General features: G+C 33.2%; 95 protein-coding genes, 3 tRNA genes and 3 pseudogenes (2 of these 101 only partly in view). 70 read left to right on the forward strand and 31 right to left on the reverse strand.

Features of this window, described 5'->3' with window-relative positions; translation table 11 throughout:
• On the forward strand, positions 1–118 hold the final stretch of the coding sequence (locus tag I862_RS07985; RefSeq protein ID WP_148299512.1) for a hypothetical protein. Its footprint begins 638 nt before the window's first position; only the last 118 of its 756 coding nucleotides appear in the window; the start codon falls outside the window, past its left edge; its stop codon occupies positions 116–118.
• A gap of 79 nt (positions 119–197) precedes the next feature.
• Here I862_RS07985 and murD read toward each other — a convergent pair whose 3' ends face one another.
• Both murD and mraY read right to left on the reverse strand, forming a co-directional pair.
• Entirely contained in the window at positions 198–1,604 is a 1,407-nt protein-coding gene (gene murD / locus I862_RS07195; RefSeq protein ID WP_038540618.1) for a UDP-N-acetylmuramoyl-L-alanine--D-glutamate ligase, read from the reverse strand.
• Positions 1,605–1,608: 4 nt separating this feature from the next.
• Complete coding sequence (mraY, locus tag I862_RS07200; RefSeq protein WP_038540621.1) at positions 1,609–2,697, reverse strand: phospho-N-acetylmuramoyl-pentapeptide-transferase; 1,089 nt, start codon at positions 2,695–2,697, stop codon at positions 1,609–1,611.
• Positions 2,698–3,011: 314 nt separating this feature from the next.
• Here mraY and I862_RS07205 point away from each other — a divergent pair, with 314 nt between their 5' ends.
• The 9 genes and pseudogenes from I862_RS07205 to I862_RS07990 all read left to right on the forward strand — a co-directional run bounded on the left by I862_RS07205 (position 3,012) and on the right by I862_RS07990 (position 12,758).
• Positions 3,012–3,662 carry an alpha/beta hydrolase gene (locus I862_RS07205; RefSeq protein ID WP_052646548.1) on the forward strand — a complete coding sequence of 217 codons (651 nt, stop codon included), beginning with the start codon at positions 3,012–3,014 and terminating at the stop codon, positions 3,660–3,662.
• Positions 3,663–3,680: 18 nt separating this feature from the next.
• On the forward strand, positions 3,681–4,808 hold the full coding sequence (locus I862_RS07210; protein ID WP_038540624.1) for an FtsW/RodA/SpoVE family cell cycle protein: 1,128 nt from the start codon (positions 3,681–3,683) through the stop codon (positions 4,806–4,808).
• Positions 4,809–4,811: 3 nt separating this feature from the next.
• Positions 4,812–5,417 carry a TonB C-terminal domain-containing protein gene (locus tag I862_RS07215; RefSeq protein ID WP_038540627.1) on the forward strand — a complete coding sequence of 202 codons (606 nt, stop codon included), beginning with the start codon at positions 4,812–4,814 and terminating at the stop codon, positions 5,415–5,417.
• Between the two features lie 199 nt (positions 5,418–5,616).
• Positions 5,617–6,000 carry a hypothetical protein gene (locus I862_RS07220; RefSeq protein ID WP_038540630.1) on the forward strand — a complete coding sequence of 128 codons (384 nt, stop codon included), beginning with the start codon at positions 5,617–5,619 and terminating at the stop codon, positions 5,998–6,000.
• A 121-nt stretch (positions 6,001–6,121) separates the two neighbouring features.
• A complete protein-coding gene (locus I862_RS07225; protein ID WP_038540633.1) occupies positions 6,122–6,733 on the forward strand; it encodes a hypothetical protein in 612 nt (203 codons plus the stop codon).
• A gap of 91 nt (positions 6,734–6,824) precedes the next feature.
• A complete protein-coding gene (locus I862_RS07230; protein ID WP_038540637.1) occupies positions 6,825–8,657 on the forward strand; it encodes a hypothetical protein in 1,833 nt (610 codons plus the stop codon).
• 63 nt (positions 8,658–8,720) lie between these two features.
• Positions 8,721–10,641, forward strand: a pseudogene (gene thrS, locus I862_RS08880) (threonine--tRNA ligase).
• 15 nt (positions 10,642–10,656) lie between these two features.
• Positions 10,657–11,175, forward strand: coding sequence for a translation initiation factor IF-3 (infC, locus tag I862_RS07240; protein WP_411572140.1), 519 nt, complete (start codon positions 10,657–10,659; stop codon positions 11,173–11,175).
• A gap of 188 nt (positions 11,176–11,363) precedes the next feature.
• Complete coding sequence (locus I862_RS07990) at positions 11,364–12,758, forward strand: sensor histidine kinase (protein ID WP_158499299.1); 1,395 nt, start codon at positions 11,364–11,366, stop codon at positions 12,756–12,758.
• Between the two features lie 13 nt (positions 12,759–12,771).
• Here I862_RS07990 and I862_RS07250 read toward each other — a convergent pair whose 3' ends face one another.
• Both I862_RS07250 and I862_RS07255 read right to left on the reverse strand, forming a co-directional pair.
• Positions 12,772–13,674: a lysylphosphatidylglycerol synthase transmembrane domain-containing protein gene (locus I862_RS07250; RefSeq protein ID WP_038540643.1), complete on the reverse strand. Its 903-nt coding sequence runs from the start codon at positions 13,672–13,674 to the stop codon at positions 12,772–12,774.
• Positions 13,668–14,372 carry a hypothetical protein gene (locus I862_RS07255; protein ID WP_038540647.1) on the reverse strand — a complete coding sequence of 235 codons (705 nt, stop codon included), beginning with the start codon at positions 14,370–14,372 and terminating at the stop codon, positions 13,668–13,670. Before I862_RS07255 ends, I862_RS07250 begins: the two co-directional genes overlap by 7 nt.
• Positions 14,373–14,514: 142 nt before the next feature.
• Between I862_RS07255 and I862_RS07260 the strand changes: the two genes are divergently transcribed.
• The 6 genes from I862_RS07260 to I862_RS07285 all read left to right on the forward strand — a co-directional run bounded on the left by I862_RS07260 (position 14,515) and on the right by I862_RS07285 (position 22,677).
• On the forward strand, positions 14,515–16,416 hold the full coding sequence (locus I862_RS07260) for a heme lyase CcmF/NrfE family subunit (RefSeq protein ID WP_038540650.1): 1,902 nt from the start codon (positions 14,515–14,517) through the stop codon (positions 16,414–16,416).
• A 69-nt stretch (positions 16,417–16,485) separates the two neighbouring features.
• A complete protein-coding gene (gene nhaA / locus I862_RS07265; RefSeq protein WP_038540653.1) occupies positions 16,486–17,664 on the forward strand; it encodes a Na+/H+ antiporter NhaA in 1,179 nt (392 codons plus the stop codon).
• A gap of 8 nt (positions 17,665–17,672) precedes the next feature.
• Positions 17,673–18,917 (forward strand): lipoprotein-releasing ABC transporter permease subunit, encoded by a 1,245-nt coding sequence (locus I862_RS07270; RefSeq protein ID WP_038540656.1) that lies wholly within the window; start codon positions 17,673–17,675, stop codon positions 18,915–18,917.
• A 3-nt stretch (positions 18,918–18,920) separates the two neighbouring features.
• On the forward strand, positions 18,921–20,168 hold the full coding sequence (gene tyrS, locus I862_RS07275; RefSeq protein WP_038540659.1) for a tyrosine--tRNA ligase: 1,248 nt from the start codon (positions 18,921–18,923) through the stop codon (positions 20,166–20,168).
• Positions 20,169–20,293: 125 nt separating this feature from the next.
• Positions 20,294–20,387 (forward strand) — tRNA-Ser (locus I862_RS07280).
• Between the two features lie 853 nt (positions 20,388–21,240).
• Positions 21,241–22,677 carry a mannose-1-phosphate guanylyltransferase/mannose-6-phosphate isomerase gene (locus tag I862_RS07285; RefSeq protein ID WP_052646550.1) on the forward strand — a complete coding sequence of 479 codons (1,437 nt, stop codon included), beginning with the start codon at positions 21,241–21,243 and terminating at the stop codon, positions 22,675–22,677.
• A 15-nt stretch (positions 22,678–22,692) separates the two neighbouring features.
• On the opposite strand, the gene I862_RS07290 is transcribed toward I862_RS07285, so the two are convergent.
• The 3 genes from I862_RS07290 to I862_RS07300 form a co-directional block, all read right to left on the reverse strand.
• Positions 22,693–23,676: a hypothetical protein gene (locus I862_RS07290; protein WP_038540663.1), complete on the reverse strand. Its 984-nt coding sequence runs from the start codon at positions 23,674–23,676 to the stop codon at positions 22,693–22,695.
• Positions 23,651–24,706 (reverse strand): MBOAT family O-acyltransferase, encoded by a 1,056-nt coding sequence (locus I862_RS07295; protein WP_158499300.1) that lies wholly within the window; start codon positions 24,704–24,706, stop codon positions 23,651–23,653. The genes I862_RS07290 and I862_RS07295 overlap by 26 nt, the downstream gene beginning before the upstream one ends.
• 386 nt (positions 24,707–25,092) lie before the next feature.
• The gene (locus tag I862_RS07300) at positions 25,093–26,421 is read right to left on the reverse strand and encodes a nucleotide sugar dehydrogenase (protein ID WP_038540669.1); all 1,329 of its coding nucleotides are present in this window, start codon (positions 26,419–26,421) and stop codon (positions 25,093–25,095) included.
• A gap of 215 nt (positions 26,422–26,636) precedes the next feature.
• Between I862_RS07300 and I862_RS08780 the strand changes: the two genes are divergently transcribed.
• The 19 genes from I862_RS08780 to I862_RS07395 all read left to right on the forward strand — a co-directional run bounded on the left by I862_RS08780 (position 26,637) and on the right by I862_RS07395 (position 48,715).
• The gene (locus I862_RS08780; protein WP_038540672.1) at positions 26,637–28,199 is read left to right on the forward strand and encodes a Gfo/Idh/MocA family oxidoreductase; all 1,563 of its coding nucleotides are present in this window, start codon (positions 26,637–26,639) and stop codon (positions 28,197–28,199) included.
• Positions 28,200–28,221: 22 nt separating this feature from the next.
• Complete coding sequence (locus I862_RS07310; RefSeq protein ID WP_038540675.1) at positions 28,222–29,364, forward strand: DegT/DnrJ/EryC1/StrS family aminotransferase; 1,143 nt, start codon at positions 28,222–28,224, stop codon at positions 29,362–29,364.
• Positions 29,361–30,161, forward strand: coding sequence for an ABC transporter permease (locus I862_RS07315; protein WP_038540678.1), 801 nt, complete (start codon positions 29,361–29,363; stop codon positions 30,159–30,161). The genes I862_RS07310 and I862_RS07315 overlap by 4 nt, the downstream gene beginning before the upstream one ends.
• 14 nt (positions 30,162–30,175) lie before the next feature.
• A complete protein-coding gene (locus tag I862_RS07320; protein ID WP_038540683.1) occupies positions 30,176–30,889 on the forward strand; it encodes an ABC transporter ATP-binding protein in 714 nt (237 codons plus the stop codon).
• Positions 30,890–30,902: 13 nt separating this feature from the next.
• Positions 30,903–31,565 (forward strand): class I SAM-dependent methyltransferase, encoded by a 663-nt coding sequence (locus I862_RS07325; protein ID WP_038540686.1) that lies wholly within the window; start codon positions 30,903–30,905, stop codon positions 31,563–31,565.
• Between the two features lies 1 nt (position 31,566).
• A complete protein-coding gene (locus tag I862_RS07330) occupies positions 31,567–33,243 on the forward strand; it encodes a polysaccharide deacetylase family protein (RefSeq protein ID WP_038540690.1) in 1,677 nt (558 codons plus the stop codon).
• A 13-nt stretch (positions 33,244–33,256) separates the two neighbouring features.
• Positions 33,257–33,505 (forward strand): hypothetical protein, encoded by a 249-nt coding sequence (locus I862_RS07335; protein WP_038540693.1) that lies wholly within the window; start codon positions 33,257–33,259, stop codon positions 33,503–33,505.
• Positions 33,506–33,561: 56 nt separating this feature from the next.
• Positions 33,562–34,674 carry a glycosyltransferase gene (locus tag I862_RS07995; protein WP_148299513.1) on the forward strand — a complete coding sequence of 371 codons (1,113 nt, stop codon included), beginning with the start codon at positions 33,562–33,564 and terminating at the stop codon, positions 34,672–34,674.
• On the forward strand, positions 34,658–35,806 hold the full coding sequence (locus I862_RS07345; RefSeq protein ID WP_038540695.1) for a glycosyltransferase family 4 protein: 1,149 nt from the start codon (positions 34,658–34,660) through the stop codon (positions 35,804–35,806). Before I862_RS07995 ends, I862_RS07345 begins: the two co-directional genes overlap by 17 nt.
• Entirely contained in the window at positions 35,784–36,959 is a 1,176-nt protein-coding gene (locus I862_RS07350; protein WP_038540699.1) for a hypothetical protein, read from the forward strand. The genes I862_RS07345 and I862_RS07350 overlap by 23 nt, the downstream gene beginning before the upstream one ends.
• Positions 36,946–37,785, forward strand: a complete 840-nt coding sequence (locus I862_RS07355) for a polysaccharide deacetylase family protein (protein WP_038540702.1) — start codon at positions 36,946–36,948, stop codon at positions 37,783–37,785. Before I862_RS07350 ends, I862_RS07355 begins: the two co-directional genes overlap by 14 nt.
• A gap of 15 nt (positions 37,786–37,800) precedes the next feature.
• Positions 37,801–38,838 carry a non-hydrolyzing UDP-N-acetylglucosamine 2-epimerase gene (wecB, locus tag I862_RS07360; protein ID WP_038540706.1) on the forward strand — a complete coding sequence of 346 codons (1,038 nt, stop codon included), beginning with the start codon at positions 37,801–37,803 and terminating at the stop codon, positions 38,836–38,838.
• Entirely contained in the window at positions 38,835–40,004 is a 1,170-nt protein-coding gene (locus I862_RS07365) for a glycosyltransferase (protein ID WP_038540707.1), read from the forward strand. The genes wecB and I862_RS07365 overlap by 4 nt, the downstream gene beginning before the upstream one ends.
• Positions 40,005–40,323: 319 nt before the next feature.
• Positions 40,324–41,541 (forward strand): multidrug effflux MFS transporter, encoded by a 1,218-nt coding sequence (locus I862_RS07370; RefSeq protein WP_052646552.1) that lies wholly within the window; start codon positions 40,324–40,326, stop codon positions 41,539–41,541.
• Between the two features lie 197 nt (positions 41,542–41,738).
• Complete coding sequence (locus I862_RS07375) at positions 41,739–43,367, forward strand: phosphoethanolamine transferase (RefSeq protein ID WP_038540711.1); 1,629 nt, start codon at positions 41,739–41,741, stop codon at positions 43,365–43,367.
• Positions 43,368–43,960: 593 nt separating this feature from the next.
• The gene (locus I862_RS07380) at positions 43,961–44,851 is read left to right on the forward strand and encodes a nucleic acid/nucleotide deaminase domain-containing protein (RefSeq protein WP_038540714.1); all 891 of its coding nucleotides are present in this window, start codon (positions 43,961–43,963) and stop codon (positions 44,849–44,851) included.
• 476 nt (positions 44,852–45,327) lie between these two features.
• Positions 45,328–46,263, forward strand: coding sequence for an ankyrin repeat domain-containing protein (locus tag I862_RS08000; RefSeq protein WP_052646553.1), 936 nt, complete (start codon positions 45,328–45,330; stop codon positions 46,261–46,263).
• A 357-nt stretch (positions 46,264–46,620) separates the two neighbouring features.
• Positions 46,621–47,823, forward strand: coding sequence for a hypothetical protein (locus I862_RS07390; RefSeq protein WP_052646554.1), 1,203 nt, complete (start codon positions 46,621–46,623; stop codon positions 47,821–47,823).
• Positions 47,807–48,715, forward strand: a complete 909-nt coding sequence (locus I862_RS07395) for a hypothetical protein (protein WP_038540717.1) — start codon at positions 47,807–47,809, stop codon at positions 48,713–48,715. Before I862_RS07390 ends, I862_RS07395 begins: the two co-directional genes overlap by 17 nt.
• A gap of 14 nt (positions 48,716–48,729) precedes the next feature.
• Here the strand turns inward: I862_RS07395 and I862_RS07400 are convergent, their stop codons facing one another.
• The gene (locus tag I862_RS07400) at positions 48,730–49,062 is read right to left on the reverse strand and encodes a type II toxin-antitoxin system PemK/MazF family toxin (protein WP_084173820.1); all 333 of its coding nucleotides are present in this window, start codon (positions 49,060–49,062) and stop codon (positions 48,730–48,732) included.
• A 2-nt stretch (positions 49,063–49,064) separates the two neighbouring features.
• Complete coding sequence (locus I862_RS07405; protein ID WP_038540720.1) at positions 49,065–49,325, reverse strand: hypothetical protein; 261 nt, start codon at positions 49,323–49,325, stop codon at positions 49,065–49,067.
• Between the two features lie 253 nt (positions 49,326–49,578).
• Here I862_RS07405 and I862_RS07410 point away from each other — a divergent pair, with 253 nt between their 5' ends.
• The 10 genes and pseudogenes from I862_RS07410 to I862_RS07450 all read left to right on the forward strand — a co-directional run.
• A complete protein-coding gene (locus I862_RS07410; protein WP_038540723.1) occupies positions 49,579–49,812 on the forward strand; it encodes a helix-turn-helix transcriptional regulator in 234 nt (77 codons plus the stop codon).
• Positions 49,809–50,285 carry a hypothetical protein gene (locus tag I862_RS07415; protein WP_038540726.1) on the forward strand — a complete coding sequence of 159 codons (477 nt, stop codon included), beginning with the start codon at positions 49,809–49,811 and terminating at the stop codon, positions 50,283–50,285. Before I862_RS07410 ends, I862_RS07415 begins: the two co-directional genes overlap by 4 nt.
• A complete protein-coding gene (locus I862_RS07420; protein WP_084173821.1) occupies positions 50,282–51,133 on the forward strand; it encodes an ATP-binding protein in 852 nt (283 codons plus the stop codon). The genes I862_RS07415 and I862_RS07420 overlap by 4 nt, the downstream gene beginning before the upstream one ends.
• Positions 51,133–51,666: a hypothetical protein gene (locus I862_RS07425; RefSeq protein ID WP_052646555.1), complete on the forward strand. Its 534-nt coding sequence runs from the start codon at positions 51,133–51,135 to the stop codon at positions 51,664–51,666. The genes I862_RS07420 and I862_RS07425 overlap by 1 nt, the downstream gene beginning before the upstream one ends.
• A gap of 3 nt (positions 51,667–51,669) precedes the next feature.
• The gene (locus I862_RS07430; RefSeq protein ID WP_038540729.1) at positions 51,670–52,422 is read left to right on the forward strand and encodes a PD-(D/E)XK nuclease family protein; all 753 of its coding nucleotides are present in this window, start codon (positions 51,670–51,672) and stop codon (positions 52,420–52,422) included.
• Positions 52,400–53,473: a hypothetical protein gene (locus I862_RS08005; RefSeq protein WP_052646556.1), complete on the forward strand. Its 1,074-nt coding sequence runs from the start codon at positions 52,400–52,402 to the stop codon at positions 53,471–53,473. Before I862_RS07430 ends, I862_RS08005 begins: the two co-directional genes overlap by 23 nt.
• Entirely contained in the window at positions 53,473–54,579 is a 1,107-nt protein-coding gene (locus I862_RS08010) for an AAA family ATPase (RefSeq protein WP_052646557.1), read from the forward strand. The genes I862_RS08005 and I862_RS08010 overlap by 1 nt, the downstream gene beginning before the upstream one ends.
• Positions 54,580–54,869: 290 nt before the next feature.
• Positions 54,870–55,340 carry a crossover junction endodeoxyribonuclease RuvC gene (locus tag I862_RS08885; protein WP_199398851.1) on the forward strand — a complete coding sequence of 157 codons (471 nt, stop codon included), beginning with the start codon at positions 54,870–54,872 and terminating at the stop codon, positions 55,338–55,340.
• Between the two features lies 1 nt (position 55,341).
• Complete coding sequence (locus tag I862_RS07445) at positions 55,342–55,725, forward strand: DUF6362 family protein (RefSeq protein ID WP_038540732.1); 384 nt, start codon at positions 55,342–55,344, stop codon at positions 55,723–55,725.
• Positions 55,726–56,013: 288 nt separating this feature from the next.
• Positions 56,014–56,181, forward strand: a pseudogene (locus tag I862_RS07450) (ParB N-terminal domain-containing protein); the annotation flags it as partial.
• A gap of 35 nt (positions 56,182–56,216) precedes the next feature.
• Here the strand turns inward: I862_RS07450 and I862_RS07455 are convergent.
• From I862_RS07455 to I862_RS07465, 3 genes are all read right to left on the reverse strand, one after another.
• Positions 56,217–57,038: an ankyrin repeat domain-containing protein gene (locus I862_RS07455; RefSeq protein WP_038540738.1), complete on the reverse strand. Its 822-nt coding sequence runs from the start codon at positions 57,036–57,038 to the stop codon at positions 56,217–56,219.
• A 93-nt stretch (positions 57,039–57,131) separates the two neighbouring features.
• Entirely contained in the window at positions 57,132–57,893 is a 762-nt protein-coding gene (locus I862_RS07460; RefSeq protein WP_038540741.1) for a hypothetical protein, read from the reverse strand.
• 95 nt (positions 57,894–57,988) lie between these two features.
• Positions 57,989–58,747 (reverse strand): hypothetical protein, encoded by a 759-nt coding sequence (locus tag I862_RS07465; RefSeq protein ID WP_038540744.1) that lies wholly within the window; start codon positions 58,745–58,747, stop codon positions 57,989–57,991.
• 132 nt (positions 58,748–58,879) lie between these two features.
• On the opposite strand from I862_RS07465, the gene I862_RS07470 reads away from it, so the two are divergent.
• Positions 58,880–59,359 carry a hypothetical protein gene (locus tag I862_RS07470; RefSeq protein ID WP_038540747.1) on the forward strand — a complete coding sequence of 160 codons (480 nt, stop codon included), beginning with the start codon at positions 58,880–58,882 and terminating at the stop codon, positions 59,357–59,359.
• Positions 59,360–59,392: 33 nt separating this feature from the next.
• On the opposite strand, the gene I862_RS07475 is transcribed toward I862_RS07470, so the two are convergent.
• Positions 59,393–62,290: a hypothetical protein gene (locus I862_RS07475; protein ID WP_038540750.1), complete on the reverse strand. Its 2,898-nt coding sequence runs from the start codon at positions 62,288–62,290 to the stop codon at positions 59,393–59,395.
• 701 nt (positions 62,291–62,991) lie between these two features.
• Here I862_RS07475 and I862_RS07480 point away from each other — a divergent pair.
• Complete coding sequence (locus tag I862_RS07480) at positions 62,992–64,248, forward strand: ankyrin repeat domain-containing protein (RefSeq protein ID WP_038540753.1); 1,257 nt, start codon at positions 62,992–62,994, stop codon at positions 64,246–64,248.
• 23 nt (positions 64,249–64,271) lie between these two features.
• On the opposite strand, the gene I862_RS07485 is transcribed toward I862_RS07480, so the two are convergent.
• Both I862_RS07485 and I862_RS07490 read right to left on the reverse strand, forming a co-directional pair.
• Positions 64,272–65,036, reverse strand: a complete 765-nt coding sequence (locus I862_RS07485; RefSeq protein WP_148299515.1) for a hypothetical protein — start codon at positions 65,034–65,036, stop codon at positions 64,272–64,274.
• Positions 65,037–65,136: 100 nt separating this feature from the next.
• Complete coding sequence (locus tag I862_RS07490) at positions 65,137–65,868, reverse strand: hypothetical protein (RefSeq protein ID WP_038540758.1); 732 nt, start codon at positions 65,866–65,868, stop codon at positions 65,137–65,139.
• A 211-nt stretch (positions 65,869–66,079) separates the two neighbouring features.
• On the opposite strand from I862_RS07490, the gene I862_RS07495 reads away from it, so the two are divergent.
• From I862_RS07495 to I862_RS07510, 5 genes are all read left to right on the forward strand, one after another.
• On the forward strand, positions 66,080–66,307 hold the full coding sequence (locus I862_RS07495; RefSeq protein ID WP_038540759.1) for a hypothetical protein: 228 nt from the start codon (positions 66,080–66,082) through the stop codon (positions 66,305–66,307).
• 5 nt (positions 66,308–66,312) lie between these two features.
• A complete protein-coding gene (locus I862_RS07500) occupies positions 66,313–68,820 on the forward strand; it encodes an ankyrin repeat domain-containing protein (RefSeq protein WP_324604788.1) in 2,508 nt (835 codons plus the stop codon).
• A 46-nt stretch (positions 68,821–68,866) separates the two neighbouring features.
• Positions 68,867–69,028 (forward strand): hypothetical protein, encoded by a 162-nt coding sequence (locus I862_RS08465; RefSeq protein WP_158499301.1) that lies wholly within the window; start codon positions 68,867–68,869, stop codon positions 69,026–69,028.
• A 167-nt stretch (positions 69,029–69,195) separates the two neighbouring features.
• Positions 69,196–71,667 (forward strand): ankyrin repeat domain-containing protein, encoded by a 2,472-nt coding sequence (locus I862_RS07505; protein ID WP_038540765.1) that lies wholly within the window; start codon positions 69,196–69,198, stop codon positions 71,665–71,667.
• Positions 71,668–72,597: 930 nt separating this feature from the next.
• Entirely contained in the window at positions 72,598–75,489 is a 2,892-nt protein-coding gene (locus tag I862_RS07510) for an ankyrin repeat domain-containing protein (RefSeq protein WP_038540770.1), read from the forward strand.
• 26 nt (positions 75,490–75,515) lie between these two features.
• Here the strand turns inward: I862_RS07510 and I862_RS07515 are convergent, their stop codons facing one another.
• From I862_RS07515 to I862_RS08015, 9 genes are all read right to left on the reverse strand, one after another.
• On the reverse strand, positions 75,516–75,695 hold the full coding sequence (locus I862_RS07515; protein ID WP_038540773.1) for a hypothetical protein: 180 nt from the start codon (positions 75,693–75,695) through the stop codon (positions 75,516–75,518).
• Between the two features lie 13 nt (positions 75,696–75,708).
• Positions 75,709–76,089, reverse strand: a complete 381-nt coding sequence (locus tag I862_RS07520; protein ID WP_038540776.1) for a hypothetical protein — start codon at positions 76,087–76,089, stop codon at positions 75,709–75,711.
• Positions 76,086–76,292 carry a hypothetical protein gene (locus I862_RS07525; RefSeq protein ID WP_038540780.1) on the reverse strand — a complete coding sequence of 69 codons (207 nt, stop codon included), beginning with the start codon at positions 76,290–76,292 and terminating at the stop codon, positions 76,086–76,088. Before I862_RS07525 ends, I862_RS07520 begins: the two co-directional genes overlap by 4 nt.
• A gap of 10 nt (positions 76,293–76,302) precedes the next feature.
• On the reverse strand, positions 76,303–76,593 hold the full coding sequence (locus tag I862_RS07530) for a hypothetical protein (protein WP_148299516.1): 291 nt from the start codon (positions 76,591–76,593) through the stop codon (positions 76,303–76,305).
• 86 nt (positions 76,594–76,679) lie between these two features.
• Positions 76,680–77,075 carry a hypothetical protein gene (locus I862_RS07535; protein ID WP_158499302.1) on the reverse strand — a complete coding sequence of 132 codons (396 nt, stop codon included), beginning with the start codon at positions 77,073–77,075 and terminating at the stop codon, positions 76,680–76,682.
• Positions 77,076–77,211: 136 nt separating this feature from the next.
• A complete protein-coding gene (locus I862_RS07540; RefSeq protein ID WP_038540788.1) occupies positions 77,212–78,942 on the reverse strand; it encodes a LysM peptidoglycan-binding domain-containing protein in 1,731 nt (576 codons plus the stop codon).
• A 27-nt stretch (positions 78,943–78,969) separates the two neighbouring features.
• Complete coding sequence (locus I862_RS07545) at positions 78,970–79,512, reverse strand: hypothetical protein (RefSeq protein WP_038540792.1); 543 nt, start codon at positions 79,510–79,512, stop codon at positions 78,970–78,972.
• 66 nt (positions 79,513–79,578) lie between these two features.
• Positions 79,579–88,491: an AHH domain-containing protein gene (locus I862_RS07550; RefSeq protein ID WP_038540796.1), complete on the reverse strand. Its 8,913-nt coding sequence runs from the start codon at positions 88,489–88,491 to the stop codon at positions 79,579–79,581.
• 66 nt (positions 88,492–88,557) lie between these two features.
• Positions 88,558–89,445, reverse strand: coding sequence for a coiled-coil domain-containing protein (locus tag I862_RS08015; protein WP_052646558.1), 888 nt, complete (start codon positions 89,443–89,445; stop codon positions 88,558–88,560).
• Between the two features lie 345 nt (positions 89,446–89,790).
• Here I862_RS08015 and I862_RS07560 point away from each other — a divergent pair, with 345 nt between their 5' ends.
• The gene (locus I862_RS07560; RefSeq protein ID WP_038540798.1) at positions 89,791–90,699 is read left to right on the forward strand and encodes a hypothetical protein; all 909 of its coding nucleotides are present in this window, start codon (positions 89,791–89,793) and stop codon (positions 90,697–90,699) included.
• Positions 90,700–91,163: 464 nt separating this feature from the next.
• On the opposite strand, the gene I862_RS07565 is transcribed toward I862_RS07560, so the two are convergent.
• From I862_RS07565 to dnaK, 4 genes are all read right to left on the reverse strand, one after another.
• Entirely contained in the window at positions 91,164–92,336 is a 1,173-nt protein-coding gene (locus I862_RS07565; protein WP_038540801.1) for a site-specific integrase, read from the reverse strand.
• A 326-nt stretch (positions 92,337–92,662) separates the two neighbouring features.
• Positions 92,663–92,739, reverse strand: a tRNA-Arg gene (locus I862_RS07570).
• 168 nt (positions 92,740–92,907) lie between these two features.
• Positions 92,908–94,497: an ankyrin repeat domain-containing protein gene (locus I862_RS07575; RefSeq protein WP_038540804.1), complete on the reverse strand. Its 1,590-nt coding sequence runs from the start codon at positions 94,495–94,497 to the stop codon at positions 92,908–92,910.
• Positions 94,498–94,648: 151 nt separating this feature from the next.
• Positions 94,649–96,559 (reverse strand): molecular chaperone DnaK, encoded by a 1,911-nt coding sequence (dnaK, locus tag I862_RS07580; protein ID WP_038540807.1) that lies wholly within the window; start codon positions 96,557–96,559, stop codon positions 94,649–94,651.
• Between the two features lie 277 nt (positions 96,560–96,836).
• On the opposite strand from dnaK, the gene I862_RS07585 reads away from it, so the two are divergent.
• Entirely contained in the window at positions 96,837–97,370 is a 534-nt protein-coding gene (locus I862_RS07585; RefSeq protein WP_038540809.1) for a hypothetical protein, read from the forward strand.
• A gap of 72 nt (positions 97,371–97,442) precedes the next feature.
• Here I862_RS07585 and rpsU read toward each other — a convergent pair.
• Positions 97,443–97,605 (reverse strand): annotated as a pseudogene (gene rpsU / locus I862_RS08785) (30S ribosomal protein S21).
• Positions 97,606–97,784: 179 nt separating this feature from the next.
• On the opposite strand from rpsU, the gene I862_RS07595 reads away from it, so the two are divergent.
• The 16 genes from I862_RS07595 (at position 97,785) to I862_RS07670 (ending at position 114,642) form a co-directional block, all read left to right on the forward strand.
• A complete protein-coding gene (locus I862_RS07595; protein ID WP_199398806.1) occupies positions 97,785–98,732 on the forward strand; it encodes a DMT family transporter in 948 nt (315 codons plus the stop codon).
• A 154-nt stretch (positions 98,733–98,886) separates the two neighbouring features.
• Positions 98,887–99,264, forward strand: coding sequence for a hypothetical protein (locus I862_RS07600; RefSeq protein ID WP_038540813.1), 378 nt, complete (start codon positions 98,887–98,889; stop codon positions 99,262–99,264).
• A gap of 193 nt (positions 99,265–99,457) precedes the next feature.
• Entirely contained in the window at positions 99,458–100,024 is a 567-nt protein-coding gene (locus I862_RS07605; protein WP_038540816.1) for a hypothetical protein, read from the forward strand.
• A gap of 154 nt (positions 100,025–100,178) precedes the next feature.
• The gene (locus I862_RS07610) at positions 100,179–100,739 is read left to right on the forward strand and encodes a hypothetical protein (protein ID WP_038540819.1); all 561 of its coding nucleotides are present in this window, start codon (positions 100,179–100,181) and stop codon (positions 100,737–100,739) included.
• Positions 100,740–100,852: 113 nt separating this feature from the next.
• Positions 100,853–102,370 (forward strand): hypothetical protein, encoded by a 1,518-nt coding sequence (locus I862_RS07615; protein ID WP_038540821.1) that lies wholly within the window; start codon positions 100,853–100,855, stop codon positions 102,368–102,370.
• A 252-nt stretch (positions 102,371–102,622) separates the two neighbouring features.
• The gene (locus I862_RS07620) at positions 102,623–104,182 is read left to right on the forward strand and encodes a hypothetical protein (protein WP_148299518.1); all 1,560 of its coding nucleotides are present in this window, start codon (positions 102,623–102,625) and stop codon (positions 104,180–104,182) included.
• A 243-nt stretch (positions 104,183–104,425) separates the two neighbouring features.
• Positions 104,426–105,052, forward strand: a complete 627-nt coding sequence (locus I862_RS08020) for an OmpA family protein (protein WP_084173823.1) — start codon at positions 104,426–104,428, stop codon at positions 105,050–105,052.
• Positions 105,053–105,279: 227 nt separating this feature from the next.
• The gene (lpxD, locus tag I862_RS07630; RefSeq protein WP_038540829.1) at positions 105,280–106,305 is read left to right on the forward strand and encodes a UDP-3-O-(3-hydroxymyristoyl)glucosamine N-acyltransferase; all 1,026 of its coding nucleotides are present in this window, start codon (positions 105,280–105,282) and stop codon (positions 106,303–106,305) included.
• Entirely contained in the window at positions 106,298–106,765 is a 468-nt protein-coding gene (fabZ, locus tag I862_RS07635) for a 3-hydroxyacyl-ACP dehydratase FabZ (RefSeq protein WP_038540831.1), read from the forward strand. The genes lpxD and fabZ overlap by 8 nt, the downstream gene beginning before the upstream one ends.
• 13 nt (positions 106,766–106,778) lie before the next feature.
• Entirely contained in the window at positions 106,779–107,576 is a 798-nt protein-coding gene (gene lpxA / locus I862_RS07640) for an acyl-ACP--UDP-N-acetylglucosamine O-acyltransferase (RefSeq protein WP_038541803.1), read from the forward strand.
• The gene (locus I862_RS07645) at positions 107,576–108,400 is read left to right on the forward strand and encodes an LpxI family protein (protein WP_038540833.1); all 825 of its coding nucleotides are present in this window, start codon (positions 107,576–107,578) and stop codon (positions 108,398–108,400) included. The genes lpxA and I862_RS07645 overlap by 1 nt, the downstream gene beginning before the upstream one ends.
• An 18-nt stretch (positions 108,401–108,418) precedes the next feature.
• A complete protein-coding gene (gene cmk, locus I862_RS07650; protein ID WP_038540836.1) occupies positions 108,419–109,075 on the forward strand; it encodes a (d)CMP kinase in 657 nt (218 codons plus the stop codon).
• Between the two features lie 20 nt (positions 109,076–109,095).
• A complete protein-coding gene (locus I862_RS07655) occupies positions 109,096–110,832 on the forward strand; it encodes a 30S ribosomal protein S1 (RefSeq protein ID WP_052646560.1) in 1,737 nt (578 codons plus the stop codon).
• 155 nt (positions 110,833–110,987) lie between these two features.
• Entirely contained in the window at positions 110,988–111,977 is a 990-nt protein-coding gene (locus tag I862_RS08025) for an aminoglycoside phosphotransferase family protein (RefSeq protein ID WP_052646561.1), read from the forward strand.
• Between the two features lie 16 nt (positions 111,978–111,993).
• On the forward strand, positions 111,994–112,200 hold the full coding sequence (locus I862_RS07665) for a hypothetical protein (protein WP_038540839.1): 207 nt from the start codon (positions 111,994–111,996) through the stop codon (positions 112,198–112,200).
• Between the two features lie 480 nt (positions 112,201–112,680).
• Positions 112,681–114,642 (forward strand): M1 family metallopeptidase, encoded by a 1,962-nt coding sequence (locus tag I862_RS07670; RefSeq protein ID WP_052646562.1) that lies wholly within the window; start codon positions 112,681–112,683, stop codon positions 114,640–114,642.
• 449 nt (positions 114,643–115,091) lie between these two features.
• Here the strand turns inward: I862_RS07670 and I862_RS07675 are convergent.
• Positions 115,092–115,181: transfer RNA gene (locus I862_RS07675), tRNA-Ser, on the reverse strand.
• An 86-nt stretch (positions 115,182–115,267) separates the two neighbouring features.
• Positions 115,268–115,343, reverse strand: partial view of a UDP-N-acetylglucosamine 1-carboxyvinyltransferase gene (gene murA, locus I862_RS07680; protein WP_038540842.1) — the final stretch only. Its footprint extends 1,211 nt past the window's final position; the window shows 76 of its 1,287 coding nt (coding positions 1,212–1,287); its start codon lies beyond the right edge, outside the window; the stop codon is at positions 115,268–115,270.

A 115,343-nucleotide genomic window follows, 5' to 3' on the forward strand; every position in this document is an offset into this window, starting at 1 on the left:
CAAAAGTTTATATGTCTCAGCCATAAATAATTTTTCTTCACGTGATAACGTGGAAGCTGAGAAGTTAAGATTTCTTTTATCCGATATCCTTAAACAGATTCGTAATAATAAGAATTAACGGTAATTATTACCGATTAGCATAGCAGCTATTTATAAAGAAGGAATTAGCTATTCTTAAGTATAGTTCTAATTGGTTTTTAGTCATTCCACATTTCCTTGACCATTTCCTTAAAACTATTACCCCTTTGCTCGTAATCTTTCCATTGATCCAATGAAGCGCAAGCCGGAGAAAGTAACACTACTCCGGAATTAATATTGCTCTCTTTAATCAATTCTAAAGACCTTTTCAAAGTATCAGCGCATGTATAAGGTTTATTGTATTTTTTAAGTACCTCGGCAAATTTCGGGGCTGCAGCACCTATTAAGTACACGTGTTTCAACCTATCAAATAAGTGTGATAAACATTCAATCCCTTGGTCTTTAGAGACCCCGCCGGCAATCCAATAAATATTATTAAAAGCTTTAAGAGCATTTTGGGTGGCATCAGTATTAGTGCCTTTGCTGTCATTAATAAATTTAAGTTCTCCTTTTTCAAGTACTAACTCAATTCTATGTTCCAAGCCTTTAAAAGATTTTATTGCCTCTACTATAATTTCCTCTTTAACACCGTTAATTTTAGTCGCCGCATATGCTGCTGCAATATTTTGGGCATTATGTTCTCCCGGTAGTCTTTTTAATTCTTTAATTTTAAATTCTTTCTGAACTCCGGGGGTTATATTATCATAAATTACACCATCTATTATGCTTACCCCATTCTCGGTAATTTTTTGTATTGAAAGGGGAACAATCTTTTGCTTGCCGTATTTAGCTAAGTAATCAAATATTTTCTGCATTTCTAACGTATCTATTGAAACAATCGCATAATCATCTGATTTTTGATTTTCAAATATTTTAAGTTTAGCTGCTTTATAAGAATCAAAATCCCCATGGCGATCCAAATGATCAGGAGTAAGATTGAGAAATACAGCAATATCGAATTTAACTTTATTTAACAACTCAAGTTGAAAAGAAGAGGTTTCCAATACATATATTCCATCGCTGTCCAGGGGCTCTAGCTGTAATGCCCCAACTCCGATATTGCCCCCTACTTGCACAACTTGCTTAGCATATTTTAAAATATGGCCGGTTAAAGCCGTGGTAGTGGATTTACCGTTTGTGCCGGTTATTGCAATGTATTTTGACTTGGTGCAAGTCTCATATAATAATTCAATATCAGAAGTGATCGGTATATTCAGCTGCTTAGCTTTTTCAATTATCGTATGGGGTTTAGGGTAAGTTAAAGGTACGCCCGGGCTTATAATAACAGCGCTTATATTTTTAAAGTTGATTTGGTCAATAGCGGGATTAACTATTAAATTTCTTTCAGAGATTGCCTGTTGATGCAGCATTCCGGCTAAACCGCCGATATTCACGTTTTGCAAGTTATCATCTATAGCTATAACTTTGGCTTTCCCGCAAAGTAATGAATGCAATGCCGGAAGCCCTGAGCGGCCTAGCCCTAAAATTATGACCTCTTGATATCTGAATTTATTTATCGGTATCATAACCCTATCTAAGTTTTAATGTTGATAAGCCAATTAAAGCAAAAATTATAGATATTATCCAAAAACGCATAACTATTTTTGTTTCCGGCCAACCTAATTTTTCATAATGGTGATGTATCGGAGCCATTTTAAATATACGTTTACCTCTAAGTTTGAAGGAGCCGACTTGCAAAATCACGGAGATAGCTTCAATAACAAACAATCCGCCCGTAATAAATAGCACTATCTCATGTTTTGTAATTACACTTATTACCCCGATTGCTCCGCCCAAAGATAAGCTTCCTACATCTCCCATGAATACTTGAGCGGGAGGAGCATTATACCATAAGAACCCCAGTCCTGCCCCTATTATTGCGGCACAAAATACCGCAAGCTCACCGGAGTGTGATATATTATGGATTTGGAGATAATTAGCAAAATTAACGTTCCCCGCTAAATAGCTGATAAGTGCAAAACATGCGGAAACCACCATTATCGGACCTATTGCCAATCCATCCAAGCCATCGGTCAAATTTACTGCATTAGAAGCTCCCGTCATTACAATCGCAATAAAGATAAAATAGAACCATCCTAAGTCTAAAACAAGATGCTTAAAAAATGGAAAAGCCAGCAAGCGCGCATGCTGAGGTTCAGCAATATAGGAAACCATAATACCTGCAATCAATGCCAAACTAAATTGCCAAAATAATTTTACCCTTCCCGATACGCCTTTAGAATTTTTGTGTTTTATTTTAAAGTAATCATCTAAAAAGCCAAGGACTCCATAAGAAATAGTGATGAACAACGTTACCCAAATATAAGGATTGCTAAGATCAGCCCATAATAAAACTGAAAAAGTAATACTTAAAATAATTAGAACCCCTCCCATAGTGGGCGTTCCTTTTTTGGTAAGCAGATGTGATTCCGGACCATCGGTTCGAATCGGTTGGCCGCCTTCCTGTATAGATTTCAGCCAGTTTATAATTTTATTACCTAATAAAAAACTTACTAATAAAGCCGTAGCTATAGCTCCACCGCTTCTAAAGGTTAAATATTTAAAAACATTTAACATGGGATAGTAGTTTATAAGTAAGTTTGCAAGATAATAAAGCATTATTTAAAAATCCCATCACTAATATCAAGTTTAAATATACTAATAAAATTACTTTAAAAAGCTATTATATTAATATGTATTCAGTAAAAAGCTTATAAAAAAATATTGCCAAAAGTGATTTAAAAAGCAATATGAAAGTATGTGTATAAATTTAAGAATATATTATTTAAAAATTTGTTTTATAGTTTTTACACTGATATTATTGCAGAAGCTTAAAATGAAAAAATATTATTTATAGTAAGATCAGTAATATAGATAGTTTTTAAGTACTTAATATTAATAAAGTTTTAATATGATTAGATGGTAAGTGAGAGATGACACTTGAATACTTGGAATATTTAAGCAATAAAAGTCCGGCTCCCGAGCAGTTAGTAATTATGCTGCATGGTTACGGATCTAATGCTTCCGATCTAATATCCCTTGCCCCTGAGCTTGCGGAATATTTACCTCATGCGCATTTTATTTCGCCTAATGCACCCCATCTTTTTGAAGGAGGAGGGGCTGCTTTCCAGTGGTTTAGCTTAACTCAACGTGACGATGAGTTTATGACTAAGGGTGCAAGAGAAGCGGAAAAAATCTTGAACGGATTTATAGATGAGCAGGCTGCTAAATTTAAACTCACTCCTTCTCAGGTTGTATTATTAGGGTTCTCACAAGGAACTATGATGTCTTTGCATACTGCATTAAGACGAGAGATACCAGTGAGAGCAGTACTGGGTTATTCAGGAATGCTACTCAGCCCGCATTTATTAAAAAATGAAATAAAATCCAGCCCGAGTATTATGTTAGTGCATGGAGCGGAAGATCAAGTGCTACCCGCCTCTATGATGACCTTAGCTCAGCATACGCTAAATGGTTTAAATGTAGAGTGTAAAACTTTACTTAGGCAAAAGCTTGGCCATGGGATTGATATGGAAGGTATTATAAGCGGCGGCAAGTTCCTACAAGGTATGTTTTCAAAATAGGGTTATAAGTAAAAAAATATGGTTGAACGAAGGGGAAGTGGCTTTTTTAAAAGATGGTGGTGGGCAATTGACTCAGTATTTCTTATATTCGTACTGATGGTAATTTCCATTGGTGCTGTGTTAATTACTACTGCAAGTCCAGCTGTGGCCGAGAGATTGGGGTTAAGCTCGTTTTATTTTGTAAAAAGACAGTTTATTTTTTTATTGCTGGCAGTTAGCTTGATATTATTTATCTCGACCTTCTCGGAAAAAACTATAAAAAGATTTTCACTCTTTGGTTTTTTAATATTCCTTGCTTTAATGGTAGCAGTATTATTCATTGGAGATGAGGCTAAAGGCGCGAAGAGATGGATAACAATCCAAGGATTTTCCTTGCAGCCTTCAGAGTTCATAAAACCGTTTTTTGCGGTAATAACCGGCTTAATACTATCTGAGCGCTATACTACATCCAACCTACCGGGCTTTACCATTTGTTCATTCCTCTACTTAGTGATTGCTATTCTTTTAATATTGCAACCTGATATCGGAATGACTATTTCAATCACGGCTGTAACGGCTACTCAATTTTTTATTGCCGGGCTTCCGATCGTTTGGATAATAGTAACGGGAGGGCTTACAATTTTTGGAGCATTTGGTGCTTATCTGTTTCTGCCTCATGTTGCACGTAGAATAGATAGTTTTTTAAATCCGAAAGAAAATGAGAATTATCAGGTAGAGAAATCGTTAGAAGCTTACCTAAACGGAGGGTTGTTCGGTAAAGGTCCCGGAGAGGGGACGATAAAGAATGTTCTACCGGACTCGCATACTGATTTTATTTTTGCGGTTTCAGGTGAAGAGTTAGGGGCTATATTCACTTCGGTAATAATTTTATTGTTTTTCCTGATTGTATTGCGTGGGTTCCTTAAAATTATAAAAGATAATAATTTGTTTTATATATATTCCACTGCAGGATTACTAATGTATTTTGCTTTACAGTCTATTTTTAATATCGGTGTTACATTGCATTTATTCCCCACCAAGGGAATGACTCTGCCGTTTATCAGTTATGGCGGTTCGTCAGTGCTTTCTTTTGCCATAATTATAGGAATATCCCTAAGTTTAACTAAGAAACGTTACGGTTCACTGCTAGGATTAAAAAAAGAGTAAAAAGTGCAAGATAAGGAGAGTATATATATTGATCAATTCGCTATACTAAGCCTTTCTATTTCGTTGCTTTTGCATATTTTTATAGTTTTATGCTTTGTATTTTATAATCAGCTATTTATTGAAAAAATCCAACCTCAGAGAAATACCGTATCCGTTATAAATATTAATTTAGTAGAGTCGGATATTGAAACCAGAGAGAGCAACAATCCTCAACAAGAGCTGAGAGCTCATCAAGCGCAATCTAGTATGAGAGAAATAAGAAATATTTTAATAGAAAAACCATTACAAAACAGCGAAAATAAAGAGAGTGTAGAACAGCAGAGAAAAATAGATTCTAAAAATTCTTATGGTATAACTCTTTCGGCACATATTCATAATAATCTTATTAATTTACCTGAAAATATACCCACCGATGAAAAAGTGGATATAAGAATAAAAATTGATAAATCAGGAAATTTGATTGGCTATAAGATATTAACTATGCATGGAGAAGTAATAAATAATTTTATTAAGCAGGTATTATTAAAATCTTCCCCCTTTCCCAACCCTTTAATTGAAGATAATGATATTAATAGTATTACTTATGAGCTTTCACTTTTTCTATTTTAATGTTTTTTTGCAAAATATTTGTTTACAAACGTCAAAAAATATTATATTACTTTTCAGGTGTATTTACAAAAAGTTAATAAAAATTTAATTTTACCTGTTTATTTATACTTAAAGTTGTATTATGTACCCCTGAAACATATTGCGATTTAATTATCTTCAACTTAAGGTAGTAATTACAGCTTTTGGGTTAGATAAGATTATGCAACAGAAAGTTTTAGATTTTTTTTCTTTTTATTCTAAGTCCTTTAGGGAATCAAATGCTACAGCTCTTTGTAATATGCATTATATCCCGAACACATTTATATTTAATATATTAAATAAGCAAATCAAAGAATTTACAATCCCCAGCGACTTGCAAAGTTACTTAAAAGAGGAATTAACCGAGCAACTAAGTATCGAACAAACAGACGAAAATTCTATTGAAATCATGAGAGTGCATTTTATAACTAATAATATGTTAATGGCAGAAGTTGATTGGAGTCATTATTTAAAAGATGCATCGGATGTAGTAGTTATTAAGTGTTTATTTGTTTTAGTACTCGTCGGTGAGGAACTAAAAATTGCATCGACTACTTTTGTTTAAGATCATTTTTCATTAAATTATATATATAACTAACAAAAACTTTGTAAAACATTTTTGTTTACCTTTCATTAACCTTTTTTTGCTAGATTCAAAGTTAGTAGCTTAAATAGGGGAAAGGGTTATGGCTTTTAATCAAGATAAAGTATTAAAATTCATAGAAAAAAGTAATTTTCAAGGTTTGCAAAGTTATCTTAATAAAAGATATCTTGATATAGATAGTTTAATACCACCCGCAGAATTTATTAATGCATTTAATAATTTTATTAGTAGTGATTCTAAAAATATTACCAATTCTTATAAAATAATAGAACTTTTATATCAGCATTTTACAGCTGCGAATAGAAAAACAAAATATGATAATTCTCAAGAACATGAAGATATAAAAGGATTATTTAAGATATATGAAAAAATCTCAGCCGGTAAAGATTATAGCATAGAAGATGTAGTTGCTGTAACCAGAATTAAGGATTTTAAAGTTGATAGTTACCAGAAAAAGTTTGAACTATACCAAGAAAAACAAACCTTAAGAAATGTATATAAAAAAGCAGATGATTTAATAGAAAGATATTTGATATATAAAATCAAATATCCTGAAAACACTAGCTTTATAAGAAAGCTACTTAGAATTCCGCCGAAACGTAAATCTGAAGATATTTTAAATGATTTAACTAAAAAGCTTCCTGAGCTTATTGATAAGTTAAGAGATGAAATAAGAGAAAGACCCCAAATTTAATGATAAAAAGGGAAATTTTTTATTATCAAATTATGAATTAAGTCAGCTCATTTATGAAAGATTATCCCTAAAAATTCAAAATCAACTAAAGATGGATAAACAAAGCATAAATGGGATTTTTGAAAAATTAAATACTAAAAAAGTGGAAAGTGCAATAAATCACATGAAGCAAAATACGCACACAGGAAAAGAGTTATTACATAAAGCTGAGGAATTAAGAAAAGCTATAGAAAGCAGTATACCACCATATTTATTAGATTTATCTAAATTAAAATTAAAAAACCTTTTAGGTAAAAATATTATTGGTTTTAAAGAGGCCGATTTAACTTCCTATACATACAATATATCTTCAATCTTTGATAATTTATTGACTAATTTAATTTCAAATATAGAAACTTATAAAGGGGAGCCAGGCAGAGAAATTGAACTAGAATCACAATTGTTAAAAGCTATCAGCTTATCAAATTACTTGTTGAATCATAACAATAACTATTTTTATTTTAATGTGGCAAATATTGGCCAAAATTATGTGCTACAAGATTTATTGGCTCAAACACAATCCACTATAAATAAAAATTTAATAGCTGAGCATAATAACATAAAACATAATCCAAAGGCTAAGTTTAGCAAATTTGAAAAGCGTGGATTTGAAATCTTAGCTAGCTTAAATTTAGGGAGAGCTTTATCAAAAGAAGATCAACAATATTTAGCTAAATTTTTTGAATACGCAATAGATAATCAAGAATTTAATTCAAGGATAACAAGAATATTAAATAACAATGATCAATTTGTACGCAATAATGCTGAAATGATAGCAGAATTGCGGGCATTCACTTATAAAACAGCTGATCTAGAAGGCGTTGGTATAATAACTAACAAAGTTGAAGCTATTCTAAAAGAAATTAAAGATAACCAAACTAATTTAATAGAGGAAGAAGATAAATTAAGTTATCAGGAATTAGGGAGGTTAGTAAAATTTTTACGTAATAAAGATATTTTAATGGCGTTAAAAGAATTAAAAATTTTAGAGCATTCTACTATTTTACAATATTTAAATAGTAACTTGCAGACGAGCAACAATTTATATATGGAACTAGATAGTCTTATTAAAAATCATATAAATTATGAGCAAGGTGATATAGTAATGGAGGTAGCAAAACGCAATAGAGAGTTCTATTCCAATAAAGTTAATTATGAGGAGAAAATAAGAGATTATATGAGTCCTTATACCCATGCAGCAATTGGTTATAAAGATAATAGAGGTGTTTTCGTTTCACATGTGGATCAAACATATACTAAGGATAAAATTGAGATGGATGCTGTATTATCAGAAAACTTTAGAATATATCCTGATAAACTTATAATTGATAATGATGTGAAAAAACAAATAATTAAAGCCTTGAAAATTGATAATGAAGATAATTTAAAACAGAAGATGTATGACATATACAAAGGTATAGCCAGCGAGTTACATCAATTAATGCAAGATGAAAATAAAGATATTAAGTTTGATCGTGACAGAGCAAAGGATGCTTTTATAGCTGATTTAATGCCATTTGGATTTGGGCATATGGGTAAAGATAATATTAAGAGCTGGGCAAAAGAAATCTTGGAAAATAAGGCAAGTTTGCCACAGAAAATAAAAGATCCTGGAGGCAATGGTTATTTATTTTGCTCGGAATTTGCAGCTAAAATGACAGTGCTAAGCCTAGTGGAATTGGAAAGGCAATTAGTCGATAAAATTAAAGAAAATGATCCGAACTTCGAGATGCCGAAAGGCGGGTTGCTTAAAATGCCGTTTCATGAATATGAGGATTTAGGTAAAGTTCACCCGGCAAGGTTAGTTAAAGAGCTAAGTAAAAGCGGGGCAATAGAAAAAGTGCCGGAAGCGGAGATGGTAAAGAATATTATAAGAACAAGGTAGTTGAAATTGACAACATAAGGCAATTAAACTAAGTTTGATGCAAAATGAAGTTTGTATATAAGAATGCTAAGAATCACTCTACCTGATGGAAATTTCAAGGAATTTCCGGAACATATTTCCGGCTTTGAGTTTGCTGAATCAATCAGTAAATCACTGAAAAATGAGGCTATTGCCGTAAAAATTAATGGGGAGCTAAAAGATTTAGATACATTAATTACCGAAGATTCAAAGGTTGAGGTTATCACGCCGAAGTCGGAAGAAGGTTTGGATATAATCAGGCATGATGCAGCTCATCTTCTGGCACAAGCAGTCAAGGAGCTTTATCCCGAAACCCAAGTAACTATAGGTCCGACCATTGAGAATGGGTTTTTTTACGACTTTGCACGTGAGGAGCCGTTTACTTTAGAAGATTTGGCGAAGATTGAAGCGCACATGAAAAAAATTTCTGCGCGTAACGATAAAGTTACTCGTCGGGTGATGAGTCGTGATGAGGCGATAGAATACTTTAAAGGTTTAGGGGAAGTATATAAAGTTGAGATCATTAAATCTATTCCTGCTAGCGAAGAAATAAAGATTTATTCACAAGGTGGGTTTGCAGATTTATGCCGAGGCCCTCATTCACCTTCTACCGGTAAAGTTAAAGCCTTTAAGTTAATGAAACTTGCGGGTGCTTATTGGCGTGGTGATAGCAAAAACCCGATGCTACAAAGGATATACGGAACCGCTTGGTCAAATGAGGCGGATTTAAACGCTTACCTAAAACAACTGGAAGAAGCTGAAAAGAGAGATCATAGAAAGCTCGGTAAGGAAATGAATCTTTTTCATTTTCAGGAAGAAGGGCCAGGTGTGGTGTTTTGGCATCCTAAGGGGTGGAATTTATTTCAAAAGCTGGTGGAGTATATACGTCAAAAGCAAAATGATGCCGGTTTTATGGAAATTGCAACCCCTGAAATATTGGATCGTTCATTATGGGAAGCTTCAGGGCATTGGGAAAAATTTCAAGATAATATGTTTATAGCTAAAGCATCGGATGATGAAAAGGTTTTTGCGGTAAGACCGATGAATTGCCCGGGCGGAGTGCAGGTATTTAAACAAGGAATAGTGAGCTACAAAGAGCTTCCTTTAAGGCTTTCGGAGTTCGGTAAAGTTTATAGATATGAGCCTTCGGGTTCACTGCACGGGTTAATGAGAGTGAGAGGATTTACTCAAGATGATGCACATGTATTTTGTACTGAAGATCAGATAACTGATGAATGCAAAAAAAATGTGCAGCTTAATACTTGATATTTATAAAGATTTCGGTTTTGAGGAAGTAAAATTAAAGTTTTCCGATCGGCCTGAAAAGAGAATAGGTAGTGATGAGGTGTGGGATAAATCCGAAAAAGCTTTAAGGGAAGCAATTGAAGTAACAGGCCTACCTTATACCGTTAACCCCGGTGAAGGTGCATTTTATGGGCCTAAAATAGAATTTGTTTTAAGAGATGCAATTGGAAGAGATTGGCAACTCGGTACAATCCAGGTGGATTTAAATTTACCTGTACGACTTGGGGCGACTTATATCGGAGAAGACGGCAAAAAACACCATCCTGTAATGATACATAGAGCTATGTTCGGCTCAATAGAAAGGTTCTTAGGTATTATGCTTGAGCACTATGCCGGTAAGTTGCCGTTATGGCTCTCTCCGGTGCAGGTAGTGATTGCAACTATTACTAACCAAGTTGACCAATATGCCGAGGAAGTTGCCTTAACTTTAAAGAGGCAGGGTATTCAGGTAGAACTTGACTTAAACAACGATAAAATTAATTATAAGGTGCGTAAGCATTCTCTGGCAAAAGTCCCCGTAATTCTTGCGTTAGGTAAGAATGAAATGGAAAAAAGAGAAGTTTCGGTAAGAAGATTAGGGTCTGACTTACAAGAAGTACTTGATTTAAATGATTTTATTAATAAATTAGTACAAGAAGTCAAAAATCACAAAATTAACTAATAAAAGGAGCTGATTATTTCTACTAATAAAGCAAGTGATATAAGGATCAATGAACAGATAAATTCATCCCAAATTAGGTTGATTGATCATGAAGGAAATATGATCGGTGTAGTTTTACCGAAGCAAGGATTGGAATTAGCAAGGAGAGTCGGGCTGGATTTAGTTGAGATTTCCCCTAATGCTGAGCCGCCTGTTTGCAAAGTAATGGATTTCGGTAAATATAAATATGAAATCCAAAAAAAGGCACAAGAAGCTAAGAAGAAACAGAAAGTGGTAGAAATTAAAGAAATTAAGATAAGACCTAATATAGCGGAAGGTGACTACGGGGTAAAACTAAAGAATGCGCGTAAATTTATTGCCGAAGGAAATAAGGTAAGAGTTTCTTTGCAATTTAAGGGTAGAGAAATTACTCATAATGAACTTGGTTTCGCGGTAATTCAAAAATTCAAAGCGGACATGTCTGACGTGGCTAAAGTAGAGCTTGAACCTAAATTAGAAGGTAAACAAATATTCTTAGTTATCATTCCTAACTAATTTATTGATACCTATTGATTATTAAGCTTGACATAAGTTCTAAAAAATTCTCAAATTAATTATACGGAGAATTTTTTAAGCTTATGTTTTTTAATTTAAGATATATAACCCTTATTGTATATGGGATAATTATTATTGTTTCTTTACTTCTTGGAGTATATTTCAAATATTATACTACTGAGTATTTTGTGCGCGATGTAAGTCAAAAACAAGCACAGGAAACAGCCGATAATTATGTAAAATTGATCTGGAATAAATATTATCCGGTTATAGGGTTCTTGGCTGATAAGCCAATCGCTACTGCTGAAACTTTCCCGCAATACCTGGCTTTTGTTGAGGAAAGTAACAGATTTTTTTCATCAAATAATATTACTAAAGTAGTTATATACGGTGCAAACGGTGCTTTATACCAATCAAATAATTTAGCTTTAAACGAGAAACAAAGTCTTTTCAGTTCTTATTTCTATCCAAATGAAGTTAGTAACTCTTTAGATAAAATAAAAATGATTAAAAGTATTTCAAGCGTTGTAATTCCTTCAGCTGAAATAGAAGACGGAAGAGGGGAGCAAATATCTTTAGTTAAAACTTTTCTTCCAATAGCACCGCAAAACGCGCTTGAAGAATTAAAAAATCTAGCGGCTAAAGCCGGCGCAATTTTAGAAATTAATTATAATGTCAGCAGTGAATTAAAAGTGATTGAAATCATCCAGTTCACCGCTATTTTCTTTATCATTTCCAGTTTTGGGGTTATCACGCTTGGTGTATTCCTTTCCGCCCAACAAGCAGAAAAAATGATAGAAAAGCAACAAGAAGCAACAGCCGAGCTTTCAGTTGCACGTACTTCCGCCGAAACGCAAAGTAAAGAAAAATCTAAATTCTTAGCTAACGTGACTCATGAGCTTAGAACCCCGCTTAATGCAATTATCGGGTTTTCTGAGATTATCAGCAGTGAATCGATGGGACCGATAAATAACGAGCAATACAAAGAGTTTATAAGGGATATCCATACCTCAGGACTTCACCTGCTTAGCTTGATTAATGATATTTTAGACTTTTCAAAAGCTGAGGAAAACAAGCTGGATGCTATATTTGAGGATGTGGATCTTACTAAAGTAATAAAAATTTCACTTAAAATGCTTATGCCCCGTGCTGAGCAGGCAAAAGTTATTCTTAAAGATGAATTACCTGAAGAGCATATTATAATCTCAGCGGATAATAAGCGCTTAAAGCAAGTAGTTTTAAACCTGTTATCAAACTCGGTTAAGTTTACTCCCGAAGGCGGTAGTGTAACCATTAAGGCATGGAAGAATCTTGATCTTAATCTTATTATCATAGAAGTAATTGATACCGGGCTTGGTATGGAGCCGCAGGATATAGCGCGCGCACTTACTCCGTTCGGGCAGATAGATAACAAGTTGAGTAGAAAATATGACGGTACCGGGCTTGGATTGCCGCTAACTAAGAAGTTGGTGGAAATTATGAAAGGTAAATTTGAAATTAAAAGTGAGCCGGGTCTGGGAACTTCGATCACACTTACCTTTCCCCTACCGGGCAGTCAAATTGAAGAAGACAAGACTACCTAGTTATAAAACGAGCCTAAATACGATTATATGTTTTTTCGATATTAGTAATAAAAAAAGCACCCGGCAGGCTTGTAATAATATAAATCGCAAAAGCAACCAAAGCTATTGTTACTCCTATTTCTTCCAATTCAGGGTTAATAAGCCCGATTCCATATAGAAAGGTTAATTCTCTTAATCCTGCCCCTCCAATAGAAATGGGTAATATTGCAACAATTGAAGCAACTATAAATAATACGATAAAATTAATGATTTGATTATAACTTAAGCTTTGATTTAAAGCTAAGATGATAAGTAGCACCATTACTACTTGGAATAATTGCACAAAGAAAGAAAATATTGTCGCTCTTAATGCGGCGCCTATATTATCACGCAAAATATATTTTACTCCCAATAAATAACATGGAGTAATCAGTATAATGCATAACCAGGTTAAAAGTTTAAGGTAGGGTATCTTATGTAGAAAATCACTAAATAACACTAGGATTAGTCCAAATAAAACTAATATGTAAAAGCCGTTTACCCTTTCGTATAAAATTATTCTTAAGCTACCGAGCTTAGGAAATTTCTCTAGTTTTGACAGTAAATATACTTTATAACCGTCTCCGCCGATTCCTCCCGGAAGCAGAATATTATAAAAGGTACCTAAGTAATATAAAGAAACGGTAAATATAACAGGTAATGTCAGCCCGTATTGTTTAAAATAAAATTTACTTCTAAGGCTACTAAGAATCAGAGAAAGGTGTGAGGCAATAATTGCCACGACCAACAAAGCAATATCCGCATTTTTTAAGTATACAAAAAGCTTACTGATATCTAACTTTCCAAGTACTAAATAAAAAGCGGTTATACAAACTGATAATTTTATTATTATAATAAAATACTTCTTAAGATTAGTAGAGAGGAGTATTTTTAACACCCTCTACCGCCTTGATTATTAATTCTGGTATTACCGGTTGTTACTCCCGCTCTTTGCACATGTGAAGGGGAAGCATCCTTTTTTACATGTTGAAGTTTTTCCTTTCTTATGATGATACTTCCTATTCTAACCGAAGCAAAGCCGGAGGTAGGTAAATCCTCTTGTGTAGTTTCGGCGGTGTTGCCGGTTGGTGCATGAGGTGTAACCTGAGGTATTTGGAATCCTACTACTCTGGTAACAGTCTTAGGATCTATATATATGCGCTGTGGTTTACGAGTGCTCGCAACCACACATGGCTCGGAAGCCTCGGGAGGGGTTTTTTCGTGAGCTGCGCTTTTCTCATGAATAGTATTTTCCGTTAAGTTTTCTACTTTTATTGAGGTAGCTTTTTCTTGTTGTGACTCACTACATTCCAAACATTTTTTTAGGGCTTCTTTTTCCTTTATAATATAATACTGACTATCAGCACCGGGATAAGTTATTGCTATTTTTGAACTTTTGCGCATATGACCATCTAACTGCATAGTATCTGAAGATGCTTTTTCCTCCCTGCCGTCTGAGCCTGGTTTAGGCGTGTTCTTATCTAAATTATGCTCAAGTGTGCCATAAGCCTCGGCAGGATCGCCAAAAAGACTGGTTGGCTTAAAACTACTTGGATTAAAATGATTAATTCCCTTATGTTGTTTTTTATTTAACATATTCTCTTATCCTCCGTTTTGGGCTTTATTTTTGACCCTTGAAAGTATATCTTGTCAATAGAATTTTAAAATGTAAATTATTTTTTAATAAGCAAATTGTCTTTTAAATTTTTTCTAAGGTAGTGTAGTTGAGAGAGAAGCCATGTATGCAGAGCTAGGTAATGTTTTTTTATATATTGCATTAATATTATGCATTGTTATAGCTGTTTCACCTTTATATAGGTTACGTTTAGCGTATATCAGGATTGCTTGGTATCTGGTGTTCAGCCTTACTTTTCTAGCTTTTATAAGTTTAATACTTTGCTTTATTATCTCTGATTTTACCGTGCTTAATGTGGTTAATAATTCCCATACTGCAAAACCGCTGATTTATAAAATATCAGGTGCCTGGGGTAACCATGAAGGTTCAATGTTAATGTGGATATGCGCACTTTCCTTCTTTAGTGTAGTATTTGCTTATTTACAAACAACCGATTCATTGCTTATTCGGTATACATTAGTTATTCAGGCAGCTTTGCTTACCTTTTTTATAAGTTTTGTTATATTTACATCAAATCCGTTTCAAAGAATTTTCCCTGCTCCTCTAAACGGCTATGGGTTAAACCCGATATTGCAGGATATAGGTCTCGCTATGCATCCTCCAATGCTATATTTAGGATATGTCGGGTTCTCACTTATTTATAGTGGTGCAATTGCAGCACTCATTATCGGGGAGTTTAATAAGCAATTTGCGGTCATCTTCAAACCTTTAGTGCTTATGTCATGGGCATTTTTAACTTTAGGAATCGGGCTCGGCAGCTGGTGGGCTTATAGAGAGCTCGGGTGGGGAGGATTTTGGTTTTGGGATCCGGTAGAAAATTCTTCACTTATGCCCTGGCTAACGGCAACTGCTTTAATTCATTCTTTAATTGCTTTAGAGAAGTTTAATAAATTGAAGCATTGGAGTTTGTTACTTAGTATATTGACGTTCACTTTAAGTATGGTCGGTACTTTTTTAGTCAGATCAAATATTATTACTTCCGTGCACTCATTTGCACAAGACCCAAAGCGCGGTCTTTTTATTTTAATATTTTTGGCGACAGCAACCGGTATAGCTTTAATATTATATTCAATAAGGGCAAGCAAAATAGTTAATGTTGAAGAAACCGAAGATTACTTGTTTTCACGTAATACCTTTATTGTTTTTAATAATTTAATATTAACTACAGCTGCATTTATAGTGATTTTAGGTACGCTTTATCCTGCCCTGCTTGAAGTTGCGGGTGAAGGGAAAATTTCAATAGGTGCGCCGTATTTTAATAGCTTGATCGGTTCTTTAGGTGTTATATCATTATTATTTATTATTATCGGAACCCAATTAAATTGGGGTAATTCTAAGCTCCAAAAACTCTATAATGATAATAAGGTGCCGTTTATTTTAGGTGGGGTTTTTGCCGCCCTTATAAGCTACCAGTTTAAAATTAAATCTTTGTTTACGGTAATTGGAGTAACAGGGGGTATATGGTTAATAATTTCTGTTTTAAATTATACTTTAAAGAGAATTAAGCAATTAAACGGAAGCATAATAAGTATGGCATTAGGCCACATCGGGTTTGGGCTTTTAGTGCTGGCTATCACCCTTAATTCAGCTCTGGAAATGGAGGTTGAAAAGCCGCTTAAGGTAAAAGAATACTTAGACCTCGGGAGTTTTAGATTAACTCTGGAAAAGATTGATATACATAGGGGAAAAAACTACATAGCAAGAGTTGCTGAATTTAAAGCATTTAAACATAATAACTTTATAACGACTTTATTGCCGGAAACCAGATTTTTTCCGGTTGAACTCCAGCAAACTACGGAATCCGCAATTTATAATACCCTATTTTATGATCTATATATAGCAACCGGAGAACTAAATGAAGAAGGGATACTCATGGTAAGAGCATATTATAAACCCATGATCAGCTGGGTTTGGTTTTCCTGCTTATTAATCTTCTTAAGCGGTATGGTGAGCTTATTCAGCAAAATGCTGAAGAAGCCTAAAGCTTTAAGAAAGGCTAAATAGTTTATATTTAGCTTTCCTTTTTATCATCGAATGGTATTTTATTTATGAATTAAATATCATTTAGAGCTTATGTTACAAAGACGATTTTCAAAATTTGCATTATTAGTTCAAGATGCGGCGGAAAAAGGTATATTATTATTGCTTGCAACAATAATGGCATTAATTGTAGCGAACTCAAAATACTTCGGATGCTACCAGGATATACTGAATCAAACTTTTTCATTAGCATACGGAAAACATGTCTTCGAACTTTCGCTTCATGCATGGGTTAATGATTTTTTAATGGCAATTTTCTTTTTTCTGGTCGGAATGGAAATAAAAAGAGAAATGATTGAAGGTAACTTAGCTTCAAAAGAGCAGAGAATATTACCGGTAATCTGTGCAATGTTCGGTGTGTTAATACCGGTGCTTATATATATAAGTTTTAATTACAACGATCCTGTTAAAGTTAAAGGATGGGCGGTTCCTGCTGCAACAGATATTGCTTTTGCTTTAGGCATGCTAAGTTTGTTCGGTAAAAATGTTCCAGTATCTTTGAAAGTATTTTTAACAGCGCTTGCAATAATAGATGATTTAATGGCAGTTGTAATTATCGCGCTATTTTATTCGCATAATTTAGATCTTTCTTATCTTCTTTATATAGGATTTATTTGCTGTTTAATTGTTTTTCTGGGAAGAGCGGGGTTAGTTAGTATTCCGTTATATTTAGTACTCGGAATAGGTATGTGGTATTGTTTCTATAAATCAGGGATACATGCGACTATAGGAGGAGTCGTGCTAGGGTTTTTAATTCCGCTTTACAGAAATGGAAATAAGGAGGATTCACCTTTAAAAGATCTCGAACAAGGGTTACATAAACTCGTCGCGTATGTTATATTGCCTCTCTTCGCTTTTACAAATAGTGGTTTAAGCTTATCAGGCTTAAGCTTCGCTTCTATAAAGAATAGCGTACCGCTTGGGATAATATTAGGACTGTTTTTCGGAAAACAGATAGGAGTGTTTTTATCGGGGCTTATACTAATTAAGCTTAAAATCTGTAGAATGCCCGATAGAGCCGGTTATCTACAATTTTACGGAGTAGCGGTTTTATGCGGCATAGGTTTTACGATGAGTTTGTTTGTCGGGATATTGGCTTTTGAGCATCATCCGGATAATTTATCGCTGGTACAGATGGGAGTCCTTGTCGGGTCATTGCTTTGCTCTATCTATAGCGCGATAATACTGCAAATATCAAATCTAAAAAAATAAGTAATTATATGTTTAAAAAGTACGAAATAAAAATTGCTTTACGTTATTTAAAAAGTAAACGTAAGGAAGGCTTTATCTCTGTAATAAGTGCATTCAGTTTTATAGGAATTGCGCTTGGGGTTGCTACTCTTATAATCGTAATGGCGGTAATGAATGGTTACGAAGTCGAACTTATAAAACGGATACTCGGCATTAATGGCCATATCTCGGTTTCTTCGCCCTATGGAAAGATAGAAAAGTATCAAGAGCTTATAAGTGGCATAGAAAAGATACCCGGAGTTAAGTTTGCCGCACCTCAAGTAATCGGCCAAGCTATGGCAACCAACAAAGAAAATGCCTCCGGAGTTTTGGTAAGAGGGATGGATGGTGCTGACCTTAAAAGAAAACCTATTATGGATTCAGCGATAAAGGTGGGGAGCTTAAGCGATTATATAGAAGGAAAAGGGATTATTATAGGAACAACTTTAGCTCAAAACCTGAGGGTAGGAGTAGGAAGCGAAGTTAAGCTTATTGCGCCGAGTAGTGATGCAATAGTAATCGGAACCATACCCAGGATGAAAACATTTAAGATAGTGGGTATATTTGATGTCGGTATGTATGAATACAACTCTTCAACGATCTTTATGCCCCTAAATTTTGCGAAAAAGTTCTTTCAGTATTATGATTCAGTTAGCGATATAGAAATAATTGTTGATAAGCTACCCCAAGTAGAAAGAATAAAAAGCGAAATTGCTGCAATTCAAAGTGAATCATTAAACATTATTGACTGGTCAATTACCCACCAAAACTGGATTAATGCTTTAAAAGTTGAGCGTAATGTTATGTTCTTGATTTTAACATTAATTATCATAGTTGCTGCATTTAATATAATATCAAGTTTAATTATGCTGGTTAAGGAGAAAACCAGAGGTATAGCAATACTTAGAACTGTAGGAATGTCAAAAGGCTCGATTATAAAGATTTTTATCTTAAGCGGTTCAGTCATCGGTTTCGTAGGTACTTTTTTAGGAGGGGTTATAGGGGTGGCGTTTAGCTTGAATATAGAGAGAATCAGAATATTTCTGGAATCTATGACAGGCTTGACTTTATTTGATCCTGTAATATATTACCTTACCCAGTTACCTGTGGATTTAGAAGCGCGCAATGTTATTTCAGTGCTCTTAATATCCTTAGGGTTATCTTTTTTAGCAACCATTTATCCGGCATGGAAGGCATCTAAACTAATGCCTGCAGAAGCATTGAGGTATGAATAAAATATGGCAAAATCCGAATTTATAAAAATTATCCAAGAAAGAGGATATTTTAACCAATGTACTGACCTCGAAGGGTTGGATGAGTTAATGAGCCAAAGCGGTATAACCGCTTATATAGGTTTTGATTGCACTGCCCGCTCGCTTCATATAGGCAGCCTTGTTCAAATTATGCTATTTAGAATTTTACAACAATGCGGGCACAGACCTGTTGTGCTAATGGGCGGAGGAACGACCAAAATCGGTGATCCGTCAGGCAAAGATGAAGCCAGGAAAATGCTTACACAAGAAGATATTGAAGAAAACAAGCACTCTATAGCACAAGTATTCAGTAGATTTATCAATTTCGGTGACGGGAGTAATGATGCCGTTATGGTCGATAACGCAGAGTGGCTGGAAAGTATTAATTATATTGAATTTTTAAGAGATTACGGGAGGAATTTCTCAGTAAACAGAATGCTGACATTTGATAGTGTAAAATTAAGACTGGAGCGTGAGCAGCCGTTAAGCTTTTTAGAATTTAACTATATGATTTTACAGGCTTATGATTTCGTGGAACTCAATAAGCGTTACGGATGTAGGCTTCAACTCGGCGGCTCCGATCAATGGGGAAATATTATAAACGGGGTTGATTTAGGCAGAAGGATGAAATGTCCTGAACTGTTCGGCGTTACCAGTAATCTTATTACAACAAGTTCAGGCGCTAAGATGGGTAAAACCGCTAAGGGGGCGATGTGGCTTAATCCTGATATGCTTTCTCCTTATGATTATTGGCAGTTTTGGCGAAACACCGAAGATGCCGATGTGGAAAAATTTTTAAAAATGTTTACCGAGCTTCCGCTCTCTGAGATCAAAAAACTTGCCGCGCTTCAGGATAAAGAAATTAATGAAGCTAAAATTATCTTGGCTAATGAAGCGACTAAACTTTGTCATGGCGAAGCAGCTGCACTAAGTGCTTATGAAACTGCAAAGAAAACTTTTGAGCAGGGTGCGGTCGGAGAAAACCTGCCGGTTTGTTATGTAGATTTGGCTGAGTTTAACGGCGGTATTCAAGCATTTAGGTTATTTAACCTTTCGGGGTTAGCGGCAACGGGTGCGGAAGCTAAGCGGTTAATTCAAGGAAGCGGAGCGCGCATCAACAATGAATTGATAAGTGATGAGCACCGGTTAATAACCGATAAGTTTCTGGTAAATGGAGAAATGAAGCTCTCTGCAGGTAAAAAGAAGCATGCAATTATAAAGGTTAAGCAATAAAAATATAGCTTAAGGCTAAATTAAATAAGCTGCATGTAATTTAGGTTATTTGCTATTAAATCAGCCAAGCTTAAAAATTAGCTTGATATTTAGCGACAAAGAATTTAAATTCCTTAGAGCACAAAGGAGAGATGGCCGAGAGGCTTAAGGCGGCGGTTTGCTAAACCGTTGTACGGTTGTAAAGCCGTACCGGGGGTTCGAATCCCCCTCTCTCCGCCACTTTTTTTATTAAATCGGCTAACTGTTTTTTTCTTATCTTTAAAGTCTACACTATAACAAATATAAAATATCTCTCCTACCCCCCTGCAATATATATAAAATACTTATATTGAGTAAGTAAAGTTTGAAGCTTACTAAAATATTTTATTGCCATATTACTTCCCTAACTTTAACTATATATCTCTTAAGAATTCATTAGTCAGAAGAGGCAAACCTTAAAAAAGATAAATTTATAAATTAACTTTGATAAGCATTCGGGTGTGGTGTGTTTTTTATGAATATATAGCAAATTAAGTTGGATACCCTACATGTAGGGTATATAGTTAAACTGTAAAAAATTAAACTAAGTTTGCGTATAAATGACGGCAAGGCGCGTGCTTCTTACTATTCTTATTATCTGATTTTTCAGTTGTAGGCTATATAGTTATATTAAACTCTATCAATTCTATATTTTGCAGCTGAAGGGCATAGTGTAAAATTTCTGAGTTTTTGAGATTTGTCTCTTTTTGTAATAAAAGTATTTGGTAATCAATAGGTAAGGAAAAAATAAAGTTTTGCATACAAGGTATTCACATTAAAAAATGGCAACATTATAGTACAGGAACCCAGGATATGCATTAAAAAGTAGTTTTTTCGTTATTAAAAATTTGATCTAATGCTATACTTGTTAATATTGCTGTTTTCTAACTGATTTGGTGAAGAATAAGAGTAAACACATAAATATAAAGCTAATTAAAATATAATAGAATAATTTAATTAAGCCGGCTGAAAATATTATTGCATTATTAAACCAATTTGTTTAATTAATATTTCAGCAATAATAAGTTATTTCTAAGGTTTTTAATAATATTAAATGAATAATAATATAAAAATATATCCTATCATACTTTGTGGCGGTGTGGGTTCCAGGTTATGGCCTCTTTCAAGGAAATCATACCCTAAACAGTTTTTAAACTTATTTAATGACCGAAGCTTGTTACAAGAAGCTGCGCTGAGAGTTAATAATTCAGATGTTTTCACTTCATGTGTTTTTCTAGGCAATATTGATTATAAATTTTTAATTAAAAACCAAATAGATCGGATTAACATAAAAGATTACAAACTAATCTTAGAACCGTATAGTAAAAATACCGCCCCGGCTGCTGGAATAGCTGCTTTGAAATTAGTGGAATCCGATTCTGAAGCTGTAATGCTTATTATGCCGTCCGATCACTATATCGGCAATAACTCGGCTTATCTGCAAGCTATCAAAAAAGCATATTGCCATGCTTTAAACGGAAAAATTATTACGTTCGGTATTGTTCCGAACAGCCCGCATACAGGTTATGGTTATATGCGCGAAGGGAACCCGATTGCAGAAGATGATAATATATTTTTCGTTAAAGAATTTGTAGAGAAACCGGACGAAGAAAAAGCTAGAGAATATATTGCCTCAAATAAATACAGCTGGAATAGCGGTATGTTTATGGTAAAAGCTAAAACTTATTTGAAGGAATTAAGTAAATACAGGCTTGATATCTATAATGCATGTATTAATACACTGAGGCATTCTAAAGTAACGGATAATGAAGTAATTTTAGACGCAGAAAAATTTCTTCATTGCCCTGCTGAATCCATTGATTATGCCGTTATGGAAAGCACTAACTTGGGTTGCGTGGTAAAAGCGGATATGGATTGGGATGATATAGGATCGTGGGATAATGTATGGGATATCAACTCCAAGGATGAAAGCGGGAATGTTTGTAAAGGAGAAGTGATTATAAAAGAATGCCGGGATTCTTATTTCTTTACGCAAGATAAGAAGTTAATAACCGCTATAGGGCTAAAAGATATAATTATTATACAAACGGGTAATGCAACTTTGGTTTTACCGAAATCCCGCGCACAAGACGTAAAAAAGCTGGTAAGTCAAATAGAGGCGGGTAATCGGGAAATAGCCACACATGATACTAAGGTTGCCAAGCCTTGGGGTAGTTATGAAGTATATGCTGATAAACCTGATTTTAAAATAAAGAAGATAATTATATCTCCGGGCAATAAAATATCATTACAAAGCCACAGCTATAGAGCTGAACACTGGATAGTGATAAAAGGCATGGCTACTGTTACCAGAGGTAAGGAAAAATTCGACTTACAAGAAAATGAATCTACTTTTATACGCCCTAAAGAAGTACATAGGTTGGAAAATAAACAAAATACGGATCTACATATCATTGAAGTACAAACAGGCAGCTATTTTGGGGAGGATGATATTATAAGGTATGATAAATTGCACCATTTAAAAGTCTAATAGGCTATGTTTAACCTATTTAAGTAAGGTTCCTCTTTTATTTAATAATATAGATTTTATCTTATAAGATAATTCTTTAGATAAAATAATAGCTGATGACTCCACAAGATGATTACCATCATATGTTTCATAATTATTAATATCAAAACATAACCAATATGCACCTGCCTTTTCAAATTCTTTTCTTATTTTACTCTCATCGTAGCGACTCATTTGGTTTTCTATATTATATACAGCTTGGCTTGTAGGAGGCCTAAATCCTATTATAATTATCCCTTGTTGCGTCCATTGTCTTATTTGCTTAGAAAGAGCTAATATATTTTGCTCAGCTACTTGATTATTGATAAAAACTGATTGATAAGCAGGGATTGCTGCCTTATTATCTCTTTTTCTATAATCCGATCCTATCCATCCGGTTTCTATATCATAATGCTGTATATAATTTGATAATTTATGCTTGTTAGTAAATTTATTTTTTATCCGGCTAAGGTTAAGCGGACGAATATATGAATACCAAAAAGATTTATTCAATATGTTTTCTTTATCTTTATTTGAAATCATCTCATATTGCTTGATATGTTCATTCTTTTGGGCTTTAGGAGTAAGAGAATGTGGTGTAACTCCTAAAATTATAATTTTAGAGTGAGAAGAGTCTTTATTAAGCAAGAATACAAGCTTATTAAAAATGTAAGAATTAAGTCCTCCTCCTGAAAAACCATAATTAAAAATTCTATATGATGGTAATATGGGCTGCATAATTCTAGGTGAAATACCGCGGTATATTCTTGAATCTCCCGCTATAATAATATCATACTTCTTTTTACCTTGATAAATTTTGCTTAGCCAAAACCTATCTTCTAATTCTTTATTTTGTAAATCCCCATTTAAGAAATATATATTTATTAATGCAATGTTGCTTACTACAATTACAGTAAGCAACATAGTTAAAAAAATTCTCTCTTTTATTAATACTTTAAAATTGAAAATAGATAAACTCATTTCCTGCTCCTCTAAAGTAAATAATAATTGCTAATATTATACTAAGGAAGATGGGCTCGCCAATTTTTTTAAGTATCGGTTGGTTAAATAATTTGCTATCCCACTTTAAAATAATATATGCCTCCATGAAGCAAAAAATAACTATATAAAACAACCCACTTTTATATGAGCTAATAACTTTATTATAGTTTAAAGTAAAAAGACAAGAAGTTATATGAAGTGCTTCTCCGATAGTCTGAGCTCTAAAGAAAACCCATCCGATAAGAATTTGAGAAAATGTTATTATTCTAAGTATAAGGTTAGGCCATGGTAAAAAAATGTGTACCTTATTTGGTATATTGAATACACGTTCTAATGAGAGAAAAAAGGCATGTAGCATACCCCAAGCTATAAAATTCCAGGAAGCTCCATGCCACATACCAGATAAAATCATAGTAAGAAATATATTTCTATAAATTATTGATTCTTTAACTTTTGACCCTCCTAAAGGAATATATACGTAATCCTGGAACCATGTAGAAAGCGAAATATGCCAACGTTTCCAAAAATCCCTTAAACTAGTAGCTAAATAAGGATGGTTAAAGTTTGCTTTAAATCTATATCCTATCAATTTAATTAACCCAGATGCAATATCGCTGTATCCACTGAAATCGCAATATATTTGTATAGCAAATAAAATAATTATTACCCACCAGTATATAAAAGATGTTTCCAAGTAAGGATTGGAAAAACCTTGATTAACAATAGGAGCAATATTATCAGCTATAAAAACCTTTTTAAAATAACCTAATATAACCAATTTTAAAGCGGTATAGCGTATGAATTCAGAGGTTTTAGGTGGAGCAAGTAGAGCAGGCAAGAGGTCAGTAGCTCGCACAATTGGACCAGCAACTAATTGCGGAAAGAGAGAAAGATAGGTAAAAAAATGTATTATATTTTTTGTAGGAAGCAACTTTCTTTTATAAATATCAATCGAGTAACTTATTGATTGAAATGTGTAAAAGCTGATACCTACTGGAAGTATTAGCATAAATGGGGGAATATTGCTTTTTAATTGTAAGTTTATACCTATGAGATGTGCTAAATATTCTATATTTTCTGCAATAAAAACAGAATATTTAAAAATACTTAAGGAAATTAAATTACCAGCTAGAGAAAGATACAGATAAAATTTTTTCCTTTTAAGTGTCGAGCTATTATATATCATTAATCCAGCAATATAATCAATAAGCCCACTGGTTATTATTAAAAATAAAAATCTCCAATCCCACCAACCATAAAATACAAATGAGTTAATACATATATATAGTAATCGTAGTCTTTTATATTTTTTTATAAAAGACCATCCTAAAAAGAATAAGGTAATAAAAATAAGAAAAATATACGAGTTAAAAAGCATAAACAATCATGTATAACTTAAGCATAAGTTAACTTTTCTTTATACATAACAGGAACATCACGATATTTTCCTCTGGTATCAACAAGTAATTGAGAGTTTTCTAATATGTAATTGTAATCAATACCATCATGGTCGGTATGTAAAATTACAATATCATAATCCTTAATATTTTCTAAAGATTTTATACTTGCTTTATGATCAATATTAAACATAGCTTTAGACCAATAAGGCTTTAGTTCAAGTATAAGTGGATCATAGTAATCAACTATTGCTCCTCTTTCTGCTAGCATTTGAGCAATGTGTATACTTGGAGATTCGCGCATATCTTCGACATTTTTCTTGTATGCTATACCTACTATTAACACTTTACTTCTATTAAGAGATTTGGTTACGTTATTCAGTGCTGAAATTGTTTTATTCACTACAAATCTCTGGACTTTGTAGTTTATTTCTCCGGCTAATTCAATAAAGCGGGTATGGATTCCAAACTCTTTTGCTTTATATGTTAAATAAAATGGGTCTACAGGTATACAATGCCCCCCTATTCCTGGCGAAGGATAAAAAGGAGTGAACCCAAATGGTTTTGTAGATGCTGCATCTATGACTTCGTGTATATCTATACCCATTTGGTCAGCAATCATCTTCATCTCATTCACCATACTGATATTTACAGCACGATAAATATTCTCAAGAAGTTTCACCATTTCAGCTACTTTTGTAGAAGAAGCCGTAACAACTTTCTCCACAATCAATTTATATAATTGAATGCCGGCTTTTAAACAATGCTCCGTATATCCACTTACAACTTTTGGGATCGTCTCTACGCTATGGCCGCCTTCTCCCGGGTTCTCTCTTTCAGGGGAGTATACAAGAAAATAATCTTTTCCTGCACTTAAACCAGTCGCCTCAAGAATAGGTAAAACTATCTCCTCAGTAGTGCCGGGATAAGTTGTGCTTTCCAAAGAGATAATCTGTCCTTTTTTAATAAATTTAGCAATAGTTTTAGTACTGTTCTCAACATAGCTCAAATCTGGCTGTGAATATTTATCAAGCGGTGTCGGTACGCATATTATCAATGCAGTACACTCTGCAATATTGGAAAAGTCTTGTGTAGGTAAAAATAACTTATTTGTTATAATTTCTTCTAAAGTTTCATTGCTAACAGCCCTAATAGGACTCTTTCCTAGCTTTAATTCTTCTATCCTGTTTTGGCTAACATCGAATCCTATAACTTTCATACCAAGCTTTGTATATGCTTTAACTATAGGAAGTCCAACATATCCTAAGCCGATTACTCCAATAGTTGCTGTTTTATTTTCTAATTTTTCAAGAGTAGACAATGTCATATTGTATTATTTAAATTTGATTAGGTTCCTACTTCTACCTAAAATTTAAAATTTTCTCAATTTAAAATTTTATAACTTATCAAAATTAAACCTAAATATATTCTCAAAGGGAAACACCATACTATAATATTGACATTCTCTAAATTTATAATTAATCTTGCCGATAAATTTACTTTTCATAAAAAGTAAAGCATTATAAATCTTATGTTTATTTTATGTCTCAAAATATAAATCTTTGTAAAGTTGTAGTTATCGGATGTGGGTACTGGGGAAAAAATTTAATTAGAAATTTTTATGAATTAAATGCTTTATACGGTGTAAGTGATAGTGATATGAATATTGCTAACTCTTTTGCAAAAGAATACCAAGTAAAGGCTCTTGCATTAGATGAGGCATTACAAAATTCAGAGATAAAAGGGGTAGTAATAGCCGCTCCTGCAATACTACATGCAAAATTAGCGGAGCAAGCACTAAATGCTGGTAAGCATGTTTTTATAGAAAAACCATTGGCTCTTAACTTAGATGAAGCAAATATGCTTTGTAATATTGCAAAGCATAAAAATTTAGTAATAATGGTCGGCCATTTATTACAATATCATAATGCTTTTATAGCGTTAACCAAACTAGTGCAAAATGGAGTGCTTGGAAAGTTACAGCACATTTATTCCAACCGACTTAGCTTTGGAAAAATTAGACATGAAGAAAATGTAGTATTAAGCTTTGCACCCCATGATATTTCTATGGTTTTAAAACTAGTTGGAGAGTTACCAGAAAGTATATATGCCAATGGTGCGGGGTATATCAATTCTGATATCGAAGATACCGCTACCATCTGCTTAACTTTCAAAAATCAAGTAAACGCCAAAATATCTGTTTCATGGCTTAACCCTACTAAAGAGCATAAGCTGGTAGTTATAGGGGATAAAGGGATGGCAGTTTTTGATGATACACTGTCATGGGAAAAAAAATTACAACTTTATCCTCACCGGATAAAAAGAGAGAACCAAATTACAGTTACTGAAAGGGCAGAACCCCTGTACATAAAAGTAGAAGAAAAACAACCTCTTAAAACGGAATGTGCGCACTTCTTAGAATGTATTAATGATAATAAAAGACCTATAACCGATGGTGAAGAAGGTCTTAGGGTTCTAGAAGTATTACAAGCTGCTCAACAGTCGCTTAAAGGTAATAAAATTATAAAGATAGAAAAGGATATAGCTGGCTACTATAAACACGAATCTGCAATTGTGGATGATGGATGCTTTATTGAAGAAGGAACAAAAATTTGGCATTTTAGCCATATTATTAAAGGATCAAAAATTGGTAAAAATTGTGTAATCGGCCAAAATGTAATGGTTGGGCCTGATGTTATTATTGGTAATAATTGTAAAATTCAAAATAATGTTAGTGTATATAAAGGTGTATATTTAGAAGATGGAGTGTTTTGTGGCCCTTCTTGCGTTTTTACTAACGTTTATAATCCACGGTCTGAGATTGAAAGAAAAGATGAATATAGGCCTACCTATGTTGAAAAAGGGGTAACCATTGGGGCTAATGCGACTATCATTTGCGGTACACGCCTGGGTGCTTATAGCTTTATTGGCGCAGGAGCAGTAATTATAAAGGATGTTAAACCTCATGCTTTAATGGTAGGTAACCCGGCGCGTCAAATAGGATGGATGAGTCATGCAGGAGAGAAGCTGGGAGATGACCTTATATGCCCCAGAACAGGAGACAAGTATAGACTAAATGACCGGAATACCCTACAAAAGATATAATGTTAATAATTATAGATAAAAGATGATAAATAACACTAAAAATATAGAATTTATTGACCTCAGAGCTCAACAAGAAATTATCCGTCACGATATTGAAGCTTCTATTTTAAAGGTCTTAGATCATGGTCATTATATTATGGGGCCGGAAGTTAGTGAGCTTGAGGATGAGCTTTCTAAGTTTTGTGGTGTTAAATATGCTATTTCTTGCTCAAATGGTACTGACGCAATAGTATTAGCATTAATGGCAAAAAGAGTAGGCTCCGGGGATGCGGTAATTGTGCCTTCTTTTACATATGTTGCAACAGCGGAAGCAGTTGTCAAAGTAGGTGCTATACCTATTTTTGTGGATGTTCTACCTGATACTTTTAATATGTCTTCTGAAAGCTTACAAGAAGGCATAGACCTTGCAAAACAATTAGGATTGAATCTAAAAGGAATAATCACAGTAGATCTTTTTGGACAACCAGCTGATTATAATACATTGCAGCAAATTGCTGATCATTATAAGTTGTGGATTATTGCTGATGCGGCACAAGGATTTGGTGCTTCATATAATGGGAAAATGGTGGGTAATATTACTGACATCACTACTACTAGTTTTTTTCCTGCTAAACCATTAGGTTGCTATGGAGATGGAGGAGCAGTCTTTACTAACTGTGACCAAACTGCTGCTCTTATTAAAAGTTTTAGAATCCATGGCAAAGGCAAAGATAAATATGATAATGTTGAGATTGGTATGAATGGAAGGCTTGATACTATACAAGCTGCTATTCTACTTGAAAAACTCAAAATATTTAATTCCGAGTTAAAAAAGCGACAACAGGTTGCTGATATTTATACCCAAGGACTGAAGCAGGTTTTAACAGTTCCTAAGTTGTTAGCCAATACTACTTCTGCATGGGCTCAATATACCTTGCAAATTGAGCCCAGTAAACGTGATTCTATAGTTCAGTATATGCAAAATAAACAGGTGCCAATTCAGGTATACTATGTAAAACCAATACATCAGCAACTTGCATATCTTAATTTTCCAAAAGTAAAAAACTTAAGTATATCTGAGCATTTATCACAATCTGTATTTAGCCTTCCTATGCATCCTTATCTAAGAGAGGAGCAGCAACAGTACATTATTGAGAATTTGAAGGAAACATTATTTATAATATGAGCGCTGGTAAATTAAATTTAAAGCAATTAATGCATAGCTGGCTTTTAATACGAGAGCTAGCCAGAGCGGAGAATCTATCACAAAAAAGAAGTATATTTTCTAAGTTAGGATGGTCTTTTATTGAGCCTATTATGACTCTAGTTATTTATTTTTTTTTCATAGCTATGATTCGTAATCAGGTGATCAATAATCCGATTCATACTATAATAGTATTGTTTTGCGGTCTTACAATCTATTCTTGGACTAATAGGTTGATAATTAGTTCTTGTTCATCAATTATAAATTACGATAATATATTACTTACTATTCCTGTTCATCCATTGAATTTTATTCTTGTGGATCTTTATAAAACTTTTATATACAATTTTATTCCTTGTTTTCTTACTTTATCAATTTTTGTGATAGCTATAGGAGAGGGTATTAGTTATAAATGGATTGCAATCATTCCACTAATTATTTGCATGTTAATCTTACAGTTAGCTGTTGCTATTTTTTGCTCGGTTATAGGTATTTATTTAAAAGATCTTAGTAATTTTTTAAGCCAAATACTTAGGCTTTTATTATTTGTTTCACCTATATTCTTTGAACTTTCCAATGTTTCAAATCCAACTATTAAACTTTTTTTATTTATTAATCCGTTAGCTATTTATATCGAATACTTTCGCAATATTATAGCTTATAACGATATAAAGTATGGTACTGAATTATTTATAGTATTTATTTTATCTTCAATATTACTTTTTATAGCAATAACTTTTTTAAATAAAGTACGCTATAAAATTATTAAACAATTTTAATAAAGAACGGTTATATGGAATGTTTAACGCTGAAAAATGTATCTTTTAGTTATCCTAAAAAGGATTCTATTTCAGCTTTATTTAAAGTGCGTAATCCTACTTCCGAAAAGCTGATACTAAATAATATATCACTTAGCTTAAAAGAAGGGGAGATACTTGGTATTGTTGGCAATAACGGTATGGGTAAATCAACTTTGCTGCGTCTCATATCAGGGGTATATAAACCTGATTCTGGAGAAATTAAAGCAAATTATACTATTAGTAGTATTCTTGCTTTAGGTACCGGATTTAATTTAGACCTAACAGCTGAGCATAATATCAGAATTAATTCATTGCTAACAAACATCCCTTATGAAATGATACATGAAATTGTAGAAAAAGTTATTGAGTTTGCTGAACTTCAAGATTATAGAGAGATGCCAATGAGGCATTACTCTAGTGGAATGCAATCTAGGCTATCTTTTTCTTTAGTCATTTTAACAAACCCTCAAATATTAATAATTGATGAAATATTAAGCGTAGGAGATTTGAAATTCGCAAAAAAAGCAACTGCTGCTATGATGGAATTACGTAAAAAAGCTAAATGCCAGCTTATAGTTTCACATGATTTAGAATTCTTAGCACAAAACTGTACAGTTTGTGCTTGGCTTAATAAAGGACAGATAGAAATGGTTGGAAGCACAAAAGAAGTAATTTTAGAGTATAAAAAAACAATATTGAGTAATTAAGGGTATCAAAAGCATGAAAACCATTTTAAATAATTTAAACTTTTTTCAAAAGAGAAAAAGAAATATTATATTATCACCTCTCAAAAAAACAAATTTTGAAAATCTAATTGAATATTTGGATACTAGCTTAATACGAAATATATTGGATATAGGTGCAGGAGGTTTTGTAGGGGAAACAACCACTAAGCATTTAACAAATTATTTTAAACAATCAAAAATTATTGCACTCGAAAAAAGAATAGAGGCGTGTGAACAATTGGAAAAGAAATTTGCTGGAAAAATTGAGGTTATCTGTGGAGATATAGCAAATTTTAATAAAGGCGCTCCTTATGATTTAATAGTAATTGACTTAGATGCTTCATTAATTACTTGGATTTATGAAGAACTTCTTGAAAACCAGCTTTATAAATTACTGAAGCCAAATGGTTATATTATCGCAATTGGCATAGCTAATATTAAAAATGCTAAAAAATTTTTTTCAGAAGAGGCCGCCCGAACATTACAGGAACAATGGTGCCCTTTTATGAAAAAATACATTAAAGCTAGTGGTATGACACTAGAAAACATGAAAATAAAATTTCATGAGTCAGATAAATATTATGTTTTAAATGTTCTAGATAAATGGGATAAAAAAGAGAATGTTGTAAATTGGGTGTTTTTTCAAAAGAAAGGATAATATGACACACATAAAAGATGAGATAAAAATTTTATCAGTTGATTTAGACGGAGATATTGCATATTGCAAAAAAAATTGTTCAGGGTTGATAAAAAAGTGGGAAAATTGGGGACGTACTAAGTTTAAAGGGGTGCTTTCGAATAAGGAATTACAAACGCTGCTCAAGCACTATAATTTGCAAACACCTCAATTTTTAGCTTTTTCTCCTAAGCTTCTTTTAGCCATGATAGAGATGCCCCTTAAAGTTGAGGAATACCTACAAAAGATTGGATGCAAATCTCGTAATATGATACGTAAATCAGAAAAGAATGGTTTCTATTTTGAAGAATTTGACCATGATGAGTTTATTCCTGATATGTATGAAATTAATACCTCTAAATCTCATCGGGGCGGGAAACCAATGTCACAGGGATATCAGGAGAGACCAAATTTAATATATTTAAATCATGAGTGTTATTGTAATGATCATAAAATTAAATTTTTAGGAGTTTTTAGGGATGGCAAGCTATATGCTTATTGCCAACTTGAAATTGTGCATGAACTTGCTGTTATTAATCGTATTTTAGGACATGGGGATTTCCTGACTTATGGTATTATGAACCATTTAATTAAAGGTATGGTAGAATATTTAACAGGCACTAAAGTCAAAGCTATGAATTATTTAACTTTAGCAAGTAACTCAAATCTAGCTGACTTCAAAAAACGGACAGGATTCGAAGAATACCGCACGATCTTTATTACTAATCACAACTCAATAAAGCAATCTAGCCCTTTCGAGCTGTTTAGTAATTTAGGATTGAGGCTATATTCGAGAATTAAAAAAGTTATACAATCTAGTAGAAATACATCTTCTAATTTAAACATAAAAAAAAACCTTTTTCTTTTAGAAAATTTAAATGTTGTACTTAACGAACTAAATCAGCATGTGAATTTTGGTTTATTTGATAAAATATTGGAAAGCCCCGTAGAGGGTAAACCTTACCATTTTATAAAACATGATATCCACGGGAGAACGGATATTCTTTTAGACCTAGCTATAATGGAAGCAAAATTGGGCATAAAGGCAACTTACTTTGTAATGCTTCCTTGTAAAATGAACCAACATTATATTAATGATGATAAATTCTATTACATTTTACAAGAAATTCAAAATTTAGGTCATGAGGTAGCCTTACATTTAGATGTTTTACAATTGTTATTTGAATATAATGATTTATTGGAGCCTATAAAGAATTTTAAAGCTAAGCTAGAGAAATTTGATATTAAAATTAGAGGAGCAAATGCTCATGGTAATACTTTTTTGGTTAAAAAGTATGGGATCAATCCCATGGTATTTTTTAAAGAATTTAAAGGATTTGAAGTATCTGAAACGTTATCCCCTATTTTAAAAACACATTTGTATAAATATTCTTTAGAACAATTAGGTATTGAATTTTGGGCAGATGTTATTGTTTGGTATCAAGGTAAACATATTCTACCTGAAAAGTATTTAACCGATAACTTTGGTTATTTAGGCGTGCGTAAGGTAACCGAAGAAACATTACATACAGGTTGGGAGTTTGAGCTAACAGGCTCTAAAGATAAAAAGATAGACCAAGCATTTATTTCCCGCCTCATAGGTAGTATTAGTAGATATAAAACCTTGTATCTTTTACATCCACAGTTTTTTATAAAGTAAAAAAGTTAAGTATATGGGTTATAAAGAGAAAAATAAAAAAGTAGTTATGGTAGTAGCAAATGCAGTTACACATGACATCAGAGTGTTAAAGGAAGCGGTGGCACTCCACAAAAATGGATATGAAGTTACAATATTAGGTATAGATAAAAAAGGGAAAACTCTACATTATGAAGGAGTAAATATAATATTAGTTGAACTACAATCATTTAGCCAAGTCATAATTAAACCTTGGTTAAAAAATTTTTATCTTATTTTTCATTAAAGAGAGCAAGTTTAAATACAAAAACCAGTATTAATAGCTTTAATACATCTGAAGAAATGGTAAGAATTTTTAGTGATACTCAAAAAAGCTTTTCTACAACTAACAATCATACAAATGAGATATATAACCTTATTTTAAAGCTTTATAAAAACCCTTTCCTAGCTATTTATTATTTATGTAATAAAATTAAAAATTTTGCTGCATTATTATATAAAAGCCAAGCTATTGGTAGTTATAAAATAGACAAATTAATTCTAAACGAACTTAAATCAATCAAATTTGATATTATACACTGTCATGATCTAAATACTACTTATATTGGGGTAAGAATCAAAAAAAACAACCCCTCAATCAAATTTATATTTGATTCGCATGAAATCTATTTTGCTTTACATACGCTGAATTGGTTTAAAAAGATTAAAGCTAAAATGCTTTTTAAAAAAGTGTTAAAATATACAGATGGTTTTATTACAGTAAATGATTCAATTGCCCAGTATTTTCAACAATTATTTAATTTAAAAATTTCACCAGTAGTTATCAAAAATGCTGCTCAGCAAGATATACAAAAAGTTCCTTATGATAATAGATTGCATAAAGTTCTAAATCTTTCTTTTAAAACGAAAATTTTGCTTTACCATGGAGGATATTCTAAATATAGAGGGCTTCCTCAACTAGTTGCTGCAGGTGAATTACTTCCTAAAGGCTGGGTTTTAGTTATGATTGGTTGGGGAAAACTAGAAAATGACCTTAAGGATATAGCAATAAAAAATGGGACTATTAGTAAAAAAGTTTTCTTCTTACCAAAAGTTCCTCAATCAGAACTATTAGAGTGGACAAAAGGAGCAAGTATAGGAATTATACCTTACGAAAACATTGGATTAAATCACTATTTTTGCTCTCCAAATAAGATTTGGGAATTTTGCAATGCTGATGTACCTTTCCTTGCTCCTCCTTATCCGGAATTTAAAAAAATTATAAATAAATATAATGTCGGATGGTTTATTGATGAGGAAATAACCTCGATAAGTATTATAAATATGGTGAAGAAACTAGATGATCACCCAGAAACAATTAGAAAATATAAAGAAAGCTGCAATAAGTTTGTAAAAGAAGATCACTGGGGAGTATATGCTGAAAAACTATTAAGGTTATATGAAAAGATCATCTAAGAATATTACTACACATATTTCATATTTTCATGATTTTTTTGATATTCGCATTTTTCATAAAGAGCTAATGTCATTGAAAAAATTAGGCTATGAAGTACATCATATTACAAGAGGGCCTGATAATATCAAAGATACAAAAGGCGTGGTTTACCATCAAATTAAGGAAAGTAATACACAAAATCCTATTTTAAAATTATTAAATTTAATATATAAAGTATTAAAAATAACCTTTACCTATAAATCACCTATATATCATATACATGAGCCACAATTTCTAATTTTTGCTTGGATTTTAAAATTTAAAAAATCTAAAATTATTTATGATGTTCATGAAGATTTTTCCGCTCAGGCTCTTTCGTTATATAAGAATAATTGGGTAAAAGCATGGTTCTTTTATATTTTGTGGAGAGTAATTGAGAATTTATCAAAATTATATGTGGATCATTATATATGTGCCACAGAAACCATAGCGAAAAAATTTCCAAAAAAATATACTTCTATAATTTATAATTATGCTCTTTTAAAAGAATATGGAAGTGACTTCGAAAACATTTCTTTTCAACAATACCTCAGAAAAGAAAATATTTTATTGTTTTGCGGAGGTATTAGTAAATTTAGAGGTATTGATAAAATTTTATCGGCCTATCTGCAGGTCTCTGATAGATTACCTATAAAACTGGTTCTAGCCGGTTCGTTCATGAATAAAGGTACTTATAATTTCTGCACTACTCATCCGGTATGGGAGCAAGTAGAATACTTAGGAGTTTTACCAAGACATGAAACGCTGGAGCTGTTTAATAGGGCGAAAGTGGGGTTATTGCTATTTCAGCCCGGTGCAAATCATAATGATGCATTACCTAATAAATTGTTTGAATATATGGCAGCAGGGTTACCGATTATTGCTTCTAATTTTACTGCTTGGGAAGCAATAATAGAAAAAAAACAATGCGGTATAACGGTGAACCCGACAGATACTTATTCGATTGCCGAAGCGATAAACAAATTATTTACTTCTCCTGAGCTTGCATATAAGTTTGCACGGAATGGACGAAAGATTTTTGAGCAATACTATACTTGGGAATCACAGGAACCTCTGTTAGAGTCAATCTATGAGTTTGAAATTAATAAATAAATACACAAAAGGAATATATAATCTTTTTGTTAAATTAAGGAAAAATTTTGCAAATAATAAAGCAAAAAAATATATAAAAAGTATTATCGAGTATTATGACGCTCAAGGAGGTTTTGGTTACGATCAATACTCTCTTAACATTAAACGGTATCATCCGATGGCAGAAGGAAAGTACTTGCTTGCCTTGGGGAAACTTAGCAAAGCATCCTTGCATAGTATAATAGATACTGATGAATTAATTATAAATAGTTTAGCTAGACTTAATAAATATAATATTTCTCTTCAAAAAGAATATAAGTGTTGGGGTTTAGGATTTTCATATAAAGCTATTGAAGAAAAGGAACCAACAATAGTAACAACCGCTATTATTACTAATTCCTTAATAGAATTATATTTACAGGGAAAAATTTCCAAAGAAGATGACTTATTGCAAGGAGCATTAAAATGGTTAGATGATTTTGCATATGGGATAACTTGTAATGATAACAATGAAAAAATTTTTATACCTTACTATTCTTTTAGCGCAAACGAGATTGTATTAAATTCTATAAGTTTGTGGGCTTTAGTATTATACAAGAGCCAAATACATAATATACTTATCTCTAAGCATGATGTAAAATCCGTAGCTAGGTGGATTGCAAGTAAATACATCACTGGCATTGGCTGGATGGATTTTGAAGCTGGTAGTAAAAGAATAGATTTATTACACCAATGCTATATCCTAACTTCATTAAGAGAGATATTAGGTAATGAATTTGAGGAAGATAATTGCATAGACGCAATAAATATATTTAGTTCATTTGGAAAATTTATCGATAAATTTGACGCTTTCGATAAAAAGTCTGCTGTTTTAACTTTTATAAAATCAAAGCATGTTTACTTAAATAAAATTGGCTCTTATGACATTGTTAAGTATGCTGCGGAAGCTAGGGCATGGTCTTATGGAGAATTGCTTAGTTTCATATCAATAGAAATGAAGAGAAGTAAACAATACTCTAGATATTGGCAAGTATTAGCTAATCGTATTTTAGAGATTTTGCTTAAGTATATTCCAAAATGGATTTCAAATAATAGGCCTCGAGATTTAATGCATATTTTAAATGGCTTAGTATCTTATTATGTTAATATTGGAGATAAAAATGATGAGTGCTAGAAATTTACTTAAGAAGATATATAATACCGTACTGGGTAGAAGGAAAAAACTATACTTTATTAAAGATTGGGTAAGTTTATTGGGAGCTTTAAAGGAAAATGGTGTTGAGTATAAACTATTTGATAAACTTCCGGAAGCCATAAATTATAATAAAAATTACCATTTTATAAAACATGATATACATCATCTTTTAGAGCCTGCGTTACAAATAGCAAAAGCTGAACATAGTATCGGAGTACAAGCTACATTTTTTATGATGCATGAACATCCTTTGAACCAAAAAATATTTAACAAGCCGGAAACTTGGAAAGGTTTACAAACTATCCAGGACTTAGGGCATGAAATTGCCCTTCATATTGATGGATTCATTTTAATAGAAAAATATGGATGTATACAAAAAGGTTTAGAGAAAGAGTGGCAATTATTTAAAGATAACGGAATTAATATTAGGGGTGGGAACTGCCATGGCAATACTACCTATTACAATAAATTAAAGTTTGAACCGATGAGCTTTTATAAAGAGATATACCGCCCTCACAAATGCCAAGACAGTTTTTGGAATCAATTTAATTCTAAATATAGTTTAGCAGATTTAGGGTTTAAATTTTGGGCAGATAGTAGTTGTTGGGTTGAAGGTAATTTATATATTCCAAAAATATATATCAGCGATAATATGCTTGATATTAGGGCTGGAATATCTGATTCCCCAGGTTGGGAAGTAATAGGGCCAAGTATGCAGATTACAAAAGAACTGATTAATGAGTTAGTAAAAAGGTATACAAATACTCATGCTCTTTATTTAATTCATCCCCAATTTTTTATTTAATTAGAGTTATAAAATATGCAAAAAAAAATATTCAGTATAATCGGTGCTCGCCCTCAATTTATTAAAGCTGCTGCTGTAAGTAGGGTTTTAAGAACCAGATATAATGAAATATTAGTTCATACTGGGCAGCATTTTGATAAAAACATGTCTGAAATTTTTTTTAAAGAACTGGAAATTCCCGCTCCAGATTATAATTTAGGCATAAGTGGATCTACACATGGAAGAATGACCGCTCAAATGATGGAGAAAATAGAAGAGCTTCTATTAAAAATTCAGCCTGATTTAGTACTTTTATATGGTGATACCAATTCAACTTTAGCAGGAGCTTTAACAGCATCTAAACTACATATACCTATTGCTCACGTTGAAGCAGGGCCGCGTACTTATGATAAGCGGCAACCGGAAGAGGTAAACAGAGTAATTACTGATCATCTAAGCAGTATAAATTTTTGCCCTACACTTCAATCAGTAAAAAATTTAAAGACTGAAAATATTATTAATAATGTTTTTCATGTAGGTGATGTGATATATGATTCCTCTCTTTTTGCTTTTAATAAAGCTCAAACTTCTTCTCATATATTAAAAAAATTAGGATTATCAAATAAAGAATATATTTTAGCCACTATTCATCGCGCAGAACATACAAATGATCCTAAAGTATTAAGCGATATAGTAACATACCTAAGAAGCCAACCAAAAGTAGTAGTATGGCCTATACATCCTCGGACAAAACAAGCTGTTACTAAATGGAATATTTCACTTGAAGGTTTGGTGATTTGTGAACCTATAGGTTATATTGATTTTACTTGGCTTACTGCTAATGCTGCTTATATTATTACAGATTCAGGAGGCCTGCCAAAAGAAGCATACTTCCATAGAGTACCTTGTATTACCATAGGCGATTATACTCCATGGCCTGAGACCATAAAAGCAGGATGGAATAGACTTTGGACTCAGGACGATTGGAAAAACCCTAGACAAGATATAAGAGATTATGGTAGTGGAAAAGCTTCACACCTTATTTTACAACATATAATAAATTTTTTTAAGTGATTAAACATATAGTATATTATGCAGGTATAGATTTAAGTATTCCAAATGCTTGTGCTTTACATGTAGCTGGTATTGTCAAAGGATTTGCAGAATTAGGTTATAATGTTACTGCTATATTACCCAAACCCACTAATAATACTAATATCCCTTTTTTAAAAGAACAGCATAATATATCTCTTGTTTACCACAGCAATCCAATTAAAAGCCCGCGGTTTTTAAGTACTATTTTTGCTATCTTTACTACTATAAAGTTACTTTATAAGATCAAACCTCAGCTATTTTATCTACGAATGTCATTACTTAGCTTTATATTACTTCTTATCGCTAAAATTTTAAAAATTCCTACGGTAAGTGAGCATAATGGCTGGATGGAAAAAGAAATGGAAATGCTTGGAACCACAAAATTTGTTTCTTTAATAAGTAGGCTAATACAAATTTTAGACTGTAAACTAACTAAAAAAATTTTAACGGTTACCCAAGGCCTTAAAGAACAACTTAAGCTGTACGGAATACCTGATCATAAATTTATAGTAGTTGAAAACGGTACTGACACTGCGCAGTTCACACCGATAGCCCGTGAAAAAGCTCTTAAACAATTAGGATTAAATCCTAATTGTTTCTACTTAGGGTTTATAGGGGTATTTACTAAATGGCAAGGTTTAGATCTAACCCTAAGCGCTTTCTATGAAGTAGCTAAATATGATAGTAACATCCGTTTAATTTTAGCGGGGGACGGGGCTGAAAAAATAATATTACAGAATAGGGCGCAAAGTTTAGGACTTAAAGAAAAAGTGTATTTTTTAGGCGCTGTACCAATTCAAAATGCTAATAATGTTATCAATTGTTTTGATATTGCTCTTAGTAATGCAACTGTGGAGCTTAATCATAATATTGGTGTTTCAAAATTAAAAATCCGTGATTATGCAGCAGCAGGTAGAACAATATTAGCAAGTCATATCCCGGGAAATATTGAATTAGATAATGAAGGTATATTATTAACTCATATAGCAGATAGTATAGATGATCTTGTAGAAAAAATTCTTAGTTTAAAAAATCAACCGGAGCTTATGAAATCCTTGCAATGCAAAAGCAGGGAATACGCTATCAAGCATTTCTCTTGGAAGCAAAAATGTAGGGAAATTTTAGCAAATCATATTAGTTTGTAAATAATAAGTATTTTTATATTTCTTAATTCTATTAATCAATCTATTTATTGTATACTTTTCAGTTCCTAAATCAGCTATTCGTAATAATATAAACAATAACATATCATAAAAACTAAAGCTATGGTAGCAAAACCCTAAATAGACAAACTGGTTATATTTCTGATATAATGTTATTTATAATTAATTCTCCGATATAAAGGGTTGAAGTGAAAAAGATCATCGTCGTTTAAACTAGAAAATTATATTTCCAGCCACTCTTTTAATCAAAGGGAAGTGCAAATTTATTGCTTAATTTTCAAATATAGTTGTCGAGGTTTTTATGACAAAAGTTTTATTGCCGGCTATCTGGCTTATTGTATTAATTGTGGGTTTGCCACAACTTTCCGAAACAATTTATACCCCATCACTCCCTGATATTGCTCGTGCCTTGCAAACGTCGGAATCAATGGCAGAATACACTCTTACCATTTTTCTTTTTGGCTTTGCAATCGGTATACTCTTTTGGGGAAGGCTTTCTGATAAAGTAGGTCGGAAACCATGTGTGTTCGGAGGGATTTTTATTTTTATACTGGGTAGTATTGGGTGTTATTTATCTGGTTCTATTACCGGGCTTATGATTAGTCGCTTTATTCAGGCCTTTGGTGGTAGCATCGGAAGTGTTCTTGGGCAAGCGATTTGTCGTGATGCGTTTCATGGATCAGCTTTAGGTAAAGTATATTCATCAACGGGTAGTGCTTTAGCGTTTTTTCCAGCTATTGGCCCTATAGTAGGGGGCTTGATTGCAGAAAACTTCGGTTGGCCTATTATCTTTCTATCCCTTATCGCTTTCGCCCTTATTTTAAGTGTGCTTGTAGCGAAGTATTTGCCTGAAACACACCTTGGTGAAGACAGAAAGTCAATTTCAATTTCAAAGGTTGCTTTAAGCCTGGTTAAAGATAAAAAAATTATCGGTTTAGGAGTAATTGTAGCTGCTTGCAACGGTATTAGTTTTAGCTATTTTGCGGAGGGCTCCTTTTATCTCATAAAGTTGCTTGGATTGTCTCCAAGTGAGTACGGGTCAAGTTTTATATTAATAGCTGTAAGCACAATGCTTGGTGGCATGACCTCTAGAAGGTTACTTAAATATCATCCATCTAAAACAATTATGAAGTATGGGCTTTTTATCATATTTTTTATAAGTGCTTTATTCGGCGGTTTTGTTTTATGCTCTACCTATATTTCTTTGCTACCGAGAAGTTGGATGGTTGCTATTACTATTATCGCACAAATGGGTATTATGTTTGGCATATGTATGGCTACCAGTAATGCCTTGGCGATCGCTCTAATCGATTATAAATGGTGCATTGGGACAGCCTCAAGCTTATTCGGATTCTTCTATTATTGCTTAACTTCTCTGGTTACCTTAGGTATGGGTTATTTGCATAATGGTACCTTGCTTGCAATGCCTCTATACTTCCTTGCAATCAGTACCCTTATGTTAGCAGTTCAGAGAAGGTGGCTACACGAAAGATATTTTAAATCAGAAGCTTTTAGCTAAGCTTAGGAGCTTCTTTGCATTTAATCAGTTTATACTCAAGCGCCGCAGTGCTATCTAATCTTCCTTAAAATTCAATTTTATTGTATAGAGAATTTTATTTAACAAACTATAATAAAGCTTAAAAAACTTCACACCCGTTGCTAACATTGTTCCTTGCTGCTATATAAGAAATCATAAAATTAATTGATATAAATTAAATGTTTTTTAAGAAACTTTTTGCTTTTAAGAATAGTAATTCATTAATTGCTTCTGTTATTTATAGTATATTATTTCATCTGCCGATTGTATTTAATAGGATGTCTCTAAGCATTAGCTTCCATGATAAACATGAAGTGATTGGTATTGCATTTACAGAATTCAGTATAGCACTATTTTTCACTTACATATTATTTTCATTAATTAGCCTGTTACGTTATTTATATATGGTTCTGATACCATTATTCTTTTGCTTTGGTGGAGCTTCAAATTATTATATATATAACTTTGGTAAAGTTTTTGATATCGGCGTATTACAGGATATCATTTCCGTAGAGCTGGATTTAACTCTGGAGTATCTAAGTTTTAAATTAGTATTGTTTATCTTTATAAGCTTAGCCTTAAGCTTATTTATTATTTTTTCTAAAAAGTTTAGACTTAAAGCTCCCTATTATATGGCTTTAATAGCAACTATTATTACTTCATATTTAGTTGCTACTTATTTTGATTATAAGAAGCATAAATTATATATTAATCGAATAGTGCCTCAAAGCTATATGCCGTTTAATGTATTTTATAATACGGATCTTTATATGAGAAAATACGGTGTATTTAACAAGCAAAAAGCAGAGAAAGTTGACCTTACTAAAAATTTTACCTTTCGTTTTAATAACAATGCTAAGGAACAGAAAATTGTAGTTATGGTAATCGGCGAATCAATGCGTGGAGATTTATTTTATTTAAACGGTAAAACTAATTATCCTAATGCCCCGCAGCTTTCTAAAATAAGAAATTTAAAAAGTTTTAAAGATGCTACCTCCAGCGGCTCATCCACAAGAGTAGCGCTTCCTTATATGTTAACTCGTGCTAAGTCCGGTAATTGGGAACAGGCAATATCTGAAAAAAGTATTATATCCGTGTTTAAGTCATTAGGGTTTAAAACAGCCTGGATTGGTGCTCAAGGTGCTTTTGCTAGCTTCGATTATACTTATGGACCTATTATCATGGAGGCAGATAAAATTATTACTAGGCCTGATATTAGAAAAGACTCGGGAGAAGGAAATATATATGATGAATATTTATTACTGTATTTAGACAAATTTTTGCAAGCAAATGAATCTGATAATTTATTTATTGTTCTTCATATGTATGGAAGCCATTGGAATTTTGATGAAAGGTACCCGGAGAAATTTAAAAAATTTACTCCTACTTGTGAGTCATCATCCCCAGCGAGCTGTGCTCACGAGCAGCTTTTAAATTCTTACCATAATACAATTCTTTACTCGGATTGGGTATTAAGCAAAATTATTGAAAGATTTGAAAATAAAGATGCTTTTTTAATGTATGCTTCGGATCATGGATTTTCACTTTTTGAAAAACATTATTTCGGTAATGCTTATGAAGGAAAAGAGCATCTTAAAGAACAATATGATATAGCAATGTTTGCTTGGGGCTCAGATAAATATATTAAAAGAAACGGTAAGGCTTTTAAAACTATAAAGTCTCAAGATAAAGTATCCCACGATTATTTATTTCATTCTCTTCTTGGCTGTTCAAACGTTAAATCAAAGGTTATTGAGCAGAACTTAAATCTTTGTTATAAAAAAAATAATAGTGTAAGAAGCAAGTAGCTTATTTAAGCTATAAAAAAGTATTTTAATAAAAATACAAAACACCTTAACTCACCTGGTGCCGAAGAGAGGATTTGAACCTCCGACCTACTGATTACGAATCGGATTAATAATTATTTTAAGTCATTAAAAATGACAAGTTAAGTTATTGTATTTTATAGCTTAATTGATTGCGATATTTACAAATTTCTTCCTACTTTTTGTTTCGTGTACTAACTGTGTACTAAAGAAGGAGAGAATTATAGAGAAAAGCACAAGAATTTACCACCAATAGATTGCAAGCTTTAAAAATAAAAATACTACTTGAGAGGCATATTTATTCTTACTAGATATAAATATAAGTGGTGTCTAAATGCTTAGTTAACTTAACAAGGTATTAATAATATTTTAATAACAATTCCAAATTAATTTTAACTAATAAAGCATGTTAACTAAAATCCCTTCCATAATCAAGTTTTTTGTCTTATAATGAGTTTAAAGATCGCTTTCTTCCTTGTATGGTTAAAAGTAAATAGAGTTACTATAACTCATCTCTTATCTCTTTAGCTACCTTGTCTTAGAAAGTACCAAACCGAAATGAGAAGTGTATAAATATGCATGGCAGCAAAAGAGATATAAATGATATTCCTCCGAAAAGTAGAAGGTTGGATTCAATAGGGGCTCTAATAGAAGGAGCTAACCCGTGTGGTGCGGCTTATTTTGACGGAAGAACATTATTGCTTGCTACTAATAATAATATTGAATCAGAGCTGATAAGAGATATTAAGAGATTGCTTACTTATATAAGCGTAAGTTCGGAATTGCAGTATAGTGATAGAGAAAAGCCTGATTATTATGAGTGGAAAAATGAAGTTGTTCAAAACATAGATGATATAAAAGAGAAATACCGCCGTAGTTTTGAAAGTAAAGGTAGGTATTATAGGCAATTTTCTGATGCATTAGAAAAAGTAACAAACTCAATAATACTTGCTTATTCAAACCCTAGTGATGAAAGAGCGTTTACCACAGGTTTTGTAAGAGCATTAGTCGAACGTAGATATGCCTTTATTGAAGGAAAGCAGAATGTGCATGCAGAATTAAAAATCATTCAACATCTTATGGAAGAGAAAAGAATAGGAAGAAGAGAAGCTGCTGAAGAGTCGATTTATATAGGAGTATCAAAGCGATGTTGCTTAAAATGTGAAAAGATGATTGAAGCTATTAATGAAGCAGCCGAAGAGATGGGGTTTAGTGCAATAGAGGAACTTATAAGCATAAGGGGTATACATAGACAAATTTTTCCTGCTACTATCCCGGATTTTATTGATTATAATAATAACATATTAGAAGAAGGATTTAGAAGGAATATTAGACGAAAATTTCTGGCAAAAATGGAAGTAGATAGCCTAAGCAAAGCATTTGCAATGAAGGGAGAGAGAAGAGTTGACGGTAGAATACAAGTACATGAAAGATCGCCACACCTGCGTATAGGTTTAAAGAGGTAGAGGCGCCTGAGATACTAAGAGAAGTACCTGAGGTAGCAAAAACAGAAGAAAGTGTTAGCTCTTCAAGCTATATTAGGGCTATACCGGAAGAAAGTGAAAAAGAAAAAGAAAAAGAAAAAGAAAAAGAAAAAGAAAAAGAAAAAGAAAAAGATAAGCCTATAGGAAATAAGAAAAGAAAGGGTAGAAATGAAGAAAGTGAAGAATTTAATGATGAGAAAACAGATAGAATAGGTAGACCAGCCAACCATGCAAAGAATAAAGAAGGTCACGTTGCTCAAATTAGACGATCTAGAATGGATAAAGGGAAGCAAAAAGACGACGGTAGATCTATTGGATAATAAAAAGTAGTTTTGCAATATAATTTTTATTTTTATATACTGAACGTTAAATGTATAAATTATTGATTTATTTAAGATAGTGAATTATAATGTTTTGTAAAAGATAAAAAAGGTATAAAATGAAAGAAAGTCAAAAAAATGCTAGAGGCTTATGGTGAAGAAGGAATAGAATATATTAAATCTTTCTTAAAAAAGGGGGGAAATATAAATGAGAAAGATGATGATGGGAGTGAAATGGGACTCCTTTATTATGCAGTTACTCGTAAAGATGCTAAGATGGTTGAGTTCCTACTGAAACATGAAAAATTAGATGTCAATTCCCAAGATTACTTTGGTACTACTGCTTTACATGTAGCTGCCCGTAATGGGTATATGGAAATAGCAAAGTTGCTTCTAGCAAGGGGGGCTGATGTCAATTTAACTGATAAAGAAGGGGAGACTCCGTTACATAACTCTATTTTAACTATGCATTGTCTTGAACTAATCCCTTTACTTATGGGACGTGGTGCTAATATTCATGCAAGAAGAGCAGAAGAAGGTAGTACAGTTTTACATTTAGCTGCCAGAACAGGTGAAGTGAAGATTTATAAATGCTTGCTTGAATTTGGTGCTGATCCTGATATGCGTACTTTTGAATTAAAAGATATTGTAGATGGTGAGGAAGTAGTTACAAGGAGTTATTCTGCGAGAGAACTATACAGAAAACTATATCCCGAAAAAATACAAGAATTTGAAGCAGCTGAAAGGGAAGTTGAAATTGAAAGGGATAATAAGTTTCGAAGCATAATTACAGTTGGATCTAAGAAACGTGTAATTGGTTCTACAGAAACTCAAGGTATAGTTGAGGAAAATGGATATGAGCCTGAAGGAGAAGTAAATATAGAAAATTCTAGCAATATTATAGCTGAAAGAGGTTCAGCTGACTCATCACCTGATAAGCCCTCAGCAAATTCTCAGGGAAGCGTAGAAGGAAGATGGGTGAGTTCTATAGCTAAAAAACCTAGACTTAGTAAAGACTTTATAAATCCAGCTAATGATCAAGGAACCCAGCAATCAGTAGTTAGAGGGTCTTAAGGGGATTGCTACAAATGTCTTGCCGGTGGGGAGGGTAGGTGCTTAGGTTTAATAAATGCTAGGCTTAGATTCACCTTTTGTGACTAAAAGTATTATTAAAAAAATAAAGACTGTTTTTTAAATCAATAAGAACAGTCTTTTTTTATATATATGCTTTATTTATGTTTGATTACTTCTATAGCAATATAAATTTAATATATTTTAATATCACAGCAGCACCATAGCACACATACAAGTAATTTAACAAAATAACTATTGCAAATTTATTAAGCATTGTATTAAACCTGATATTTAAGATATTAGTTAATATTTAAAATAGTTTTAATGTTTTATTAATAAATAAGGATGTTACTCAGCATGTCTTATAATTTATACTGCTTACCTGAAGTTATTATTAGATTTGCCCGTAACCTTCCTAAGCAATCACTTCAAAATTACTTTAATTGTAGATTTCCTTTCCTCTCTAAAAACATAAATTGGGATTCTTCCCAAGCAGGCATCATGTATTCAGTCATAGAAGCAGCAAAGCAAATGGAGGAGAATGACCTTGCATTACTGCATGCCGATGCTGAACGCATACATGAGATGACGGATGAAGTAGGGCAAGCAGCTCTACTATCGGTAGTTAACGACAAGAAAACTTATCAGGTACTTGGTAACGGTTATGATAGAGCTCTATGGTTACTGCTTAATGAATATACATCATTCTGCTGTGCTGAAGATATCCGTTACACTGATCATCATAGGTTAGGTAGATTGTGGGATGGGTTTTTAGGCTCAAAAAACCTGGAAGTTAAAACTGAGACAGAGCAAATAGAAGCTTTTAAACAAGGGGTTATTAGCTATTTTAATATAGGAGGCAATATCAAGATAGAGCTATTCAGGTATACCCGTAACAATGCTAATAATAACTCCGAAGTTGTTCAGGTAATGTTATACCGTGAAGGATTACCTGATAACTACCTTGCTTTTGATGGAGAAGAGGTGGTACCGAGATTAATGCGTCCCGTGTATGAGATGGTATTGATTTATGAACCTACTACCGGCTGGATTGAAGTGATTGCTAAAGGGCGTGAATATAGAGAGGAGCTGGCTAAGTTATTTTCAATCTCTTTATTGCAAAGCCTAATCGGTTGTGAACGTATTCCACTCAAGCGATATAATATAAACAAACTAAGAAGTTTTTATGACTTTCCGACTGATCCTGAAGATGGAATAGAGTCGGTTAAAGTAACTATGCTGGAGCTTAAAACATACGATAACAGCAGCAAATTAACATTTGAGGTTAGCTCTAAATCGGATAGTAATATATATGAAACTTTAAACAAATGGTTTGATATAAATGATCCCCTTAGCCAAGGGGTTTTATTAAATAAGGTGAAATTATTAGTTCACTTCTTCCCTGATAAGGTAAACCCGAGAGGAATAACATTACCAATCAAGATTACCTGGCCTAACGGATGTGATTTAAAGAGTAAAACTGAGAAAGAACGGTTAATAGGAGATAAGTACTTTTTGCGTTGGGGTTTACTTGAGGAGGTCGATGGTAACAAGCATTAGCACTAAAGCAATTTGCTTATTGAATCAAATAATGTCTTCTCCAATCCCTGCAATTACCGCACAAAATTTTATTGAACATTTTTACTTAGAAGGCAAAGAACTATTAGAGCTTGGGGCTTTAGTACCTGCAGTACATTGTAAATATGTAGAAAATATATGTGATCATGAAGGGAGGTTAGTTGAAATCATAAGGCATGATAGAGAATTCAAATATTTCTCCTATACTTCGGGATGGGTTTCTGTTTCACTAGAAGAAATAACTTTATATCAGGTGAATACAAGATGGGTAGTAGAATTGGTAAAAGATAGCATTGGTATTACCTGTGCTACTTCAAAACAACTGGATGAGCATATATGGATACTGGGTGAGGCATGGCTAAAGCATATAAAAGTGCCGGTTATCCTGGCAAACAGCTTAAGACAAAAAGCCGTTTATGAAACATTATTAAATTATCTGCTGGAAAGACATAGTAAAAGACCTGCATTAGTACTTACGCTTGATCTTAACTTACCGTCTTATATCACTTTACCTACAAAAAGCAGGCTTGTTACAATTCAGGATGCAATGGTTTTCAGCCATGAGAAGTTTAGCTTAGATATCTCATTTTTAGCGGAAAAGATGGGAAATAATATTGCACAACATGGATTTAGTAACGGATACAGAAATCTTAACTTAAACGATAAAACTTATAGATTCTCAAATCAACAGGCATCAATACTTGAGATATTAGATAAAAGCGGTTGTCCTATGCATAAGCATGAAATTACCGCATTATCGAACTCTATGCAAAATGATTTAAAAGGAATATTTAGAAAGCAGGGCAAATATCACCCGGCATGGGGAGAAGTTATTAAATACGACGGTAAAGGAAATTACTGGCTTGAATATTAATGGGCGATAAAAGCTTATAGTGCTAACACTAATTTTATTGCTTTATCGACATGCATCATTTCATGGTCAGATAAATTAGTTATATAGCTATCAAGTCTTATGTTATCTACAGTTCTAATCTGATCAAGCATTACCTTACCTTTTTGTCCGTTAAGCGTTATTAATACTTCAAATGGATAAATTTTATCACAGGAAGAAGTAATAGGAGCAATAACGAATCTTCTTTTTAGCTTGTTTTGTATATTATTTGATATGATTAATGCCGGTCTTTTCTTCTTAGTTTCAGAACCTACGGTTGGGTCTAAATTTACCCAATATATATCACCTCTTACGATACTTTGAGACATAATCAGTGAGATTCTTTTTTAAAGTTCTTTTTTTCTAGTATTTCCTGATTAAGGATGTCCCAAATTTCACATTCTTCATTTCTATAAGGATCACTATAAGCTTCCTCATATGCTTTTAATAAAGAGTCTTCTTTAAGGCTTAGCTCCTTCTGAATGGAATTTGAAATAAATTTACTTATTTGTTGTGAGGGAACAAGTTCCTTAAGTCTGAAGTAAAGCTGATCATTTATTGTTATTGTCACTTTCATCATAAACTTATTCATAATTAATCTTTAATAAATTATAACATATTTATGATATTTAGTAAATTTAAAGATTATCGATACTAGATCAGATTAATGGGTTTGACTTAATACAAAACAACAAAGATTCACAAGACATAATTTTATATTTAAGTAGAATTATTATTAGAAACTGCATTTCACACCAAAAATCACACATCCGTCACACCGAGTTTCACACCACCCATATGCGATTATCCTCTTTGTCATGCTAACTGATTAATGAGGATTCAAAATGACCGACAAGCAGTTTTTAAACCAGATAGAAGTATCTAAGCGCTGGAGCATATCACCAAGAACATTAGAGCGGTGGAGGTGGCTCGGTACAGGACCATGCTTCGTAAAGATCGGAGGATTGGTACGTTATAAGCTTGAGGATGTAAAGCAATATGAGAATGATCATATACTAAGCAGTACATCCGAAACTTTCATACCCGCTAAACAAATCAAGAGCGGGGGTAGCATATGATTACCTTAAAACAAATAGCGAGTATGCCGATTGGAGAGGTAGCAAAACTTCCTCCTAAGCAACTGTTAAAACTTATAGAAGAAGCGAGCATGCAATTAGCAAAAGCAAGAACTATAAAAGATTGGCTACAAGGAGCGTTAAGTTTGCGTTATGAGGAGAAAGCAAGAGCTAAACGCTTGAGGATAGGTAAAGATACCGGAACCATTAGATTGGATGATGAAGGTATAAGTATAACATGTGAACTGCCTAAAAAAGTAGAATGGGATCAGAACGAGCTTTTCGGGATTGCTTTAAAACTGATATCTGAAGGAAAGGAGGTTAGTGAATACTTAGACTGTGAGTATTTTATTCCTGAAGTAAAATATCAATCCTGGCCGCCTGAAATAAAAGCATTATTTGAAAGTGCCCGTACTATAAGAACCGGTAAGCCGAGCTACAAGTTAAGTGATACAGATAAGAGAGGTAATATATGAAAAACATTATCTCAGCTGATCAAAGGCTTAAAGAACAAAGGGGAGTAAAAGGAGTTATTTTCGGTAAAGCCGGTATAGGTAAAACTTCTCTACTACTCACCCTCCCGACAAAAAGTACATTATTTATGGATCTGGAAGCGGGGGATCTTGCAATTGAGAATTGGAGAGGGGATACTATACGCCCGCAAACCTGGCAGGATTGTCGTGATTTTGCAGTATTTATAGGGGGTGCTAATCCGGCATTAAGGGAAGACCAGCCGTTTAGTAATGCTCATTATGAAGCGGTATGTAAGAAGTTTGGTAATCCGGAGGTTTTAAATAAATATGAAACTATCTTTATTGATAGCATAACGGTTGCAGGAAGACTTTGCCTGCAATGGTGCAAAGGTCAGCCTCAGGCATTTAGTGAACGCACCGGTAAACCTGATATACGCGGAGCTTACGGATTACACGGACAGGAGATGATATCTTGGCTTACTCATTTGCAGCATACCAGGGATAAAAACATATGGTTTGTAGGTATACTTGATGAAAGGTCGGATGAATTTAACCGCAAGGTATTTACTCCTCAAATTGAAGGTTCAAAGGTAGGTCTGGAGCTGCCCGGTATTGTAGATCAGGTAATTACTATGGCCGAAATTAAGAATGAAGAAGGCAATCTTTCTCGAGCCTTTATTAACCATACTCTTAACCCTTTTGGTTATCCTGCAAAAGATAGGTCAGGAAGGCTGGATTTATTGGAAGAGCCGCATTTGGCACGGTTGATGGAAAAGATAAAAACCGGTAACCGTTTACCGCTTATCCATCTTGAACCAATTAATCAAATAGAAAATAAGGAGAACAAATAATGACATGGAATGACTTTAATTCTGCTGAGGAGCAAGGTACTTTTAACCTTATCCCTCAAGGTACAATAGCTAAAGTAAAGATGATAATACGTCCCGGCGGTTATGACGATCTTGAGCAAGGATGGACTGGAGGTTATGCCACACAGAACGATGTTACGGGATCAGTATATCTTAACTGTGAATATATTATCCTGGAAGGTGAATATGCACATCGTAAAGTATGGGGATTAATCGGGCTTTATAGCCCCAAAGGAACAGCTTGGGCAAATAGGGGAAGAGTTTTTATAAAAGCTATGCTTAACTCTGCATATAACCTGCACCCTCAGGATATATCACCCAGTGCACAAGCTAAACGCCACATTAAAGGGCTAAGTGATTTAGACGGTATAGAGTTTTTAGCTCAAATTGAAATAAATAAAGATAGGAACGGAGAATCTAAAAATGAAATACGTTTGGCAATCACTCCCGATCATAAAGACTATGCATCTTATATGAATAATATTTCCGGCAACCGAACTGAAAGAGGATGGTAAGAAATGTTAGAGATCAACCAACAAAAGTCTACTTTAATTAATGCTCATATAGATAAGTATTTAATGAGTATACGACAACCAAAGCGCAGTTACTTAGGAGCTTCAAGGTTAGGAGCAGAATGCAGCCGAGCATTACAATATGAGTTTTTAGAAGGGTGCGGTGAGATTAATGCTAGAACTCTTCGTATCTTTGCTATCGGTCATTTATTTGAAGCGTTAATCATAGACTGGATGAAAAATTCAGGGTTTGAGCTTGCAACAGAAGATGAAAGGGGCAAGCAATTCGGATTTGAAGTAGCAGAAGGGAAGATTAAAGGCCATATAGACGGAATAATAAAAGATGCTCCTAAAAAACTCGGGTTATCATACCCTGCGATATGGGAATGTAAGTCACTAAACAATAAATCCTGGAATGATACGGTAAAGCGAGGAGTAGCAATCTCAAAGCCTATTTATGCTGCTCAAATTGCACTTTACCAGGCATATATGGAAAGCTCCATTCCCGGTATTTCACAAAATCCTGCCTTATTTACCGCAATAAATAAGGATACTGCCGAACTTTACCATGAGCTTATCCCGTTTGATATGGAAAGAGCACAAAGAATGAGCGATAAGGCGGTAAATATACTACGTGCTTGTGATGCAGGGGAACTACTCCCCCGTATTGCAGCTAACCCGCAATATCATATTTGTAAACTATGCAGTTGGCGGAATAAGTGTTGGGAGGAGAGTTATGACTCTACCATGCAAAGATAGCATAAAAGATTACTTTAAAACAGTCTTTAGTTATTGTGAAGGCTATATCCCTTTACGCTCTTTCTTGGAAAAGAAGGGAAGCAGCAACGGTATACCTTATAATATATGGATAGAAAATGATAAAACAGCTATAGCTAAGGCAATAGCTTTTGCAAATCGAGCTAATGATTACGGCTATGCATGCTATATAATACCGGGAACTGTAAATAAGTACGGCAGAGCATCAGCGGATAGTATAACGCAAATGCAAACTTTGCTTGTAGATATTGATACCGGTGATATCAAATCTAAATATGATTACCTGGTAAAATATTTAGGTCAACCGAGTCTTAGTATAAAATCAGGAGGAATTACTATAAAAGGTGAACCTAAACTACATCTTTATTGGAAATTATCCGAAGCTGCACTTGCAGAAGATTTACAAAAACTAATTAGATTGCGTCATTTATTAGCATTAAAAATTGAAGGAGATATACATTTTCAGTCAGCTCACCAACCTATTCGGTTAGCAGGGTCAGTATACTATAAAAATGATAGGGTGCGACCTGTCTTAATTAGAGAAGTAAACCAATGGGAATATCATTTACCTGATTTAATAGAGCGGGTAAGTAATATGCCTAATATTAACTATAGTGCAAAGATACCTGATTCTTTAAATTTTAATATTATGAAGCAGCCCTTTTCAAAAGTTCTTACCACTACTGTTCATGAAGGAGGTAAGGATGAATGGACAAGATTTGAAGGGTTAAGTCGTGTGATAGGTTATTGGGTGCGCCGTTATCATGAAGGACTGATGAGCGAGGAGGAAACTTGGGAGGAAATTATTTCCTATAATACCTCATGTATAATTCCTCCTTGGCCTGAAGAAAGACTTAAAGCTGAGACTAACCGTTTATTAGGTAAGCATATTTCTAAATATGGAGAACCTAAAGCTTTAACTAAGCCTGCTCATTTACTAAAAAGTTATAGTTTAAGAGAACTACTTAGCGACCCCCGACTCCTACCTCACCTGATATTATTGCACCTAGGATTCTTACACCGGGAGGATTGATGGTTTTTGCCGGTGCCCCTAAGGTCGGTAAAAGTGACTTTCTGTTATCTATGTTTGCTCATATGGCAGCTGGAGTTAATTTCCTTAGCTTTACAACCACACAACCGTTAAGGATCTTTTATTTACAAGCTGAAGTACAGTATGATTACTTAAGGGAAAGACTAAAGAAGCTAGAGCTTTCTGAGGATATAATTGAGTGTGCCAGTGATAATCTTTATGCCACTCCTCAACTCCGGCTTGTCTTAAATGATCAAGGACTTGAAAGCATAATTTCTCACCTAAAAGAGAAGTTTGGTAATAAGCCGCCTGATATTATTGCAATAGACCCTCTGCGAAATGTTTTTGACGGTGGTAAGGATGGTAATGAAAACGACAACAACGCAATGCTGTTTTTCTTAACCCAAAGGATAGAAAAGTTGCGTGCTGCATGTAATCCAAATTGTGGGATTATACTTGTACACCATACCCGTAAAACTACTAAAGAGCAGTTGGAAGCAGACCCATTCCAAGCTTTAAGTGGTGCAGGAAGTTTACGTAGTTTTTATAGTAGCGGTATGCTGCTGTTTAGGCCGGACGAAACAAGATCCGAACGTCACCTCTATTTTGAGCTGCGTAACGGAGCAGCTTTAGAACGTAAATTAGTTGATAAGCCGGAGAACAGGTGGGTAGAGATTAAACCTATGTCCGAGCGCTTAGTTAATCAGTCTTATGGTTTAAAGCTGGATGCCGAGCGCATACGTAAAGGTGAGAAGATTGTAAAGATTATTTATGAGCAGGCGAAGTCGGGTAAAGTTTATAACATCAACCAATTTACGGAAAGCTTTGAAAGTAAATGCGGCCTTGGCAGTAAAGATACAATTAATGAACGAATAAAAGTTTATGCCACTAAAGGGTATATTAAATTCTTTAAGAATTATGAGAAATATAACTTACCTTCACCCGGTGCTACTAAATTCGGCTATATGTGTGTAGAGGGTATGTATTTAGGGGATGGAGATAATGCTCAATCTGTTCACCCGACTCACTTTAAGCATCCTCAGACCGGAATGCCTGTAGAAATAGATAACCCAAATATTTGGATTTATAATGAGGAAGAAAAATTATGATAAATTATCTAGTAAAAAACCCTTTTTTTATCCCGGATCCGGAAGGTTTGGCTCCAGATCCGGAAAACATCCAAACAACAAACCTTATTAATATCAATAGTTTAGAGCTTCTTCAGGTTTCGGATCCAAAACTTATCTCCAAACCTTCCGAAACCTCTGTAAGCCGCTGTTCACAAGCTCTACAGGCTAGTGGAGGTTATGGGGGAAAACCCTATATCCCTAAAGGGATAATAGGAGGCCTCTTTGGAGAGCCTCCATTATTAAATAGTGATCTAGGAGGTGTAGGTGGAATAAGTAACAACGGTAATATATTAGCACTAGACTTAGGAACAACAACGGGGTGGGCGATTAAGCATTTGGATAGCTCTATTGTTAGCGGAGTAATGAGCTTTAAGCCGGGACGTTTTGAAGGTAGGGGCATGTGCTTTCTACGTTTTCAGCAATGGCTTGAGGAGATGAATAAAACTGTGAGTGGGATTGATATGCTTTATTTTGAGGAAGTCAGAAGACACTTAGGAACTGATGCAGCTCATATTTACGGAGGATTTTTAGCACAATTAACTGCTTGGTGTGAGTATAGGCAAATACCTTATTCTGGTGTAGGAGTCGGAACGATTAAAAAGTTCATCACCGGTAAAGGCAATGCATCTAAAGAGGAAGTGATAGAAGCAATTAGAAAACTTGGTCATAGCATGAGAGATCATAATGAAGCAGATGCACTGGCATTACTATACTTTGCAATTAACAAATGGAAGAACTGACATGACCCAATGGACAAAAGAAAAGGTAGCAGAGCGTTTTGAAGAAGCGGTATTAACATTAAGGCGGTTACCTTCTGTAAAAGTACCCGGATATTTTAGTGTGTGGCCTGAGGTTATCCGTAGTGAAATGGAAATCCTACAACAGGATAAACTTCCACTAAAGCTGGGTGCCCCGTTACCTGATGCAATTGATCGCTTGGATCAGGTATTGCAGTGGGTACTATGGATAGAGGTGGATGAGCGTAAATTAGTTTGGCTTAGGGCAAGGGGAGTACCGTGGAAGCCGATATGTTTACGTCTGGGAGTGAATAGGACAACAGCATGGCGGCGTCATAGCGAGGCACTAAGTAAGATTGCTCAAAAGCTAAATAATATTACGCTGTAACTCGCATAAATATTTAAGATCAATTTTGTTTTCTAACCGCTTAGAAGCCAGGTAAATAGCGGTTGACAGCCGCAACAGTTTTTGAGAGAATAACAAATATGCTTAAAAGAAATGTATCCGAATGACACATTTTTGGAAATCAATTAAACGGATAAAAAATAAGGCGGCGGTTCCTTCCGTAAGCCAAGAGCTATGCGGGGGGCAAAGCCGCTCGAAGTCTCTAGCGTCAGGATAAAAATTCAGGTTCGCACTTCGCAGTCTTTTTAAATATTTTATATCAATTGGCTTATGAATTTAAATGTTCAAAATATAGCTATAGAGCAGCTTATTCCTTATGCGCAGAATGCCCGCACTCATAGTGAGGAGCAGATAGCTCAGATTGCGAACTCAATTGTAGAGTTCGGGTTTGCAAACCCTGTTCTTATGGGTAAGGATAACATCATTATTGCCGGCTATATTAATCATTTTTTATTTGGGGGTTATCCTTCTTTCTAGTGGTACCTAGCTATTGGATGTTGTTTATCATAAACTAAATTCTTATCTGTTTCACTAAGCTTCGGGTTTTTAGCTATTATATCGACCCAATGTTTTTTCTCTTTTTTGTCATTAGTTTTAGCGGTTTGCTTTTCTAATAATTGTTTATCAGTAGGTTCTAATTTTTGTTTTCTAAGCTCAATAAAAGCTTCCACTTTTTCTTCACTCTTATATCTATATGCTTCAACATCCCTTTCTGCTGCCTCAAATTCTTTTACTTTATCCTGGTGTGAAGCCTGATATAATTTTCTTGCTGTATATCCTTCTATAGTGATAGTAGGGTCAGCACCGTGCTCAAGTAATAACTTATAACCTTCTACATGAGCACCATCTGCTGCCATGTGTAAAGCAGTAAATCCTTCTTTATTGCATGCATTAATATCAGCTCCTCTCTCCACAAGTAAAGGAATTAGATTTATCTTACTTCCTATTAAACATAAATGTATAACCGTGTTCCCCTTTATATCGGCTGTTTTAACATCAGGATTATGTTCTAATATTAATTTAGCAATTTCATCATAACCATTATATAAGGCAGTCTGCAAAGGAGTCTGCTCATCCCAATCTTTAATATTGATATTTATTAAAGGCTGCTCTAATAATAACTTCGCCATTTCAATATCCCTATACTCTATAGCAATATGTAAAGCAGATTCTCCTGTTTTCTTTTTTGCATTTATATCAGCGCCTTGCGACAATAATTCCCTTGCTCTATCTATTTTGCCAAACCTGACAGCCATTAAAAAATTAGTAGTATAATCTATATATTTGCTTTGCATTTTATTACCTTTTAACCTTTTATTCTATTTATAATTAAGAAAAGAGTAATATAAATTATTTTGAAAGCAATGTTATACTAATAAAAAAGCAGATTAAAAGTTTCTACCTTTGGAGCATTCCTCCGATACTAGATCTTGCCACTTTTGCTCTGATTTTTTAATTTCAATTTGTTCATTATTTTTTAATTTAAGTGTCAAGATTGTACTCTTTTCTTCTTTTTCTTTTATATATACTTCAACCTCATCTTTAGCATTTTTTTCAAGAAAAGCATTGTCTTCATGCACTGAATTGATATTTTTACTAATTGTATTACTACTTAAAATAGCTTGTAGATCATTATGTAAAATTTCTACGGCATTAGGGTGATGTTCTCGTTGTTCATTAAGGAAATTCTCAATAACTTCTATAATTGTGGTGGGATTAATGTTTAACAAAGTATCAAATACTTTTTGAGCTTGAGTGGGGTTATATTTTTCTTCATTTATATCTTTGATTGATAAGTATATAAAGGATTTAATTAAGTCATAATTATTGTGTGAGACCATTAAGAATTTTTGCCTTTCAGGAAGAGCTGATACTAACTCACAAAAGAAACTATAATCTTTATCTTTGAGAACCGAGTAAAAAGGTTGATAATTAACATATGATAAAAGTTTGCCTAGCTTGTGTTCTTTTTCCCACTGATTAAATAATGTTTTAATCATACCAAAATATTTAAGCTCTATATAATCAGTAAAGCATTCTTTAATACCAATTATATCTTCTTCAGTAAGAACTACTTTAGGGCGCTTTTGAAAACTGTCCTCTTTGTTGGTTGGGGCATTTTCCCCCCAATGTACAGTTTTTCTTTTCATATTATGCTAACTGTCATATTTTATATAAATCTTAGTTACATAATAAACTATTTTGCTTTACATGTACTTATAAAGACGCGTTAAATAGTTTATAATTACCTAGTTATTTTAGTAGCTTCTGCAGCTGTACTAAAAATTCTTTGTGTAAATGAATTTGTATGATTTGGGGAATTATTTTCCTTGTTATCATCTAAAAGTTGTTTAAGCTCCATTTCCTTTAATGCAGTATTAAAGTCTGATTTAATGCTATCAGTAATATTAAGACAATTCCAGAAAATATTAATAATATTATTATCAATTTTCAAAAAAAGTTTAAATCCTTCAATACATATTAAGGAATTATATTCATGAGCATATTCATGGATACGATTTTGTTTTAAAAATAACCTGAAAGCCATATAGTCATCATAACGAACCATACGTTGTAAATATTTTGCAGAAGCTTCTTCAGAAATAAGTTTAAAAGCATCTATATTACAATTTACAACTATCCATTTTAATATCGAGCAGTTATCCACACAAACAAGTTTCCCTATAATTTTCTTTCCTTCATTAATTACTTCCATACTATTTTCCCCATAAAGCTCCGTAAGTTCTTTTATTTTGAGATGCTTGGTTAAATAACTACTCCATCTTTGCTTTACTTCTTCATATTCACCATTTTCGAATTTATTAATAAGATAATCCCTCAATATATTACTAGCTTGGATGAATTCTTCATCCTGAGCAATGATTCTAGGTTTCTTTTTAAGTCTAGGAGTTTTCCCTTCATTATCTTCAATAGACTCTGCCCAACTTACTCTTTTTTTAGAGTTAGGCTTTTCTTGATTAGTATGTTTCTCATTATTTTTCATAAGCAAAATACTTTTTAAAGTTAGAAATATAACTTATTATCAAAATAATAACATACTGAAATATAGTTTTATAATAAAACTTATTAAACAATTATTAAATCTATATTATATATTAGGTGGGGAAAGTGTGTTGTGAAAACTAAAGAGCTACAAAGATTAGAAGATTATAGGGCACATTTACTGGCAGTATTAAATGAAACTCCTTCCGATAAATTAAAGGAACTGATTAAAGAAGAAATACAGACTATAGCAACTAAAGTAACTGCTATAGAAGCGTTAGAAAATTCAAAAATAAAAAGATTAGAAATATTATATAATAGCCTACAAGCAATTGTTAACTATACAGGTAAGGTTAAAAAATCTAATGATTGGGCTACAGGGCATGGGATTAATAATGCTTTAAATCAAATATTAGGGGATTGGGCTCATATTATCAACCCTGATCAGTCTTCAATATATCCCCCGGCTTCTTCCGACCAAGATAATGCATTAGAAGGAGCTATTAACTATGCTAAAAATATAGGCAGGTTCTACAGCGGCAAGGATCTGATAACAAACGGGCTTATCCATCGAGATGGTGGAAGTTTAAAGAAGACTATAAATATGTTATAGTAAACTATATCTTTTAGATTCCTTATTCAATAATTAGCCCCTTTTGTTATGTGAAATACACTGTCGTTTATTTAAAATCTTGTCTGAGAATCTGCTTGCAGGTGGGTCTTGAGTATCCTTAAAATTATCCCCTTCTTCATTGAAGAAGAAATCATCCCCACCTTCTATGCTGCTAAAACCTTTTTCTTCTAAGTACTGTGCATCAAACAACTCTCGCATTAATTTTAGAGCATTAGCTTTAAATTCTACTGGGTTAGAATCAGTAAAAAATTCAAGAAAAGGATTATAATAATTTTTTATTATTTCTTCTAAAGCTTGTTCCATCCTACGCTCATCATATTCCTCTGCTTTTAAAAAATCCTCAATTCCCGGCTTTTCTTTAAGCCAACCTTTTAAGTCAAAGTCAGAAGGAATATTTATACCTAACTTTTCATTTATGGCTTTAGTAACTTTTTCACTAGGCAGCTCATTAATCTTTAAAGCTTTAATAAAGTTATTATCTATAACACGAGGTTCTATAATGATATTTTCAGATTGTATTTCATCTGCTTGGCTTGTAAGAGTACGTAATTCTGTTTCTCTCAAGCTATCAAACGGTATCTTTAACCTAACCTCATTATTATTTACAAATGATCCCTCATGATCGTACGCTATTTGGTCAATAATTTTCCTAACCTCAGGTATATGTTCTGCTCCGCATTTTATAGTATAAAAATATGTGTATGGGTTATCAGGAGAACACCTTATTTCTACTGCAATAGAAGCTGCTTCAAGATCACCCATGTTATCTGTAATTATTTCTTTAAGTCTCTTAGCTTCGTCCTTATGTACATTGATTACACTCTCTCTAATCGCTTGATCTTTTAATATTTCACAATTTTGATTATAGATATCTAATGCATAATGCACCGCCAGTTCCTTTCTAGCCTTCCTTATATCTTTTGTATAGTCTCCCGAAGATGCAGGGTTAAAAAAGCTATCCTTACTTAATAAATGAAAAGGTGTGTTAGCGAACACTTCCATATTTTTTAGTGCAAATACTCCGCAACTTGCTCCGTCCTTTTGTTCACTACCTTCATAAACCTTAAATTGAATATTTTCTTGAAATGCCCCTACTATATCATTTTCAAAATCATTTATCTTTTTTGAACCTGCAGAATCTTTATAAAAAACATTTATCCTATTTTGACTATCTCTCATGATTGAAAATGCAATCCAATGTCTATTGCCTTTATTGTAAACCCCTACTATTCTCTTCCCGCTATCAAGCTTTTCTATAAATTTACTTAGATGGTTTTTAATATCCAGTTCCTTTCCTCCTCTTCCTAAGGCTGTAGTAAATATAACATTATCACCTAGTTTTTGTATAAGTTGGTTACCGATAGCATTAATGTCTTCGGTTTGATACCAATAAGAGTTGTCTTTATATCTATTAAAGGCATTATATTTTTCATTTTTATCAGGGTCTTGAAATAACTCATTTTTTGGCTCTTTTTTGCTTTCTCCTGCTTGATATTCACTATCTTCTCTTTCCTGTCCTTTTTGTAAGTTTTCTAAATCCTCATATAATTTTGATATTAGTTTATGAGCTTCAAGGTCAGTATAATGCCGAAATAAATTTTTAAATAACTGTTCAGTTGTTAGATCCCTTGGAGGAACATGCTCTTTTTCTTCTTCATTTGATTTTATAAAGCTTAGTGAATGCTGATGCATACGTGAAATCTGGGGTGCTTGATCTCTTATTTTCCTCTTTTTTCTATTTCCTTTTTCTAAACTCTCCAGAAGAACCTTTGCTGATTTTTGGGATCTGATTTTTGCGACTGCTTTATAATCAATATATACATATGTTTTTTTTTCTCCCCATTTATCAGCAAATTTTTTTATAGGCTCATTAAATGGAATAGGATGGTCATTGCCTTTATTATCAAAGTAAAATCCCCTATGGCTTGCAGCATACCCTAATTCTTTGTTATTATATAAAAACATTGTTTTAAACCAAGGTAGTACTAAGTCATGGGTACCTCTTCTTTGTATATAATCAATTTTTTGTTGCACGCCTATCTCATTACCTTTATGCATTGTTCTTAAATTGTTTTTATACTCATTAACTGCATCTAAAGCTAGTGAACAGTCATGGCAACATAGTTTTGAGATTCCTATATAAATTGGTTCTTTTGCATTTTGTATTACATCAGTAAATAAAAGGTAATCTACTATTTTACTTTCTGCATGGGCGTTCTCGTGCCCGAATGCCAGTATTATATAGCCATATTCATTAATGAATTCATCTTGCATTAAACTATAGCTTTTGTAAGGAATTTCACCATATTTTCCAATTTTAACAAGATCAAGATTGTTTCCAGCAAATGCCTTAGTTAAATTATGGTCCGGGTGCTCAAAAAGAAATCTTTCAATTCTTATAAAGTCCCGTGCAAGTAAACTGCTTTGCTCATAAGCCGGAGCTACATATTTTCTTTGCACCACATCATATGATGTAATCTTGCTTTCATACTCGTTACGCCAAGTATTACGATGATTTAATACATCCAATGCAATATTTTTAATTGTCTTATCATCTAGTTTTATATATCCTGACTCTTCACCCTTAATCCTGTTTAAACAGATACTTGAAAATACTTTTTCTCTGTTAATTCGCAACTTTCTTCTAGCTACCAAAGAAAAATATTTCATTACCTCTTTTATTAGCTGTATTTTACTATCTTCTTGTTGTTTAAATTCTTCAAATTGTGTTTTTGAATCTATCTCATTGTCAGAAATCAGTATTTTATTATTTACAAAGCATGCTGCAGTATTTCCTTCGCTACTCATTTCAAGAAGCCTTCCCAAACGATCTAAGCATCGGTTAGGCTCTGAAATGTTTTGTAGTACTTTTTGTTTTTTTAATTTAGGTTCAATACTCCTCTCTATCATCTCATTCTCTTAATTATAATAGTTATTAATATTTTTCATTATTAATTACATTAATATTTAATATATAACAATTATAAGTATTATTTAAATAATGAGTATAATAACCTCAGTTTGGTATAAGGAAATGGTTAAGTGGTTATAAATCATTAAGTTTTGGAAAGTTTGCAATTTTAAAGCAATAAGTGATTAAGCCTGAGATGATATTTACAAAAACATTTGCCGGGCTTTAATGTCTTGGATACTCTATTTGACAGCAATTCTTCTATTGATCTATTACGGTTTCAATTATTCCTATTTTACTTAAAAAAGAACTTCTGCGCTTTGCTGGTTATACGCTTTTTCATATTTTTCCTCACCTTGGTAAATTATATACCCGTCTCTTTACCTCTCATGCCATGCAGAAAAACAGTAAGCGGCGAACATCGTTACCTCTTATTGATGTTGGAATTAATTAGCGGATAACTTACTTTGCATCCTTCCTTATCGCAACACCCCTTTTACATTATCCCTTATACTGAACTGAGGTTAAATAAGGTAAGAATAAATAGCTACTATATATCGCTAAGTTATGGTTTTAACTGCTTAAAATTAATATTTTACGTCTTGATCTAATTTGATTAATTAACTTAAATAATTTTAAAAGATTTAAAGAGGAAGAAAATGAGACAAAGGAACCCCCGCTAAGAGAGATAGACATAGAGTTGTTAGAAGCAGCCCAAGCAGGTAAATTTGATAAAGTTAAATATCTTCATCGAGTAAAGGGTGCTGATATACATGCTCGTGATTTAGGTAGAGGAGTATTAGTTGAAGCAGCTAAAAGGGGAAATAATGAAGTAATCAATTATGTAATGCAGTCTAAATTCTATCATCCAGAACTTACCATAAAGGATATTGCGAGCTGGGCCCTTAATGCAGCGATATATGAAGGGAAAATTAGATCAGCAGAGTTATTGGTAAAATATTATAAGGTACCGGCAGAATCTAATGCTTTTAGAGCTGCTAATGAAAAAGGCTATATAGACCTATACAGAGCAATGATTGAAGTTAATAGGGAAGTTAATAAAGAAGAACAAAACAAATTAGAGTTCTATTTACTAATGGAGGCTATGGATTGTAATCAAGAGGATATAATAAAGTTATTAGTCAACGATTTTAAAGTAGGAGTTACTATACAAACTTTTGAAAATTATATAAATGAAATGAGTCCAGAGATCATAAAGGTTATTTTAGATAATGGTTTCGATATAAATTCTAAATTAACAAAAGAAAACTTTTTTCCAATTCCTGATTACCAATATAGTATACTACACAAGGTTTTATCATTTAATAAATTAATTGATTTAGCAGAGTATGTTATAAATAAAGGAGCAGATCTAAACTCACAAGATAGTGAAGGGAACACACCATTACATATTCTAATGAAGAATAACGAAATTGATATTGATAAGAGATTAAAATTAGCAAAATTATTAATTGAAAAAGGAGTGAATGTAAATGCACAGAATAATAAAGGGGATACTCCTTTGCATATATTAGTAGAGTGTAAAGAAATATCTTATCCTGACCAAAAAAAAGTAGCAGAATTTTTAATTATAGACTGTAATGCTGAGGTAGATATATTCAATAAGCTAGGGTATACTTCTTATGGTATGTGTGTTACTTCTCCAATAAGTGATGATATTATAGAAGCTTTTCTAATAGTTTATGAAAGAAAATTAGAAGAAGAAGAGAGGTTGAAAGAAACACAAGATAATAATCCAAAAGCTAAAAACATCGAAGAGCTAGATACTAATTGTGGCGAAGAAAACATAGCAAAGATAGCAGAAGAACCGAGTTATAAAGCTACATTTGTAGATAGAGTAGAAGCAAACTCTACAAGACAAGGCTTTTTTCCAAGAAAGGAACTACTTGGAAATTATATTTCTGATAAGCAGATTGCTTCATGTAATACAAAATAGGTAATTAATCTAGAAGTTATACTTTATCTAATTATCTTAACTCCATCTGCAGCTGTACTAAAAATTCTTTGTTTAAATGAATTTGCATGAGTTTGGGAATTATTTTCTTTGTTACCATCTATAAGATGTCCAAGTCCCATTTCATCCAAAGCAGTGTTAAAATCAGATTTAATGCTATCGGTGATATTAAGATAGTTCCAGAAAATATTAACTACATTATTATCAATTTTCAAAAAAAGTTTAAATCCCTCAATACATTCAGAAGAGTTATACTCATGATTATTCTCATTAATCCGATTGCTACTTACAAATAGCCTAAAAGCCATATAGTCATCGTAACGAACCATGCGTTGTAAGTATTTTGTAGAAGACATTTCAGCAATTAATTTAAAAGCTTCTATATTGCAGTTCGCCGCAACCCACCTTAACAGAGAATAATTATCTAAACAAAGTAGCTTACCGATTATATTTTTACCCATTTTTAATACTTCCTCACTATCGTCCCCATAGATTTCCTTAAGCTCTATTATTCTAGTATGCCTTGCGATATGACTCTCCCATTCTTGTCTTATCACATCATAGTGCCCATTACTAAACATTTGAGCAAAATAGTTCTTTAATGATTTCTGAGCTGGACTCGTGCTTTCAGGTTCGCGAGAAACTTTAGGTTTCTTTTTAACTCTAAGTGTTTTTCCTTCATTATCCTCAATAGATTCTGCCCAACTTACTCTTTTTTTAGAGTTAGGCTTTTCTTGATTAGTATGTTTCTCATTATTTTTCATTAGCAAAATACCTTAAAAAATTAAAGTTAGGTTATTATCGGTTATTGTTACCTTTTATCAGTTATTGTAAAATTTAAATAAATTATATAATAAATTTTAATTAAGCTTATAACTGTATTACAAAAGATACATTCTGTTTGATTTGACTACAAAAGGATTTATCATCCGAGGAATTAAGCTTAGCAGTAAACTTTCTCTCACTCGTACTTTGCCGGTCTGACTCTAAAGTGCTTTTATCTTCCCCTTTTTTCTCTTCAAGGTATTCTTTAATATCTTTGTTATCTTCTTTAGCAAGCTTATCGATAGCATCTTGTAAGTTTATTTTAAGTATTCTTACTACTTTTTGGGTCTCTCCTCCAATACTTTCAAATATATGCTCAATTGCTTCAATAGTTTGAAGAGGTTTTATACTTATAAAAAGTTTTAGTATATCGGTTGTTATTTCTCTTCGATAGTACCCTTTATTAATCTTTTCAGCGATCAAATCTATAAATTGCTCAATTACTTCATAGTTATTATGGCAAACTAATAAAAACTTACCTCTTTCCGTGGCACGGTTTATAAAGTATTCCATCAGCTCAAGGTTATCATGCTCTATTGCCCATAAGAAAGGTTTGTAATTTGTATATCCAAGTAGATGATCTACCTTTTTCGGAGTATTGAATAATATATCGACACCGGATTTAACATGATGTATACTGCCTTCTGCTAAAAGTTCCGGGATAACAACCTCTGCTATCCTCTTTTGCCCTTCCGATAACGAGCATTCTCTTCTTTTTTTTATATTACTAGCCGGATAGTTATTATCCGAATCTGAACTTGAATACTTCCTTTTCATACTGGCCTCATTTAAGTATAAGCTACATACTTATTTTTAATTATACCTTATCATTTTGCATTCGGTTTTCAAGTATATATAAACATTTTTAATATTTGTATTATTTTAAAATCAAAACAAACTATTTAACAATATTTTTTATATGTTAATAGTTATTATATTATTTATAACATTAAATTTATATATAGCTTGTGAATAAAGTGGTGTCCTTATGAAAAGATGTAAAAGTAGTGATCTTAACCCTGCTTCTTTAAAATTAAAAAAAGATAATTTAGATTATAATGAGATACTAAAGGATAAGATGGAGAATGGCAGTGAAGAAGAAATTCTCCATCTTATAAACTATGTATCATTAACACAGTTGTTAACGGTAAAAGATGATAAGCATGAAAGTAATGTTTTTTATGGGCTGTTTCACGTGGGTTCAAAGAAGTTATAATTCAAATCCTTACAACCTATTCAAGTTCATGCGATGTCTTTTTAAACCTTACACTAAAAAATGGAAGTAATGCATTTATACTTGCTGCTAAGTCCGGCCATTTGAGTTTATTGGAATATCTTTTATACATAAAACCTGAATTTATAGATTCGATTAGTGCAATAGGAATTAATGCATTTGCGTTCGCAGCTTATGAAGGGCGTTTAGAGGTAATGAAATATCTCCTAAAACTGAAACCTAAATTTATAGATTCATTAGATCAAGATGGAGATAATGTATTTATACTTGCTGCTTATGGAGGGCACTTAGAAGTAATGAAATATCTGTTGCATCTAAAACCACAATTCATTGATTCAGTGGATAAATATGGAAAAAATGCATTTCTATTTTCTGCTATTAATGGGAATTTAGATGCAATGGAATATCTCTTACAACTGAAACCTGGATTTATTGATTCAGTAAATAATGATGGACATGATGCATTTCTATTTGCTGCTTATGAAGGGTATTTAGATATAATGCAACACTTATTACAAATAAAACCTGAATTTAGAGATTTAGTGGGCAAATATGGAAAAAATGCATTTTTATTTGCTGTTATCCATGGAAAATTAGATGTAATGAAATATCTCCTGCAACTGAAACCTGGATTTATTGATTCAGTTAATAATAATGGACACAATGCTTTCTTGCTTGCTGCTATTAATGGGAAATTGGATGCAATGAAATATCTTCTACAACTGAAACCTGATTTTATTGATTCAGTAAATAATGATGGACATAATGCATTTTTATTTACTGCTATCCATGGGAAATTAGATGTAATGAAATATCTCCTGCAACTGAAACCTGAATTTATTGATTCAGTAAATAATAATGGACATAATGCTTTCTTGCGTACCGCTATAAATAGTCATTTAAATGTGATGGAATATCTCTTGCAACTAAAACCTAAATTTACAGATTCAGTGGATAAGAGTGGAAAAAATGCATTTCTACTTGCTGCTATTCATGGGAAATTAGATGTAATGAAATATCTCCTACAACTGGAACCTGAATTTATTGATTCAATTAGTGCAAAAGGGAACAATGCTTTCTTGCTTGCTGCTACAAATAATTATTTAGATATGATGGAATATCTCTTGCAACTAAATCCTGAATTTACAGATTCAGTGGATAAGAGTGGAAAAAATGCATTTCTACTTGCTGCTTATGAAGGGTATTTAGATGTAATGAAATACTTATTGCAACTAAAACCTGGATTTATAGATTCAGTAAATAATGATGGATATAATGCATTTTTATTTGCTGCTATTCATGGGAAATTAGATGTAATGAAATATCTCCTGCAACTGAAACCTGAATTTATGGATTCTTTAGATCAAGATGGAGATAATGTATTTCTACTTGCTGCTATTTATGGGGAATTAGATGTAATGAAATATCTCTTGCAACTAAAACCTGGATTTGCAGATTCAGTAGATAAAGATGGAGACAATGCATTTCTACTTGCTGCTTATGAAGGGTATTTAGATATAATGCAATACTTATTGCAACTGAAACCTGAATTTATTGATTCAGTGGATAAACGTGGAAAAAATGCATTTTTATTCGCTGCTATTAATGGGAAATTAGATGTAATGAAATATCTCTTACAACTGAAACCTGAATTTATTGATTCAGTAAATAATGATGGACATAATGCATTTATATTTGCTGCTATTAATGGGAAATTAGATGTAATAAAATATCTCCTACAACTAAAACCTGAATTTATGGATTCTTTAGGCTATGAGGAGCGTAATGCTTTTCTGGTTGCTATTATTAATGGGCATTTAGGCATTGTAGAAGAATTGCTCCAATATAGCCCTAAACTTATTAACTCGAGGGATAGGTTTGGGATTAATGCCTTTCGTGCTTCTCCTAATATTAATATTGCATTACTTCTCTTATCTTATGGTATTAATGAATTTAGACCTTCTTACGACACAAGGAATGAATGGTCAGATATTTTAGGACTCGGATGCTCTGGCGATTTTGAAAAGCTTTCTAAAGAGATTAATGATTTCGGTAGATCATTAGTTCATATGGAGGCAGTTCAAAATACATGGCTTAGTCTTCTTCCAGCTGAAATACAACATAATATAGCAAGTATTAATCTTGTTAACTTATATCCTAAAATCGGAAAGGCATTTTTGAGTGCCAGCAACGAGAAATATTTGCAGCAATTAAAGCAACGGTGTGCTAGAGAAATCGTCCGTGAATGCAGACCTATATATGCTACTCTTCCTGATAATATTGACTATATAAATGAATTAAAGCAAATACATGGCCAATTTACTGATTTGTCACATAACGATCATATAATAAAAGCATCAGAATTCATGGCAACCACAGTTTTGAAAGTATACAGCGAAGATGTAAGACCTCATGAAATACCTAACGAACTGCAAATGCAAATTAGAATTAAGCAAATTGTAAATTGGTGTGGTGCTATATTAACAAAAAAATAAGCTTGAATTCAATAGTTATGTATTCCCGGAGTTAAGAGGTGAAATTATGAAAGTAATGTACAAAACATTTATGGATCAACTTAACTATAATGTTCCGAAAGCAAAAATTACCATTGAAGAAAGTGTAAAGAGGGTGATCGACGGTATCCCAAAATCGTTTGTAGAGAAGTATAAAAAGACAAACAATACATATATTGCACATAGTTGAAGATTTATCGGGCTTGTAATGATAGTAGCCTTTTTGAAAAGATGACTGAATTATATGAACTAATATTTATTAATTATTGAGAAAGCAAGTTATAAATAAAAAAAGTTATAAGTTAAGAAATAAAACTAATACACATTGCATTTTAAACTAGTTAACCGGTAACATTTATGAAAAATAGTACAACAGTATATCGTCCATTATCAGAGCAAGGAAAAATATTTATTGAAAACAATAAGGATGCAATAAAGGCTATTCTAGCGTCATTTTCTTGGATTGAAGAAGCATATATTGAATATAACCATTGGCGCCCTATTTATTTCCTGGAAGGAAATTACAAAATGGGATATTTTCAAGGCGCTGTAGTACAGGAACAGCTTGAGAAATTTTACTTAAAACGAGAAGCTGCGTTTAATGCTATAGTACTTTCCGGAAAAAAACCAACCTCTAAACTATTCTATAATGCAGAAGAATATAAAGCCAAGGATACTGCTGAAAAAGCTAGAATTGCAGAAGAGTTGAAAAAGGCAAAAGAAGGTTTGGATGTAAATGGACGTATAGAGTTATATGAAGAAGAGGTAATACTTGCCATAAAGCAGGCATTTGTAGAGATGGCAGGTATTTTCATTGGTCAAAAACAACAAAAATTGGTTGCCGGCGAAGATAATATTATACATTTAAAATTAAGTTCTATTTCAAATAAAGAAGTAGCTAAGATAAAAGCACACTACTTCATAAAATATGATACTGATAATGAAAAATTGATTATGCATACGGATTACAATAATAAAGACGTAACCCTTACTCTAAACTTTGAAATGCTTTTCGACAAAGTACTACCGAAGCTAAGAGAGCATGTATTAAATAAATATGGTAATATTGTTAGCCCGGAAGATAGCGAACAAGTGAAAGCAATGAAGTCAATACTTGGGGATGAGGAAGTGTATAATAGTTTAATAAAAAGGGATAATATTCACAAATTCTTATTAGCTGCTAAAAATAATGATATGGAAGCAATCAAAAAACTAAATAATGATTATTGGGATATTCCATATTCTAATCCAGAAAAAGTTTATAATATCATAGAAATATTAGGTAAAGTAGGAAGTATTTTAAGGAATAATGAGCTTGAGAATAGTTTAGCATTAGAGCAGGCTGAGTATTCCTCTCCCAGGTTCAATGTTAGGGAAAAGAGTAAAGATGAAATTATCCAAGACCTTAAGCAGGCATGTAAAGATGAGAATACAATAGAAATAATATATTTACTAACTTCGCCTAATCTTAAGTTTACATGTAATACTATGCATGATTGTTTCACTTTAGCTGCTAATAATGGGCATATAAAAGTATTAGAACTGCTGCTTAAGTATACTAATAGTGCTGAAACAAATAATGAAATAAGTACATATACTTTCATTTGTGCTGCAGAAAATGGCAATATAAAGGTATTGGAACTACTGCTTAAATATATTAAGGATCCCAAAAAACGTTTAGAAGTAACGGTGACCGCTTTCACTCATGCTGCTAAAAACAGAAATATAGGGGTATTAGAATTATTATTGAGACAATGTTTAAATGATGATGAAAAAGATATGCTAATTACTTCTGCTGACTATGCGCCTTTTAGATATGCTGCAAAAAATGGCAATATAGAGGTTTTAGAATTACTGCTTAAACATACTTCTAGCCAAGAGAAGATAGATAATATGATTCATGCTCGATACGATGATAGTTTTTTTAATGCTGGTCGTATGCGCCACATTGAAGTTTTAGAGCTCTTAATAAAATATACACCAGACCATGAAAAAAGAAATGAAATGATTCATGCTCGCAACAATAAACTATTTATTAACGCTACTGCTAAAAACAAGCCTGAAGTATTAAAGTTTTTATTAAACCACACACCTGAGCAAGAAAAAAGAAATGAAATGATACATATGCGTGATGATCAAGGATTTATCAATGCTGCAAAAAATGGTCATATAGAGGTGCTAAAATTATTGCTAGATTATATCCCAGATGAACGAATAAGATATCAGATGTTTCGTGCCCAAAGTGATACTATTATAACCAGTATTGCAGAAAGTGGTAAAGTAAAAGTGTTAAATTTCTTGATTGAGAACACTCCCAATCAAGAAAAAAGAGAGGAAATAATTCACGCTCAAAATAATATAGCTTTTATCTATTCTATTCCATTATATAAAAATTTACTATTTAGAACTCTAATTTCTTCTGTTAAATTTGGTTCAATATCTGAGTTCTTAAAATATGAAATAATTCCTATTTTGAGGGAAGAAACTGATAGAAAATACATTGAAACTTATATGTGCTTGGATGGATATTTTACAATTGTACAAAAGTTGAATAATTTACATTTTGTATGTAAAAATATTTATTCATCTTTTAAAGAACAACTAGCAATTCCTCATGAAATTTCATCATATATATTCTCTATTGTAGTAGGAATTGAGAGTAGGGCTCAACTAGAGAAGATAGAAGCCATAAAGGGGGAAGTAAATGAAGAAAGTAATGTTAATGTTGGTGATGGAATTATAAGAAAGGTTAATAGTAAAGCCTTATTTATTGAAAAAATAATAAGGTATGATCAAACTCTAAATAGAGGTGTAAAAACTAGAGAGTAAGTAAATGCTGTGTGGCAGGAAATTAATAAAGAAGGGAGAAGTTTATTAACAAACTTTATAAATTAGATAAAGGCTAAAGTGACAGACTTTGATAAAAAAATTGGAAAAGATTGAAATCCTTGCTCGAGTAAGAGAGCTAGATTGTTCTGGCTCCCTACTCTAAGAACCTCGGCGTGTGAATTTCCCGACCCTAGGCTCAAGTCTTTCAACAGCCAAAGTGTTTACCGGGCAATTTGCTTAAATTATAGTAAGGTAAGGTCTCCAATATGATAGCTTTGCGTTTCGAAGCTTTGAATATTATTTTGTCTATGAATGCGTTATTTAGCTATCATTTATGAGATATATTATCAAAATAAGAATTTATATTCTTCTCAATTATATTTATATTTAGCAGGGTCTTTTTGCCATAAAGAAAGCTGCATTATTCTATTGCTTTAGCGGCAGAGCGCTTTTACCTAAAACCATATGTCTTTTTATCCGGCTAAAGCTTGTTGGAAAGTCTTCAGATATAAAGCCTGCAAGCTCTATTAGTCACTGTGGGAATAATAAAGGAAGCAGTTTTGTCACCTCTTTAATATATCCTCAGTAGGGAGTTGAGCTTAATAACTTTAAAATCAAATCTTTTTAATATTTTAAAATTCATGCTTTTTATTTTAGCTTTTTAATAAAAATTCTTTAACTGTTTATTTTATGTGCTAATGATTGTTGTATTATTTTTGTATAGTATTAGTTTTGTCTTGTCTTGTCTTGTCTTGTCTTGTCTTGTCTTGTCTTGTCTTGTCTTGTCTTGTCTTGTCTTGTCTTGTCTTACAGTTAATTTAAGGAATTAATAGAGGTACTTATGAAAAGATCTAGCCAAAATGACTTTAATCCTTCTCTTTCTAAATTAAAAAAACTGATGAGGCTTATTACGAGTTATTAAAAGATAAAATGGAAAATGGTAGTGAAGAGGAAATTTTAAACCTAATAAATTATATATCTATAGCTCCGCTGCTAGCTATAAAGGATGAGCGGCTTGGAGGCAATGTTTTTTTATGGGCTGCTTCTCGGGGATTTAAAGAAGTTATAACTCAAATTCTTAGTATTGATTCAAATATGGTCGATACTTTTTTAAGCCTAAGACTAGAAAACGGGAGCGACGCATTTTTACTTACTGCTGAATTCGGTCATTTGGAATTATTGAAAAATCTCCTTGAGCTAAAACCTGAGTTTATAGATTCAATGAATAAAGATGGATGTAATGCATTTCTAATTGCTGCTTCTAAAGGGAGATTAGATGTAATGGAATATCTCTTACAGCTGCAACCAGAATTTATTAATTCAATTAGTAGTATAAGAGGAAATAATACTTTCTTGATTGCCGCTATATATGGACATTTAGATGTGATAAAATACCTCTTACAACTGAAACCTGAGTTTATTAATTCATCAAATAAAAATGAAAGTAATGCTTTCTTACTTGCTGCTTGGAATGGAAACTTAGATGTGATGAGATATCTCCTTGAGCTAAAACCTGAGTTCATAGATTCAGTAGATAAAGATGGAGACAATGTATTTTTATATGCTACTTTTAAAGGTCACTTAGATGTAGTGAAATATCTCTTAGAGCTTAAATCTAAGTTTATAGATTCAGTAGATAAAGATAGAAGCAATGTACTTTTAATTGCTTCATTGGGTGGCAGCTTGAATATGGTAAAATATTTCTTCGAGCTTAAACCTGAGTTTATAGATTCAGTAGATAAAGATGAAGATAATGCTTTCTTACTTGCTGCTAGGAATGGAAATTTAGATGTAATGAAATATCTATTACCTCTGAAACCGGAATTTATTAACTCAATTAATGCAAAAGGCAATAATGCTTTCTTGGTTGCTTCTATACATGGTCATTTAGATGTAATAAAATATCTTTTACAAATAAAACCTGAATCCATAGATTCATTAAATAAAGCTGAAGATAATGCTTTCTTACTTGCTGTTCGGCATAGGAAATTAGATATAATGAAATATCTCTTACAGCTAAAGCCCGAGTTTATGGAATCAGTAGATAAATACGGGTATAATGCATTTCTATTTGCTGTTGTAGGGGGGCATTTAGATGTAATAAAAGATCTTTTTCAACTAAAACCAGAATTTATTAATTCAATTAGTAGTATAAGAGGAAATAATGCTTTCTTAATCACCGCTAAATATGGTCATCTAGATGTAATAAAATATCTCCTTGAGCTAAAACCTGAATTTATTAATTCAGTTAATGCAGAAGGGAATAATGCATTTTGGATTGCCGCAATATATGGTCGTTTAGATCTTATTGAATACCTCTTGCAATTAAAGCCTTCGTTTATAGATTCAATAGATAAATGTGGGTATAATGCATTTCTATTTGCTGCTTTAAAAGGCCACTTAAATGTAATAAAATGTCTTTTTCAAGTGAAACCGGAACTTATTAACTCAATTAATGCAAGAGGGAATAATGCTTTTCTGATTGCTGCTATACGTGGTCATTTTGATGTTATGAAACACATCTTACAGCTGAAACCGGAACTTATTAACTCAATTAATGCAAAAGGAAATAATGCTTTCTTGCTTGCCGTTATACATGGTCGTCCAGATATTATGGAATATATCTTACATCTGAAACCTGAGTTTATAGATTCATTAAATAAATATGAACATAATGCTTTTTTCCTTGCTATTTTGAATGGGAAATTAGATGTAATGAAAGAGCTCTTACAACTGAAACCGGAATTTGTAGATTTACTAGATAAAGAAGGAAATAATGCTTTTCTAATTGCAGCTACAAGTGGGCATCTGGAAATAATAAAGATATTGTTACAACATAGGCCTGAGTTTATAAATTCCATAGATAATTGGAAACGTAATGCTTTTATGATTGCTGTTGGCAACGGGCACTTAAGCACAGCTGAAGAAATACTCCAACATAATTCTAAGCTTATTAACTCGAGAGACGAATTTGGTATAAATGCCTTCTGGGCTAACCCTGATGTTAAAACCGCACTACTTCTTTTATCCTACGGTATCAAAGAATTCAAACCTTACTTAAAAATACGGCAAGATTGGTTAAAAACAATGGAGCTTAGATATATCAGTGCTTTTGAAAAGCTTACTAAAGAGGTTGATGACTTTGGTAAGTCATTAGTTCATATGGAGACAGCCCAAAATACATGGCTTAATCTTCTTCCTGCTGAAATACAACTCAATATAGCAAGTATTAACCTCCTTAAGTCATATCCTAAAATCGGGTACGCATTTTTAAATGTAAATAATGAGAAATATTTACAGCAATTGAGACAACGATGTGCTAGGAATATCACCCGAGAATACAGCCCTATATATACTAATCTTCCTGATAATATTGACTATATAAATGAATTAAAGCAAATATATGGCCAATTTACCAATTTGGCGTGTAGAGATCATATAGTGAAAGCATTAGAGTTCATATCAATCACAGTTATGAAGGTATATAGCGAAGATGTAAGACCTCATGAAATACCCAGCGAACAGCAAATGCAAACTAGAATTAAGCAAATTGTAAATTGGTGTGGTCCTATATTACAAAAAAATCAGCTTGAATTCAGCAGTTATGTATTTCCTGAATTAAGAGGTGAAATTATGAGAGTCATGTATAAAACACTTATTGATCAACTTAATCATAATGCTCCGAAAGCTAAGATTGCCATTGAAGAAAGCGTGAAGAGAGTGATACACAGTATACCTAAATCATTTGTTGAGAAGTATACAAAGATAAGTAATGGTTCTAATATGGTTGCAGAAAGTGAAAGTCTTTGGAGAAACCATTAAAGCAATTAATATATTTATAATGGTAATTAAGACTTATAAGTATAATTACTTAGCTCAGCTCTTTCATTTAGAACTTTATCTTGATTGAAGTTACCCTCTTCAACTATGCCAGCTGCAATTTTAGTCCCTATGGGTGGGTTAACATCCGAGATATGGTTAGGTAGTTCAGGTAAATCAAATCTATCTTTTAATATAGTTGCTGGCAACAAGTTTCTTTTGTTATCTTATCTCAAAATCATTACTTAATTTGCCTGTATATGGGTCAAGCTCATAGCCTTTGCGGCTATAGGCATAAATTTTACCAGCTTCTTTGTTAAACCCAACGCCACCAAAAGACTGATCATAAATGACTTTTTCACCTGTATATTTATCTATATAATAAGGCTTTTCTATATACCATAATATATTACCATTCAAATCATAACACCAGATACTGCGGTCACTATCAAGTTCAGGAAATTTAGCCTGTAAATGATCTTTACTAAACCCAACTATAACTCTATCATCCATAATAACTGCACTATAAACAGTACATGGGAACAGCACTTCTTTATCATGCACTAAAAATCTATCGGAATATGGGGCAAAGCCTTTTATCATTTTATCTCCCTTCCTTGGCTAAACCAATCTAATTTAGCTTCTTTCATAAAGTAAAACTGAGTACCCATACCTTTGCCTCCGAAGTTCCCCTCTTCAACTATACCAGCTGCAATTTTAGCCCCTATGGGTGGGTTAACATCCGAAATATGGTTAGGCAGTTCAGGTAAATCAAATCTATCTTCTAATATAGTTGCTGGCAGCAAATTTCCTTTGTTATCTTATCTCAAAATCATTACTTAATTTGCCTGTATATGGGTCAAGCTCATACCCCCTTCTGCTATAGGCATAAACTTTACCGGTTGTGGGATTACATCCAACAACATCAACAGGCTGATCATAAATAACTTTTTCACCTGTATATTTATCTATATAATAAGGCTTTTCTACATACCATAGTATATTACCATTTAGGTCATAACACCAAATACTGCGGTCACTATCAAAAGAAGGAAAAATTTCTTTTAAGTGATCGTCTTGAAAACTAACAATAACCCTATCATCCATAATAATAGCGCTATACACCATACTTGGAAATTTCATTAATTTATTATAAACTAAAAATTTATCTGAGCGTGGAGTTAAAATATACATTATTTTATCTCCTTACCTTCTTTAAACCAGTTTGGCTTAGCATCATCCATAAAATAAAATTGTGTACCCATACCTTTACCTCCAAAGTTACCCTCTTCAACTATACCGGCTGCAATCCTAGTTCCTATTGGGGGGGTAACATCAGCTATATGCGTAGGTATGTTAGGTAAATCAAATTTATCCTTTATTTCTAATCCTGACAACAAATTTCCCTTGCTATCTACTACATCGCTACGTAAGGCCATAAATTGTCCTTTTTCTAAAGGTCTAGTAGGATCAGGAATATACATACGCACAAATTCACCATTCATAAATTCCTCATATTTAAAAATAGAAACTAAACTTTCTTTAGGAAAAGGGGGTTTAGGATACCACCGCTCTATTATTTTATTCATTATGCTACCTTTCATCCTTTCTTCTATAGGTACATTATCAAGTAATTTCTTTCCTGATGATGATACAATATCATCAATTCTTACATCTCCAACCTTTACACATTTCCTTTCCCTGATCCAATATTAATATCATCAACTATGCTTGCGTTGGGATATCATTTTTGTGTAGATGATGCGTACCTTTCTTAAAAGCTACGGTTGCCCCTTCTTTAATTAGCTTACCCGCTCCTGCAATCCCTGAAGCCTCAAGAATTGTTTTAAATGCTTCCTTTTGTTCATCGGTAAAGCTTGATTCATATTTGCTGTGAACATCTTTCCAAAACTCATTCTCTTTGCGATATAAATTTTCCTTAGCTTCCTTCCCTATAGTAGCATCATAGAATAAGTCAGCGAAATCACTATTCATTTTCAGGTAAGGATCTATTGCATAACCTAATGCCTTTTCCACCTCATCTATTGCATCCCTTATGAATTGAGCAGTTTTAGGGTTTTCTCGTTTGAATTCTTTAATCCCGCTTCCCGTCGTGTGTAACATTAAGCCGAGAGGAGAGGTTGTAAAATCACCTTCTTTTTGATACTGGGCATATGCTCCTCTTAAGTAGTCATCCAGTAATTCATCATTATATAAATTATATTCTATAGTATAAGGGTTTTCTAAAATATTATTGTTAACATTGTTATTAACATGATGTTCATATAACTCCCATTGCCACTTACTTAATTCGCGTCTCTTAAATTCCTCATATTTCATGTCACCTGCGCGGTTTGCATTATCATTCTCCGCGTCAGTTGTGTAATCATGGTTATCGGATATTCGGGTTGCTTTCACTGAATCCTGTGCTGTGTAACCCGCTTCATTATTACCCCATTGTTGTTCCCCGTCCATCGAGCACATTCCATCTATACAACTATATGTAGTTTGCGAAGGAGACTTAGGGGCATCCTTGTTGCTGCTATCGGGCTCAGGTTGGGTAAATGCGGATTTAGTATCCGTATTATCATTTGCAGGTTTATGGTGCTTATGATTGTTGCTACTGCCTTTTGAGCCCGTTTGTTTACTGGCGCCCCGAGGTAGGATTAATTTTTCTCCTTCCTTAATCAGTATTTTTGTTCTGCCTTGCTCATCAACAGATATCCTATCTTTTAATTTAGGGTTTGCTTCTAAAATATCATCTCTGCTCACCCTATACTCAGCTGCAATACCATCTACAGTATCTCCGGCCACAACCTCATGTATTTTAACCTCAGCGCGCTTCATCGATTCGTCAAGTTTGTTTTTTACATACTCGGTCGTTTCATCATACCTAAAGAGCATATCATCCGTTTGCTCTCTTACAGGCCTCATTCTTTCCGCCTTCTCTTTTTTAGCCTTAGCCTCAGATTCAGCCTTCTCCTTCTCATGCATTTCAACTCTGCTTTTCACAAAGTTTACACCTTCGCTAGCTAGAAACTGTGCTATATTACTTATCCCTTCTTTCTTAACGCTATATAATCCTCCGGTTAATAACCTCACTAGATTATCTTTAAATCTTGATATATCTGAAGAGTAGTCTCCTTTTAATGCTTGACCTATCTTATCACATATCGTAATCAGCCCGACATCTCTTATTGCTTGTGTTGCAGGGCTTACATTAAGCTTTTTAAGTGATTGGCAGTTATTATAATCTATCCCTCCGTTTACTAAATATCCCTGGCTGCTGATCGCATTCATCAGCTCCACCGATACAACTTCGCCGAAACTACTCACTAACTGACTTTGCATCATATTATAACTATTAAGTGCATTTATTTCTGCAAGACTTTTAATCCTTGCTTGCATCTTTTCTATAAAATGATCCAGCGCTTCACTGCTCTTTATACCGTTCATGGCAAGCGTAGTTACTCCGCCGGAAGACTATTCCTCTAAAAACTTATGGCAACCTGCGTATGTATCCTTAAATATCATTCCCGTTAGTTTGTGTTCTTTTACTGCTTTTCTAAGTTTATTCGATCCAATGAATACTAAGCTATCATCTATAGCTATATTTAAATTCCTTTCAGCTAGACAATTTGATTTGTGATAAAAAACTTCGTATTTATCCCAATCTGTTCTAAACCTTTCCGGCTTTAGAACACATTTTTCATGGATTAAAGAATCAAATTTATTCAAAACATTTATTAACTTATAATCTTTAATCACGCTACCATCAGGCATTCTAAGCTCAGTTGGGATTGCCTGGAACTGCCCGGGTGCCCCTTCTTCCAGTAACTTTAGCGCTTTATCATTTGCAAGCGGTATCCTTGTGCTATTAGGTAAAAAATCCCATTTTAATATATGTTCAAGTTTAGCCCACTTTGTATTTTTTACATTAAATATAATATTATTTTTAATATCTAATACTTTACCTTGCATAAAATGTATATGCCACCAGGGCTCATTATTTGTGTTATCATACATGACATATAAAGTTGGAGGACACCTTCCGTCATCATTAATAAACCAAGTTTTTTTTCTTTATCCATTTTACTTCTGCTCCTCAGTCCAATATCGTTTATGTTTATTTAATGCTCTCTCTCCACTCCTAAGCTTAGCTCTCTCTTCAACTATTATATTATGCAACGCTTCTTTATACTGCTCTTGTGTCCATCCTTGCATTTCACCGGTATTAATAGCTTTATCCATCTTATCAGCTAATTTCTCACTTACTATTTTTGAATGTCCTCCTAAGTGTATTGACCTAGTAGGGTGGTGTTCTTCCTTAGTTGGTAAGTATATTTTATTCTTCCTCGATTGCGCATCAATTCCTGCTTTCTCCCATAATTTATGCTCACTGGTTAGCTTGTTTTTATCACTAATAATATGATGTTCTTGGAACTTCTTACCATCAATTGTAAATTCAAGTATAAAATGTATATCCCCGTCATGTATAGGGAAACTTTCTTTGCGGGTGTCTATACCTTCAGGCATAGAAAATCCCGGTAAATGATTAACTTTATCATCAACCGGGAATGTTTCCACATACCAATCAAAGCTTCCCCCATCATCAGGAGTAAATAAAATATCGGGTTTCTGCTCTTCAGCTGGGAAGGTTTCTACATCTGCCTTTTGAGGCTGCCCATGCATAGGATCAGAGCTACCATGCTCGGCACGAAAAGGCCGAGAAAAAAAATTATAAGCTTTTGATAGTGTTACAGCTGCAATTAATATTGCAGCACAAGTAGGATTTTTCAGACAGCTAATCGCTGATGCTCCTCCCCTTAAAACTCCAGCTTCAGCAGCACATGCTTCTTTAGTGCTAAATAGTTTACTAATAAACCCCTTTTCATGTTTAGCCTTTTCATTGTTCAGCTCACTAATTATTAACTCCTTTTCCTTAGGTGTAGATTCGTAGGTTTCTTTTAATATTTCATAAATTTCTTTCTTGAATTTCTGCTTATCTTCTTGTGAAATATTATCGCCGTCTATCTTCTTAGCTGCATCCGTATATTCCTCATGCCATGCTACATTAGGTCCGATCGGTTCCGCATATCTTCTACTAGTAGCACTGTTATATTCTTCACTCCCTTCTCCGCTTGTAAAACACACCCCGTCCGTACAAGTATATGTCGGTTGTGAGGAAGATCGGGGTTCAGCCTTGTTGTTGCTGCTATCGGGCTCAGGTTGGGTAAATTTGGATTTAGTGTCCGTATTATCATTTGCAGGTTTATTGGGCTTTTGATTACTGCTACTGCCTTTTGAACCCGTTTGTTTACTGGCGCCCTGAGGTAGGATTAAATTTTCTCCTTCCTTAATCAGTATTTTTGTTCTGCCTTGCTCATCAACAGATATCTTATCTTTTAATTTAGGGTTTGCTTCTAAAATATCATCTCTGCTCACCCCGTACTCAGCTGCAATACCATCTACAGTGTCACCATCCTTAACCGGATAAACCTCAGGTTCAGCAGCAGATTGAGGTTGCTTTACAAATACTCCGGAAGCCCTGTTAATCCTGTTGGCGGATTTACTCTTCATATCCTCAGCTTCTCTGCGTATTTCATCGGCTATTTTTTTATTTCTCTTTTCTTCTTCTATTTTTTTCTTTTTTCCTTGTTCTATTTTTTCATAAACTGAATTTACAATTAATGAAGAAGCTTGCCCCCCGAGAAAATCAGCTGCCGCTCCCATACCTTCTTTCTGTAATGCATATAGGTTACCGGTCAGTAAATCGACTAAATTCCCCTTGAGATTTTCTTTAGTGCTACTCTGATAATCATAATTAAACACTTTAGCTATTTTATTGCAAATAGTAACTAACCCTGTTTTGTAATTTATTCCGGTCGCTTGTATATTATCACTTAGCACCACTTGGTTTAATGCATCGCAATCTTTATAATTCAGCTCCTGATTTACTATATATGACTGCTGCTCTAAACTTGTCATCAGCTCTACTGAGATCGTCTCTCCAAAATTATGAATTAACCGGTTCTGCATCATAACACCGCTGCTTAATGCGTTATTCGCTGCTAACTTTGAAACTATCCAGTTCATTTCATCAATAAAATGATCTAATGCTTCTGCATTCTTAATCCCATTGAATGCAAGTGTTGTCGCACCGGCAAAGGCGGTATTAGCCATAGATAAGGTTTCTCCCATTTTAGTAAATCCTAACCCTGAAGTTACTACGCCTATTACACTGCTTAGAGTTTGAACTCCGACTCTGGTGCCTGTATCGCTAAATCGCCCATGGTATTTCTTCATTACCTCACTTGCTTGGCTAATCAATGACCTTTGCAAATGATTGTTATTTTGCCATAAATCAGTTGCTATTATTTTTTGTAAATCCGATATATACTTTGCTATTAGGTGTTCGATCTCCGATTTGATCTTTTGCTCAAGTTCATCTTTATCTAAAAATGTTTGTTTCCCTGCATTATAAAGCACGGCACCTAAAGCTGCCGCCCCTACTTGTGTTGCAGCTGCTATCCCGGCAAATTGCATGGCACTCATATCCGCGCCGGCAATTTTACCTATACTATGAAGGTTTTCAAAAATTTCCGCACTTTGACCAAGTTGACCAAGGCCTGCGGTTAGTAAATTAATTGCCGTGCCAATTCCTTTGGATTTCAAATAATTCCCCATATCTATCGGTACACCGTTTATTACCGACATAGCACTTGATATTATGTCCCCGATACCTTGAATAACAAGTCCTTTGGCAAAAAGCATAGCAAATGCTCCGCCGCCCGATGCCATTAGTGCTATGCCGATGCAAATTTGTGCTACACCTAATACCGCTGAAAATACAGTGCCGAACCAATTGCTGTCATCTTCTAACTGAAAAGTTTCTATTTCAAAAAGGACTACTCCAAGCTCGCTTAACTCACTTAAAACTACAGGCTGACTATTAAAGTTCAAATCTTGAGCGATATTGGTAAAAATAGAAGTGCTGTTCGCTTTTATACTAAGAGTATTGTTTAGAAACTCCATAACTGAAGCTGTCGCATTAATATTTTGGCTTACCGACGCTAATGATACATGTCTTTTGACCCTAATCATTTGGTCACCTTCGCTACCGGCCACAATTTTAATGTTATTCTCCTGCAGTTCCATTATCTTTTCATAAACCTTTATAGTATTTATCAATTGCACTATAAGGTCATCTTGAGGGGTAGCTAATTTTTGCATAAGTAAAAAACTAGCCTGGCTTTTTAATTGTGGAATCACATGATTTGAAATTAACTCAATAGCTTTGCCGGTGCTCTCATAAAATTCTCTTTTTACTTTATTGGCTTTCTCTGCATCTTCAAGATCAAATATTGCTCCATCCTTTATTAGCTGTAAAAAACTTTTCGCATTATGTGCAGGCCATGAATATATCGAATCAAGCCTTATAGCTTGATTCAAAAACCCAACAGCTTCAGCTAATGGCTGCTTAACGTCATAATTTCCAAGTAAGGAGTTATAGATGGCATTATATGCAGTATTAAAAGCACTGCTAACACTATCTTTAAGCCAACCAAATAAACTATCATCCTCTGTCCTTGGAGAAATATCAGAAATACTATTATCTAGGCGCATTGATTGCTGCTGATTATGAATACCAAAATAATGCCAGGCTTTCTGAACTAAATGAGTAGGATTTTTCATTAATTGATTTTTTTGGTGTAGTTTCAGAACCTGCTCACTAAAATCAGTGAAGTTACGAAATAGCATTTGTTCCTTAGCTTCATGATAGTTACTTAGTATTTTCCTATCTTCTTCAGAGCTTATTTTACAGACTTGATTTTCATTTAAAAACTGATTCTGCTTATTTAACCAAAATGCCCAAAGATCGGTTATTTCCTTAATTTCAAACTGGTAATTATATAGCTTCCTATCTTCTTGCCATAATAAATAGTATTTACGTAATTCTACCTTTTTAAGCAATTCAGGGGTTATTTCTTGGTTAGTGTTTAGACACTTAAACTCATCATCGGTAAGTAATTTTTCTAAATATTTCTCTTTTGCTTTATCTTTAATTTTGGATTTTTCTTTCTCATTGTTATTCTGAATAATCCTCTGCTGTTCATGTGTATAGCTATCTTCAAGCTCTTTATTAAACATCCTTTCTATTCTTTTCGGAATAACCGAATGATCAGTAAAGCCTTTATACGTTGCAATAAAATGTATGACTTCATGATCTTGCTGATTAAGACTAAGCACAGAGATATTGCTCTTAGCCAATATGGCTCTAATATGCTTATTTACCTTAAGATCAAGTTCTAAGAGCATCTCAGTAATATCAAAATCTGTTACTTGCTTATTTTCATCACTGATGCTCAGAATTATCTTCTCTTGCTGTTTGGATAGGTAAAGAGTTTTTCCGGTTAAGGGATTGTTTTCATTATCGGGATTGCTAAGTTTTAAAATATAGCCGGTAGGGGAGTTAACATGCTTTGCTAAATCAACGTATTTGGTAAAAAGTTTGCCTTGCAGTTCTATCTTTGGTATCTCGCATAACTCTTCTTCTTTTAATTTACTTAGTTCAATATGGTTACGGTAATTATATGAGCAAATAATATCCTGATTGCATTTCGCAAGTAATCCGTGATTAATTAGCACAAGTTGAGCCGAGCCAGGCTCACCATTACGAGCTACACGACCGAATCCCTGATCCTGTACTCGGCTACTCTCAGGAAGGTCTCCCATAATAACGTGTAAACCACCGTTTTTAATAACCTCGCTGCTAATTTGTAAGTCAGTGCCCCTACCGGCTAGATTAGTAGCAATTATTATATCTCCAGGTTCTAATTTCTCCTTATCTTTTACTTTTTTGTCTTCTAGCGCGTTTTCAGTACCATATAGAAAGATTTGATCGTTATCATATCCTGATTCTCTTAAATGGTTTGCTAATGTTTCTACTTGTGCAATTGTCTCAAGAATTACTAATGCAGCCCTCTGCCCGGCTATTTTACTTTGCATGATTTGAATGATTTCTTGATGCCACTGTATAATATTATCAGTAATGATCGGTGGGAATTCATTTAGATCTTTATTAATAAACTGTGGTATCTTTACTAAATCAACTTCATATACTTTTTTTAAAAAATTATGGTGGGGATCATTTCCTAATGTTCCGGTTAAACCGTAAATACTTCCTTTATAGTTAGCAAAATAGCCGACATAAGACATAAACGTACTGATTATGCTCTCCGGAAATATAGTTAGGCCATGTTTAATTTCCAGGAAAGGATGTAAACCATCAGACCAACGTAAATCAGATTGAATTACTCCCGAATCGCTATTAACTGGAGCTATTACAGTAATATTTGCCATCCCGGGTTTCGGATAGGTTACATAATCTATTTTCTCTTGATAGTAATAAGCATTAATAATAGACTTAACCCAAGCAGGCAAATGTTTTTTAACGAAACTTTCTAAATGAATAGGGATTATTACTGACCGGCTTTCACGATCTTCTCCAAAATTAAATAAATGATCTTTTGTATATTGGGTAACAAAAGTTTTTGCATAATCTTCACATGTTTGGTTTAGCGGTATTAATGTAAAGTTTTGCTGGAACTGCTTATACCCCTCTTCACTTAAGTCATTGAGTAAAGTTTCATTCGTTGGTATTGGCGGCTGCTTATATAAACAGTTGCCGGTTTTTTCGTCATGCTGCAATACAGGGGTAACAAGGTGTAAGCCACCCCACATATAAATTAAGACTTGTTTTAATGCTTCAAATCCCGGCATTAAGCTTGAAAGCTGCACCTTCATATTAGTTTGATCGATAAATATATTATCTACTTCATCTGCAATTATCAAATCATAACCACGGCCTAATTTAATGTTAGTAGTTATGTCGCGTAAGCTATCACCAATAAAATGTATTGGATCTCCATATACTATATCGGCTTCATAGCAAATTTTAGGATTATTACCTGTACTTCCTATGTTATGGTCTACAGTAATACCTACTTTTTCATAAAAATCTTGGTATTCTTCCACATCCCGAATAGCAAGTACCGGTGAACTTGTAATTATGTCAACCTGTCGGCCAGATAGTACTTGTATGGTTGCAAACATTGCTATTATTAGTGATTTTCCTTCTCCGGTAGCAATTTGTGCTAAACCACCATTGGGCGACTTAAATAATGATAAAACAGATAATAATTGCACGCTTCTTGGGTAAAAGCCTATTGTATTATAAGCAACTTGCCTCAGCACAGTAAGAACCTCGGCTATATTACTATCATCTACTTTACTAATACTTTGCCGCCAGATCAAAGAATCTTCTTCCGACCAGCTTGATAATTTTTTTGCTATATTATGTTTATCCGCCAGATCAAATATAAAATTACTTTCAACATCATTAATAGGATGCTTATTGGATAATATATTGTTTAATCTACCTTTTTCTTCAGCGCTAATATTATCTAAATATATGCTTTGTTCATCTTTTGCTAAATGGAGTTGATCACCTATAGAATAAAGATAGATTTTATCTGCCTCTTTTGGTTTCGGTGCAGCATTGTTGCTAATTATAATATTATATTTATGTTTCAACCAATTATTGCTGATTTCTTCTATTTTACTCAGTTGATTTTCAAAATACTTATTCTCAATTAATTCTATAACAGTAGGTTTATCTTTATTATTTATTGCTAATTCTTTCAATAACTCATTATGGTCTTTATAGATGAAAAAGTGATTATCTTTTATTAATCGTTGTATTATAAGAGGCCATTCTTCCGGTTCTTTATTAACTAAGATGTCTGCTGCGGTCAAACCATCTCGATCAAATATATTGATTCCAACTTTATAGTCAGCTAATTTTTCTAGGGTTGCAATTAATAATGAAATGTTTTCTTGTTTAGTTTGAGCTAATAAATCTAATAAAGATTCTAAAGGCCAATCGAAATTAAGTAAATGAGTAACGCTAGTTAATAAAATTTTTAGCTCGCTTTCTGGAAGCGTCAAATCCGAACGTCCAGTTAAAGACTTTTTAAAAATAATATTATTTAAATTTAAATAAACATTAGATACAGCAAAACCTGAACCGGCCGCAGATGCTAAGTCACTTTCATTTAAATTATATTTGCCAATAAAGGCTAATAACTCTAACACTTGACTAAAATGAGTAAAACTAATCAGCTTTAATTGTTTGCTAACATCCCAAGCAAATTCCTCAAATTTATCCTGCAAATCATTCCACTCATCTTCATTGAGAATAAAATTAGAATTTGCACCAAAGGAAAATTCAAAAATTTCAGGTGTATTCTGATCAGGTTGATCAGCTTTACTTGCTTTAAATAAATTTCTAATTTCTTTGTGATGGTCATTAAAAAATACTTCTTGAATATTGTTGATATATTCTAAAGCTGAATCGGCCACCTCAATAAAATTTTTATTTCTAGTAATCAAATGTTGTTTAAAAAAGATTTCTAAATAGTCATAATCCTTTAAGTTAATTAACTTAGCTAGTTCTTTACTGATCTCAAGTTTTTGCTCTATATTATCACTATATTTCCATATAAAGATTTTAGCAGCTAAAGCTAAATTTATAGTTTGATCTTCATTTAGCTTGGCTGCATTTAAAATACTGATTATCTTAGCCTGGCTATATTTATTTACTTTTGGTAAAAGTTCCAGTAGATTATTAGCTAATTCCTCATCTATATCCCGTTTCTTACTTAGTTGCTCATATAAATCGAATGCTAACCTCTGCAAGCTTACTTCTTTAGAAGATAAAAATTTGGAAAAATATTTAGTAGTTTCTTCCAGTAAATCTATATGATTTTGTGATAATCTTTTTGCAATAAACACTAAATGTTTAGCTGTATTTACATCATTAGTTGCCAGTATTTTATTTAATACAGGGACAACTAGTTTACTTAATAGGTTTTTAGGTAAGTCTTTATAATTAGCAAGAATTTCAGCTAATAATTCTATAAAATGATTTTGTTCTTTAGTATATGTTTCAATTATCTTATCAATTAAGCTTAAAGGTAATTTATAATCTTTGTTTACAAGATCTATAAGCTTTTGCTCAATCTTAATAAAATCATCATTATTTGCAGATTTGTCTATTAAGCTTTCAATGATTATGCTGATTGTATCTAAAGCGAGCTCAGTATAATCTTTATTAACAAGTAGTATTTCTTCAAAGAATACTAGAGATTCTCCTTTAGGGATGTAATCACCATTTTGAGCAGCATGGGCAAGCGCTCTGAGCAATAAAATTTTATCTTCAACTTTCGGTAAAAATAATTCTAAATTATTATATACTACCTTATCAAACTTATGTGCAGACTTAATAATTGCTTTGGAAAAATTAAGATTAATTAGGTCTTTTAAACTTATATCTATATCTTCTTTATTTAATAATTCGCTTAGAAAAATACTATGTGATGAATTTTCTGCATATTGTAGCGTGTAGTTAATTAAAATGCTTACTATTTGCGAAATAACATTTCGCCCATAATAATTATAGCTTTCGTTTATTTCTTGCTCTAAATACTTAATAGTTTTTTCATTTATCTTATATGAATAGTCTGATGAAAGTATGGAAATTATATACAAATCTAATTCTGCTAATTCATCCCCTCCCATACCTAAAAGATTTTCAATTTCTTGGAGAGAATAATTAGCAATTTGACTTAGGTTATATTTTAATAAATTAACTTTATCTGCGCCTGACTTTTCATCCAAATATATATAATCAGATAAAAACTTAATACTAGATTTGGATAAAACAGATTTATTCCAATTATCTAGTTGGCACTGCTTATCTCCACTCGATGTGCTAAGATATAATAATGTAGGGTGCTCAAAAAAATATTTATTAGGTGCATTACACTGAATAATACCTTCTTTCTTATATAAATTTAAATTTGACCACCAATCTAATGGCTCAGATCCCGAGTTAAGCTCATTAAAATACTTATTATCGAAAACTAAATCTATTAAATCCATAACTAACTGTAAAAGAATAATAAAAATAAGCCCAAATCAACAAGTAAAAGGGCTTAAAAAAAGGGTTTAAATAGTATATGTAAACTCTTGCTGATTACCAAAAAAGGTTTCTATTGAAACTCCGGGATCAGTATCTGGAGAGGTATTGTCATTATCATTACCCGTAGCAGTACCATAAATTGTTTGGCCTGGATGCTCTTGCTTCCCTACTTCATTTTCCACATTTATTTTTATATTTAATTTCTTCTGCTCAGTTAGTAATTCCTCAAGCTTTTTTTCTATTGAAGAAAAATCTATTATGCCTTCTTCATCAATTAATTCTTCAATTTTTTTTGCTTCGGCTTTTATCTTTTCTTCCTGCTGCTTAGCTTCTTTAGCAAATTCATTTGCTTTTTGATTAGCATTATTTTTTTCTGTTTCCTTGTGTTTAATATCTTCATTTAACTTATTTTTTTTTGTGTCTCTTGCAATATTTCTTTGTTTCACTTGATTTAAACAAGCTTGAGCTGGTGAGTGGCCGCAAATACTTATACTCTCATATTGCCCATTCAAAGTAGTCTTTTCATCTTCTGCTTTTTGTTTTGCAGTTTGTGCTAAATTTGATTTATTTAAATGCTCTTTTTGTTGGTTGTCTGCTTGGCTTTTAGCCTTTTGTGCTTCAGTTTTTACTTTCTCAGCTTCAGCCTTAGCATTTTCTGCTTTAACCTTAGCTTTTTGTGCCTCAGTTTTTACTTTTTCAGCTTCAGCCTTAGCATTTTCTGCTTGGCTCTTAGCTTTTTGTGCTTCAGTTTTTACTTTTTCAGCCTCAGCCCTAGCATTTTCTGCTTTAATCTTAGCTTTTTGTGCTTCTCCCTTTATTTTCTTGTAATCTTCTGCTGCTTTTAGCTTGGCTTTGAAACTAATAATATCTTCTTCTACTTGCCTTAATTTTTCATCTGTTGAGATTTTTGCCATATTTCCTCTTCTTATTTAATATTTTTCTCGTGTATGCCCAATTATATAAATCTTATGGCTAATATAATGGTTACAACTATATTAAGTTAACTTATAAAATATTGAATTTCAGTAAATAAAAGTATTTTGTATTAAGTTTATTTAATGGCAATATTTCAACTAAATTAATATATAATTAACATAAAATATGTACTTTTTAAATATTTGTCAAATGTGATCTTTATTAAGAATGTTAGGTTATTTGTTAAAGTAGATAGTAAGGTATATGTAATTTATTATTTTTGAATTGACGTAAGGCTTACTTACTATATTTTATTTTTAACTATATAATTTTGAAATTTATTTATGATTAACTATGATTGTGAGCATTACCTGCAAGAAAATATAGACTTATATGATGAAATGTATGCACCTTTTGAAGTATGTACTTATAAAGATCGAGAAGTTATAAATGATATAAGAAACGCTATTGAGAATTTGAGTTTAGCAAACTATTCTTTTTCAACCTTTAGTTTAGGTTTATCTGATTTAGATTATTGTGTGTTAGATAAATTAAGTATAAGAGAATATAACACCACTACTAATTATGCTGATTTATCCTCACTCATAGGTGATACTACATCTTTTATAAAATTATTAGCGCTTGATAGTGAAAACGATATAATTGCTAATTATATTTCGAAGCTAGCTACTAGAATTGTAAATAACATCATTGATGCCTCTGATTACCTGCAAGCTTGGAGTTATATCAGATCAGACGTTGACCCAAACGGGTTTGGTAGGTATGGTGAATATAATTTTTTAACTGATAATGATGATGCCCCCGACTGGCATATTGATAAAAGTTTTGAAGAGATGATTTACCCTAATGCTGTACCTACTAAGGATCAGCTTACCTTTATTTTTACTTTAAAAGGCAATTCAACCTTATTTCATGCTGCTAGTGATGAAATTCAGCGGAGTTTTCTTAATAGCGCCATTGATCTGGATATAGTCTATGGGACTGATCGTAAATTTAATACCACAGCTCAGAATCTTTTTGATATATCTGATGCTTATTCGGCCAAGGTAGGTGAAGGCACTGTTCATGTTGCAGGGAAAGCTCATGGAACAATACATACGGCTCCAAACCATCATGAAAGACTTGTTGCCATAGTCGTTCCCGAAACTAAGGAAAATATAGAAGGTTATCGCCATTTTATAAAAAAAATGAACGAAAAATGGATGCAGGAATTTATACAAGATGATAAGTAAAGCAGATTATTTCTATATAGCTCTATCTTCCTAAATTTAAAAGTAGAAATAATAAATAAGCTTGATAACTAATAACCATTTATTAAAACTATTAAATCTTTCCTTTCTCTTATACTAATCACGAATTTAGAGAACCATAGCATACCCCCATGTTTAGGGCAGGTCATTACAAATTATACCGGTAATCTCTACATATCCTGAATTTAGCACAGCAGCTCTCCTTAGGCATTTATAGCCTTTAATTAAAGTTTGACTTTTAATAAAGAGTCTGAGAGAATTTTAACTGTTTTTATGTCTATCAGACTCTTTGAGCTAGGAGGGAAGTATTGCAGTATTTCCCTTAGCTTCGCTTACAGACAGTTACCTCTACATCAAATACTAGTCAACTCCTTTTCTTAATGATTATATACTTGTAACCAAGGGAAACCCTAGCTTGCAGTAGAATTGCTATTTTAGTTTTTATACTATTGACTTATAATTGCAGCAATATGAGATGTAACATTCCCTGCTGCTTCAATTACTGCTTCCGGCATGAGATGGGCATAACGAGCAGTCGTTTGCACTTGAGAATGACCAAGCAGCTTTCCGATCATAGGCAAACTCATCCCTTGAGAAACAGCAAAAGAGGCAAAGCTATGACGTAAGTCATGAATGCGCAGCTCTGCTTCAAGCCCTGCTTTCTTCTTGATATTTTGCCAAGTTTTTCGCATATTATTTAAACAGGTTAAAGGCTTTTTTCCCCAAATAACATAAGGATTATCTTTAGGTAGTAGCGGATGAGCTTTTATCTCTTCCAGCAAACTAATCACATTAGCTCCTATATGGACAATACGAGCGCCGGTCTTAGAGTCAGGTAGGCGTATACAGGAGCTACTGTAGTCTATATAATCCCATTTCAAAGTTTGAATCTCCCCAAGCCTGCAACCTGTATAAAGGAGAAGCTCAATACAATAGACAGCTGATATATTTTCTTTTTTACCGTTTTTAAGCTCAGCTAATACTTGCCCTAGGCGCTTAGCTTCATCTTTATTAAGGTATAACTCACGCTTATGCTCTGTATATTTTTTTATATGCTTGCAAGGATTAGTGCCGTCTGCTCTTAAGCCCCATAATTCAGCCATATTAAACATAGTAGATATGGCAGCTAGGCAGCGGTTTGCGCCATAAGGTGTTTTTCGTAAAGAAAGGTGAAAACCGGCAATATCAGCACGGGTAACTTTAAAGACATTTATATTCCCTAATAATGGAATTATATGCTTATCAAAGTAATGGTGATAGATTTTTGCGGTACTTTTCTTACAATGCAGTGCTATATAATCCTCTAAAAAACGTTTAGATAGTTCTTTTATTGTAGGTTGGTTTAGATTCTGCTTTTTTTCTTCCTGTGGATCTCTTCCTTCTTTAATTTTAGCCAGCATGGTAATCGCTTTATCTCTAGCTTTCTCTGTAGTTATAATACTGTGTTGTCCTAGTGCTAATCTTTTAACGGATTTATTAGCCATATATTGTAGGTAGTAATGGCGCTTGCCTGTAGAGGATACTCGAACGCAAAATCCCGAGACTTGGCTATCAAATATAAAATAAGGTTTTTCCTTTACCTCAGCTTGTTCAATAACTGTTTTAGTTAGCTTTGTCATTTTTTGTTTTACTTAGGTTTTGCTTATAAATTCAGGTATTACCGTACAAAGGCTTGCAAAGTCAACCGGAATTAAGTGCTTATAAAAGTGGTTAGAAAACAAAATAATCAAATCGAAATGAGAGTGTAAAAAGATAATCTCGTGTACTAACCGTGTACTAAAGAGGGAGAAAGTTTCTAAGTATAATATCTAAATAATGAGAAGAAAAAAGCTACTAATATATTCGTAAATACAATAGGTTAGGGCGAAGGTAAGAAGGTAGATAAAGTAATTATGAGAAAAACAGATAAAAAACAATATTTTACAAGCTAAGCTATTGAAATATATGGTGCGCCCGAGAGGAGTCGAACCCCTAGCCTTTAGATCCGTAGTCTAACGCTCTATCCAGTTGAGCTACGGGCGCTTCGTAAGCTAAAGGGAGAATTTAATAATAAAACTTGGTTATGTCAAAGGAAATATAAAGTGATGTATAAATCTCTATATTATAAAGGGTGTGAAACTAATTTATAATTATAAAATTTTACCTTTTTCTGATAATATACTGCTATTGCTTTCCGCTTTTTTTGTTAGTTTAGGAGATGATAATAGGAGAATTCGGCTCTAACCCCTTTTTCCGTTTATATAGTATGGAAGAACCATGTTGTTGTGTGAATGAATTTTCGGCAGGTCTCTTGTACGAAACTTGAGGCGGCGCCATATATCTGATTTCTTCAATTGTTGATATTATTACTTGATTTCTAAGTATGGTTGAGGTTTGCATACCGCTAAACATAACACTTGTAGGGGGCAGTTGGAAATTTTGAGTTATTGTGTTTTCTTTGCACGGTTCGGCAATTCCTAATTCTGCTTCTAAGGCATATACTCTTTCTTTTAATTTCTTAATTTTTTCTTTTTCAAGCTTATCACGTCTATATATTTCTCTTAGCTCTGATTCATAAGCAGTGGAACCATCGGATAAGATTGCTCGTGCGGACATGATATATTCCGGATAACTTAATCCTATTTTTGCAGCGCAGGTTGTGTTTAAACCATTATTATGACTAATTATGAATAAATTTATTAAATGCTTCTTTGCTTCTTCAAAATCATACAATTTAGCCAAATTCAAAGGTGTATTACCTTCATTATCTCGAATACTAATTTTTGCTTTTAAATCATATAAGAATTTTATCTCAACTTGGCTGTGAATGTTATATAATACGGCAATATGCAAAATAGTTTGGCCGTCTTCATTTCTTAAATTTATAAGTTCAGGAGATGTTTTTAATATAACTTTTAACTTAGTATAATTATTTGTATCGCTTTTGATTTTATTTAAAAGGTTTATATATTTTTTGATTGTTAAAAAATCACTTAGTCTTTTGCTGACATCTTGCGGAGTTTTGCCTTTATTATCTTTAGCATTAATATCTGCACCTTTTTGTAATAAAATCTTTATTAACTTCGTTTCGCCGTAAATTGCCGCTAAGTGCAATACGGTATGACCGTTATCATTTCTAAGGTTTATAAATTCAGGGTTGTTTTCTAAAATTAAAACTGTTTTGTTAAAAATATTATTTAAATAAGTTATTCTATCTCTTATAAACGTAATTTTTTCAACTATATATACTTTAGTATTATTTAAATAATCAACATATTCTTTTGCTTTTCGAAGTAACCCAGCTACATCTTCAAATATAGGTTCTCTGCTAAGACTGTCCACTTTCCTGTTTGCCTTAATTAACTCGATTTGCCTTAAAGGGTAGGTTAAAGCAAGATCTAATGCAGTTCTATGTTCGCTGTCTCGGGCGCGGATATTCATATTCGGAATTTTAATAAGTAATCTTACTATAGAAAGACGGCCGTTCTGGGCAGCCAAATGCAAAGGAGTTTCTCCTCCAGAGTTTCTCGCATTAACATTTGCTCCTTTTCTTATTAAAAATTTTGTAAAATCTTTATTTCCGTAAAGCGAACTTAAATGTAGGGCTGAAAAATTATTACTATTTTTAATGTTAATATAAGTGGTGTGACTCTCTAAAAATTCTTTAATTTTTTGTATCCCTTCCGTTAACATGCCGTAGCGTTTGTTTACTAATCTGTCTAATAAACTTATATAATATTGTATTGGAGTTAAAGGCACGGAAGTTTCAGCAGTATTTTGAGCAAAGTTATAATTTTTCATTTCACCCTTGAACTAATATAGTAAGAAAATTGCCATAAACATTACTATATTAAGTGATAATTTAACATAACTTTATTAATTATGAAGACCGAAAAATAAAAAGAGCCGGAGGAAAACTCCGGCTCTTGAAATAAAAGTATAATATTAAGTATTATTTCTTTTCATCGTCTTTAACTTCTTCAAATTCGGCATCTACAACTTTTTCATCATTTGTATTATTTGAAGAAGCATTATCCGCTCCCGGTGCATTTTGAGCCTGAGACTCCTGATACATAGCCTCGCCGATCTTCATTGAAGCTTGGCTTAATGCATCGGTCTTAGCTTTAATGTCTTCGGCATCTTCACCCTCTAATGCTTTTTTCAAGGCTTCAATTGCAGATTCAACTTCAGATTTGGTTTCAGCTGCAACTTTATCACCATGGTCTTTAATGCTTTTCTCTATTGAATAGATCAAGCTGTCCGCATGATTTTTAGCTTCAATGAGCTCTTTGCGTCTTGCATCTTCGGTAGCGTTTTCTTCAGCGTCTTTAACCATTTTTTTGATTTCCTCATCGGATAAACCGCCGGAAGCCTGGATAGTTATCTTCTGCTCTTTACCTGTTGCCTTATCGGTTGCCGAAACGTGTAATATACCGTTGGCATCAACATCAAAAGTTACTTCAATTTGAGGCATCCCACGCGGAGCAGGGGCTATTCCTTCCAGGTTAAATTGGCCTAAGAATTTATTAGCTGCCGCCATTTTTCTTTCACCTTGGAACACTCTAATGGTTACTGCGCCTTGATTATCTTCAGCAGTAGAAAATACCTGGCTCTTTTTAGTCGGAATAGTAGAATTTCTTTCAATAAGCGGGGTGAATACGCCGCCTAGAGTTTCAATCCCGATTGATAGTGGAGTAACATCAAGTAATACAACGTCTTTTACTTCGCCGGTTAATACCGCGCCTTGAATCGCGGCTCCGATTGCAACTACTTCATCAGGGTTCACACCTTTATGAGGCTCTTTACCGAAGAATTGTTTAACGGTTTCTATAACTTTCGGCATTCTGGTCATACCGCCTACTAACACAACTTCGTCAATTTTGCTTGCGTCAATGCCGGCATCTTGAAGAGCTGCTTTACAAGGGTCAATAGTGCGCTTAATTAAATCATCTACTAATCCTTCGTATTTAGCTCTGGAAAGCTTGATATTCAAATGTTTAGGCCCTGTGCTGTCCGCTGTGATATAAGGTAAGTTAATATCGGTTTCAACAGTATTGGAAAGTTCAATTTTAGCTTTTTCAGCTGCTTCTTTTAAACGCTGAAGTGCTAATGGGTCTTTGCTTAAATCAATCCCGCTATCCTTTTTGAATTCTTCAATTAAGAAGTTAAGTATTCTTAAGTCGAAGTCTTCTCCGCCTAAGAATGTATCTCCGTTGGTAGATTTAACTTCAAATACACCTTCGCCGATTTCAAGAATGGATACATCAAATGTACCACCGCCCAAGTCATATACAGCAATAGTTTTAGTACCTTCCTTATCTAAGCCGTAGGCAAGTGCAGCAGCAGTTGGCTCGTTAATGATTCTAAGTACATCAAGCCCTGCAATTTTACCTGCGTCTTTAGTCGCTTGCCTTTGTGAATCGTTAAAATAAGCAGGAACGGTAATTACCGCTTTAGTTACTTTTTCACCCAAATAGCTTTCCGCGGTTTCCTTCATTTTTTGTAAAGTAAACGCACTGATTTGGCTCGGTGCATATTTTTCACCCTTAGCTTCCACCCAAGCATCTCCGTTTGTCGCTTTTACAACCTTATAAGGCACTTTGCTTGCCAACTCTTTAGTTCTTGGATCATCAAAATTACGCCCTATCAATCTTTTAACCGCAAAAATGGTGTTATGCGGGTTAGTTACCGCCTGGCGCTTCGCCGGTTGACCGACTAAACGCTCACCTTTATCGGTGAATGCAACAATTGAAGGTGTGGTATTCGCGCCTTCGCTATTATGAATTACTTTGGGGTTGCCGCCATCCATAATTGCTACGCATGAGTTGGTGGTACCTAAATCTATACCAATAACTTTACTCATATTTTCCTCAAAAAATTATTAAATAATATTTTATGAGATGTATATAGTTCATACATTTTTGATTACAAGGGTAGGGCTAATAAAATTTTAAACTAAGGATATTTACTATAACTTTGGAAAAGTAATATGAGATAATATTTTACTCATCCATACATTTCAGGTAGAAAAGTAGTATTATTATTAAACTTTAATATTATTTTGGAGTTCAGCTTGTTATAAAAATGGTTTTATAGTATAATTTTTATCAATAGCGGTGAAATACCAAAGATTAAATATTATGACCAAAAAAAATAAAAAAACATTGTCTTTGAGTAAAGAATTATATAAGGCGATAGATTCAGCTGCATATCTTATTTCCAAGATTACAGGCCAGGATATCTCCCTAATTAAATCTAAAAATGAAACCGAGATCCTTCAGTACTTAAACTTTCTTTTAGAGTCTGAAAAAAAAGAAGAGAAGTTTTTAAATTGGCGAAATGATAAATCTTCAAGTCATGATGTGAATACTGATAGCCATGGTTATCAAATGGTAGCTAAGGGAATATATAATCCTAAGTATAAAGCATACGGCACAAATAAATCTTTACATGATTTTATAAAGTTCTTTTCGGCTCGTCTTGGAGAAATGGCTTTTCAAAGAGCAGTGAACAGCCGGTTTTCCGCTAATCTCTCAAACCCTTATGCAAGTATAGCTCAGCCCATTGAAACCAATGTTTCCAGGGTTAATTTAAGTAGATTGGACTTACAAAATTTGTTATCACAAATTCCGATACTTAGAACTAATGATAATATTCCCTCCAGAGGAATTTAAATCTAATGATTTATTAATAAAAAAAGAGGCTATAAAGCCCCTTTTTAAAGACATCGGTCATATGACTAAAACTTAATCATAATTTCTTTTCCTGTCTAATTTTCTTCTTCTTCTAAAGGCTTCTTGTCCTTTACGAACTCGAACTTCGGAAGGTTTTTCGTAGAAACGACCCATCTTCATAACTTTAAAAACGCCTTCTCTTTGCATTTTTTTCTTTTAAAGTTTTAAGTGCCATATCCACGTTATTGAAGCGAACTAGTACCTGTACCAATGTAACAACCCCCTTTCAGAAGGAATATAAGTTATAAAAAAGATGCATAAAGCATCTCATAATACTTATTATTATACATGAAATAAGCTTTAAATCCATATAATTAATCATAAGTTAAAAAAGAAATTTCTCTAGCTTTTTGGATGAGTTATATTATAAATGCTGCAAAAGTTGATTTAACCGAATTTTGTAAAACTATGACTCAGATTGATTCGCTTGTTGAGAATAAACAAAGAAACCTAACCTACTTACTTGGAGTGTTTTGGTTTATAATGAATTTAGTCGCCAGTGTTTTTAACGATGTGATTGTTAAGTTCGTGGGTCTAAGGTTACCTTTTTCTGAAGTTGCCTTTTTTAGATTTTTATTCGGCACTTTAAGCTTAGTTCCATTAATTTTATATTACGGTAAAAGTTCTCTTAAAACTTCAAGAATAAATGTGCATATAATAAGGGGTGTTATTTTATTTTTTGCCATAAGCATGTGGTCATGGGGGGTTAATACCGTGCCTATTACGGTTGTGACTATTATGGGTTTTACTATCCCTATGTTTGTATTAGTGCTTGCTCCTCTGTTTTTAAAAGAAAAAGTTAGTCTGGAGTTGTGGCTAGCCACCCTTATCGGGTTTGTCGGAGTATATGTTACTTTAAATCCCCATCATGCTTCATTTAATCCGTATAGCTTAGTGCTCATACTTGCGGCTCTTATGTTTGCTTCGCTCGATATTATAAACAAGAAGTTTGTAGTGCAGGAAACCATGATAGGAATGTTATTTTATTCTGCGCTGGTAACTACTCTGCTCGGTGCATATCCGGCATATAAAGTTTGGGTTGAGCCTACTGCTAAAGAGGTGATGCTCTTAGCTTTGCTCGGGGTAGGGAGTAACTTAATTCTTTATTTTATATTGAAAGCCTTTACCCTGGTGAATGCTTCAAGTTTATCTCCCTATCGTTATCTTGAACTGGTGTTTTCCGCTTCAATCGGTTATTTGCTATTTGCCGAAGTGCCCCATGCTACAACGCTTATCGGCTGTGCAATAATTGTGCCGGCTAATTTTTATATTGCTTATTGTAATATAAAAGCCAGAAAATAGTATTTATTATACTTATATAGTAGGAAGTTTGTTAATAAACTGTATACAATACAACAGCTAAAGCTTAATATTAAAATACTTTAAATATTATTTGCCCTGATGTTATTATAAGTTAGATTTAAATATTACTTATAAATAAATTAATAAAGCATATATGGTAAATATACATAATACTGCCCAGCCCGGTAAAGCCTCCAGCATTTCCGACGACAATAAATGCATAACCGATATAGAGTTACAAAACTGTTATATAGACAGCTTTGCCATTCTTGTCATACCTGTTATACTTTTATCTTCATCTTTCTGCGGGAGAGTTAGCATTACAATGACCGCAGTAACTTCTGTATTTGCGGTTATCAAAGCGGGAGGTTGCTACCTTAAAGAAGTATGCGCTGAAATTAATGAAGGAAACTATGAGTTGATGCCGTCTCAAATTCATCATCTAAGAGATATTGAATTGCCTTATTCTGAAGATGATATGAATATATTCGGCAATAATACTTATATATCGGAATCAAGTGAATATTATTAGGCTTAATTTATTTAAATAGACTATCTAACGCCAATGAGTACCTTAATAAAATTTTAAACACTAGGATTAGAATATTTTAACTTATACATGAATTTTAACTATCTTTAACGTATTAAAGTGGTTAAACAATTATTAGGTTAGCGATATAGTTTGATATACTAATTTCATCTAATTTAAGTTTTGGAGGTTCCCCATGGCCAGATATTCACGTAAATATACTCATAAATACGATAAACAAACTAAATCCCCGGGAGATTATGCATTTAAGATTGCAGAGAAAATTGCTCCCGAGTCTGATGTTTTAAAGGCATCATTTATAACGCTCAGTACATTTGCTCAAGGAGCAGCTATAGGAGGGATGGTTTCAATATTTACTACTCCGTTTATCGGTGTACCGGTAGGTTTGTTATATGGTTCATATATAGCTAACAGTGATAAATTATTTAACCTTTATGAAAAAGTTGTTACCAAATCCAGCGTTGAGGATTCAACGATTAATACTTTTGTAGGACTTGATGCAGTTAACTCCGGAAATCTTGAGTGCCTGGAAAGCTTTGCGGTTTCAGCCAACATACCTGAAACTAAGGCGGACACACATTTAGATTCGTTTCTCCCTACGCATAATGATACCTTTACTGCCGAACCAATGTATCATGATTTAACTAATGTTGGGCTTTTTTTGAATACTGATACTAATACTAATACTGATTTAAAACTTGCTGAGTTATTTCCAGGTTATATTATTGAAGTAACATTATAGTATAAAATAATATAAAATTGCGAAATTGTTATAAAATTGGCTTGAGTATAACTTTTACTTGAGCCTATTTTATTTTAAAAAGCATTTTATTTATTATAATTTTATCTATGATATATTGTTTAAATTAAATTTTTGATATTAACAGATTGTGGCTATGGGCAGTGTAGTTGATAATATTTATAACTTTATAGAAGAGGTGAGCCCTTATATAATAGTTGAAACTTTTATAAATATTGCGGAAAGCAATTTAGATCCCGATTATCATTTTGCTTTTGATAAATATAAATTTTCTTTCTTAACAAGTATTTCTTACTCCATCGAAAAAATATTATTTATGAATCAAGAAAATTATCATCCTGACACGGGAGTATTTAATTTGGTATCTACTTTCACTTACTATTATTTGAATATAATTGTAAGATTCTCGAATACCGAGACATTTAAAGATATTTATTTTGATAGCCCGATCTCTCCTCTTTCGCATTTTGTAGTGCAAGGAGCTTCCTTACTTTATTTAGATAGATGTTTGATATCTTTATATTCCGCCGGCTTTAAATCTGAAAACAATGCACAAGATAATGCTATATGCTCTGTAACAAACGATCTCATAGGTATTTACAGCAGCGATGAACAGCAAAGACCTTGCCCGGAGTATGATATTTGTTCACAGTCGGATAGCGATAATGTAAATGCAATAATATTCGAAATATTTTAAATTTTTATTACGGCAGTAAAAGATATTAATAAAATTTTAATAGATTTATTCTGGTTATTTTTATTTAATTTAATTAAAATGCTCTGATTATAAAAAAATATTAATTATCTGTTATGAGAGTTGATAAAAGTATATCGAATAATTTAATTGTAATAAATTCAGCTAACTCGCCTTTATTTAAGCGTATTGAAGTTGCAGCCTGCTTTATTAAGCGGCTTAACAAGCATGGATTCAATAATATTGCTGTAATAGCAGGAAATTCCGGTGACTTGCAAAGGTATGTAGCGTCTTTTCCTAAAGAAGTATTATTTATTGAAAGCCGAAATGATATTGAGCTTGCAAAAAATATTTTAATAGATTCTGTGGCAATCTTAAAAGAAGATTTATATAAATTAGCGCCTTATATTATAGCCGTTAATGAGGCTAAAAATTCATTTAGGATAAAAAATTCAGCAAAAGTTTTGCTTGTGGATTTTGATTTGAATAATAGAGGGATCTTAAACGAATTATCAAGAAGAGCTTTCTGCGGATTTACTATTCGTTTCGGAAAATCTAATGATTCTTTGTCCGAAAAAAATGTAATTAAAGCTGCAAAACATATTAAAGAAAAATTTACAATAAAAAATGATAAATTTATTGATGTCTCGTGTGAGCCTACTGACTATTATAAACTTAAAGATTATCAACCTGTTCCACTCACGGTTCTTCCTAAAAATGTACTTTCTGATTATACAGCTACACAAGAAAAACATAATGCTTCCATTTCACCGATTATAAGCATGCCTTCGGATAGCAGCAAACCTTACATACAAGGTTCAACGAGATCTGTGCATAACAATGTTCATTTTTATACAGGTAAGAAAGAAGATACTGAATTACAGAAAAATTTTTCCCGATATATTGAAAAGTATTCTATAATTTTAGGTAATATAGCTAGAGGTTCAATAGCTAATCAAAAATTATTTGATCTACCGAATAAAATAGAAGCTGAGATTTTTGTTGGAAATTATATTGTATCTCTATCTGCATTAGTGCAATCATTGTTGCCTGGAATAGCAGAGGAAAAAAGCTTATTATCATACCATTTAGAAGCTAATCCGAATGGTTATTTAGAAGAAGCTATTCTAAGGTTTTATAAGGTTATGGATGAAATTATTTTGGTTCTAGATTATCTTAGCAAAATTTATACTCATAGTTTTGCTGAAAAATTTATTAAAAATTTAACTATAACATTAAAAGATTTTGAAAGATTTTCTGATCTTCCATCTGCTGAAATGATTGCTGAACAACTAAATTCGGAAAACCGGACTTTACAACCGGAAATGCAACAAACTTCATCTGAAAATTCAATAGCATTAAGAAAAGAAGAAAAAGGTAAAGAAAAAGAAGACTTCGGCACTGATACTGAAGATGAAATAGATGAGAAAGAGGATGTAGTAGTGATATCTCATGTCGGCTCAATTAAAAGAAAGTGGGTAGATAAGGTTATAAACAAGGGCGCTGATACCAAGGAAAAGCCTTCTAAAAAGACTAAAAGCTATGTTGAAGAAGAAACAAAGCCTTCGGATTCGGCTGGTGAAAGGGAATCATTAAGAAGAAGCAAACAATCAGATGATTTTTCCAGAATGTAAAAATTAAATTACTTTTGCTTTTTATTAATATTTATTTAGTTGAAAATGTAATATTTATCTTTGCTCAGCAAGCAATTCGATATCTGATATGAGTAGTGAGACAAAGGATAAATTTTTATAAATAACATGATTTTAGATAATAAGTTCTATTTTAGTGAGTAAAAGTTATTAATAAATATTTAATAGCTTTATTCTGGTCTTTTTATTGAATTTAGTTAAAATGCTCGAATTATTAAATATTTAATGTTTGTTATGAGAGTTGGTAAAAACACCTGTGATAGTTTAATTGTAATCAATACAATTGACTCACCTTTATTTAAACAAATTGAAATTGCTTCCGAGTTTATTAAAAGCCTTGAGGAGCAGGGTTTTAAGAATATTGCATTAATAGCCAAAAACCGAAATATTTTAAAAGAATATACAAACTATTTTCCTAAGCAAAAAATAATTGTCGGAAATCAACGTAAAGTTGAGGTTGCGAAGAATATTTTAAAAGAAAATATGGTTAACGATATTCCTAAACCTGCTATAAATATACTTACACCCTATATTATATCGATTGATCAAGCTAAGAAATTTTTTGATATTAAGGATTTAAATAAAGCTTTGCTTATTAATTCAAATGTAACGTTTAAGGAAATTTTGACACAGTTATCATTTAGATCTTTTTGCGGAGTTATGACTTGCTTTGAGAATAACGACGTCTCTATTGACAAAAATGTTTTATCTGCAACGGCCGAAGCTATAAAAACTGATTTTACGGATATAAATGATAGATTCGTTGTTACTTTAATAAGGCCTGAGCATTTAAATAATTCTAATAATTATCCTCCAATTTTTCCGCCTTCTCCTGCTATAAAAACTAATATTCCTACTTATACGGTTTTTAGAAGCAAGCCCTTTGTTTTTGCTTCGGCAAGTGATGTTTCGGTTATCAGTCAATCTTATGAGAAAGCTTTTACAGCAGAGCAAAGCAATAATGATTATTTTAATTCAATTAATAAAATAACTCCTGAATTCCAGGCGAAGCTTTGGGAGCGTATTGAAAAATACTCAATAATTTTAGGCAATATAGCTAAAGTTTCCGCTATGCATAAAATATTACTAGGTTTACCTAATAAAGCGGATTTTCAAAATGTTACCAAAAAATACATTACAGCCATAGTTCCGGTTATAAAATCTTCTTTGTTGAAAATTGAAGAGGAAAAAACTTTACCATATATGGCCGAAGCTAAATTATATTTATATTTACAAAATGGTCTTAATAAATTTTATGATTTAATATATTATTTAGATCGTGAGATTCATCATCTTATAAATAATTATACTTATGATTTTGCGGAAAACTTCATTAATTTGCTATCCACAACATTAGCTGAATTTGAAAAATTTTCAACCATTCCATCTGCCGAAATGTTTGTTAATAATATGAATTTAATAAACTTAAGTTCGCGTTTGAACACAGGGCAAATTTCCTCAGAGAATCCGATTTTATCGACGGAAGAAGAAAAGGAGAGAGAAATGGAAGATTTAGGTACCGACACTGAAGATGAATTTGAATTTGATGAAAAACAAAAAAAAGATGAATTTTTAGAAAGCGGGAAAATACCTGTCATTACAAAAAACAGGGAGAGAACGTGGCGCATGATTGTCGGGATTGAAGATGAACCTGATATCAGTGTTCCCCAAGAAGTTTTAAAAAAACCTAAAATTAATACTACTAAAGATAACTTCTCTGTTAATCCCATAAGTGTAAGAGAATTATTAAGACAAAGTAAAAAATCAGGTGACAAAATAATAGAGAGAGTTTAAAGGTTGAGAAAGAAAAGTAACTTTTTCACATTTTATAGTATTAAGCTTTACTTTAAAAATTATTAAAAAACTATATCGGATGCTTAAAGTTTATTAAGATGTAATTGAAATGAAAATACTGATATTTCTAAATAAAAATATTAAATAACTTGCTCAATTATATCAAAAAATTTTAAATTCCTGATTTTATTAGTTGTAATTTTTTTTAAAATGTGAAACACTTAAAATGTTAAATGTCAATGTATGAACGAGGTTTCAATGAAGAATAATTACTCTACTTTAATAAAAAGTTTCCTGTTTGCTTTACTACTTGCACCTTTCTCTATGAACTTAGCGCATGCATACTCCACCCAGGATGTAGTTGTAAGCGGAAACGGAGATAAAGTTCGTACCGGATCCGGTGATTGCTTAAGAAGCAAATGGGATGTAGGTAATGACAGATGTATCGATGAACAAGAGCCGCAACCGCAAATTAAAGTTGTGAGAAAAGTTATCGGAATGGATGAAAGAACGGTTTACTTTAACTTCGACAGTTCTGTAATTACTGAAGATGAAAAGCATAAACTTAATGCTCTTGCTCATACTTTAAAGGAGCACAATATTAAAGCAGTTAAGATTTTAGGCTTTACCGATAGAATCGGCTCTGATGCTTATAACTATGCATTATCTAAAAAGCGTGCCGATGCCGTTAAAAACTACTTAGATTCTAAAGTGGCTATTGATAGCAGCATTCTTATTGAAAGAGGCTTAGGTAAACAACAACAAATTAAATCATGCGACGGTGTTAAAGGTAAAGAGCTTATTAATTGCTTGAAACCAAACCGTAGAGTAGTAGTTGAAGTAGATTATTTAGACAAAGTTTCTAACTAACAATCTATTTTAAATTATATTATTTATTAAAAAGCTCCTGTAAACATACGGGGGCTTTTTTAATATTTAATAGAAATCTAATTATCTTGCTGTTATATATCAGTATAACGGATTTAATTTTTGAAATAACTAAACTATTAAAGTCTAATATTGACAATAGCATTTAAAACTTAGATTATAGTTTTTGTCAAAAAACTATAATGAATTATACAAGATATAAGTATATTATGCCTGACTCAAGATTTTTTAAAAATAAAGGTTCTTTTAGTGTAATGGAAATTGCACAAAGATTTAACTGTGAAGTTATCGGTGATAAGAACCGAATAATAAAAGATATTGCAACTCTGGAAAATGCAGGAGAAGGGGATATAAGTTTTTTATACAACCCTAAATATATCGAGCAAATTAAAACTACTAAAGCTTCCGCTTGTATTATTGATGAAAAGAATATTCCGGTTGCACCTCCGCATCTTACTCTTTTGGTTACTGACAATTCTTATGTGCTATATGCAAAGATCACTTCATTATTTTACGGTGCAGCAAACTTAATAGCTAATATTTCTTCGACTGCTGCAATTGCAAAGAGTGCCAAAATAGGAGAAAACGTTACTATTGAAGACTTTGCCTTTGTGGGAGAAAATGCGGAGATCGGAGATAATGCTTATATCGGTGCACACACGTATATTGGAAATGGGGTCAAGATAGGTGATAATTCAACTATACACCCGCAGGCCTATTTAACTTATTGCACAATAGGCAGCAATTGTATTATCCATTCAGGAGTAAAAATCGGGCAGGACGGTTTCGGTTTTGCAGTAGGTAAAGAGGGCGCTGAAAAAGTTTTACAGTTAGGTTCGGTAATAGTCGGTAACAATGTTGAAATAGGTGCTAATACATGTATTGATCGTGGTACGATTGAAGATACCGTAATAGGTGATAATACTAAAATAGATAACCTTGTGCAATTAGGCCATAATGTGGTAATAGGGAAAAATTGTTTTGTGGTTGCTCAAGTTGGTATTGCAGGCAGCACAAAAATCGGCGACGGGGTAATGATAGGTGGGCAGGCGGGAATAGCAGGGCATTTAAATATCGGAGACGGAGCCAAAATTGCTGCTAAATCCGGGGTGATGCAGGATGTTGAGCGGGAACAAATGGTCGGGGGTGCTCCTGCAATGAATATAAGGGATTGGCATAGGATAACCGCAATGTTAAAGAAAATGATTAAGGGTGGTGGCAGTAAGAATGACTGATTTACAACTTCAAAATATAAATATAGAAAAAATAATGGATATTATCCCGCATAGATATCCGCTACTGCTGGTTGATAGAATTATAGAAATGCATCCTGATGAAGGAGCTATAGCTCTTAAGAATGTAACTATTAATGAAAATTTCTTTAACGGGCATTTCCCCGGTAAGCCTATCATGCCAGGTGTGCTGATAGTAGAGGCTATGGCACAAGCATCGGCTGTTTTTGTTGTGATAAACATGGGAGTATGCACTAAGCAAAAGCTAGTCTATTTCATGTCAATTGAAGAAGCCCATTTTAGAAAACCCGTCGTTCCGGGTGATTCTCTTTACTTGCATGTCCAAAAGATAAAAAGCAGAGGAAATGTTTGGAAAATGAAAGGGGAAGCAAAAGTAGACGGAGTCAGGGTTGCTGATGCAGTATTTACAGCCATGATTGTAGACAAAGAAAATGATAAGTAAAAAAGAGAGTAAAATGATTCATCCCACAGCGGTTATTTATGATGGTGCTAAGGTTGCATCGAGCGCAGAAATAGGTCCATATTGTGTAATCGGTTCTAATGTTGAAATAAAAGATGGGGTCATTCTTAAATCTCATGTTTGTGTAGACGGATATACTGTAATTGATGAGGGGACGACGGTTTTTCCTTTTGCTTCTCTTGGTTTAGTACCGCAGGATTTAAAATACAGCGGAGAAAAATCTACGGTTTATATCGGTAAAAATAATACAATCAGGGAATATGTAACTATCCATCCCGGTACGGAGCAGGGCGGGATGAAGACCGAAATAGGAGATAACTGCCTGCTTATGATAGGGGTGCATGTAGCACATGACTGTAAAATCGGCAATAATGTTATTATGGCTAATAATGTTACGCTTGCAGGGCATGTTAATGTTGCGGATTTTGCTATAATCGGTGGTATGTCTGCTGTTCATCAGTTCGTGAGGATCGGAGCGCATTCGATTATCGGCGGAGGCAGCATTGTTGTTGAAGATGTAATTCCTTTCGGCAATGTCGTCGGGGAAAGAGCAGGGCTTGCCGGGCTTAATATCGTAGGAATGAAGCGGAGAAATTTTGATAGAGAGACTATCAAACAACTGCAAATTGCATTCAAGAGGTTGTTTGTGGATAATGATAATACTTTTGAAAGCCGCGTAAATGATGTAGAAGAAAATTTCGGCAATAATGAGAAAGTAAAGGAAATTGTTCAATTTCTTAAGGCAGATAGTTCAAGATCAATATGTATGCCGAAAATAAGGGATGAATCTTAATGGAAAATATAGAAATTAAAAAATTAGGAATAATAGCGGGAAGCGAATCTTTACCAAGGCATGTAGTTGACGCTGCAAAAAAGCAAAATATTGAATTTGTTCTAATCGGGCTTACCGGCCAAACCAGTGAAGAGCTGTATAAAGATATTGAATATCAAACCTTCCAACTGCACTCTATAAGTAAAATAATTAAGAAGCTTAATGATGAAGGAGTTTCTCATGTAGTTTTTGCCGGAAGAGTAAAAAGGACTAGTATTTCAAAACTTCTTTTGGATGTTAAAGGGGCAAAATTATTTGCAAGCATTATGAGAAACGGTATTAATGATAATTCTTTGCTTACAACCATAGTTAATTTTTTTGAAAATGAAGGTTTCACCGTATTGCCTGCTGAATATATAGCTCAGGACATAGTGGTAAGAAGCGGCCATATTACCAAAACTAAACCAAGTAAAGAAGCTTGGGAGGATATTAAAAAGGGTACTAAAATATTAAAAGGAATTGCGGAGTTCGATGTCGGGCAGGCGCTCGTGATACAAGAAGGATTAGTACTCGGAGTTGAAGCTGCCGAAGGGACTGACCGGTTAATTGAGCGTTGCGGCGGTATTCAACAAAAAGAAGAGCATGGAGCTATTTTAATAAAAGTTTCTAAGCCCGATCAGGATAAAAGGGTAGATCTGCCGTGTATAGGAATAAATACGGTAAAAGAATTACATAAAAACGGTCTAATCGGAGTTGCAATTGAAGCGGGTTCGGCATTAATTATTGATGAAAAAGCGACTGTAGAAGAAGCGGATAGACTAGGTATATTTATATTCGGTATTTAAATTTTAATAATATAGTTTATGACAGTTATTATTGCAATTGACGGCCCCTCTGCTTCAGGTAAAGGTACTTTATCCAAAGGTTTAGCTAAAAAGCTGGGCTTTGATTATCTGGATACCGGCTCCTTATATAGAATTTTAGGATATTATGCATTAGAAGCTGAACTTGCTTCAAATGATGCAGAAAAAATAGTCGGTTTAGTACCTGAAATTGATTTTAGTAAATCTAAAAACTTAACCCTCACCAGTGATAAAGTAAGTAAAATGGCATCTGAAATCGCAAGCCAACCGAAAGTGCGAGAAGCCCTGAATTCTATGCAGAAAAACTTCCCTTTAGGCAAGGTGGGAGCGGTGATAGACGGTAGAGATATAGGTACCGTAATATTTCCTGATGCTGATTGTAAATTTTTTATCACGGCAGATTTAGGAGTAAGAGCTGAGAGAAGATATAAACAGTTGCAAAGCGGGAGAAAAGATATTATATTCGACCAAGTCTTGCAAAGTCTGAAGGAGCGTGACGAACTGGATAGAAATAGGGCAATAGCACCTACTTTACCTGCCGATGATGCCATCATCATTGATAATTCCGATCTTAATGCTGATGAAGTATTACAAGTAGTACTTGAAAAGACTCTGGAGACATTAAAACAAAAAAATATTAATATTAACCTTTTTTAACCGGGAGTGTCATATAATATATGGCTATCAAATCAAATATAAACAAAAATGAAGAAATAAACTTTAGTGAAAGTTTTGCTCAATTGTTTGAAGACTCAATTCAAAATGAAAAGAAAGAAGGCACCGTAATCAAGGGGCAGGTTGTCGGGATTGAAAGGGATGCTGTTCTTATAGATGTAGGATTAAAAAGTGAAGGCAGAGTTCCACTTAAAGAATTTGCATTAGACGGAGAAGAGCCGAATATTAACATCGGTGATACAGTTGATGTGTTTGTTGAAAGGCTTGAAGGTAAATCAGGCAGAACTGTTTTAAGTAGAGAAAAAGCTTTACGTGAAGAAGCTTGGGTGAAGTTTGAAGAATTACAAAATAAAGATGTGAATGTTGATGGTAAAGTAATCGGCAGAGTTAAAGGCGGTTTTGCCGTCGATTTAGGCGGCTTAATTGCGTTCTTACCCGGGAGCCAGGTTGATATTCGCCCCGTAAAAGATGCTTCCGTGCTTATGAATATTTCTCAACCGTTTAAAATTTTAAAAATGGATAGAGATCAAGGTAACGTGGTTGTTTCCAGAAGAGCTATTCTTGAAGAATCAAGAGCAGAAGCCAGAAATGAATTATTATCTAATATTTCGGAAGGTTCAATCCTTGAAGGTGTGGTTAAAAATATCACTGATTACGGTGCGTTCATTGACCTTGGTTCATTAGACGGATTACTGCATATAACTGATATTTCATGGAATAAAATTTCTCATCCTTCCGAAGTATTAAGTTTAGGACAGCAAATTAAAGTAATGGTTATTAAATATAACCCGGAAACAAAGAGAGTCTCATTAGGGCTCAAGCAACTGGAATCGAATCCGTGGGATGGCCTATCTGATAAGTATCAACCGGGTATGAGATTCACCGGAAGCGTAACTACCGTTACCGACTATGGTGCATTTGTTGAACTTGCACAAGGTGTTGAAGGCTTAGTATATCATACTGAAATTAGCTGGAATGCTAAAAATATTCATCCGAGAAAACTATTGAAAGCCGGTGACGAAATAGAAGTAGTTGTTCTTGAAATTGATATTTCCAAGCACCGTATAAGCTTGAGTATGAAGCAATGTAAACCGAACCCGTGGCAGAAATTTACCGATGAAAATCCGATCGGTACAATTGTTGAAGGTGTAGTTAAAAATATTGCTGATTTCGGTTTATTCGTGACTGTTAACGAAGAAAATCCTGATGCTGCAATTGATGCACTGGTTCCTGCCGTTGAGCTTACCTGGAGTGATAACCCGGAGGAAGAGCTTAAAAATTATAAAAAAGGTGATATAGTTAAAGGAATCGTACTTACTTCCGATGTTGAAAGAGAAAGAGTTACTTTAGGTATTAAACAACTTTCTACAGATCACTTTACCGAAGCTGCTGATAAGCTCGACAAGAACAGTGTCGTAACTTGTACCGTAACTGACGTGAAGAGCGAGGGTATTGAAGTTGAGGTTGCCGAAAACATTAAAGCGTTTATCAAGAAAGGTGATATTTCCAAGCATAAAGCTGAACAAAGACCTGAAAGGTTTGCGGTTGGCGACAGAGTTGATGCTATGGTAGTTGCTATTGATAAAAATACTCGTAAAGTTAACATCTCTATTAAGGCTTTAGAAGCTGACCAAGAGAAAAAAGCAATTGCCGAATACGGTTCAACTGATAGTGGTGCAAGCTTAGGTGATATCTTAGGTGCAGCACTCGGCCAATCACAAAACAAAGATAAAGAATAATATTCTTTATAAAGTTAATTGTAATAAGAAGCCCTTTTGCTAATGTGGAAGGGCTTTTTTTATTATAGTAATATAGTAATTTAAATGGGTAAAAAATAAGTATTGTGCTCTTATATAGTTATACATTAGCCTTAGCCTAAAAATAGGGCAGTTATATGGAACAATTATGGGAAAGAAGGAAGGAATTTCATACCCTTACTGAAAGTAAAATTAAGAAATTATCCGATAATGCTTTAAATAGAGACGATATAATTGATATCCATAAAACAAGTAACGGTCTTGCAAATACTAACTATATTCTTATGTACCATAACGGGGATAAATTTGTACTGCGATTGTATACGCGGGATTCAAACGCAGGTCTAAAGGAATTTAACCTGGCAAATTTACTATGCCACGAAGCTTTGGTACCTAAGTGTGTAAAATATTTTCCAGTCAGTGAGGCTTTTCAATATGCTTATAGTTTTGTTGAATATAAAAAAGGCATTCTACTTTCCAACTATCTTGATAAACCTGATTTATTGCCTGAATTACTGAAAATATATAAAGAACTGGGGCAGTTTTTAGCAAGATTAAAAGCCTATCGTTTTGAGGGTTCAGGTTCGCTTAACCCGGATTTGACGGTAAGCCGATTTACAACAAAACATAATGAAAATAATCCTTATATAAATTTTATTTTGGATTGTATTAATATGGTAAGGGTTAAAAACCGATTAGGAACCTCTTTATTTAATAGAATTAAAAATGTACTCAAAATTCACCATGACTTATTCCCTAAGCTAAATAATGATTATCATCTTGTACATGGTGATTTTAAGCCGACAAATATACTGGTATATGAAAGTGAAGGAGCTTTAAAAATATCGGGAATAATTGATTGGGAATTTGCCTATGCGGGAAGTGGCTATTCCGATATAGCTAACCTCTTTAGATTTAAAAACATATTTGATGAGCAACTGAAAGGCAGTTTTGCCGAGGGTTATAAAAGTAGGGGAGGAAGCTTAAACAAAGAGTGGGAAAAAAGTATTAAATTAGTTGATTTAATAAATTTATGCGACTTACTTAGCTCTGAGGAAGAGAGACCTAATATGCATACTGATATAATTAAGCTGATTACCGAGAGTTTAAATTTTATTGAGCGTTAAATATAACTAAAAAATTATGGCAAATATAAATAAGTTTCAAATTGATATTCCCTTGGTGCACCGATTAATTGCCGCACAATTCCCGCAGTGGGCGGGTCTCCCGATTAAACCAATCAAGCCTGAAGGATGGGACAATAAAACTTTTCGCCTTGGTGATCAGATGACTATTCATAATATATATTATCCGATGAATTGTTATAAAAAAGCCCGTTCATTATTATGAAGGGTGTGGTGTCGCATATTTTGATAAGATAGCTCTAATTGCTGTATAAAGTAGAATAAATAATAAATAATATGACAATTCAGATGCCTGAAAAATTGCCAGAATATTTTAAATAGTATTGTTTATCAGCTGAAAACTTTAAAATCCTAATGGCTTAATGTAGATAATTCAAATTTATCTATCCTATTATCCGCTCAAATATAGAGTAATATAAAGTAGTGCTATATAACCTTAAACTGCCACCATAGTAGGGCTTTGGATAAAATAAGTTGTAAAAAAGTTCTATTTTTGCTTAAGTAAAAATTAAGTAGAGAGGTATTGCATTATTTATATACCCACCCAAGCGGTTGCCAATTTTATAAGTAAGCAAAACGACTAAGGAAAATAAAAAGTAAAGAATATTTATTATTCTGGAATAAGCATAGAACACTTCTTATCTTTTATTTAGGTAAATATAGCCTTATAACTAAAGGAGGATATGTGAAACATATATTTAAAGTAACGGGTGCAAATAAAGCACTTATAATTGCATTTACTGCTATAGGAACCGGTGTTGTTGCTTGTACTCCCGGTTATGTAGGCCATCCCAAAGATGTAAACCCGATATTAGCAACTGGTTATGATGCATCAGTATTTTCAAAACCCAAACATACTGAGCATCAAATGAACTATTCTTACAGTAACCCGGAGCAAGTTTCGGTTAGACATATTGATATTGATTGGAATGTTATGCTTGATTCGAAAACTATTGAAGGAAGCGTAATTTTATCTATTGATAAAAAAGACTTTTTAACAAATCAACCATTAATCCTAGACTCAAGAGATTTGGTTATAAGAAAAATTGAGGGTTCAAGCGATAAAATAACTTTTTCACCTATTATTTATAAATTAGGAAAAAGAGACCCGATAAAGGGGCAAGCTATAATTATCCCCCTTCAAGATTCTACTAATTATATTCGTATAAAATATAGCACAAGTCCAACAGCCGAAGGGTTGCACTGGATAAAATCAGAACAATCCGAATATTCATCGCTATTCACCGTAGCCTGTCCAATACATGCCAGGGATTTTATACCACTTCAAGATACACCTCAAGTAAGAATAACTTACACGGCTAAAATTCAAAGCAAACCTGAATTTCTGGTATTAATGAGTGCAAGTAATAATCCTAAAAGCAAAAGCTCGAACGGCTATTACGAATTTGAAATGAATAACCCTATACCACCTTATTTGATCAGCCTAGCAATAGGAGATTTTAAATTTAAGCAATTAAGTAATTATATAGGAATTTATGCCAATCCTTCATATATTGAAAGGGGGATCACAGAATTTGCTGATTTAAATAAGATGATGAAAGTAGCAGAATCACTCTATGGACCTTATTTATGGAGCCGCTACGATCTATTAATATTACCTAATACTTTCCCTGCCGGAGCTATGGAAAACCCTTCACTTACTTTTGTTAGTCCTACAATAATTACCGGGGACAAAAGCTTTGTTTCAGTAATTGCACATGAGCTTGCTCATTCTTGGTCGGGCAATTTGGTTACAAACGCTACATGGAATGATATATGGCTAAATGAGGGCATAACTACTTATATGCAAAATCGTATAGTCGAAGAAGTTTACGGTAAAAAACAGGCGGAAATAGAAGTTAGGCTTAGCTATGAACAGCTTTTAAAAGCTTATAAGATATTGGCACCGGAGGATTTGATATTAAATCAAAAATTTCGTAATCCTAATCCTGATGATGTGTTTACCCCTGTTCCTTATAATAAAGGCTTCCTATTTATTAAGCATCTTGAACAACTTTTCGGGAGAAGTGAGATTGATAATTTTTTGCGTGAATATACAAGGGAATTTGCCTTTAAAGCTATTAGTACTAATGATTTTGAGCAATATTTAAGAAAACATTTACTTAATAAAAACAGCCGACTAAGCCAAAGGGCTAGTATAAAAGAGTGGTTATACGGTACTGACTTACCTACCACATTTATAGAACCTAGCAAACGGCATTTAATAGCTATAGGAAATCAGGCAAAAGAATGGGCTGCGGATGAAATTACACAAATTGATACGGCTGGTTGGAGGGGGCAACAATGGATTTATTTTATTGATAATTTACCAACTAAACTTAGCCCTAATAAACTTGAGGAATTGAACAAAATACTTAATATTAAGAATAGCCGGAATGCTTTGATTATTAGTAAATGGTTAACATTAGCAATAGCTAATAACTATGAACCTGCATATGGTAGTTTAGAAAGATATTTAACGATTATAGGTAAAATGAGCTTGATAAAACCTATTTATGAGGAACTGGTAAAAACTAATGAAGGTTTAAAAATAGCAAATCATATTTATAATAAAGCAAAACCGTTTTATCACTCGCTCACGATACGCGAGATTAATAAAGTTTTTGAAAAAGCTGGTAAGGATTGAAATCATCATTCATCCTAAGAAAACTGTTATGCAGATATTTTAAAGATATACTTAAAACCTTAATATGAAGTTTATAATGAAGTTAAGGTATTACTGGGAAAATAGGCTTTAAAGAAAATATGGCAAAGTCATTTATACGTAAGCCCAATTTAATTTTTTATAGTTTAACTATGTTCCCTATATAGGATGTTCAACTTAATTTACTATATAATAACTAAGTTTACTTTGGTTCTAACCTTTGACAATAAATTAATTTTATGAAGAAAAAATGGCGGCTGGAGTAGGATTAATTTTACTCAAGCGCATCCGGCTTGCCCATAGTCTATATTACTAAAGCTCGATTCCGAACCCATTATGGGTTCTAATCTACTCTGTATAATAAAACGAAAAAAGAATAAATTTAAGGTTCGCTCTGCTTTCAAGCCTTAACATTACTCTTCTTTATTTTATGGCGGATGGAGTGGGATTCGAACCCACGGTACGCGCGAACGTACGTCGGTTTTCAAGACCGGTGCCTTAAACCGCTCGGCCATCCATCCGGGATTTGTTTTATCAAACTCCAGCCATATTAGCAAGCATAAAAATTATAATTTTTGGTAAAAATATATTATTTTGCTATCTCAGATTATCCGGTAGCCCGCTTAATTTTAGCGCCACAAGCACTAAGCTTATCATCCAGATGTTCATAACCTCTGTCAAGG

The organism is endosymbiont of Acanthamoeba sp. UWC8 (assembly GCF_000730245.1).
In the GTDB taxonomy this organism is placed as follows: Bacteria; Pseudomonadota; Alphaproteobacteria; order Rickettsiales; family Midichloriaceae; genus Jidaibacter.

Excerpts from the sequence above, each read along its gene's own strand:
- I862_RS07550 (WP_038540796.1), bottom strand. The coding sequence starts at position 88,491 with ATGGATTTAATAGATTTAGTTTTCGATAATAAGTATTTTAATGAGCTT.
- I862_RS07300 (WP_038540669.1), bottom strand. The coding sequence starts at position 26,421 with ATGACATTGTCTACTCTTGAAAAATTAGAAAATAAAACAGCAACTATT.
- I862_RS07560 (WP_038540798.1), top strand. The coding sequence starts at position 89,791 with ATGATTAACTATGATTGTGAGCATTACCTGCAAGAAAATATAGACTTA.
- fabZ (WP_038540831.1), top strand. The coding sequence starts at position 106,298 with ATGACTGATTTACAACTTCAAAATATAAATATAGAAAAAATAATGGAT.
- I862_RS08020 (WP_084173823.1), top strand. The coding sequence starts at position 104,426 with ATGAACGAGGTTTCAATGAAGAATAATTACTCTACTTTAATAAAAAGT.
- I862_RS07315 (WP_038540678.1), top strand. The coding sequence starts at position 29,361 with ATGAGCGCTGGTAAATTAAATTTAAAGCAATTAATGCATAGCTGGCTT.
- I862_RS07230 (WP_038540637.1), top strand. The coding sequence starts at position 6,825 with ATGGATAAACAAAGCATAAATGGGATTTTTGAAAAATTAAATACTAAA.
- I862_RS07575 (WP_038540804.1), bottom strand. The coding sequence starts at position 94,497 with ATGAAAAATTATAACTTTGCTCAAAATACTGCTGAAACTTCCGTGCCT.
- I862_RS08000 (WP_052646553.1), top strand. The coding sequence starts at position 45,328 with ATGCTAGAGGCTTATGGTGAAGAAGGAATAGAATATATTAAATCTTTC.
- I862_RS07390 (WP_052646554.1), top strand. The coding sequence starts at position 46,621 with ATGTCTTATAATTTATACTGCTTACCTGAAGTTATTATTAGATTTGCC.
- I862_RS08005 (WP_052646556.1), top strand. The coding sequence starts at position 52,400 with ATGACTCTACCATGCAAAGATAGCATAAAAGATTACTTTAAAACAGTC.
- I862_RS07595 (WP_199398806.1), top strand. The coding sequence starts at position 97,785 with ATGAGTTATATTATAAATGCTGCAAAAGTTGATTTAACCGAATTTTGT.
- I862_RS07430 (WP_038540729.1), top strand. The coding sequence starts at position 51,670 with ATGTTAGAGATCAACCAACAAAAGTCTACTTTAATTAATGCTCATATA.
- I862_RS07530 (WP_148299516.1), bottom strand. The coding sequence starts at position 76,593 with ATGGATGATAGGGTTATTGTTAGTTTTCAAGACGATCACTTAAAAGAA.
- I862_RS07255 (WP_038540647.1), bottom strand. The coding sequence starts at position 14,372 with ATGTTAAATAAAAAACAACATAAGGGAATTAATCATTTTAATCCAAGT.
- I862_RS07400 (WP_084173820.1), bottom strand. The coding sequence starts at position 49,062 with ATGTCTCAAAGTATCGTAAGAGGTGATATATATTGGGTAAATTTAGAC.
- I862_RS07205 (WP_052646548.1), top strand. The coding sequence starts at position 3,012 with ATGACACTTGAATACTTGGAATATTTAAGCAATAAAAGTCCGGCTCCC.
- I862_RS07535 (WP_158499302.1), bottom strand. The coding sequence starts at position 77,075 with ATGAATAAAATAATAGAGCGGTGGTATCCTAAACCCCCTTTTCCTAAA.
- I862_RS07320 (WP_038540683.1), top strand. The coding sequence starts at position 30,176 with ATGGAATGTTTAACGCTGAAAAATGTATCTTTTAGTTATCCTAAAAAG.
- I862_RS07425 (WP_052646555.1), top strand. The coding sequence starts at position 51,133 with ATGACATGGAATGACTTTAATTCTGCTGAGGAGCAAGGTACTTTTAAC.
- I862_RS08780 (WP_038540672.1), top strand. The coding sequence starts at position 26,637 with ATGTCTCAAAATATAAATCTTTGTAAAGTTGTAGTTATCGGATGTGGG.
- I862_RS07615 (WP_038540821.1), top strand. The coding sequence starts at position 100,853 with ATGAGAGTTGATAAAAGTATATCGAATAATTTAATTGTAATAAATTCA.
- I862_RS07445 (WP_038540732.1), top strand. The coding sequence starts at position 55,342 with ATGACCCAATGGACAAAAGAAAAGGTAGCAGAGCGTTTTGAAGAAGCG.
- I862_RS07395 (WP_038540717.1), top strand. The coding sequence starts at position 47,807 with ATGGTAACAAGCATTAGCACTAAAGCAATTTGCTTATTGAATCAAATA.
- I862_RS07455 (WP_038540738.1), bottom strand. The coding sequence starts at position 57,038 with ATGCAAAGCAAATATATAGATTATACTACTAATTTTTTAATGGCTGTC.
- I862_RS07565 (WP_038540801.1), bottom strand. The coding sequence starts at position 92,336 with ATGACAAAGCTAACTAAAACAGTTATTGAACAAGCTGAGGTAAAGGAA.
- I862_RS07995 (WP_148299513.1), top strand. The coding sequence starts at position 33,562 with ATGGTAAGAATTTTTAGTGATACTCAAAAAAGCTTTTCTACAACTAAC.
- I862_RS07345 (WP_038540695.1), top strand. The coding sequence starts at position 34,658 with ATGAAAAGATCATCTAAGAATATTACTACACATATTTCATATTTTCAT.
- dnaK (WP_038540807.1), bottom strand. The coding sequence starts at position 96,559 with ATGAGTAAAGTTATTGGTATAGATTTAGGTACCACCAACTCATGCGTA.
- I862_RS07225 (WP_038540633.1), top strand. The coding sequence starts at position 6,122 with ATGGCTTTTAATCAAGATAAAGTATTAAAATTCATAGAAAAAAGTAAT.
- I862_RS07325 (WP_038540686.1), top strand. The coding sequence starts at position 30,903 with ATGAAAACCATTTTAAATAATTTAAACTTTTTTCAAAAGAGAAAAAGA.
- I862_RS07405 (WP_038540720.1), bottom strand. The coding sequence starts at position 49,325 with ATGAATAAGTTTATGATGAAAGTGACAATAACAATAAATGATCAGCTT.
- I862_RS07295 (WP_158499300.1), bottom strand. The coding sequence starts at position 24,706 with ATGCTAATACTTCCAGTAGGTATCAGCTTTTACACATTTCAATCAATA.
- I862_RS07585 (WP_038540809.1), top strand. The coding sequence starts at position 96,837 with ATGACCAAAAAAAATAAAAAAACATTGTCTTTGAGTAAAGAATTATAT.
- I862_RS07505 (WP_038540765.1), top strand. The coding sequence starts at position 69,196 with ATGAAAAATAGTACAACAGTATATCGTCCATTATCAGAGCAAGGAAAA.
- wecB (WP_038540706.1), top strand. The coding sequence starts at position 37,801 with ATGCAAAAAAAAATATTCAGTATAATCGGTGCTCGCCCTCAATTTATT.
- I862_RS07290 (WP_038540663.1), bottom strand. The coding sequence starts at position 23,676 with ATGAGTTTATCTATTTTCAATTTTAAAGTATTAATAAAAGAGAGAATT.
- I862_RS08465 (WP_158499301.1), top strand. The coding sequence starts at position 68,867 with ATGAAAGTAATGTACAAAACATTTATGGATCAACTTAACTATAATGTT.
- I862_RS07620 (WP_148299518.1), top strand. The coding sequence starts at position 102,623 with ATGAGAGTTGGTAAAAACACCTGTGATAGTTTAATTGTAATCAATACA.
- I862_RS07610 (WP_038540819.1), top strand. The coding sequence starts at position 100,179 with ATGGGCAGTGTAGTTGATAATATTTATAACTTTATAGAAGAGGTGAGC.
- I862_RS07410 (WP_038540723.1), top strand. The coding sequence starts at position 49,579 with ATGACCGACAAGCAGTTTTTAAACCAGATAGAAGTATCTAAGCGCTGG.
- mraY (WP_038540621.1), bottom strand. The coding sequence starts at position 2,697 with ATGCTTTATTATCTTGCAAACTTACTTATAAACTACTATCCCATGTTA.
- nhaA (WP_038540653.1), top strand. The coding sequence starts at position 16,486 with ATGTTACAAAGACGATTTTCAAAATTTGCATTATTAGTTCAAGATGCG.
- I862_RS07380 (WP_038540714.1), top strand. The coding sequence starts at position 43,961 with ATGCATGGCAGCAAAAGAGATATAAATGATATTCCTCCGAAAAGTAGA.
- I862_RS07465 (WP_038540744.1), bottom strand. The coding sequence starts at position 58,747 with ATGAAAAATAATGAGAAACATACTAATCAAGAAAAGCCTAACTCTAAA.
- I862_RS07370 (WP_052646552.1), top strand. The coding sequence starts at position 40,324 with ATGACAAAAGTTTTATTGCCGGCTATCTGGCTTATTGTATTAATTGTG.
- I862_RS07605 (WP_038540816.1), top strand. The coding sequence starts at position 99,458 with ATGGCCAGATATTCACGTAAATATACTCATAAATACGATAAACAAACT.
- I862_RS07665 (WP_038540839.1), top strand. The coding sequence starts at position 111,994 with ATGGCAAATATAAATAAGTTTCAAATTGATATTCCCTTGGTGCACCGA.
- I862_RS07460 (WP_038540741.1), bottom strand. The coding sequence starts at position 57,893 with ATGAAAAGAAAAACTGTACATTGGGGGGAAAATGCCCCAACCAACAAA.
- I862_RS07210 (WP_038540624.1), top strand. The coding sequence starts at position 3,681 with ATGGTTGAACGAAGGGGAAGTGGCTTTTTTAAAAGATGGTGGTGGGCA.
- I862_RS07330 (WP_038540690.1), top strand. The coding sequence starts at position 31,567 with ATGACACACATAAAAGATGAGATAAAAATTTTATCAGTTGATTTAGAC.
- I862_RS08010 (WP_052646557.1), top strand. The coding sequence starts at position 53,473 with ATGGTTTTTGCCGGTGCCCCTAAGGTCGGTAAAAGTGACTTTCTGTTA.
- lpxA (WP_038541803.1), top strand. The coding sequence starts at position 106,779 with ATGATTCATCCCACAGCGGTTATTTATGATGGTGCTAAGGTTGCATCG.
- I862_RS07335 (WP_038540693.1), top strand. The coding sequence starts at position 33,257 with ATGGGTTATAAAGAGAAAAATAAAAAAGTAGTTATGGTAGTAGCAAAT.
- I862_RS07655 (WP_052646560.1), top strand. The coding sequence starts at position 109,096 with ATGGCTATCAAATCAAATATAAACAAAAATGAAGAAATAAACTTTAGT.
- I862_RS08015 (WP_052646558.1), bottom strand. The coding sequence starts at position 89,445 with ATGGCAAAAATCTCAACAGATGAAAAATTAAGGCAAGTAGAAGAAGAT.
- murD (WP_038540618.1), bottom strand. The coding sequence starts at position 1,604 with ATGATACCGATAAATAAATTCAGATATCAAGAGGTCATAATTTTAGGG.
- I862_RS07495 (WP_038540759.1), top strand. The coding sequence starts at position 66,080 with ATGAAAAGATGTAAAAGTAGTGATCTTAACCCTGCTTCTTTAAAATTA.
- I862_RS07260 (WP_038540650.1), top strand. The coding sequence starts at position 14,515 with ATGTATGCAGAGCTAGGTAATGTTTTTTTATATATTGCATTAATATTA.
- I862_RS07475 (WP_038540750.1), bottom strand. The coding sequence starts at position 62,290 with ATGATAGAGAGGAGTATTGAACCTAAATTAAAAAAACAAAAAGTACTA.
- I862_RS07520 (WP_038540776.1), bottom strand. The coding sequence starts at position 76,089 with ATGATAAAAGGCTTTGCCCCATATTCCGATAGATTTTTAGTGCATGAT.
- tyrS (WP_038540659.1), top strand. The coding sequence starts at position 18,921 with ATGGCAAAATCCGAATTTATAAAAATTATCCAAGAAAGAGGATATTTT.
- I862_RS07350 (WP_038540699.1), top strand. The coding sequence starts at position 35,784 with ATGAGTTTGAAATTAATAAATAAATACACAAAAGGAATATATAATCTT.
- I862_RS07545 (WP_038540792.1), bottom strand. The coding sequence starts at position 79,512 with ATGTATGATAACACAAATAATGAGCCCTGGTGGCATATACATTTTATG.
- I862_RS07600 (WP_038540813.1), top strand. The coding sequence starts at position 98,887 with ATGGTAAATATACATAATACTGCCCAGCCCGGTAAAGCCTCCAGCATT.
- I862_RS07310 (WP_038540675.1), top strand. The coding sequence starts at position 28,222 with ATGATAAATAACACTAAAAATATAGAATTTATTGACCTCAGAGCTCAA.
- I862_RS07375 (WP_038540711.1), top strand. The coding sequence starts at position 41,739 with ATGTTTTTTAAGAAACTTTTTGCTTTTAAGAATAGTAATTCATTAATT.
- I862_RS07285 (WP_052646550.1), top strand. The coding sequence starts at position 21,241 with ATGAATAATAATATAAAAATATATCCTATCATACTTTGTGGCGGTGTG.
- I862_RS07415 (WP_038540726.1), top strand. The coding sequence starts at position 49,809 with ATGATTACCTTAAAACAAATAGCGAGTATGCCGATTGGAGAGGTAGCA.
- I862_RS07420 (WP_084173821.1), top strand. The coding sequence starts at position 50,282 with ATGAAAAACATTATCTCAGCTGATCAAAGGCTTAAAGAACAAAGGGGA.
- I862_RS07490 (WP_038540758.1), bottom strand. The coding sequence starts at position 65,868 with ATGAAAAGGAAGTATTCAAGTTCAGATTCGGATAATAACTATCCGGCT.
- I862_RS07270 (WP_038540656.1), top strand. The coding sequence starts at position 17,673 with ATGTTTAAAAAGTACGAAATAAAAATTGCTTTACGTTATTTAAAAAGT.
- I862_RS07510 (WP_038540770.1), top strand. The coding sequence starts at position 72,598 with ATGGAAAATGGTAGTGAAGAGGAAATTTTAAACCTAATAAATTATATA.
- I862_RS07540 (WP_038540788.1), bottom strand. The coding sequence starts at position 78,942 with ATGAACGGTATAAAGAGCAGTGAAGCGCTGGATCATTTTATAGAAAAG.
- I862_RS07220 (WP_038540630.1), top strand. The coding sequence starts at position 5,617 with ATGCAACAGAAAGTTTTAGATTTTTTTTCTTTTTATTCTAAGTCCTTT.
- lpxD (WP_038540829.1), top strand. The coding sequence starts at position 105,280 with ATGCCTGACTCAAGATTTTTTAAAAATAAAGGTTCTTTTAGTGTAATG.
- I862_RS08025 (WP_052646561.1), top strand. The coding sequence starts at position 110,988 with ATGGAACAATTATGGGAAAGAAGGAAGGAATTTCATACCCTTACTGAA.
- I862_RS07645 (WP_038540833.1), top strand. The coding sequence starts at position 107,576 with ATGGAAAATATAGAAATTAAAAAATTAGGAATAATAGCGGGAAGCGAA.
- cmk (WP_038540836.1), top strand. The coding sequence starts at position 108,419 with ATGACAGTTATTATTGCAATTGACGGCCCCTCTGCTTCAGGTAAAGGT.
- I862_RS07355 (WP_038540702.1), top strand. The coding sequence starts at position 36,946 with ATGATGAGTGCTAGAAATTTACTTAAGAAGATATATAATACCGTACTG.